A 110,470-nucleotide genomic window follows, 5' to 3' on the forward strand; every position below is an offset into this window, starting at 1 on the left:
GCGGCCACCGCTTCCTGGAGGTAGAGGAGCCAGTCGCCGACCGCTCCGGGGCGGTGGAACCACATGGCGTGGTCGAGGCTGGCGGTGACCAGGCCGGGGTCGGCCCAGGCCAGGTCGAGGACCCGCAGGACGGGTTCGAGGATCGTGTAGTCGCAGACGTAGGCGAGGGCGGCGAGGTCGCGCTGGGCGTCGGTGAGTCCCTCGACGGGGCGCAGCGCGTCGAACGGCCTTACCCAGACGGCCTGGTGGGGCCGGCGTTCGCCCTCGACGGTGAGGTAGACGGGGCCGGGTACGTGGCGCATGTCGAAGCCGCGGCCGCCGCGCCAGTAGGCCTTGGACTCGGCGGTCATGGTGCCGCCGGTGCGGTCGGCGAGGTACTCGGCCGAGCTGGGCAGGTCCTCGGGGCCGGGGACCTCCTCGGCGAACTCGGTGTGGAAGGACGAACCGGGCTCCCCCGCCGCGAAGTTGGCGAGACAGACGTAGAGCACCTTGCCGTTCTGGTAACCGCGCACCTGGCGGGTGCTGTAGCCGCGGCCGTCGCGCAGCACCTCCACCTCGTAGCGGACCTCGGCGCCGATGTCGGCCGGGCGCAGGAAGTAACTGTGCATGGAGTGCAGGGACTTGCCGTCGGTCACCGAGCGCATCGCCGCGGCGGCGGCCTGGGCGACGAGGTCGCCGCCGTAGGCCTTGGGCCAGGGGCAGGGCTGGGTGGTGGCCGTGAAGGCGAGGTCGAAGTGCTCCGGCGGGGCGGGCTTCAGCGTGAGGGCCGCGGTGACGATCGCGGAGGTCGGGGCGGCGGGGGCGCCCGGGGTGGCATTCATCGGTTCAGCCAGTCGCGCAGGTCGGTGTCGGCCACGTCGGGCAGGTTCACCACGATGTTCTCCGGGGTCCGGGTGGTCATCCACACCAGCGGCTTGGTCCGGGAGAGGTTGCACTCGACGTGCGGCATGAACGGCGGGACGAAGACCCAGTCGCCCTCCTCCATGTCGACGTAGTCCTCGAACTTCTCGCCGAAGTAGATCCGGGCCCGGCCGGACAGGACGTAGCCGCCGGTCTCGGCCTCGCCGTGGTGGTGGGTGACCGAGCGGTAGCCCGGCTCGTTGCTGACCTTGCCGTACCACAGGCGGCGCGCCGGGGTGTGCCGGGCGCTGACACCCGACACCCTGACGGCGCCGCCCGAGTCGGCGGTGTTCACGTCCTCCAGACCGGCCCGGGTCACGACGGGGGCGACGATGCCGCTGGGCAGGCGGTACATCGCGTTGTCGCCCTCCAGTCGGTACTTGCTGAGGTCGGGCTCCATGGAATCGGCTCCGTTTCCGTGCCTTGCTCGGGTTCCGTGGCCTGCGCGGGCTCCACGGCCCGCTCGGGCTTCCGTGGCCCGCCCGGGCCCGGAACAGGACCACGCTCTATCTCGTATTTTTCACGGTCGTCATTTATTGTCAATACGACCGGCCGTGCGGCCGGAGCCGGACACCACCGAACCGGAGGCCTCATGACTCCCGTCGCCGTGAACCCGCCCGAGCTGCCCGCCCCGAGCGGTTACTCGCACGGAACGCTCGCGGGCAACACGCTCCATCTGGGCGGCCAGACCGCACTCGACGCCGATATGAAGATCGTTCCGGGCGGGATCGTGGAGCAGTTCCGCCAGGCGTTCGGCAATGTGCTCACCACACTGCGCGCGGCGGGCGGTGAGCCGGCGGACCTGGTGAGCGTGACGATCTATCTCACCGACATCCCCGACTACCAGGCCCACGGCAAGGAGATCGGCAGGTTGTGGCGGGAGCTCGCGGGGCCCGTCTATCCGGCGATGGCGGGCATCGGCTGCACCGCGCTCTGGCAGCCGGAGGCGCTGATCGAGATCCTCGGCGTGGCCGTGATCCCGGACGAGCGGCTGGTCAGGCCGTAGGCACCCTAGGAGGTGTGGACGACCGCCAGCGCGTGTGCGCGCGCGGGCTCGCGCAGCGCCTTGTCGAGTTGTTCGAACAGCGCGCCGGCGGTGTCGCCCTTCCAGCCCGCCGGCAGCAGGGTCAGCGGCAGGCCGGGGTCGCGGTACGGGAGCCGGCGCCACTCGGTGAGCATCGGCAGATAGACCGCGAACGCCTCCTGCGGGGCGATGCCGCCCGCGGCCGCGCGCTCGCTCACCGGCTGGTACCGCTCCAGGAAGTCCGCGTAGAGCGCGGTGAGCTCGTCGAGGTCCCACCACTCGCTGACCTTCGCCCGCAGGTCGCCGAAGGCGAAGTGGTCACCGGTGAAGATGTCCACGTACGGCGTCAGTTCGAGGCGTTGCAGGGTGCGGCGGGTCTCGTCGGCGAGGATGCCGGGGGCCACCCACACACCGGGGGCCGCGGTGCCGAAGCCCAGACGGGTCAGGGCCGTGCGCAGGGCGTGGCGCTTGTCGCGCTCGGACTCGGGCACGGAGAACACGACGACGAGCCAGCCGTCGTCGGCCGCGGCCCGGTTCCGCTCGAAGATGCGTATGTCGCCTTCTTCGAGCACCTCCAGGGTTGCGTCGGCGACGGCGTACCCCGCGGCGCCCCCGTGCCGCTCGCCGCGCAGCACCCCGCGCCGCTTCAGCCGGGAGACCGCGGACCGTACGGCCTGCCCCTCCACGCCGAGGTCGGCCATCAGGCGTATCAGGGAGGCCACGGAGAGCCAGTTGTGCTCACGGCGCGCGTACAGCCCGAAAAGGGTGATGATCAGGGGGCCCAGACGGCTGTCCCGCCCGCCCACGCCGACGGCGGACGACGACTCGGCTTCCGCTGTCATGTCCACCCTCCTCCGGCCGGCACCCTGCTGATCGCCAAGCAGCCTATCGCGCATACCGGCGCTGCACCGGCCCTGCGGATCACCGCCGCCGGGTCCCGCGCCCGCCCTCGTCGTGCTGCGGGTCGCGGCCGCGCGGCACATGGTGGTACGGCACGGGCGGGAGGGGTGACCGGTGCGGGTGAAGGGCGAGAGACTGCGGGGCGTCCGTCCCGGGCATCGTATTCGTCCGCGTCACTGTTGCCTGTGATGCCTCCGTCGCCATCTCTGTTGGGGAGTCCGACATGACCACACCGCGAGACCTGTTCATCGTCACCGTGTACGACGCCGCCGCCCGGCCCGTCGAACAGGGCGACCTGTCGCTGGCGCTCGCGGGAGCCGAACTGGTCGATCTGCTGGGCGCCGGGGCCGTCACCCTCGACGACGAACTCATCGTGCCCGCTCCCGAGGGCGGAACCGGCGACCGGCTCCTCGACGAGGCGGTGGCGGCGCTGACCCGGGAGGCGCCGTACGAGTCGGTCGAGGACTGGCTGTGGCGCAGGGGGCGTGGCCTGTCCGCCGCCTACCTCGCCGTACTGGAGGCGGACGGCACGGTCGCCCGGCAGCGCAGGCGCTGGCTGCCGCTGCCGACCGAGCGGACGGAGCTGGCCGACTCGCCGGAGCGGGCCCGCGCGCACGAGCGCTGGACGTCGGGCGAGCCCGTGCTCGCCTCGCTGGCGGCGGCCGTGGGGATCCAGGACGAGGCACCCAAGGACCTCGCGGGTGAGGCCTCCGACGCGACCGTCACGGTGGTGGCCGCCGTGACCGGCGCGGTGACGGAGCTGGCCGCCGTACGGCAGCGACGGGAGATCGAGGACGCGGCTTTCGACAACGTCTGGCGTGGTCTGTAGCGGCCTGTGGCGGTCCCTGCCCCGTACTGCCGTTCGGGGCGCGACCCGGGTGGTCGCCACCGGCGGGCAGGGCCCCGGTCCACCCCACCGGGCGGCATCCGGCCCAGCAGAGCGGGCGGGATGCCGCCCACTGGGACCGGACCGGATTCGGCCCACTGGGACCGGACGGAATTCAGCTCACCAGACCAGACGAGTTCCGACCCACCGAATCGAGGTGGGGCTCGGTCGGCGGGAGCCGGCGTGGTTCACCCGGCCGTCGCGGCGCCGGCGCCGGTGAAGAAGTCGACGAGGCCGTGCGGGGCGTTGTCGCCGTAGCACATCTCGTGGATCCGGGAGGCCTCGAAGGCGGCCTCGGTGCTGCGGGGGAACAGCGACCGCTCGTACTCGGTGAGCGCGGACTCGGTGTCGTACGGGTGCGCGGCGAGGGCCTTGCCGAGTTCGGCGCCGTCGTACATGGCCAGGTTGGCGCCTTCGCCGGACGGGCGCATGAGGTGGGCGGCGTCGCCCAGCAGGGTCACCCCGGGCACCCGGTCCCACCGGTGCCCGTCGGGCAGGGTGTGGATGGGGCGCAGGACGGGCACGGTCTCACCGTCGGTGATCAACGCGGTGAGCTCCGGCGCCCAGTCCGCGAACTCCGCCGCGATCCGGGCGGTGGCCACCGCGGGATCGGCGAAGTCGACGTCGGCGAACCAGTCCTGCGACCTGGCCAGTGCCACATAAGTGTGCAGGTTCCCGCCGCTCTCCCGGTGCGCCCCGATCCCCTTCCCCGGCGCGAGCGCGAACAGCGCCCCGCCGCCGACCGTCTTCGCACTGGCGGGATGCCGGGTGTCGCCGTCGAACAGATAGGTCTCGACGAACGACAGGCCGACGTACTCGGGCGTCGCGTCGGAGAGCAGCGGCCGGACCCGTGACCACGCGCCGTCCGCGCCGACCAGCAGGCTCGTGACGACGGTGGCGCCGTCGCCGAAGGTCACCTCGTGGCGACCATCGCCCAGGGCCCGCACACCGCTCGCCTTGTGCCCCCACCGGACGGTACCGGCGGGAAGCGAGTCGAGCAGGATCCGGCGCAGCTCGCCGCGCTGCACCTCGGGGCGGCCCCCCGCGCCGGTGTCGGGTTCGTCGAACAGGACGGTTCCGTCCGGGCTCATGACCCGTAGCGCCTCGCGGCCCTCCAGGACGAGGCCGCGGAACTCCTCGATCAGGCCTGCCGCCCTGAGGGCCGCTTGGCCGTCGTGGTCGTGGATGTCGAGCATCCCTCCCTGCGAGCGCGCCGTCGGCGAGGGTTCCGCCTCGTAGACCGTGGCCGGGATGCCGTGGACGTGGAGAACGCGGGCGAGCGTCAGCCCTCCGAGCCCCGCGCCGATGATCGTGACGGGAGGGGTCATGGTGCTTCCTTCCTGATCGCGGACCACCGGGTGTCCGCCCCGGCGCAACCTGCCTGGAACGGCGTTCCAACGACAGAAGCATGGAACGGTGTTCCAGACCTTGTCAACCTGGAACGGCGTTCCAGGCTGCTCTAGGATGGCGGGATGGCAACCAGGACACGTCGTCCGGAGCGACGGCAGGAACCGCTCTCCCGGGAGCGCATCGTCAGCGCCGCCGTCGAACTTCTCGATACGGTGGGCGAGGGCGGCCTGACGTTCCGCGCACTGGCCGAGCGCCTGGCGACCGGCCCCGGAGCGATCTACTGGCATGTCGCGGGCAAGTCCGAGCTCCTGGACGCCGCGACCGACTCCGTCGTCACCACTGTCGTCGGCGCGGCCGTCGCCGGTGACGACGGCCGCGCGACTCCCCAGGAGGCGATCCGCGCGCTCGCCCTCGGCCTGTTCGACGCGATCGACGCCCACCCGTGGGTCGGCTCGGAACTCGCCCGCACGCCGTCGCGGTCACCGTTGCTGCGGATCTTCGAAGGCATCGGACGCCAGGTCCAGGCACTCGGGGTGCCCGAAGCCGACCAGTTCACGGCGGCGTCCGCGCTGCTGCACTACGTTCTCGGAGTGGCGGGCCAGAACGCAGCCAACGCGCGGACCGTCCAGCCGGGCACGGACCGCGCCGAGTTCCTCGACACCGTGGCGACCGCATGGTCCCGGCTCGACCCCGACGAGTACACGTTCACCCGGAGCGTCGCCGGCCGGCTGCGCGAGCACGACGACCGGGCGGAGTTCCTCGCCGGCATCGGCCTCATCCTCACCGGGATCACCACACGCACGCGGCCGACCGGCTGAACCGAGCCGGATCGTGCGCCGCGCGCGCCGTACGCCGGCCACCCCGTGTTTCGGGGCCTGCCTCACGGCCAGGCCCGCGTCGGCACATCGGCGGCATGTTCGTCCGCGTGGTACGCCCACCGACGACACGACGGAGATCACGGGATGGCGTCCGAGGCGGTACCCGGAAGGCTGAGATCCGCGGCAGGTGACGTCGCAGCGGCGGTTCGAGGGCTCCTCGGGCGCGGACCGGAGCGAGGGTCGCGCGCTGCGACCCTCAGCTGGAATTGGTGGAAAGGAGCCCCCGCATGGCCGGTCAAAGCGGATTGAGTGTCGACGTCCACGTAGCCCCGATGCGTCCGGTCGCGGGTCCGGTCGGCCAGGCGTCCCTGGGAACGGCCGGTGTGGTCACCGTGCAGCAGCACGCTCATCTCCGGCGGGCGGGACGCCGTACTGGTCGACACGCTCATCACCTACGACCAGGTCGACGCCCTGGCCGACTGGGTCGAGGGGTTCGGCAAACGGGTCGTCGGCGCCCTCGTCACGCACGGCCACTCCGACCACTGGGTCGGTCTCGCCAGGCTGCTGGAGCGATTCCCCGGGGCACGCGGACTGGCCACCGAGGAGGTCCTGGCGCGGGCCCGCCACGAGGCCACCGACGACGCGCTGCGAACATACTGGCAGACGGTCTTCCCCGGCGAGATTCCCGCCGAGCCCGTGCTGCCGGAGCTCCTCGACACGGACCCGGTCGACCTCTAAGGCCACTCACCGCGGATCATCGACATCGGCCAGGCCGACACGGAACACTCGACGATCGTGCACGCGCCGTCGATCGGCGCCGTGGTCGCCGGTGACCTCGTCTACAACCAGGTCCACATGATGACCGCCTACACCGACGCCACGGCACGGGAGGCATGGATCGCGAACCTCGACACCGTCGCGGCCCTGAATCCGAGGACCGTCATCTCAGGGCACAAGCGCGTGGGCGCGCCCGACTCTCCCGACACGATCGAACAGAGCAAGGAGTACCTGCGCGAATTCTCCCGCGTCGCCGCCGAGCAGGACACCGCGCAAGGGATCGTCACCGAGATGCTGAAGCTCCACGGCGACCGGGACAACCCCTACACGCTCTGGCTCTCTGCCCGGCGCACCTTGGCGAACCGCTGAGTCGGCCGGCGGCGCGCGTCCGGGAGTGCGGGGACCCGCCCGCATTCCTGGTTTGTTCCGGTAGATCTTCCGGTAGTCCGTCCCGTTCTTCTTCCTGGTGTCCCCGCCTGTCCCGATGTTCTGCTGTACGCGGTCAAGCAGCCATCTCATCATCGAGTACAGGAAGGTGCCGCCCGTGAACGACCTCAGTTCCCGGACCCCGCAGGAGATCTTCCAGAGCCACGGCAAGGCGCTCCTCGCCGAGGACCTCGACGGGATCGTCGCGAACTACGCCCCCGACGCGGCCTTCATCACCCCGGACGGCGTCCGGCACGGCCGGGACGGAGTCCGCGAGGGCTTCGCCCGGCTGTTCGCCGACCTCCCCCACGCCAAGTGGGACCTGACGATCCAGACCTTCGAAGGCGATGTCCTCTTCCTGGAGTGGTCCGCCGACTCCGACACCAGCCGGGCTCAGCACGGCGTGGACACCTTCGTCTTCCGCGACGGGCTCATCCAGACCCAGACGGTCCGCTACACGCTGACCCCGAAGAGCTGAGGAGAGCGGGCCCACGCCGTACCCGCGCCCTGGCGGCATCGATCCGAACCGGTGGCCTGCCCCGTGACCGGACCAGCAGCACTTCAGCCCATCCGTCTGTACGGATATGTCAGCATCATGCGGTGTTGACACACATATCGCGAAACAACCCTGAAGGAGTATTTCGTGTCATCCTTACGCGCCGTCCTCCGCTCCACCCGGGTGCTTCGTTACTCGGTGGCCGCCGTGAGTGCAGCCTTCCTCGCCACTGCGCCGGCCGCGCATGCCGCTGCGAACCAGGCGCCGTCCCCCTGTCCAACCCATTCCTGATCGCGAACGCCAACCAGCACATGGTGCTGTGTGCCGACCCGAACAGCACCATGGCAACCGTCGAGCCGCTCACCCTCACCATTGACCCCCTGTGCGTGTGGCAGCAGAGCGGGTCCGGCAGCGATTTGGTCCTGTACAACGCCAAAAAGGACATGGTCCTGGGCATCAATAACCCCACAGCGCCTTTCAACGGCGATCCCGTCGACCTGATGCCGTACGACTCGACGAACAAGTACGAGCAATGGGCTTGGGGGAGTCCGGGTGGGAGCGGTCTCCTCGGCGTTCCGCTGCTCTTCTACCCCAACTCGGGCTACAACCTGAACGCTCACAACGGCCAGGGAAAGTACCTCACCATCACCGACGAAGACCAGCCGACCAGGCAAGACCAGAGCTGGAATACGGTCTCGATCGCGAGCTGAAAGGTCCCGCCAAGCTACCGGTACGGCATGCCGCGCGCCCGCGCCGACGGCATCGGCCCTTGGGAGCAATTCCGGCAACCGGCTCGTCGGCGCGGGTGCGAGAGGGGAGCCGCACCGGTTGTCCGCCCGCGAGCCTCGGCAGAGCTCGGACCTCTCGCACCGGGAGGTCCGGGCCCTGCGGCACCTACCGGGCGTGGCCGGCTCCGGCCAGGCGCACCAGTTCCGTCCTGCTGGTCACCCCCAGCGTGCGGCCGACTCGCTCCAGCATGCCGGTCACGTCCTGCGGAGTCAGCAGCAGGGCCTGGGCGACCTGACGGTCACTGTGACCGGCGCCGACCAGTTCCACCACCCGGTGCTCGGTCAGCGACAGGCTCGGAGCCACCGTCGGCGCGGCTTTCGGACGCGCCCCCAGCTCGGCCAGCATCCGGCGTACCCGGCCGGCCAGGAGGACACTGCCGCAGGTCTCGGCGAGGTCCAGGGCCTGGGTGAGAACTTGGCGGCCCTGGTCGGCCTCTCCCTTGCGCGACAGCGCGGCGCCCAGCTCGTACTGGGCCCGGGCCAGTTCCAGGCGGGCCGGAGACCGCTCCAGCATGGCGACGGCCTCGCGCAGGAGAGCCTCCCCCTCGGAGCCGCCCATGACGACACCCAAGCAACACGACGCCAGGCCGATCACTCGCTCGGTGCCCCAGCGATGAGCCAACTCCAGTTCCTCGTTGGCCAGCTGGAGCGCGTCGGTGCGCTGTCCGAGCGCCAGGTGCAGCCGCGCCGCCTGCGATCGCCAGGGCGCCCCGGCCAGGTTCGCGACCTGCGTCCGCTTCTCCTGTGCACCGTACTCCAGCAGGACCGTGAGGGCAGCGGCCGGATTGCCCCGCCCGGCATACAGCCGGCTGCGTGCGAGGACCACCGGCCCCTGCCACAGCCAGCCGGCCCGATCGGTGTCGGCGTCCGGCGTCAGTACCCGTGCCGCCGCGGCCGGGTCGCACCGCTCGATCAGCGATTCACCCACCTGAACCATCAGCCCCAGCCGTGCCCGAGGCTCCAGGCCCTCGCCGCTCGTGGCGGCGGGATGTCCGAAGTCCGGGGTGAGCGCCAGCTGTTGGCCCCGACGCGCGCGGACCCCGAGCCGCCAGATCATCGCCGACGACACCATGAGGAAGATGCCCCAGCGCGCACCGATGTCGGCGATCTGGTCGAACCGCGCCGCTGCGTCGTCGAGGCGGTCGGTGGTCATGTAGGCCATCCCGGCCAGGCTCACGAGCATCTGTGACTGGTCCATGGCCGCCAGTCCGCCGCGCAGGGCCCGGTCGAGGAGGCTGTTGGTGACCTCGGCACTGGCGGCCGAGGCGGCCAGCGCGGCCAGGACCGCGCACTCACCCGGGGTGTCACCGGCCAGCTTGTGATCCCACAGCCGGCTTGCGAGTCGCCGGGCAGCGGGGAGGGTGGACAGCTGGTCATAACCGATCAGGAGCATCTGGGCCTGCAGAAACCACGACACCTCACGGGCCGTCCCGGTGCCGTCGTCGGCGTGCCGCAAGTCCTCCACCGCTCGGGCGAGCACCTCGACGGCGTCCGCGTGCTCATGGCCGAGGAACAGCGCGTTGGCGAGCAGGTAGGCCGCATGGGCGCGGGAGTACGGGTCCGTCAACACGGCGGAGGCCTGCGTCAGATGATGCCGCGCGGCGCCGATATCGAGCTGTAACTCGTCCTCGCCCAGCTCCAGCAGCAGCGGACCGCGTTCTTTGCCGGTCATCGGCTCCCGCAGGGCCCGGCGGAGGTAGGCCGCGGTGATCTCCGGGGCACCTCGGCCGCGCGTGGCCCGCGCCGCCTGCCGCAGGGTGTCGACCCGCCAGGCCTCACCGCTCGGTTCGGCCAGCAGCAGGTGGGCGGCTACCAGATCGCCGGCCGCCCCCTCGCGCCGCAGCAGTTCGGCCGCCCGTGCGTGTCCGGCGGCCAGCTCCACCGGTCCGACGACGGTCTCGGCGATCGCGGCGCGGACCAGGGGATGCTCGAACCGTGCGACCTCACCAGGTGCCAGCACACCGATCCGCTGCAACCGGCGGCCGTGCTCCCGGGCCTGCGCCTCGCCCAACTCCGCCAGTTCGGCCACGAGATGCCAGTCGGCCCCGTCCCCCAGCACCGCCAGGGCCTCGACCAGACGCCGGGTCGGCTCCGGCTGGCCCGTCAGCCGCTTGACCACGGTGTCCGCCAGAATCCGGCCGCGGAACTCCTCGACCAGATGTACCTGGGCGCCGACGGGCCTGACCCCGTTGTCGGCGAGCGTGCGCAGCAACTCGCGCAGCAGCAGGGGGTTGCCCTGGGTCGCCTCTGCGCAGGCGGCGGCGAACCGCGGTTCGGTGCCCTGGCCCAGACTCGCCCGCACCAGCCCGGCCACGCTGTCGGCGCCCAGCGCCGGCAGCCCGACCGTCAGGCAGTCCGGCTGGGCGGCGATCCGCTCCAGCAACGGCTCGGCCCGGGTCCCGCTGTCCGGCCGTGCCGCCAGCACCAGCAGCAACGGCAGACCGCGCAGACGCCGCGCCAGGTACTCCAGCCACCGTAAGGACGGGCCGTCCGCCCAGTGCACGTCGTCGACCACCATCGCGACCGGCCCGTCATCCGTGACATGCACCATCAGCCAGTACAGGCTGTGCAGCAGGCCCTGTGACGCCTCGGGGGACAGCCCTCCGCCCTCGTCGGCTCCGGCCACGAGCAGGGCGTGCGACGCCAGCTCCGCCGGTCCCGACAACAGCCGCTCCCGTCCGGCACTACCGGCTCGACCGAGCAGCGGCTCGACCAGCTGCCGGAGCACGGAGAAGGCGAAGCCCTGTTCCAGCTCTCCCCCGCTGCCCCGCACCACCCTTATGCCCCGCGACTGCTCGGCCGCCGCCCAGGTGTCCACCAGGGAGGTCTTCCCCATCCCCGCGCTCGCCCGCACCAGCACCACCGCGCCCCGGCCGGCCCGAGCCTCGCCGGCCGCGCGCGCGAGTACCGCCAGCTGGCTGCGACGATCGAGCAGACCTGGTCCCGTCGCAGCGTCATCGGCCGGAGGAACGCCCTGCCGGCCGGAACGGCCGGCGGCCAGCAGCGCGGCAGCGTCGGCGTCGGCCAGCCCCAGTGCCGACACCAGCAGCTCCACCGTGCGCCGCTGCGGCCGCTCCCGGCGGCCCCGCTCCAGGTCCCTGATCGACCTGGCCGACAGCCCGGCGGCCTCGGCGAGCGCCTCCTGCGTCAGCCCCGCGGTCCGGCGTAACTCCCGCAGCATCTCGCCGAACGTCATCACACGCCGCCCCCACCGTCAGCCCAGGACGCCGACCACCGGGAAATGTGACGGTGTGCGTCGTGCCACCACTGATCATCAGTGCCGGGTCAGGACCTTACCGGGGGGACCGCGGGGCCTGCCACTACGACTCGCGGTCCTCAGGCTCAAAGGTTGCCTCGATGAACTCCCTTTCCCTGTAAGTCAGTTGCATGTCAGGCGGGCTGCCACAGTTCGATCCGGTTGCCCTCGGGGTCGGTGACCCAGCCGAATCGGCCGACGCCTTCCATGTCCTGCGCTTCTTCGGCCACGTCCGCCCCGTTGGCGCGCAGTTGTGCGAGCATCGCGTCCAGGTCGCGGACCCGGAAGTTGAGCATGGTCCGCTGGGCGCGGGACCCGAAGTAGTCGGTCTCGGACTCGAACGTCGCGAACACCGTCGGGCCGGCTTCCTGGCTCCACAGTCCGTTCTCGTCGGCGTCGAGGCCCAGGCAGTCGCGGTACCACGCGCTGAGGGCCGCCGGATCTGCGGCCCTGAGGAAGTAACCACCGATTCCAAGCACACGTTCCATGCGGCCATCCTGCCAGCACGGCGATCGGACGGGCCGATGCCCCGCGCGGGCGGCGCATGCGGGTCGGCGCCGTGCTGTTCGGCCGCTCGTAGGCCGTTGCCCCGGCTCCGCGCTCGCCCCCCGCAACGGGCCGAGCAGGCGATGAAGCTCGCGCAGCCCATACGGCGACCGGGCCCGTGCGCGCCCCCTCCTCCGGGTTTCCCAGCGCGATCGCATCGTCTCGGCCCAGGGCATGTGACCGGTCGGCGACCGGACGTCGCCCTGTCCTCACCAGCGGCCCAGGACCTCGACGTCCTCAAGGGGCCGGCTGCGCCCCCTTGTCTACGGCACCGCCGTAGGTGCGCGGTCACGTGCGCCGGAGCGCACGTGATGGGACCGGCCGCCGACTACGGGCCGCACGGGATGCCGCCGTGCCCCCGGTGCCGGAGCGTGGTCGTGACGGCGCCCTCCCCCGCGGTGGCGCCCGCCCACACCCCGGCCCGGGGGCCCGCGCCGAAGGCCGAGGCCGCCGGGGAAGCGAGAGGAAACCACCATGACGTCACCCGCATCGCCGGCCACCGTGGTTCTCGTGCACGGCGCGTTCGCGGACTCATCGAGCTGGTCCCGCGCGGTGTCCCGGCTGGCCGCGGCGGGCGTCGCGGCCGTGGCGCCGGCGAACCCGCTTCGGGGTCTCACCGCCGACGGTGAGTACATCGCGAGCGTCGTGAGCCAGCTCGACGGCCCCGTGCTGCTGGTCGGCCACTCGTACGGCGGTCCAGTGATCACCTATGCGTCGGCCAAGGCGGAGAACGCCAAGGGGCTGGTCTTCGTCGCCTCCTTCGGGGTCGACCAGGGCGTGTCCACGCTCGGTTCGAACGAGGCCTTCCCGCCCGCCGAACTGGACAGCTCCCTGCTGCCGCGCACGTTCCCGCGCGGTGCGGAGACCGGCACGGAGGTCTACATCCAGCCGGAGCGCTTCCACTCGGTGTTCTGCGCGGACCTGCCGGACGACGAGGCCGCCGTGCTCGCGGTCAGCCAGTGCCCGGCCACCGACGTGGCGTTCGGTGAGCCCCTGGGGGTCGAGCCGGGCTGGAAGAGGCTGCCGAGCTGGTTCGTGGTCGCCGGCTCCGACCACGCGATCAACCCGGACGCGGAGCGTGCCGCGGCCGAGCGGATGGGGTCGACTGTCACCGAGATCGCCGGTGGCTCGCACGCCACCGCGCTGACCCACGCGGACGAGGTGGCGCGGATGATCGTCGGTGCGCTCGGCGAGATCGGGTGACACCCTGCAGACACCACGGGACGGCAGTCACGTGGACGTTTCCACGGAATCCGGAGGACCAGACGATCTGGAGGAGAACATGACCGATCTACTCTCAGAGGTTCTCGAGGCCCACGGCGGCCTGCAGCGGTGGAACCGGTTCACGGCCGTCACCGCCACCATCGTCAGCGACGGAGAGCTGTTCGCGGGCAAGGGCCTGCCCCAGGATCTCCAGCCGCGCCGGATGACCGTCGCCCTGCACGAGGAACACGCCTCGGTGAGCCCGTTCGGGGCTCCCGGGCAGCACACAGACTTCACCGCGGGCCGTATCGCGATCGAGCGCGCGGACGGCACGGTCGTGGCCGAACGGCTCGACCCGAGGAAGGCGTTCACGGGACACACCCGGGAGACTCCCTGGGACCCGCTGGACCGCGCCTATTTCAACGGCTACGCCCTGTGGACCTACCTCACCACTCCCTTCTTCGCGGTCATGAAGGGCATGGGTGTGGAGGAGGCCGACCCCTGGGACGAGTCGCCGACCGAGCGGTGGCGCCATCTGCGGGTCACCTTCCCCGACGACATCGCGAGCCACAGCACCGCCCAGGACTTCTACTTCGGGGACGACGGCCTGCTCAGACGCCATGACTACCACGTCGACATCGCCGGCGGCTTCGCGGCCGCACAGTACGTCCACGACATCGAGGAGGCGGACGGGATCAAGTTCCCCACCAGGCGTCGAGCGTATCTGCGCCGGCCCGACGGGCGTCCCGACCACGACCATGTCATGGTCGGTATCGACTTGAGCGACGTCCACTACGCCTGACGGCGGCGGCGCGCCCCGGCCCGCCCGGTCCTCGGCGGTCGCGTGGTCGGGTACGCGGCGCCACCACGCGTGGCACGTGATGTGGGATCGGGCGGCGGGCGGCACGCTGTGTACACGGGAGGCGTCTGCGTGGCGGGGAAGCCGGGAGGGCCGGCGGGGCCGTTCGCCGTCCGCACCGCGCAAGGAGACGCGTCACATGCTCGCGATCCAGCTCACGCAGTTCGGGGAGCCCGAGCAGAGCCTGAAGGTCGTCGACATCCCCGAGCCGGGGACTCCCGCCGCGGGCCAGGCGCTGATCCAGGTGGAGTACGCCCCGCTGGATCACCACGACCTGCTGCTGGCGCAGGGCGTCTATCCGGTCCGGCCCGAGCTGCCCAGCGTCATCGGCAACGAGGGAGCCGGCACGGTCCTGGCCATCGGGCCGGACGCCACCCGGATCCGCCCCGGCGACACCGTCCTGCTTCCCTTCGGCACCTTCGCCTGGTCAGAGCAGCCGCGCGGCTGACCGTCGTCGACCCGTCCGTCGGCCTCGAACAGGCCGCGATGCTGACCATCAACCCCACCACCGGAGCGCTGCTCGTGGAGGCGAGGCAGCTGCCCGCCGGTTCGTGGCTGGTGCAGAACGCGGCGAACAGCGGGGTCGGCCGTTCCGTCATCGCCTTCGCCGAGGAGCGCGGACTTCGTACGGTCAACATCGTCCGCCGGGAGCAGCGGATCGCCGAACTCGGGGAGGGCGCGGATCTCGTACTGGTCGACACCCCGGACGTGGCCGCGCGTGCACGTGCGGTCATCGGCGATGATCCGGTGCTCCTGGGGCTCGACGGGGTCGGCGGAGCGGCGACCTCGCTGCTGCTGGCTGTGCGGACCGAGGGCGCTCTGCTGGTGGTCTACGGCTATATGAGCGGTGCGCCGTTCACCCCCGACCAGCTGGTGCTGCGGGCGAAGAACATCACCACGACGGAGTTCTGGCTGTACGAGGACAAGTACCTGCCCCGGCATCCCGCCCTGGGCGCGGAGTCCGCGCGACTGGTCGCCGAGGGGAAGCTGACGCTGCCCTCCGCTCCCGTCTACAGGGCCGAGGACTTCGCCGATGCCCTGGCGTATCTGCGTGGGCACGGCAAGGTCCTGCTGGACTTCAACCCCCATCGCGCGTAAGTCTCGCTGCACAAGGAAGAGCACCATGGTCACGTACAGCACGATCGGCGTACTCGGCGCGGGCGAGGTGGGCCGGGCGGTCACCGGCCAGGCCGTCCGCCACTACGACGACGCCGGGCTGCTGCGACGCCATGGCTACGCCGCCGAAGTGCTGGGCCGCCCGCCGGCCGCGCACTTCTGCGAGAAGCACGTGACCGAACTGGGGCTGGTCTGCCCGACGCACCGTCATGTCGTGCCGATCGACGCGAACGGTGAGGTTCTGCCGGAGCCCGTCCTCATCACCATCGACCTCGCGGCGATCTCCGTCGCCTGATCACTCTGCCGACCGGGCGCCGGGCTGTCAGCGGGTGTCTCAGGACGGCAGTGTCCAGCTCTGGTTGGCGGCTCCCGAGCAGGACCAGATCTGCAGCCGGGTGCCGTTGGCCGAACTGGGGCCGGTGGCGTCGAGGCACTTGCCCGACTGCGGGTTGACCAGAGAGCCGTTCGAGCCCGCCTGCCAGACCTGCGATGCGGTGCCGTTGCAGTCGTAGAGCTGCACCTTGGTGCCGTCGGCGGTGCCGGCCCCGGTGACGTCCATGCACTTGCCGAGTGCGGTGAGCGTGCCGGAGCTGCCGACGGTCCAGTTCTGCGCGGTGGTGCCGTTGCAGTCGTAGAGCTGTACAGCGGTGCCGTTGGTGCTGCTCGCGCCCGCGACGTCCACGCACTTGCCGCCGTAGCCGTGGATCGGTCCTGTGGCGCTCGTGGGCGGGGTGACCGGGCCGGACTGGCCGGACGCCCACTTGATCTCCTGGAGCAGGAGCTGGTTCTGCTGGGCGCTCGCGAACGTCGAGGACAGGGTGGTGTTGGTCGCGTAGTCCATCGCGTTGTGGCCGAAGTTGTTGTAGACCATCTTGTAGTTGCGGTTGGACCAGACGATCGGGTAGTAGCCGCTGTACCAGGTCTGGTTGGGGTCGGTGCCGATCGGGAAGGTGGACGGGGCCATCGAGGCGAGGATGTCGATGGCCGGGTTCTGCCGCAGGTCGTTCTGCCAGCTGTACCACTCGCTCACCGAGGACGTGATGGTGGACGGCAGGTTCGCGGTCGCCGGGTGCGAGGGGTCGTCGATCTGCAGGGTCTCCTCGGTGGGGCCCCAGGTGTTGCTCTTGAAGGTGCCGGTGCCGAGGAACGTGTTGTGGTACCAGGGCCAGTCGCTGGTGTCGTCGTTGTACGCGGAGACGTGGAAGCCGATGAAGCCGCCGCCGCCCGCCATGTAGCTCTGGAACGCGGCCTGTTGGGACGCGGTGTGGGGGTAGTCGTCGAGGAACATGACGACCTGGTAGCCCGCGAGGGTCGCGGAGTTGAGCCGGCTCCAGTCGGTGGTCGCGGTGTAGGTGAAGCCGCCCGCCGCGCCGGCCTGCGGGAACCAGCTGTTGGCCTCGTGGTCGAAGCTGATGTGCGCCGCGTCGTACGTGCCGTCGTAGAAGGCGATCACGTTGACGGTGGTGGCGGCGCGGGCGCTGTGCGCGGGACCGGACAGCAGGCCGAGCACCACGGCGGCCAGGGCGAAGAGTCTCAACAGGGTGCGGGGCCAGGCTATGTACGGGTGGGGGGTGATCATGCGAGGACCTTCCTCGGGCGTGACCGCTGAGTGACATGTACACGTGTGCTGCATTGAAGGCCCGGGTTCACGTACATGTCAATGGTTCAGACCAAGAGTCGGCGACTACTTGAGGCCGCTGAGCATGACGCCCCGGATGTAGTGCTTCTGCAGCAGCAGGAAGAGGACCAGGACCGGCAGGATGCTCAGCACCAGCCCGGCCATCACGATGGGCAGCGTGCGGGTCGGATCGACGTAGTCCTGCAGGAACTGGATGCCGACGGGCAGGGTCATCACCTCCGGGTTCGCGGTCGAGATCAGCAGCGCCCAGATGTACTCGTTCCATGCGTCGACGAAGGTCAGCAGGCCGAGCGTGACCAGGACCGGCCTGGTCTGCGGGACGACGATCCGCCACCACACCGCGAACTCCCCGGCGCCGTCGATGCGCGCGGCCTCCAGGACCTCGTCGGGGATGGAGATCATGAACTGGCGCGTCAGGAAGATCCCGAAACTGCTGACCAGGAACGGCATGGCGAGCGCCACGATGCTCACGGTCAGGCCCGCGCCGCCGCGCCCGAGCAGGTCGTTGCCGCCCGCGAGCGGCCAGTGCACCAGGATCAGGAAGTGCGGGATGAAAAAGAGGAACGGCGGGAACATCATCGTCGACAGGACGAGACGGAAGACGAAGTCCCGTCCGGGGAAGCGGAGTTTGGCGAGCGCGTAGCCCGCGAGGGACGACGTGAGCAGCACCGAGCCGGTGATCAAGGCCGTGGCGACGACGCTGTTGCGGAAGAGCACCGGCAGATCGAGCTGCTGGATCGCCGCCCGGTAGTTGGACAGGTCGAACGCCTTCGGCAGGAAGCGGTACGGCAGCGTGCCGGCCTCGTCGGGTCCTTTGAAGGACGTCATCACCATGTCGAGGAAAGGCACCACCGTGAGCACGGCGCCGGTGACGACCAGCAGGTACGACAGCCACGGGAAACGGCGGCGGATCACGCGTCCTCCCCCTTGCGCCGGAAGAGCCACAACTGGACCAGGGTGACCGCGAGGACCACCGTGAACAGCACGAAGGCGGCGGCGCTCGCGGCGCCCCAGTCGCCGTAGGAGAAGGCCTGCCGGTACATCTCGAGCGCGGCCACGTTCGTCGCGTCGCCCGGTCCGCCCCTGGTCATCACGATGATCAGCGCGAACGACTGCAGTCCGGTGAGGAACTGGGTGATGCACACGAACAGCAGGGACGGCCGCAGCAGCGGCAGGGTGATCCTCCAGAAGACGGTGACGGCTCCGGCCCCGTCGAGCGCGGCGGCCTCGTAGTACGACTCGGGGATGGACTTCAGCCCGGCGGTCAGCACGAGGATCGCCGAGCCGACCGACGCCCAGGCCTGCACGACCACGACCGCGGGCAGCGCGGTGTCCGGGTCCTGGAGGAACGCCACCGAGCCGAGGCCGAGGGTGTTGAGGACACCGTTGACGAGGCCGCCCGGCTCGTACATGTACTTCCAGACGTTCCCGACGGCGACGACGGTCGTGACGATCGGCAGGAAGTACAGGGTGCGCCACAGGCCCTGGAAGCGGAGCTTGTCGATGCAGGTGGCGACGAGCACGGAGCCGGCGAGCGCGAGCACCACCGTGCCGAGGGCGAACAGCAGCGTGTTGGTGAGGATCGGCGCCAGGAACGTCGAGCCGTCCGCGAACAGACCGGCGAAGTTGTCCAGGCCGACCGGCTCGATGTCGCCGAGGTCGAACCCGGCCCAGCGGGACATCGACAGCAGGAGCGCGAAGCCGAGCGGCAGGAGGAGGAAGACGGCGTAGAACAGCAGCGTCGGCGCCAGGAAGAGGTAGGCGACGACGGCCTGGCGGCGCCGGTGCCGGGCACGGCCGCGGACGCCGGCGGCGGACCTGTCGCGCGCCGCCCGCTCGGTCGCCTCCGGTGCCAGGGTGGCGTTCACCATGACAGGGACACCTCCTGGTCGACCTGGCGGCGGGTGGTGCGCAGGGCCTCGTCGACCGACTGCTGGCCGGTCCACAACGCCTCGATGTTCTTGCGGAGCAGCGACTTGGCCTGCTGTGCGCCGGGCACGTTCGGCTCCGGCACCGCGTAGGCCAGCGCGTCCAGGAAAGGGTGGAGATTGGGATCGCCGCCTGCGCCGAGGAGCGTCCGCATGTCGTCGGCACGGCCGGTCAGGGAGCCGACCGACACCTGCAGTGCGCTCATCCGGGTCGCGCCGCGCACCTTCTCGGTGTTGAGCCAGCGCAGGAACTCCCAGGCCTCGCGCGGGCATTCGCTGGCCGTGTTGACCCCGAGCATGAAGCCGGTGGAGAGGGTGGCGCGCCTGCCGCCCGCCTCGGGGAGGGGCACCGGCGCCACGCCGACGTCACGGTAGCCCTTGCCCATCAGGGCCTTCAGGTTCGCGGTCCACCAGCCGGCGCTGATCACCATGGCGACCTGCCCGGACGCGAACGCGTTGTACACGTTGACGCCGGGGTCGCTCGCGCCCTTGGCGACCAGGCGGCGCTCCAGATCGAACACGGCCCGGCCGGCCGGCGAGTCGATGGCGGTGCGTCTGCCGTCCGCCGAGACGAACCGCCCGCCGGCGGCGTTGAGCAGCGCGAGGGTCTGGCCGACGGTGGTGGAGTCGTCGAAGGTCGACAGCCCGAACCCCTGGACCAGCGCGTTGCCGTAGCCGTCCCGCCTTGCGGTGCGGTACGCCGCGTCCTCCAGCTCCCGCCAGGTGCGCGGAGGGCGGTCGACGCCGGCCTCGCGCAGCAGCCGCTTGTTGTAGTAGAGGGCGTAGGTCTGCATCTCGGTGGGGTAGCCGTAGACGTTGCCGTCGACCGTGGCGGAACCGACCGCGGCCGTGCCGTAGCCCCGCCTGATCTCCTCGGCGTGCTCGGGCGGGGCGGGCCGCAGGACGCCTGCCTGGACGAGCTGGCCGTTCCAGAGGCAGTAGGGATGGAGGATGTCGGCGCCCTGGCCCGCGGCCTGCCGGACCATGAACGTGGTCAGCAGGTCCGTGAACTCGACGGCTTTCGTCTGCACCTTGACCCGGTCGTGCAGGGCGTTCCACTCGTCGACCGGGCCCTGCAGGGCGGTCTTGAGCTCCCCGCTCGCGTAGTGGGAAAGCAGGGTGAGGACGATCGGGTCCCTGGGCCGCCCGGTGCCCCGGTGCGGTGCGGCGCAGCCGGAGACGAGCAGCGCCGAGGGCAGCGCGAGCGCGAAGTGACGGCGGCTCAGTGCCGGCTTCACCGGTCGGTCTCCCGGCGCAGCACGCGGAACACCCGGGTCGTGGTGAAGCCGGTCTTGCGGTACAGGTGGCCGGCCGGGGACTGTGCGCCGGTCCACAGGAACCACGCGGAGTGGGCGCGCAGGGCCCGCATCCGCTGCAGGACCAGGTGGAGGAGGACTTCGCCGAGTCCGGTGCCGCGCAGCTCCTCCAGCACCCCGATCGGGCCGAACCTCTCGTCCACCGAGTCGAAGGCGCCGTGCATCGCCCAGCCGACCATGCGGCGCTCGGGGTCCCGGGCCGTGACGATTCGGTCGAGCGGTGTGCCCGCCGTCAGACACGCGCGGATCGTGCACGCCCAGTCCGGGCCGAAACGGCTCCCGGCGAGGGCGAGGAGATCGACCAGGTCGTCGTCGGACGGGGTGGCGAACCGGTAGCCCCGCGCGGTCAGTTCGTCCAGGCGGCGGGCGACGGCGTCCGGGAAACGGTAGCCGGTCAGCACACGGTCCATCGCCGCCGCCTCGTACAGCGTGCGAAAGCCCAGCGAGTCGAGGAGTCCGGCCGCCTCCGGGTACGCCTCGGCGTCGAGACCGGGAAAGACGTAGTTCGGGGTGTACGAGGAGAAGTCCACCCGGGTACGGCCGTGGCCGCGCAGCCACTCCAGGGCCTCGGTCAGCAGCAGTCGGCCGAGACCGCGTCCGCGGGCCGCCGGGTCGACGAAGAAGAACGGGATCCAGCCCTGCTCCGGCTCCAGGTCGGTGCCGGCCAGCGGCGTCAGCCGGCGCACCGCGTAGGCGGCACCGACGACACGGTCACCGTCGACGGCGATCCGCAGCCCCTCCGGGTCGAAGTTGGGGTCGAGCAGCACCAGGGAACGGAAGCGGTCCGGGGTGATGGGATCGGCCGGCGCGCTCCGGCGCCACGCCTCCACCACCCCCGGACCGTCGCCCGCGCGGAAGCCACGGATCCCCGGCCGGGTTGTCGTCGTGCGGTCGGTCATCGGCGGGGTCGTCCTTCCGGGCGTACGGCAGATCTTGCGGCAGGGCTTGCGGCAGATCTCGCGGCAGGTGGTGCGGCACGTCTCAGGCGTAGAGCAGGACGTCGTCGCCGGCCCACCGGCCGGGCGGGGCCGGCGGTTCGCAGAGCGGCAGCAGGTCGTCGCCCGCGTCCACGGCGCGCCGCAACCGGTCGGAGCCCCACAGCAGGTCGACGAAGTGCCGGTGGCCGGTGTCCTCGGCGCCCTCGTCGGCGGTGTGCCAGGCGAAGTCGTCCGGGTGGAGCCGCCGTAGCATGGCGAGCATGGCGACGGCGGTGCGTACGGGCATGAACGCCTCGCGGTCGGTGATGTGGAGCTGTACCCCGCGCAGCGGCCGCCCGGCGTGCTTGTGGAAGGCCGGCCGGTACCGCAGATCACGGAAGTGCACTCCGGGCAGGGCGAGTTCGGCCAGTGCGGGAGCGAACCGGGCGTCGATGTACGGGGCGCCGACGATCTCGAAGGGCTGTGTGGTGCCCCGGCCCTCCGAGAGGTTCGTCCCTTCGAAGAGGCAGGTGCCCGGGTAGACGGCGGCCGTGGCGGGCGTCGGAATGTTGGGCGAGGGCGCGATCCACGGCAGGCCGGTGGCCGCCGCGTCCATGGCGCGCCGCCAGCCGGCCATCTCGATCACCGTCAGATCGGCGGCCCTGCCCGCCGCTCGGGGCACGGCCGAGGAGTTGAGGTGCCGGGCGAGTTCACCGCACGTGAGGCCGTGCCGGACGGGGATCGGAGCGCGCCCGACGAAACTGGCCCACACCGGGTCGAGCAGGGGGCCCTCGCAGACGAGTCCGCCGAGCGGGTTGGGCCGGTCGGTGACCAGGAACCGGATGCCGGTACGGGCCGCCGAGACCATGAGGTCGAACATGGTCCACACGTAGGTGTAGAACCTGGCCCCGATGTCCTGCAGGTCGTACACCAGGGCGTCGACGCCGCTGTCGATCAGCACTTTGTCGAGCCGCTCACCGCTGCACCGGTAGGTGTCGTACACCGGGAGGCCGGTGTCGGGATCCGTCCCGGCGGCCTCGCCCGCTCCGGCCCGGGCGGTGCCGTGCAGTCCGTGCTCGGGGCCGAAGAGGGCGGCCAGCCGGGCTCCGGCGTCGAGCAGCGCGGGCGCGGCCGGGCGCAGGTCGGGAAGGACGCCGGTGTGGTTGGTCACCAGTCCGAACCGGCCGGGCCCGGCGAGCCCGGGCGCCGCGTGCAGCCGCGCGATCCCGGTCGTCACCGCGCCGCGGTCGTCCGTGCTCATGCCTTGCCCCGTCTGCCGGTGACACCTTCTCAGCAATGGTCGGGAACTTACTCTTTGGTCCCGGAATTCCCGTAATGAATCGCCGACCGATCGCTTGCCGTATGTGTCACCCGCACAGCCGGGCACGTTCCGTCCCCGCAAGGATGTTCGGGCTTCCCCGAAGCCGCGGCCCACCCCGCGGAGTGATCCTTCGCGGGCCGGGTGCCCCGAAGGTGTGACGGCGCCGGTCGCTCCGACTCCCGTCCGAGGCGGGGACGTTGAAACAGGCATGGGCCTCAGCGACACCCCTTCCTTCGTCCAGTTGTCCGACGCCTACTGGCTGGACAGCCCCCATCTGGCTGAGAGCGCCCCCGACCCGGCGCCCCCGACCCCGGTCCCGGTCCCGCCTACCGGCTTCCCGTGGCGGACCGCGATGGTCGGTCTGTCGGCGCTCACCGTCGCGGTCGCGTTGGTCATGGCACTCGTATGAGTGCCGGGCCGGGCCTGAGCGTCACGACACGCCGACGGTTGTCGCCCGGACGTGGGACGTTTCCGTGTCGACGGGGCGTCGGGACGTGGTGACGGTGTGTGATGGCATCGGGCCTCGGTGTTTCCCCCGTGCCCGTCGTCACCGTTTTCATCGCTCACGAAGGACATCACGATGCGTCTCAGCCGTCCGCTCGCCGTCACTCTCGGCGGGCTCGCCCTAGCCGTCATCACCATGGGTCCGGCGTCCGCCGCCCAGGGTTCGTTCGTCTGGGTGGGGCCGAAGGGCACGGCGTACGCCATCCAGAACCCGCCGGACCGCAAGTGCCTCGACATGGCGCAGGAGGCGCGCGGGCCGCAGAACGCGACGAAGAAGGCGCTCGTCGTCTACAGCAAGCAGAAGTGCAAGGGCACCGCTCGCCGGCTCGCTCCCGGGCACTCGGCGCCCGGGAGCGTCCGCTTCGCCAGCGTGGTCTTCAACCCCCGCTAGGCCGACGGCCGTACAGCCTCGGTGGCGCCGAACACGTCGTGGTGTTCGGCGCCACCGGTCTTCGCCCGGGCCGGTCAGACTCCCCCGGCCACCGCGACGCCCAGTGCGCACAGCACCACGCCGGTGACGATGTTCAGCCCGCGCCGCACCGCCGGGCGGGACACCAGGGCCCGGCCCCGACCGACGGCCCAGGTGAAGAGCAGGTACCAGCAGACGTTGACGAGGGCCCAGAGGGCACCCAGCGCGATGGTGCTCAGGAGCACGGGACCGTCCGTCGTGACGAACTGGGGCAGCACCGAGACGGCGAAGACACCGGCTTTCGGGTTGCCCAGCGCCGTACCGAGTCCGGCGCCGTACGCACCCCGGAGTCCGGCGGGACCCGCTGTCGTGGCCCCCGGGCCGGAGGCCGAGGGGGCGCACTGCCTCGCCGCGGACCTGAGGGTGTTGACTCCCAGCACCAGCAGCACCGCTCCGCCCGCGAGCCGCACCAGCAGATAGGCGTGCGGGTTGGCGAGGAGCACCGCGGAGAGGCCCACCGCGGCGGCGGTCGACCAGACGAGCAGTCCGGTGGCGTTGCTGGCGATCGTGACCCTGGCGGGCCGGGGGCCGAACTCCAGGGTCTGCCGGATCATGAGGGCCTGCCCGGCGCCCGGGAGCATGGCCAGCAGCCAGGTGGTGATCACGAAGAGGGGCAGATGGATGGGCACGGCGCGGCCGACCTTCTTCCTGGTGCGGGGGGACGATCTGGTGCGGGTGGATGATCCGTCACCAGGCTGGCGCGGGCCGCGCGTGAAGAGAAGTTAGAGCTATGCAGGTCAGCATTAAGATGTTTTAGTGATGACCTCGGATCCCGGGCAGCTGCGTCTGCTCGCCATGATCGACCGTCATGGCTCGCTGACCGGCGCCGCCCACGCCCTCGGTGTGACCCCGGCCGCGGTGACCCAGCAGGTGGCCCGGGCTGAGCGGGACTGGAACGCGCCGCTGGTGGTGCGCGGGCCGCGCGGGGCGTCGCTCACACCGGCCGGGGCGCTGCTCGCGGAGCACGGCCGGGTCATCGACGAGCAGACGGAACTGGCCGGTGAGCGGCTCGCCGCGCTCCTCGGCCGTCTGTCGCTGCGCCTGCGGGTCGGCGCCTTCCTGGCCGCCGGGCTGCATCTGCTCCCGCCTGCCCTGACCGCGCTGCGCCACCGCTGTCCGCAGGCGGACGTGTCGGTGGAGGACCTGCTGTCCGACCGCGGCGTGGAACGGGTCGCGGCGGGCGAGCTCGACGTCGCGGTGATCGCCTCCTGGGCCCTGCCCCCGGAACCCTCCCCGCACATCGCCGTGCACACACTGCTGCGGGACCCGATGGTCATCGTCCTGCCCGACGACCACCCGCTGGTCACCGGGTCCCCCGCCGGCACACCCCTGCGCCTGGAGCAGCTCCGCGACGAGTCCTGGGTGACCATCCTGGCCGGACACGCCGCCCGCGAGCAGCTCGACCGGGCGGCGAACAGCGCCGGTTTCACTCCCCGGATCCGCTTCCAGACGGCTTCGTACGACCTCGCCCAGGCGCTCGTCGGAACCGGCATCGGCGTCGCCCTCGTCTCCCGGCTGGCCCTCACCCGGGCCCCCGGCACCACGCACCGCCCGCTCGCCGACCCGCCGCTCCACCGCGACCTGCACGCCGTGACCAGGTCAGACACCGCCCTCACCCCGCTGGCGGACGTCTTCCGGGACCTGCTCCTCGACGTGGCCGCCGACCTGAGGGACACCTGGCCGTCACAGGGGTGACCGGGCGACCGCCACGACATACGCCCCGAACAGCATCGAGACCGCGGTGAGCGCGCCGAGGACGACCACGGCCTGGGCCGGTCGGCTGCGCCAGCTCCTGACCAGGGCCTGGGCGAGGGGGATGAGCAGGGGGAAGGCGGGGAGCAGGAAGCGGGGCTTGGAGGAGAAGGAGCCCGAGCCGCCCAGGACCACCAGGAGCAGGACGCCCGCGAAGACCACCAGGGCCAGCGGGGCCCGGTCCAGACAGAGCAGGCAGAACAGCAGGATCCCCACGGCGACGATCACCAGGGACGCCGCGTAGACGAAGGCGCCGCCGTGCAGCAGCAGGCTCTTGAGGAGGAGCAGGGATCCCCGGCCGAAGTCGAAGCGGGAGTCCCAGGCGCTCTGCACCTTGAAGTAGCCGTGCAGCAGGCTGCCCGTCCGTTGCCCCACCCACAGGACGTAGCCGAGCCAGCCGAGCGGGGCCAGCAGACATCCCGCCCACAGCCCGGCCGGGACGCGCCCGCGCCGCCGTACCGCTTCGTACGCGCCCGCGACCAGCACGGCCGCCGCGACCGCGAAGCCGCTCGGACGCGAGAGCCCCGCCAGCGTGGCCAGTACGCCGGCCCACAGCCAGCGGCCTCTGAGCACGCAGTAGAGGGACCAGGCCGCGAGGGCGGAGAAGAGGGACTCGGTGTAGGCGACGGTGAGTTCGACCGACTGGGGGAGTACGGCCCACAGGGCGACGAGCGCGGTGGCCACGGATCGGCCGTACAGGTGATCGCCGATCCGGTAGACGCCCCACGCGGCGACGACGGCGGCGGTCCAGGCGACGGCCAGTGCGGCCTTGCCCGGAGTGAGCGGCAGGACCGTCGTCAGGGCGCGCACGAGCCCGGGGTAGAGCGGGAAGAACGCCCAGTCGGTCTGTACGGCTCCCCTGCGGGTGATCGTGATGAGGTCCCCGTAGCCGTGCGCGGCGATGTGCAGGTACCAGCGGGCGTCCCAGAGGTGGGCCAGGTTCTTGACCAGCGGGTGTCCCATGGCGTGGTTGGCCACGACGACGACGGCCACCCCGGCGAGCCGCACCGCCGTGAACAGCGCGAGGGCGGGCAGCAGGCCGGCAGGGGGGCGGCGGACGACCGCCGGGCGGTCGGGAGTGAACTTCGCGGGCGACTCGGGCCGCGGAACGGAGGACGTGCTCACGTTCCGACCATCGGCAGGGAGAAGCGGTCGCGCAACGCGACACCGGCGATTCTCGCGGTCTTCCGCACCGGTTCAGACCCACGCGACCCGCATCACATAGGGACCCCCTTGATCGATCATTCACCCCCCGGTTTAGCATATGAGCGCCACCTAGCTCGATCGAGAGATGGATCTGTGACTGTCAACGACGACTCGTTCACCAACTGGAAGAATCGCGAGGAGATCGCGGAGTCGATGATCCCGATCATCGGGAAGCTGCACCGGGAGCGGGACGTGACGGTCCTCCTCCACAGCCGCTCCCTGGTGAACAAGTCGGTGGTCAGCATCCTCAAGACCCACCGCTTCGCCCGCCAGATCGACGGCGCCGAGCTCTCGGTCACCGAGACGATGCCCTTCCTCCAGGCGCTCACCACACTGGACCTCGGCCCGTCCCAGATCGACATCGGCATGCTCGCCGCCACCCACAAGGCGGACGACCGGGGCCTGAGCGTCGAGGCGTTCACCGCGGAGGCGGTCGCCGGGGCCACCGGCGCCAACAAGATCGAGCAGCGGGAGCCGCGGGACGTCGTCCTGTACGGCTTCGGCCGCATCGGCCGCCTGGTCGCCCGGCTGCTCATCGAGAAGTCCGGCTCCGGCAACGGCCTCCGGCTGCGGGCCATCGTGGTGCGCGGTGGCGGCGGCGAGGACATCGTCAAGCGCGCCTCGCTGCTGCGCCGCGATTCGATCCACGGCCAGTTCCAGGGCACGATCACCGTCGACGAGGAGAACAGCACGATCCTCGCCAACGGCAACGAGATCAAGGTGATCTACGCCGACGACCCGTCCGCCGTGGACTACACGGAGTACGGCATCCGGGACGCCATCCTCATCGACAACACGGGCAAGTGGCGCGACCGCGAGGGCCTGTCGAACCACCTGCGCCCGGGCATCGAGAAGGTCGTCCTGACCGCGCCCGGCAAGGGCGACGTCCCGAACATCGTGCACGGCGTCAACCACGACACGATCAAGCCGGACGAGCAGATCCTGTCCTGCGCGTCCTGCACCACCAACGCGATCGTGCCGCCGCTGAAGGCGATGGCCGACGAGTACGGGGTGCTGCGCGGGCACGTGGAGACGGTCCACTCGTTCACCAACGACCAGAACCTGCTGGACAACTACCACAAGTCCGAGCGTCGCGGCCGGTCCGCGCCGCTCAACATGGTGATCACCGAGACGGGTGCCGCCTCCGCCGTCGCCAAGGCACTGCCCGACCTCAAGGCGCGGATCACCGGCAGCTCGATCCGGGTGCCGGTGCCGGACGTGTCGATCGCGATCCTCAACCTCCAGCTGGCCCGCGAGGCCTCCCGAGAGGAGGTCCTCGACTACCTCCGCGAGGTGTCGCTGACCTCGCCGCTGAAGCGCCAGATCGACTTCATCACCGCTCCCGACGCGGTCTCCAGCGACTTCATCGGTTCGCGGCACGCGTCGATCGTCGACGCCGGCGCGCTGAAGGTGGAGGGCGACAACGCGATCCTCTACCTCTGGTACGACAACGAGTTCGGCTACTCCTGCCAGGTGGTCCGGGTCGTGCAGCACGTCTCGGGCGTGGAGTACCCGACGTTCCCGTCCCCGGCGGTCTGATCTCCTCGCTCACCCGGCTCACCTCCCTTGCCTCAGAGGGGAGGTGAGCCGTCCGCTTTTCGCGCCCGCTTTCCCCCCGCCTTCCCGCCCGCACCGCACCCTTGACGCTCCCCCGGAACGGATGGCAACGTTTTTATCGATACAAAGGATCTCTTGATTACCGCTGCCCCGCTGTACCGGATCCCGACAGGAGCACCCGTGTCCACCGCCACCGCGATCATCAACCTCGACATCGAGGGCCCGACGATCAGCCGCCATCTCTACGGCCACTTCGCCGAGCACCTCGGACACTGCATCTACGGCGGCTTCTGGGTCGGCGAGGACTCCCCCGTCCCCAATGAGGGCGGTATCCGCCTCGACGTCGTGGAAGCCCTGCGCGCCCTGGACATCCCCAACCTCCGCTGGCCCGGCGGCTGCTTCGCCGACGAGTACCACTGGCGGGACGGCATCGGCCCGCACGAGCAGCGCCCCCGGATGGTCAACACCCACTGGGGCAACGTCGAGGAGAACAACCACTTCGGCACCCACGAGTTCATGGCCCTGTGCGAACTCCTCGGCGCCGAGCCCTACATCAGCGGCAACGTCGGCTCGGGCACCGTCCGCGAGATGAGCGAGTGGGTCGAGTACCTCACCCGGGACGGCGACAGCCCCATGGTCCGGCTGCGCAAGGAGAACGGCCGCGAGGAGCCCTGGCGGGTGAAGTACTGGGGCATCGGCAACGAGACCTGGGGCTGCGGCGGCAACATGCGCGCCGAGTACTCCGCCGACCTGGCCCGCCAGTACGCCACCTACTGCCGCGACCACGGCGACAACAAGCTCTACCGCATCGCGTCGGGCGCCTCCGACGCCGACTACAAGTGGACCGAGACCCTGATGCAGCAGATCAGCTGCTTCGGCTGCGAGGCCACCCCGAAGAACTTCTTCCAGGGCCTGTCCGTCCACTACTACACCCTCGCGGGCCCCTGGGAGGCCAAGGGCAGCGCCACGGAGTTCGACGCCGAGGACTACTACCGCACGATGCTGTCGGCCCGCCGCATCGACCGCATCCTCGCCGGCCACTCCACCGTCATGGACGTCTACGACCCGGGCCGCACGGTCGGCCTGGTGCTGGACGAGTGGGGCACCTGGTGGGACGTGGAGCCCGGCACCGACCCCGGCTTCCTCTTCCAGCAGAACACCCTGCGGGACGCGCTGGTGGCGAGCACCCACTTCGACATCTTCCACAAGCACGCGGCGCGCCTGCACATGGCCAACATCGCCCAGACCGTCAACGTGCTCCAGGCCATGCTCCTCACCGACGGCGACGCCCTGGTCCTGACCCCGACGTACCACGTCTTCGAGATGAACAAGGGCCACCAGGACGCGACTTCGCTCCCGGTGCACCTGCGCGCCGAGGGCGCCCGCCGCCGCGTCGGGGACGCCGAACTCGACACCCTCTCCGCCTCCGCCAGCGTCAAGGACGGCAAGGTCCTGATATCGGTGAGCAACCTGGACGCCGGGGAACCCGCCGATATCACCCTCGACCTGCGCGGCGGCACCCTCGGTGAGCCGACCGCCCGCATCCTGACGGCCGACAAGCTCCAGGACCACAACACACCCGCGGCGTCCACGGCGGTGGCGCCGCGGGCCTTCGAGGGTGTGACCGTCACCGCCGACGGCCTCAAGCTCACCCTCCCGCCCCACTCGTTCGTCACCGTCCAGGCCCCCCTCGACCAGCGCTGACCCCAGGAGTGCGCACATGACCCGATCCGCACGCCCGCTGCCCGCACGGCACCTGCGTCCGCCGATGGGCTGGAACAGCTGGGACTGCTACGGCACCACCGTCACCGAGGGGGAGGTCCTCGCCAACGCGGAGTTCATGCGCGAGCACCTGCTGCCGCACGGCTGGGACACGGTGGTCGTCGACATCCAGTGGTACGAGCCCACGGCCCGCGCCCACGGCTACAACCCGGACGCACCGCTCGTCCTCGACGACCACGGCCGCCAGCTCCCCGCCCCGAACAGGTTCCCCTCCGCCGTGGCCGGGGCCGGGTTCGGGCCGCTGGCCGAGCGGGTGCACGGCATGGGCCTGCGGTTCGGGCTGCACATCATGCGGGGCATCCCCCGACGGGCCGTGGAGGCGAAACTCCCGGTGTTCGGGACGGATTTCACGGCCGCCGACGTGGCCGACACCGACTCCGTGTGCCCCTGGAACTCCGACAACTACGGCCTGAACCACGACCACCCCGGCGCCCAGGCCTACTACGACGCACAGGTCGCCCAGTTCGCGGACTGGGGCGTCGACTTCGTCAAGGCCGACGACATGCTCTTCCCGTACCACGAGCGGGAGATCGCCGCCTACGCACGGGCCATCGAGCACAGCGGACGGCCCATCGAGCTCAGCCTCTCCCCCGGCACGGACATGTCGGTGGCCCGCCTGGACCATCTGCGGGAGCACGCCACCATGTGGCGGGTGTGCGACGACCTGTGGGACCGGTGGGAGGACGTCGAGGCGCAGTTCGCGCGCATGGCCCGCTGGGCACCCTGGCAGGGCGCAGTATCGACATGCGGCTCCGCCGCGTGTGGCTGGGCGGACGCCGACATGCTGCCGCTGGGCCGCATCGGTATCCGTGCGGAGCGCGGCGAGGACCGTCACTCCCGTCTCACCCGCCCCGAGCAGGTCAGCCTGCTCACCCTCTGGCTGATCTCCCGCTCGCCACTGATGATGGGCGGCGACCTGCCCACCAGTCCGCCCGAGACCATCGAACTGCTCACCAACGACGAGGCGCTCGACGTCCTGTGGCACAGCACCGGCAACCGGGAGGTGCTGCGGGAGCGGGACCTGGTGCTGTGGACCGCCGGGGACTCCGACGGGCGCACCCGGTACGCGGCCGTGTTCTCGCTGGCGGGCGAAGAGCGCCGGTTCGAGGTGCCGCTGGGGTCGATCGGGGCCGGACCCGGCGACCGGATACGGGAGGTCTGGACCCGCACCGACACCGCCCACGACGGCCGCCGGCTGGTGGCCGAGCTGCCCGCCCATGGTGCCGCCCTCTATCGTCTTGGCGAGGACGGCAGCCGGGAGTGAGTGTGACGACGATCCAGGACGTGGCGAGGGCGGCGGGAGTCTCGGCGATGACCGTCTCCAATGTGATCAACGGCCATCCCAACGTCCGCCCGGCCACCCGGGACCGCGTCCTGGAGGCGATGACCCGGCTCGACTACCGGGTCAACGTCGCCGCCCGCAATCTGCGCAAGGGCCGCACCGGGACGATCGGCCTGGCCGTCCCGGAGATCAACCGCCCGTACTACGGCCGGCTGGCCGCCTCGATCATCGCGGCCGCCGACCGGCACGGCCTGCGGGTCAGCATCGAGCAGACCGGGGCCCGCCGGGAGAGCGAGCTGGCGGCCCTCGCTCTGTCCCGCAACCGGCTCTACGACGGCCTCATCCTCAGCACGGTCGGGATGGGCCCGGCGGACGTCCAGGCGCTGGAGGTCGACCATCCGGTGGTGATCCTGGGCGAGCGGATCTTCGGCGGCCCCGTCGACCATGTCGCCATGCCGAACGAGGCCGCCTCCGAGGCGGCGACACGCCATCTCGTCGAGCGGGGCTGCCGGCGGATCGCCATCGTGTGCGGACGGCTGGGCGGCGAGGTCGATGTGTCGAGCCTGCGGCACGCCGGGTATCTGCGGGCGCTCACGGAGGCGGGGCTGGCGGCGGATCCGGAACTGGTGGTGACCGTCGAGTCGCTCACCATGCAGGATGCCGCCCGCCGGCTCCGGGAGCGGCTGGCGGACGGGCTGCTCCTCGACGGGGCGTTCTGTGTGACGGACACGGTGGCCATGGGCGTACTGCGCGCCCTCGCCGACGCCGGGGTCCGGGTGCCGGAGCAGGTCAGGGTGATCGGCTTCGACAATGTCGACGAGAGCGCGTACCTCGTGCCCTCGCTGTCCACCGTCGACCCGGACCACGACCTGATGGCCGAGCGCGCGGTCGCCCTGCTGGCGTCACGTATCGACCGGGCCGGGTCCGGGCCGGAGCGGGAGGAGTTCGCCGGTCCCTTCCGCCTGGTGGTGCGGGAGTCGACGGGCGGCTGAACCGCCCGGCCGCCCTTGATCACGCGGTCCGGGCAGGGCAGCCGGGTGACGTCCTCGAAGGCCACGGGGCGGTCGCCGAGCACCTCGTCGAGTTCGGCGAGGACCCAAGACAGGACGGACGCCGTGGTCCCGGTGCCGCCACGGCCGGCGTGAGGATCTCGGAGCAGATCTGGTCCTCGGTCAGCGGCTGCCCCGTCGACTCGTCGGTGGCGGCCATCAGCATGGAGAGCATGTCCCCGGTGCCGTGGCGCCCTGATACGGGGGGGAGGCGCCAAGGCGATCATGACCTCGCTCATGGCTGCCCACCCCCGGCCGTGGCTCAATCTGTACCGTCCGACACGCGATCATGCGTTCGATATCAGACGAGGTGGCCGAAGACCACCAGATTCTCCGTGTAGTCCTTGACGTCGTGGTCGTAGTCGCCGGCGCAGGTGATCAGGCGCACCTCGGGGCGGCGGGTGTCCGCGTAGACGCGTTCGCTGGGGAAGTCGTCCTTGGCGAAGGTGTCGGCGTCGTCGACCACGAAGTCCGCCTTCGTGCCGTCGGCCCGGTCCACCGTGAACCGGTCGCCGCGCCCGAGTTCGTCCAGCCGGGCGAAGACGGCCGCCGAGATCTTGGTGTCGACGTGCCCGGCGATGATCGCGGTGCCCGCCTCTCCGGGCGAGACGCCCCTGGAGTACCAGCCGACGAGGTTGATGTCGTCGGCCGGTGGGGGCTGGAGCTGACCCGAGGAGCCGATGGTGAGGGTGGTGAAGGGGGCGTCGACGGAGATCTTCGGGATGATCAGACGGGTCGGTGTGGACCGGGGCAGCGCCTCGCCGGTCCGGCGCGGATCGGCCGAGGGGGCGGCGTCGGCGCTCTCGGCCGGCATGGTGCCCGCGATGTCGGAGGCCTTGCCGTGTCCGCCGAACAGCGCCATGGCCAGCATCACGACGGCCACGCCCCACACGGGCAGCAGTCCGCCGCGTTGGGGACCGTTCGGGTCATCGGGATTCGGGGCCTGCGTATTCGGGTCTTCCGTATTCGGTTCGTCGGAGTTCAGGGACGAGGCGCCAGCTGCCATCGGAGGTCACCTTTCTGGGTCGCGGCAGCGGGTTGGGCGGGAACGGGGGCCGCGGTGCCGTCGACGGCTCGAACGCCGGCGACGCCGCGGCCCCCGTACGCGTATGCCCATCAGGACACGGGCCCCGGGACTCTCCTGCGCCGCAGCGCGTAGGCGCCGCTGGCCGCTACGCCCAGGACGGCCAGCCCGCCGGCCGTGACCCCGGGCGTGGCGAGGCCGCCGCCGCCGGTGTGCATGCCGCCGTGCGGTTTGCCGCTCTCCTCGTCGTCACCCCACGAGCTGCTCTTGCCCTGGCTGTCGTCGCCCTGCCCCTTCCCGCCCTGGTCCCCCTTGCCCCCTTGGTCTTGCTTGCCTCCCTGGTCCCCCTTGCCACCCTGGTCCTCCGACCCCTCGCTGTCGTCGCCCTTGTAGGACTCGGGGTCGAACTTGCTGTCGTCGCTGCTGTAGGAGGAGGAGGAGTCGTCACGGGCTCCGTCGTCCCAGGTCCCCGCCACCGCGGCCTGGGCGGCGGGGGCGGAGAAGGCGAGGGCGGCCGTGGCGGCCGTCGTCGCCAGGATCATGCGGGCAGAACGCATCTCGGTGTCCTTCCGCCGTGGCCGGGCGCCGATACTCCATCAGCTGAAACGACCCGGCCCCGACATGAACCACCGTCAGCCAGCACCACGCCCGGCACCATTCAGGCCGCCCATCCGGGGTGGCGACACGCCCAACACCGCCCGGCTGGGTCAATCCCGACCGGGGGCGCACCGCCATTCGGGCGGGAGCGGGCCCGTCACCGGCGAGTCGCCGGATGACGGGCCCGCGGTCGCGTCAGTAGCCGACGTAGAACGTGGCGTCGGCCTGGTCCGTGCTGGTGGAGATGGGGTCGATGCGCAGCACGTAGTCGGAGTGGCGGATGTAGCGCGTCGGGTAGTTGTACGACCGGAACGACGACCACGAGGAGTCGGCGAGGCCGGCAGTCCGGTAGAACGTGGCGTCCTGGGCGAACGACGTCGTGCTGTCGTTCACGTCGAGCTGCAGCTGGTAGTTGTAGTGGCGCAGGTAGCGGGTCGGGTAGTTGACCGACTGGAAGGACACTCCGCTGCTGTCGGCCAGGCCCGGGACCAGCGTCCACATCCCGTCGGTGTACGGATCGAAGGCGTACTCGTCGATCCGGCCGATGAAGTTGCTGTGCCGGACGTACCGGGCCGGGTAGTTGTAGGACTTCAGCCGGTTCCAGGCGGGGGTGCCCCACTTGGCGACGAGGTTGTTGTACTCGGTCGAGGTGATCGGCTGGATGCCGCAGTGCTTGGAGTTCAGCGGCTGGGTGTAGATCTTCTGGTCGAGGGCCGTCCAGGTGCCGGCGGACAGATCACTGGTCTGCCAGGCGTAGAAGACGCCGTTGGGGTCCCAGGTGTCGCCCCACAGATACCAGGTCGAGCTGGACGTGAGGGACTTGACCAGTTCCGGGGCCTCGGTGCCGTTGTGCGAGACGGCCGTGCTGAACTGGGTGAAGCTGCCCGGGTCCAGTGAGGTGGACCGGGCGCCGACCAGGGTCGAGTTCTTCTTGAAGTAGAGGTAGTTGACGCCGTTCACACCGACGGCCAGATCACCGTCGATGACGTCGTAGCCGGGGTCGAAGAAGACCCGGGGGTCGCCGGCGGTGATGAAGTCGCTGGTGTAGTTGATCATGATGACGTTGTGACCGCTGGAGTTGACGGCGGAGTAGATGACGCCGTACTCGCCGCGGCCCGCGTCCCAGAACGCCTCCGGTGCCCAGGCGTGGGTGTCCATGTCGTGCAGCTTCACCCGCCGGTAGCCGGTGAAGGTGCGCAGGTCGGTGGAGTCCCAGACGTGGATGTACTGGCTGACGTAGGTCCAGTCGGTGCCGTTCAGGTCGGTGGCGAGGACCACGAAGGTGCCGTCCTGCTTGCGCAGGATGAACGGGTCGCGCAGCCCGAGGGAGCCCGCCGTGGGGGTGGCGACGGGAGCGTTCTGGTTGAGCGGCGTCCACTGGAGGCCGTCGGTGCTGACGGCCAGGTGCAGGCCGTAGTTGGCGGCCAGCATGTCCGGGGACTCGGTGAAGTAGCACATCACATAGGCCGAGTTGGTGGCGGCCTGTGCGCTGCCGGCACCGAGGGCGAGGGCGCCGGTGGCGGCGATGGGGACGGTCGCGGCCATGCCGAGGAAGTGACGGCGCGACAGGGGGGTGCCGTTCATGTGCGCTCCAGACGAGGGGGAATGTCTGGGATTTCGGACACAGTTCGGGAAACCGATCAGAAACTAGAGGGACGCATGGGGCGCGTCAATCCTTGCGTAACAAGGGAGTTACTCGGATTTCCCGTTCTTCACCGGGAGGGTGAGGGTCGCGGGGCTCAGTCCGGGCGCCGTTGCTGTGAGGGTGATGTGACCTGGCTGTTTGCCGGGGTGCAGGACGGCCAGGGCCCTGCCGTCGTACGACGGGCTCTCCGCGCCGTCGGCGTCGCCCCTCAGGAAGAGCCAGCTCTCGTCGAAGGACCGGTCGCGCGGAATGTCGCCGCCGCTCGCCGCGGCCTGCGACGGCGGCAGACCGCTCTCCAGCGCCGCCGCCGCTGCCAGCCCGAGGGCCTGCCGTCGGGTCACCCCACCGCTGCGCTGTCGGCTCATCGTCAGCCCATCTCGGCCAGGGCGGTGACCTCAGCCGGCGTCAGGGTCCTGCCGTAGACGCGGAAGTCGTCGACGGACACCTTGAGGTACGGATCGGCGTACTGGGAGCGGCCGATGTAGTTGGCGCGGATGTGGTTGCCGAAGTGACGGGGTTCGACGGTGACCGCCGTGTTGCGGCCCGTCTCCCGGCCGTCGACATACAGGACGGCCGTTCCGGCGCCGTAGGTGAGGGCCACATGCACCCAGCGGTCGTTGGGCAGCGGATCGGCGTCGATGCGCTGCTCGGCTCCGGCGCCGCCCGCGGTGATGGCGTACCGGAGGGTGCCGGCGTCGCTGAGCGGGGTGAGGAACATGTTGGCGGTGACCCCGGTGCCGAAGTCGAAGACACGGCTCCAGTCGGCCGGCTGTCCGGAGAGGTTGACCCAGGTCGTCACGGAGTAGGCGGACGCGCCCGCCAGCAGGTCCTCGGCGAGGGCGACATGGCCGTCGGTACCGTCCAGGGCGACGGCTCCGGCGAGATGGCCCGTGGTCCATGCCGCGCCGCCGCTCAGGGTCGCGGACCTGCCATTGCCGGTGGCGTCGGACGCGGTGCTGCCAAAGGTCTCGTCGAAGCGGTACCAGGCCGTGAACTCCGGTGGTGCGGGCGGGGGTTGGCCGGTGAGCCAGTAGACGGTGTAGTGCTGGTGGTGGACCCGGGCGATCGGCAGCAGGGTGACGTTCTCGCCGTCGGCGGTGGCGGTGAAGGTCAGCGGGGCGGCCGAGGTCTGCCGGAGTGAGTCAGGGTCCAGGCGGGGCAGCCAGGGGTTCGCCGTGTCACCGTATGCGCCGGCCAGGACGACCGGTCCGTGCAGGACGGCCTTGACGTCGGGGTCGTCGGGGGTGGCCTCGACGGTCGTGCGCATGGGCAGGGAGACCTCGACACGGTCGCCGGTGCGCCAGGTGCGGTCCAGGGTCAACCAGCATGCGGACGCCGGACGTCGGGCCAGGGTACGGCCGTTGAGCTTCACTCGGGCGCCGGTGGCCCAGCCGGGGATGCGGACCAGGAGCTGGTGGGTGGCGGATCCGGCGGTGACGGTCAGCACGGTGGTGGAGGCGTCGGGCAGGGCGGTCTCCTGGCGCCAGGTGATGTTCTTCTCGGCCCACTTCACCTCGGACGGGATGAACAGGTTGACCAGCAGCCGCTGTTCGTCGTGGGTGTAGACGGTGTCGGCGAACTTTGCCTGGGTCTCCATGCCGCTGCCGTGGTCGCAGGAGAAGTTGTCGTAGTCGGTGGAGTAGGCGTTCGGGTCGGTGCCCATGAAGGAGGGCTGCTGCTTGAAGGAGCCCGGGGCGAGACCGGTGTAGTAGATGTTGAAGCCGTGCGCGGAGTCCGGGTCCTGTTCGCCGAGCATCTGGTTGAACAGGGTGCGTTCGTAGTGGTCGAGGAGGTCGGTGCGGTCCGGGGTCTGCAGGTGCAGCAGCCTGGTCAGCTTGAGCATGTTGTAGCTGTTGCAGTTCTCGCAGGTGCTGTTGCTCAACTGGCCCGCGACGACGTCCGGTTCGTGGAAGGCCTCGCCGTTGCTGTTGCCGCCGATCACATACGAGTGGTGCTCGGTGACGATGCGCCAGAAGTTCTCGGCGATCGTGCGGTAGCGGTCGGCCAGTCCCTCCTGCCAGAGCCGCATGGCGCCGACCATCTTCGGTATCTGGGTGTTGGCGTGCAGCCCGGCGAGCCGGTCCTCACCGGCCGCGAGGGGGTCGAAGACCCGGGCGTGCGTGAAGCGCTCGGCGACCCGCAGCCAGCGGGCGTCGCCGGTGAGGGCGTGCAGGTCGGCGAGCACGTCGTTCATCCCGCCGAACTCCGTCTCCAGCACCTGCTGCATCTGTGCGTGACTCAGCTTCGCGGTACGCCGGTCGACCCACTCCCCCATGCCCAGCACGACATCCAGGGCCTGTCCGCTGCCGGCCAGCCGGTGCTGTTCGACCAGTCCCGCCATGATCTTGTGCAGGGTGTAGTACGGCGCCCAGACGCCGGTTCCGGCCTCCAGCCGGTCGAAGAAGGTCTCGGGGAACGCCGACAGATAGCCCGCCGCGTAGCCGGCGGCGGGTGCCGCGGCCTGGCACTCGGCAAGCGCGGCCACCAGCCGGGCGCCCTTGTCGCGCAGGGCGGTGTCGCCGGTGTTGGCGTAGGTGAGGGCGAGCCCAGAGAGCAGGTGGCCGGTGGAGTGGCCGCGCAGTTCGACGGTGGGGCCCTCCCAGCCGCCGCAGGGCTGTGCGGTGCTGGGCAGGCCGGCGTTGAGCCGGAAGGTGTGCAGCAGCCGGTCGATGTCGACGAAGCGCAGATAGGCGGTGTTGCGGCGCTGGTTGTCCAGGAAGGGGCCGGGCAGCAGCCTGACGGCGGTGAGCGGGAAGGGCCGTACCTGCTCGTTCGGGGCGGCCTGGGCGAGGGCGCCGGCGGGCAGCGTCAGGGCGGTGGCAGCCGCGGTGAGGAAGGCCCGTCTGCCGAGGGGTGGGGTCACGAGATCCTCCGCATGTCGAGGGCGTGGGGCGAGGGAGTCCCGTTCCCTGCCCCACAGGCTGTCGTTCGAGATATCGAAAGCGGTGCGACATGCTGTGCGGAGTTCTACGGTATTTGACGGACCAGTGATGTCAATGATGCCTCCCGAGCCACTTCGAGCCCCCGAACCGCCTCGCCTTCCCCGTCCGGACGGCCGGGTCGGCCACAGCCGGGCAGGAGAGCACTTCGCCCCGTGCAAGGCCCTTTCACCACACCGTTCGAGGGCCTGCCCCTGGACCCGGTCCCTTCGACAGGGAAAGCCGCTCCGCTCGGCTTGATCGCCATGGCTTCCTCCGTCAACTCGGAGTGGAGGTCACGGTCGGGGCGTAGGCCGTAAGCGCGGTGCCATCGCCCGGGCGCGGGCGGAACCCGTCGTCACATCGGGGGAATCCGGCGGGAATTCACCTGCTTTCGGACGAGCGAGGTGCGATTCTTCGCTGCAGTCCGATCAGTACCACAAGGGGGAGGTATCACCGTAGTGAACCGCATGCGCCCGTCTTTGGAAGTCCTGGCCGCCGCCGGCATCGTCACCGCCGCTCAGCTGGGGCTGGCCACCGGCGCGTCCGCGCGGGCCGAGGCACCACAGAGCACCGGCTGCCCTGTCGACATCGTCTTCCCGAGCCGCTTCTACGTGAACTCGAGCAGCTGGGTGACCGACGGCGGCCTGTACTTCGCCGTCAAGAACAAGAGCGCGAGCACGAGCTTCAAGAAGGTCACGTTCACTGTGACGGACGTCAAGAACATCCGTTTCGGCAGCGCCACGGCCGAGGGCGGCAAGGTCACCCACAGGACGTCGAAGACGGTGTCGGTGTACACAACGACGCTGAAGAAGAAGACCAGCCTCGGCGTGAAGGTGCAGACGCATCTGCTGAACACCCGCGCGTACGAGGTGAAGTTCGAGCTGCACGGCTCGGGGTGGAACTGCGCCGTGGACCAGGGCACCTGGGGCTCCTGATCCCGGTCGGCCCCTACCCTGGGTGCCATGGTCGACAACGGCGAAGGGCCGGGCGCGGCGGCCGCCCGGCTCACCGGGCGCCCGGTCTCGGGCGAGCGGGCGCGGTCGGGCAGCCTGGCCGAGGTGACGCTCGCGGGCGGTCCCGCGGTCATGGTCAAGCGCGGCGACGGCCCGAGCGCGGTGCGGGCCGAGGTGGCCGGGCTGCACTGGCTGGCCGCCGCCGGGGCCGTCGCGGTGCCGAAGGTGCTGGGGCACGACGAGCGGTGGATGGTGACCGAGCTGGTCCATGCCGGACGGCCGGACGCCGAGGCGGCGAAGCGTTTCGGCAGCGCCCTGGCCGCCCTGCACACTTCGGGGGCACCGGCGTTCGGGGCGGCCCCGCCGGACGGACCGCGCGACGCCTGGATCGGCCTCGCCCCGATGCGCAACGAGCCGGGCGGCGACTGGCCGCGCTGGTACGCCGAGCAGCGGGTGCTGCCGTATCTGCGTACTGCGGTCGACCACGGGACCCTGCGTCCCGGCGAGGCCGCGGCGGTCGAGCGGGTCTGTGAACGGCTGCCGGAACTCGCGGGGCCGGCCGAGCCGCCCGCCCGGCTGCATGGCGACCTGTGGAACGGCAACGTCCTGTGGGGCGCGGACGGCCGGGTCCGGCTGATCGACCCGGCCGCGCACGGCGGGCACCGCGAGACCGATCTCGCGATGCTCCGCCTCTTCGGCTGCCCGTATCTGGACCGGATCCTGGAGGGCTACGAGGCGGCGACTCCCCTGGCCGACGGCTGGTCTGAGCGCATCGGTGTGCACCAGCTCTTTCCCCTACTGGTGCACGCCACGCTCTTCGGGCGGAGCTACGCCGAACAGGCTCTGGCGACATCCCGGACCATCGCGGGCATTTGACTCCGTCACATGCCAGACGAGCATGTGAAATCGGCCACGTGCGGAGACGATTCCCCGCTGGTTCCCAGGTAGTTCCTTAACAAGCTCTTAATTCGGGCTGAGATTACGCAGAGTAAGGAAACCAACCACGCGTTCGAATCGTATAAGTGCATGGAAGAACGAAACAGGGAGAGACCATGCAACCGTTCGCGCTCAACTACGCACGCCCCGCAGTGCAGTTGGACGTCACCACTCCGTACGCGTATGACTCCGGACTGCAGTTGAACGTTCTCCACGATGGCCGGATCGCAGCCACCGATCACGCAACGCTCAGAGCCCTGGGGACGACGACCTCCACCGCCGGCTCCAAGACGCACTTCGACGACTGAGCGCGGACCCAGACGATGACCGTGCTCATCCTGACCACTGACGAGGACGTGACGGCGGACATGGTGGTCCTCCGGCTGCACGAGGCCTCCGTGCCCGTCGTCCGCCTCGATCCTGCCGATCTGACCAGTGGTGTGGCCCTGTCGGGCGAGTATGTGCAGGGCGTCAGCCGCGGGCATCTGTCCGTGAACGGACGCCTGGTGAGCATGAACGGCCTGCGCTCCGTCTGGGTGCGCAGGCCCGGAGTCGCGGCCGCCCGGGCCGCCCAGCCGTCCGACTGGCTGAGCGAGGAGTCCTCGCAGGCGCTGTACGGCATGCTGCGCGGGACCGACGCACGCTGGATGAACCATCCGGACGCGGCCCGCCAGGCCCGGCACAAGCCGTGGCAACTGCGGCTGGCGCAGCGCAGCGGGCTCGCCGTGCCCGCGACGCTGATCACCACGTTTCCGCAGGCGGCCCGGGAGTTCGCGGAGCGGTTCCCGGACCTGGTGGTGAAGCCGGTGTCGGGCGCGCATCCGCAGGAGCCGCCGCGGGCGGTGCCGACCAGCCGGGTGGCGCCGGACGCCGACTTCGCGGCGGTGGCGTTCGGCCCCACGCTGCTCCAGCGGCGGGTCGCCAAGCGGGCCGACATCCGGCTGACCGTGGTCGGCGGCACACTGCTCGCCGCCCGCAAGCCGGTGCACCCGGACGCCCATCCCGACGACGTGGACGTCCGGTTCGCCCCGTCCGTCTCTCCCTGGCTCGCGGCTGACGTGCCGCCGCGAGTCGCCGAGGCTGTTCTCACGTATATGAAGGACGCCGAACTGGCCTACGGTGCCTTCGACTTCGCGGAGGACGCCGACGGCATCTGGTGGTTCCTGGAGTGCAACCAGTCGGGCCAGTTCGGGTTCGTCGAGATGGACACCGGGCAGCCCATCGCCGAGGCCATCGCCGACTGGCTGGCGACCGGCACCGCGCAGGGTCGGTCGTATGTCAACGGCGGTCGGAGCACGACGCGTTGACGGACTGGGCGTCGGTGTGGAACAGAGCACGGAGAAAGGAACGGGAGATGCGCATCGGACTGCTGGGGACCGGTCCCTGGGCACGGGCGGCGTACGCCCCCGCGCTGGCGGGGCACGGTTCGCTGGACTTCGCCGGGGTGTGGGGCCGCCGCCCGGAGGCCGCGGCGGAGGTGGCGAAGGAGTACGGCGTCCGGGTGTACGACGACGTGGACGCGCTGTTCGCCGACGTCGACGCGGTGGCGGTGGCGCTGCCGCCGGCCGTACAGGCGGAGCTGGCGGTGCGGGCGGCGGACGCGGGGCGGCATCTGCTCCTTGACAAGCCGCTGGCGATCGGTGTCGCCGAGGGGCGGGCGGTGGTGGAGGCGGCCGAGCGGGCCCGGGTCGCCTCGGTGGTGTTCTTCACCACCCGGTTCCAGCAGGAGCCGGAGGCGTGGATCGGTGAACAGGCCTCCACCGCCGGGTGGTTCACGGCACGGGCGCAGTGGCTGGGCTCGGTGTTCACCGGCGACAGCCTGTTCGCCGAGTCGCCGTGGCGGCGGGAGAAGGGCGCGTTGTGGGACGTGGGTCCGCACGCCCTGTCCGTGCTGCTGCCGGTGCTGGGCGACGTACGGCGGGTGGCGGCCGCCGTACACGGCCCGGCGGACACCGTCCATCTCGTCCTGGAGCATGCCACCGGGGCGTCGAGTACGGTGACGCTGAGCCTCACCGCGCCCCCGGCGGCGGCCGGGGCCGATGTGGAGCTGCGGGGCGAGGCGGGGGTGACGCTGCTGCCGAGGAGTGCGGAAGGAGCGGTCCCCGCCCTGGCCCGGGCCGCCGACGCCCTGCTCACCGCCGCGCACACGGGCCGCGCCCACCCCTGCGACGCCGCGTTCGGTCTGCGGGTGACCGAGATCCTCACGGAAGCGGAGACCGTACTGGGCAAGGACGTCGGTTAGGCGTCGGCTTCGGCTTCGGCTTCGGCTTCGGCTTCGGCTTCGGCTTCGGCTTCGGCTTCGGCAAACGGTTCGACGCTCCATCTGAACCAGGCCCGGTTCCCCTCGATGTGCAGCAGGAACTCGGGGACCGGGCCGTCCGGTGAGATCAGCGAGACCCGGCGGCTGATCTCGGCATGGACACCTCCTCCCACGCTTCCCAGTCCTCGTCCTCCGCCAGCACCAGCTCCCGGGCGAACAGGTCCCGGACGCCGGCGAAGCCGGGTCCGGCGGTGAAACCGCCCGACAGCCAGGGGAAGTCGGCCTCGTCGATGACGATCTCGCCGACCGCCTCCCGACCGCCGCGCACCTGCCAGACACCACCCTCGAACACCGTGCCGTCCCCTCCCCTCCGCTGCCGGTCACCGCGCTGTCAGCATGTCACCCGGCACCGACATCGTCCGCGGCCCGGAAGTTCACCCGCTCCCGGACCACGGGGTAACCCGCCCTGGCGAAGTGCCCGGCCATCGGGAAGTTGCCCTGGTCGGTGGCGGCGGCGATGAACTCGGCGCCCTGTTCGACGAGGAAGTGCGTGCACTGCGCCAGCAGGTCGTAGGCGTAGCCGTGCCCGCGCTGCTCGGGCAGGACACCGATGAACCCGATGCACGGCCCCGCCGGGTTGCGCGCGGGGATGTGGATGCCGACCGGCTCCCCCGCCGGCGTGCGGGCGATCTGCCACCACTCACGGGGCGAGGGCATCCAGTGGAAGATGTCCAGCTCCTCCTGGGCCGCCAGGTCCACTCCCCCCTTTGCGATGGCGCGGCGGGCGTGGGCGTCCAGGGTGACGGAGTGGATACGGCGCAGAGCGTCGAAGAACACCGCGTCGTCAGGTTCGGCGGTGAAGACCAGGCGGCCGGGCCGCTCGGGCAGGGCGCACCGTGTCGTCCATCGGTAGAGGTAGCGCTCCACCAGGAGCTCGTAGCCGGCCTTGCCGACGGCGGTGAAGCAGGTCTCGGCGGCCGTGCGCGTCCCAGCTGTGTCGCGCCAGCCAGGGGGCAGGTCGAGTTCCACCTCGTCGGTGTGCCAGGGCGCGCTGCGCAGCAGTTCGGCGCCGGCCTCCTCCTCGCCCTCGGCCACGTCGAACCAGTTGATCAGGAGCGGCTCGGTGTCCTCGGGCCTGCCCCACCAGGCGGCGCGGGCGACCACCCGTCCGTCGCGCAGGGCGACGCGCTGCCACTCGGGACGGAATCGGGTGCGCTGGTGCTTCTCGCGCATGTACAGCGGGTCGGGCATGGCGTCGAACAGCTGAGCGGTGCTGTCGTCGAGCGTGCGGATGACCGGATCGGTCACGGAATCCTCCGGGATGCGTGCTGCGGGGCGCGCTCCCGGGTCAGTTCTGACCTGTCACGCCCGGAAAACGGGGAGGGAGCGCTGGATGGGTGTGATGAACACGGCACTCGCCTCCTTCCGTCCGGTCTCGGGCGTGCGTTCGTACGTTAGGGGCCCGGCCCGGCCGCGTCCACGGGTTTTCCCGCGACGGCACTGCAAGATCGGGACAGGTCGTTCCAAGACCGGGGCAGGCCGGGTGTCCGGGCACGGGCGTAGCTTAGGGATGTGACTTCGGTGCGCGGCTGGTCGTCGCGTGGCTACCGGGACGGACGTGGCTGGCTGCAGGGTGCGCCGCCGCCACGGTGGGTCCGGGTGCTGCCCGTCGTGCTGCTCGCAGGCGTGACCGTGGCGACGCTGCTCAGCCCCAACGGTCATGACTTCGGGTTCCTCCTCGGCGCCATACCGCCGCTGGCCGTCCTGTCGTACGGTCCGCTGGCGACGGCGATGCTCGGCTGTCTGGTCGTATTCCTGCTCAACGTGCCGGCCACGCATCTGAACCAACCCGGCCAAACCGATCTGCTCACCGTCACGTTCGTCGCGGTACTGAGCGTGTTCGTGTCCTACGTGCGCAGTCACCGGGACGCCCAGCTGGTCACCGAGCGGGCGGTGGGCGAGGCGGTGCAGCGAGCGGTGCTGCCGCCGCTGCCGGACCGGGTCGGGACGGTGGGGTGCGCGGGTCTGTACCGGGCGGCGCAGCACGGGACGCTGGTCGGTGGCGACTTCTTCGACGTGCGGAACGGGCCGTACGGGGTGCGGGCGGTGATGGGGGACGTACGGGGGCACGGGCTGGCCGCCGTCTCCACGGTGGTGTCGCTTCTGGGGGCCTTCCGGGAGGCCGTCCTCGACCAGCCGGACCTGGAGTCGGTGGCGGCGCGGATGGACCGCAGGCTGGCGGTGGACTCGGCCGGCGTACCGAACGCGGAGCTGTTCGCCACGGCCCTGCTGCTGGAGTTCTCCGCCGATCTGCGGTCCGTGCGGGTGGTGGCCTGCGGTCATCCGGCGCCCGTGCTGCTGCGGGACGGGCGGGCCCAGGAGCTGGCCGTCGTGCCGGGGGCGCCGCTGGGGCTCGCGCTGGCGGGGGCGGAACCGCCGAAGGAGGTCACGGTGGAGCTGGGGCGGGGAGACCGGCTGTTCCTCGCCTCGGACGGGGTCTGGGAGGCACGCGACGGATCAGGAGACTTCTATCCGCTTCCGGAGCGGCTGGCCGGGTTCTCCGGCGCGGACGCGGCCGCGCTCGCCGAACTGGTGTGGGCGGACCTCGCCGGGCACTTCGAGGTGCGCGACGACGCCACCATGCTCGTACTGGCGCCCGCCATCCGCTGAGGCCTCAGCCCACGTCCCAGAGGAAGCGGTGGGTGTGGATGCCGAAGTACGGGAAGGACTGGACCTCGCGTACGCCCTCGACCGGCCGGACCACGTCGTTGACGAAGTCCAGCAGGTCCTTCGGGCCGGGCGTGACCACCTCCGCGAACAGGTCGAAACCGCCCGAGGTGAAGACGGAGTAGACCACCTCGGGGTGGGTGGCGAGGGTGTCGGCGACGGCACGGGGGTCGCCGTCCACGGCGATGCCGAGCAGCGCCATCGCCTGGCCGCCCATGGCCATCGGGTCGGTGACGCCGACGACCTGGACGGCCCGCGAGTCCAGCAGGCGCTGCAGCCGCTGCCGGGCCGCCGAGGCGGACAGGCCGACCTTCGGGCCGAGGTCGGCGTAGGCGATACGGCCGTCGGTCTGGAGTTCGCGCAGGATGGCCCGGTCGATGTCGTCCATGTGCCCCGCCCTCTCGCTCAGCCGGCCAGTTCGAGCAGGGCGGCCGCGAACACCGCGGTGTGGGTGTCGACGTCCTGTTCGGTGGTGTCGGGGCACATCAGGGCCATGTTGTGGAACGGGGTGAGGAGGATGCCCCGGTTGGCGAGGTAGAGGTGCAGGAAGTCCTCCAGCTCAGTGTCCGCGGCCGCCTCGGACTCGGTACCGGTGCGCGGGGCCGGGGAGACGAAGCGGTACTCGGTGCGGGCGCCCAGGCGGCTGACCGACCAGGGCAGGGCGTGGGCCTCGACGGCTGTGCGGACGCCGGTCTCGAAGCGTGCGGAGAGCGAGTCCATGCGGGCGAACGCCTCGCCGGTGAGCACATGCTCCAGGGTGGCCCGGGTCGCGGCGACCGAGAGGGCGTTGCCCGCGAGGGTGCCGCCGACCCCGCCCATGTCCACCAGGTCCAGGTCGGCGCGGGCGAGGAGCCGCTCGGCGAGCTCGGCGGAAAGTCCGTAGGCGCCGGCCGGGATGCCGCCGCCGATGGCCTTGCCGATGGTCAGCAGATCGGGTTCCAGCCCCCAGGCGGCGGTGCAGCCGCCGGGGCCCGCGGAGAAGGTGTGCGTCTCGTCGTTGATGAGCAGCGTGCCGTACTGCCGGGTCAGCGCCCGCACGCCGTCCAGGTAGCCGGGTTCGGGCAGGACGATGCCGATGTTGGTGAGCGCGGGTTCCATGAGGACGGCGGCGACGTCGCCGTGCGCGAGCTCGCGCTCCAGCTGCTCCAGGTCGTTGAACTCGGCGACTCGGCTGGTCAGGGTGACGTCACAGGGCGCGCCGACGTTCCCGGGGCGCGGTGCCCCCTTGCCGTCGGGGCCGACGACGATCAGGGACTCGTCGACGCTGCCGTGGTAGCTGTAGCTGTTGACCAGGATCTTCGGCCTGCCGGTGACGGCGCGGGCGAGCCGGATGGCCCAGCGGTTGGCGTCGGTCGCGGTGAGCGAGAAGCTCCAGCGGGCGAGCCCGAAGCGGCGGGTCAGCTCCGCACCGACCCACTCCGCGTCCTCGGTCGGCAGCATCGCGGTGGCCCCGCCCAGCTCGGCGAACCGGCGGTGCACGGCCTCGGTCACGACGGCCGGCGAGTGCCCGGCCATCGCGCCGGTGTCGCCGAGGCAGAAGTCGATGTACTCGTGCCCGTCGATGTCGGTGACCCGGGCGCCGAGCGCGGTCGCCAGGTACCGGGGGAACGCTCCGGCGTTCTTGTTCATCCACGTCATGGGAACCCGGCCGAAGAGATGGTCGGCGCGGGCATATGCGGCTCGGGAGCGCGGATTTCGCCGCTCGGCCTCGGCGCTCTCCCGGGCCAGGAGGGTGTGCAGTCGGGTGCGGTCCATGGAGTACCCCTGATCGGGAGCGGTGGCAGCGGAATAAGCGGAGCGTACGACCGAAACCTGCCATGCATCAAGAGATAGCGATCGAATCGATTGTCACGGCGACGGATTCGAGTGCGGCGGAGCGCAGGCTCGCCAAGGGAGGAACTACCGCGCCGCCCGCTCGCCGCACCGGCGCCCGGTGTTCGAACAAACGCCCTGAAACGCCAGGGTTCGCCACCCCTTCCGCCAGTTAGAAATATCTACCAACATGCATATGCCGGGTTGGAGTGCGAGCGCACCAAGTGCCCGGTGTCGATCGTTCCCTGCGTCCGAAACAGGTGAGCGGAGATACCCCGGAGCAGTGCATGACGAACACGATGTGGATGCAGGGTGTGGAATGGCTCGCGGCGGCCTCGTCGGACCCCCGGACGTGCAAGTGGGAGTGGGATCACGGCGAGGGTGTCTCGCTGCTGGAGGCGGGCCGTTTCTGGGACGTGCTGACCGTGCCGGACCGGCTCGGGCTGCTCACCCTGGACCTGCTGTGGCGGCCGTCGCTGCCGGTGCCGGGGCCGACGCTGGTGGACACCGCCGCACGCCGGGTCGGCTTCTTCCTGCCGCCCGATCCGTCCGGCGGCTGGATCGGCTCCGGGCTGCGCTACGCGACGAAGGGCACCTGGGTCGCCGTACCGCCGCCGTACCGGCCCGCACGCTTCCTGGAGTGGCTGGTGCCGCCGGACGGCAGCGGCTCGCTGCATGTCCCGGGCACGCTGGAGCTGGCGCTGCGCGAGGCCAACGGCACGCTGGCGGTGCTGCGGCCGATCTGCGAGGAATAGCCGAGGTCAGCGGCGGGGCGGGAGCAGGACCATCGCCCACCGGTTCTCCGGTTCGGCCGGCACGGTACGGCCCTGGGCCCGCCACTCCCGGACGAGCTGGGCGTAGATCGGCTCGCGGGACTGCAGGGCTCGGGGGTGCCGGGCCGGGAGCCAGGGCGTCAGGGAGGTTCCGTCCATGCCGGGGCAACGCCCGGAAGGCCCCCACGGTGCGCACCCTCCGCCCCGCCCACCCGGTCGGGTGAGCGGGTCGCCCGATCGGCCCTCCCGCCAGTCCTACAAGCATTCCGGCGGCCGACCGGCCGGCGGGCGCCATAGGGCACCCGCTCGTATCCTGTGAAGTCAGGCTTCCGATCCTGTGAAGTCAGGGTTCCTACGTCCGACCCCACCGCACGTTCCTCCTCACGTGCTCGGAGTCAGCCCATGCCGCACACGTCCGTCTTGCTGCGCCGAGGGGCCGCGATCGCCCTCGTACTGGGGACGGTGACCGCGCCACTGGCAGGAGGGGCGTCGCACGCCGCGGCCGGCTCCGCACCGGCCGCGTTCGCCGCATCCGCACCGACCCCGTCACCGTCCGGCAGCCCGGACGTCCGTGCCATGACTCCGGCCGTGGCACGCCGGCTCGACGCGGCCGTACAGCAGGTGATGCGCGAGGCGAACGTGCCCGGAGTGACCGTCGGCGTCTGGACCCCCGGTCAGACCGACTACGTTCGCTCGTTCGGGGTCGCGAACAAGGCGACCGGGCTGCCGATGTCGTCCGACCTGTACATGCGGATCGGCAGCGAGACCAAGATGTTCACCGTGACCGCGCTGCTGCAGCTGGTCGACCAGGGCAGGCTGAGCCTGGACGATCCGATCGGCAGGTACATCTCCGGCGTACCCAACGGCGACGAGATCACTCTGCGTCAACTGGCCGGGATGCGCAGCGGGTTGTTCAACTACTCCGCGGACGAGGGCTTCTACAAGGCGCTGACCTCGGATCCGCAACGCACCATGACCCCGCAGCAGTTGCTCGGCTACGCCTTCAGGCATCCGGTGCTGTTCCGGCCCGGGGAGAAGTTCTCCTACTCCAACACCAACCTGATCCTGCTCGGCCTGCTCGTCGAGAAGGAGAGCGGGCAGCCGCTCGGGCAGTACGTCGGGCAGCACATCCTCGACCCGGCGGGCATGCACCACACCCTGTTCCCGGTCGGGAACGAGTTCCCCACCCCGCACGCCCAGGGCTACACGGACCAGACCGCGAGCGGCAAGGTCGAGGACTCCGCCGGCTGGAACACCTCCTGGGCCTGGGCGGCCGGCGCGATGATCTCCGACCTGGACGACCTGCACGCCTGGGCGCGCACGGCGGCCACGGGGATCTTCCCCGACGGCACGACCATGGTCGGTCCCGCCGTCCAGAAGCAGCGGCTGACGACGCCCCCGACGGGAATCCCGGGCACCGGCTACGGCCTCGGCATCTTCGACGTCCAGGGGTGGATAGGGCACAACGGCTCGCTGCCGGGCTACGAGGCCCTCACCGTCTATCTGCCGTCGACGCGGACGACCGTGGCGGTGCTGCTGAACACGGACGTCAACTACCGGGGGACCATCGAGCCCAGCACGGTCTTCGGCCAGGCGATCACCCGGATCATCTCCCCCGACCATGTGTTCAACCTGCCCGCGGAGCCCGCCGCCCACTGACCGCACACGACACGCCGGAACCCAACTCGCGTCGCGCGCACGGCATTTCCGACAGTTGACACAGAAGCGAACAGTCACCGAGCGGATTCGAAGCGATGTAACGATTCACCGTGCGGGGCCGGTCAATGACGGTGTGTACTGTGCTGCGAGCGCCACATGGGAGGGCCCTGGGCTCCCCCTGCCCACTGCTGCCCTACTCCCCTGGAAACCGATTCCATGATCGAATTACCGGAACTGGTGGCCGGTGGTCTCGCCGCCGGAACGCTCTCCGCGCTCGCCCTCGGCGGCAGCCTGCTGCGGTCCCGGCGTCAGAAGGCGGCGCTGCGGGCCGAAGTCACGGAGCTGCGCGACCGGCTGGAGAGTGCCGAGGGCGCGTTCATCTCCGAGATCGAGCATCTCGCCGCCCGCAGGATGCCCGCGGCCGCGGCCCAGTTGGCGCATCCGCACCTCAGGGTGCCCGGCCCGATACGGCAGAACACGCCCGGGACGCCCATCGGGATCGCGCTGGAGTACGTACTGACCGCGCTGCGCGAGGAGTTGACGGCCCAGCGCGTCCGGATCGACGCTGCGGCACAGGCCGGGCTCCGGGGCGCCACCCGGGAGATCCAGGCCGCCCTGTACCGCCTCCAGGACGCCCTGCGGGGGCTCGAACAGCGCTACGACGACCCCGAGTTGGCGCAGACGCTGTTCGCGCTCGACCACGAGAACGAGCAGTCGCTGCGTCGGGCGCAGGTCGCCGCAGTGGTATGCGGGGCCTGGGTGGGGCTGGCCCGCGAGGAGTCCCATGTGGTGGACGCGGTGACCGGCGGCCAGGCCCGGCTCGCGGGCTACCACCGGGTCCGGGTCCACAACCATCTGGAGCCGGGCACCGCCCTGGTGTCCCACGCGGTCGAGCCGGCCGCCATCATCGTCGCCGAGCTCCTGGACAACGCGCTGCGCCACTCGGCGCCGGACACCGACGTCATCGTCAATCTGGAGCACGTCCACCACGGGGTGTGCGTCACCGTCGACGACGCGGGTCTCGGCATGACGCAGGACGAACGGGCCCGGGCCCAGCGGCTGGTGGCGGGCAGCAACCCCATCCTGCTGACCGATCTGGGCGACCCGCCGCGCATGGGCCTGGCCGCGATCGGCCAGCTCACCCGCCAGTTCGACCTGAGCGTCGACGTGTCGTCGCCCTCGCCGTACGGCGGGGTGCGCGCGGTGCTGCGGGTGGACAGTCATCTGCTCGGCCGGATCGACCCGCAGGAGCGGCCGCCCTCGGCCAGCGCGCCCCGTTCGACCAGGGAACGCGCGGCACGCAGGGAGCCGGGGCGCGAACCGGCCGGGTCCGGCACGCCGACCGCCGAGCCGCCGGCACCCGCGGCACCGGTGCCTGCACCCCAACCCGTACCCAAACCCGCACCCGCACCCGCACCCGTGGCACCGGTGCCCGCCGCGGCCGGTCACGGGGCCGAGCACGAACGCGCCGCCGCCCCGGGTCACCCCGAGACGAGCGACCTGGGCGGTCTGCCGCAGCGGCGCCGTCGTACCCGTACCGACGCCTCCGGCCTGCCGCAGCCGCCGTCCGCCGTGCGCCGTCCCGAGGAGGCGGCCGCCGCCCTGGCGGCCCTGCAGTACGGCACCGCGGCGGCGCGTACCCCGAAGCGGGCGAGCGCGCCCGATCCCCAACGGACCGACGACGAAGGAGGAGCGGCCAGATGAGCAGCCGCGATGCGGGCGAGACGGCATGGGTGCTGGAACCGATCCTGCAGGTGCCGCATGTACTGGCCGCCGTCCTGCTCACCCGGGACGGCCTCGCGACCGGCTACACGGACGCCCTGTCCCAGGCGACCGCCGAGCGGGTGGCCGCGATCACCAGTACCGTGCAGGGCGCCTGCCGGGCCGCTGCCGCCGCGTTCGCGGACCGGGACCGGGCCGAGGTGCGGCAGGTGGTCATCGAGTCGGACCACGGGTACGTGCTGATCGTGCCGACCGACCACGGCACCTGCGTGGCGGCCTACGGCGACCCGGAGGTGCGGCTGGACCTGCTGGCACACCGGGTGCACTCGCAGGTGGCCCGGGTGGGTGAGAAGGCGATGGCGGCCGCGCCCAGAGGCTCCGACGGCGGCGCGCCGGCATGACCGGCCGCCTCGGCGGCCGTCCTCTGGTCCCCGCGTATCTGTCGACCGGCGGGGTCGCCCGGCCCAGTCGTCCGCATCTGGAACGGCTGACGGTGCTCACCCGCGACGGCAGCGCGCTGCCCGCCGGTCTGCCCGCCGCCGAACTGGCCCTGATGGAGCTGCTGTCCGGCGGCGCGCTGACCGTGGTGGAGGCGGCGGCGCTGCTGCGGCTGCCGTTCTCCGCGGTGCGGGTGCTGGCCGCCGACCTCGTCGACCGGGACCTGGTCCAGACCCGCGCGCCGATCCCGCCCGCCGAACGGTTCGACCCCGACCTGCTGAAGAGAGTGGCCGATGGCCTCCGCGCCCTCAAGCACCGGTGAGCTGCCCCGCGCGGGCGGCACCCATCTCCCCGACTCCGCCCGCGACCTGGTGAAGATCCTGGTCACGGGGCCGTTCGGGGTGGGCAAGACGACCCTGATCGACTCGGTGTCGGAGATCCGCCCGCTGCACACCGAGGAACACCTCACCGAGGCCTCGGTCCATGTCGACGACCTCGACGGGGTGCGGGAGAAGGACACGACGACCGTCGCGATCGACTTCGGGCGGATCAGCCTGTCCGGCGGGATCGTGCTGTACCTGTTCGGCACTCCGGGGCAGCAGCGGTTCCGGACGCTGTGGGAGGACATCTCCTACGGGGCGCTCGGCGCCCTTGTCCTGGTCGACAGCAGGCGGATCGACGCGTCGTTCGACGTGCTCGGGCTGGTGGAGGAGGCGGGGCTGCCGTACGCGGTCGCCTTCAACGCCTTCCCCGACGCCCCCAACCACTACACGGGTGAACAGCTGCGTGCCGCGCTGGACCTGGAGCCGGGCACCCCGATGGTGACCTGTGACGCGCGTGACGCGCACTCCTCGGTCGACGCGCTGCTCGCCCTCGTACAGCATCTGATCGACGACCGGCCGGCGGAGGCCCGATGACCGCGCAGCAGTCCTTCACCGTCTCGGGTCCGGTACGCCTGTGGGAGGACGGGTTCGCCCGCAACCCGCACGGCTACTACGCGGCCCTGCGCGCCCAGGGGCCGGTCGGCTGGGCGGAGCTCGCGCCGGGCACGCCCGCGTACGTGGTCACCGAGCGGCGCGCCGCCCTCGACGTGCTGCGGGACGTGGAGACCTTCTCGCACGACCCGCGGGGCTGGGAGGCGACCGTCCCCGAGGACTCCCCGCTGCTCGGCATGATGCGCTGGCGGCCCAACGCCCTGTTCTCCGACGCCGACGCGCACATCCGTTACCGCGCCACTCTCATCGACGTGTTCGACCTGATCGAGCCGCACGACCTGCGCTCGCTGGTGCACCGGGCGGTACGGCTCCTGGTGGACCGTTTCGCGCCCCGGGGCGAGGCGGATCTGGTCGTCGACTTCACCCGGCCGCTGATGGCGCTGGTGTTCAACAACCTGTTCGGGCTGCCGGACAGCCAGGGCGACCGGCTCAACGAGGGCCTCCTGAAGATGATGGAGGGCGGCGCGCAGGCCGCCGAGGGCGAGGCGGACTTCGTCGACTACGTGCTACGGCTGATCGCGGCCAAGGTCGAGGAGCGCGGCGAGGACCTGCCGAGCATGCTCCTGGACCATCCCGCGCAGCTGACCCCGGAGGAGGTCACCTGGCAGGTGTTCCTCACCCTCGGCGCGGGCTACGAGCCGACCACCAACCTGGTGTCCAACGCGCTCTCCCGGATCCTCGGCAACCCGCTCTACTACTCCACGCTGACCAGCGGCGCCCGCCCGGTCATGGACGCGGTGATCGAGGTACTGCACCACGAGACCCCGCTGTCCAACTACGGCATCTACTACGCCCGTCGGCCCGTCTCCTTCCACGGGGCGTGGGTCCGGCCGGCGATCCCGGTGGTCGTCTCCTTCGGTGCCGTGGGGCTGTTCGCCGAGCGGGAGGTCACCTCCGGCCGGCGGCCCGGGGACGCCTCGCACCTGTCGTGGGGGGCGGGCCCGCACGCCTGCCCGGTCCGGCACCACGCGCTGCTCATCGCGACCGAGGCGATCGAACGGCTCACCCTGTGGCTGCCCGACCTCGATCCCGTCCTGCCCCGCGAGCGGCTCAGCTGGCGGCCGGGCCCGTTCCACCGCTCGCTGACGTCCCTGCCCGTCCGGTTCAGTCCCCGCACCCCCGACCAGCCTGGAGAGTCGTCGTGACCGTCACCGACCGCATCGCCCTCGACCCGTTCGGCTCCGACATCCCGGCGGAGAGCGCGCGGTTACGCGCCCTCGGCCCCGTCGTGCCCGTCGAACTGCCCGGCGGCATACCCGCCTGGGCGCCGACCGGTTACGACGTCCTCAAGGAGCTCATTCTCGATCCTCAAGTGAGCAAGGACCCGCGCCGGCACTGGCGGTTGTGGCCTCAGATCGGCGAACACCCCTCCTGGGGCTGGGTGCTGAGCTGGATCGGCGTGGTGAACATGCTCTCCGCGTACGGCCCCGACCACACCCGGCTGCGCAAGCTGGTGGCGCCGAGCTTCACGCACCGCCGTACCGAGGCGATGCTGCCGCGGGTCACGGCGATCGCCGGGGAGCTGCTCGACGCCGTGGCGGCCGCGGGGGCCGACGGCTCGGTGGTGGACCTGCGGGCCGGGCTGGCACAGCCGCTGCCCATGCGGATGATCTGCGAACTGTTCGGTGTGCCCGAGGAGATGCGGGCGGACACCGCCGAGCTGATCGCGGCCATCATGGACACCTCCGACCCGACCCCGGAGCACGCCGCGTTCGTGCAGGAGCGGATCGGCACGGTCCTCGGCGGGCTGATCGCGTACAAGGTGGAGCACCCGGGCGACGACATGACCACGGAACTGATCCGGGTCCGTGACGAGGACGGCGACCGGCTCAGCGACGAAGAGCTGCTCTACACACTGCTGTTGGTGATCGGCGCCGGTTTCGAGACCACGGTCAACCTGATCGGCAACGCGGTGGTGGCCCTGCTGACGCATCCGGTGCAGCTGGCGGCGGTGCGCTCCGGGACGATCGGCTGGGACACGGTGATCGACGAGACGCTGCGGGTCCATCCGTCGATCGCCTCGCTGCCGCTGCGGTTCGCGGTGAACGACCTGAAGGTCGGGGGCGTGACCATTCCGGCCGGGGACGCGATCATCACCACGTTCGCGGCGGCGGGTGTGGATCCGGAGCGCTACGGGCCGGACGCGGGCGCGTTCGACGCGGCGCGCGGGGCCGACGACCATCTCGCGTTCGGGATCGGGGTGCACCGCTGCATCGGCGCCCCGCTGGCCCGGGCGGAGGCGCTGGCCGCACTGCCCGCGCTGTTCGAACGCTTCCCCGGGCTGCGGCTCGCGGTCGGCGAGAAGGAACTGCGCCAGGTGCCGTCGTTCATCGCCATCGGCTGGCAGGAGATCCCGGTGCTGCTCGGGAGCTGAGGGTGCTGGGTCGCGGGGGCGGCGACCGGTCCCCCGTTCCGGTCGTGCCCCCGCGAAACGTGAACTTACGTGCGGATCCGGCCGTTGGGTATCGCGCCGATGCCCGTTCTGGTACGCGAAGGACTCACCCGTGCACAGGTGAGTCCGGTTGGCCCGGATTCGGCCGGAGCAGGACGGGTGCGGCGAGGTCCCCGAGGACGAGGTGGGCCAGGACGACCTCGTACAGGTCGGTGCCGGCGGCCAGCAGTTGACGCTCCAGGACGGGTTCGGCGCCCCGTACGTGTTCGCGGACGGTCTGGGCGTGCACGCCCAGGTCCAGGGCGGCGCGTTCGGAGTTGCCGCCGGCGGCGATCCAGGCGCGCAGAGTGCCGCGCAGGTCCCGGCCGTCCCGCGTCAGACGGTCCAGGAGGTCATGCGCCCACGCACGCAGCGCGGGCCCTGCCAGCAGGTCGGCCAGCCGTACTCCGGACACCTGTGGTGCCCTGACGGTGAGGTCTTCCGTCCGGGCCGCCTGGGTGTTGAGGGCGAGATGGGCGGTGGCACGCACGGTGAGGTCGGAGAAGTCGGCGCCCAGCAGCGCCTCGACGCGGTCCATGCGGGCCCGGACGGTGTTGCGGCTGACGCCCAGGACCTTGGCCGCGCTGACGGCGGTGAACTCCAGGCCGAGTCGAGTGGTGGCGAGGAGTTCGGCCCGGATGTGGTGGGGCAGGGTGTCGAGCGGCCGCAGCACGGCGGTGGACCAGGAGTGCAGCGCGGCGGGGTCCATCAGCCGTTCCGGGTGGGTGCGTTCGGCGTAGACGGCGGCCTGGTCGGAGCGGAAGTGGGCGACGGCGAGGGCGCTGACGGCCTGGCCGTAGGCGGTGGCGGTGCGGGCGAGGCTCTGCTGGACGCTGCCGCCGAGGAAGGTGCCGGGGCGGCCGTCGACGAGCGAGCGCAGCCACTCGCCCGCCTTGGGCGCGGGGCTGACGACGATGACATGGCCGTCCATCGCGGGGCAGCGCACGACCAGGGCCTGACCGCGGGTGATGTCGAGGCAGTCCTCGGCGAGCCCGTCGCGTTCCGCCGGGTCCCCCTCGACGATGTACACGGACGCGCTGTCGGTGTCGAGGAGACCGGGCCACAGGCCGGCGGCGACCCGGCGGGCGGAGACGGTGTCCTCCACCATCAGCAGTTGCAGGATGGCCAGGCGCAGATCGGCGGTGGCGCGCCGGAGCCGGTGTCCCGCGGCGGTCAGCTCCCTTTCCCGCAGGAGGAGTTCGACGACTCCGGCGGTGTGGGTGACGATCTCGGCGGCGCGCCGGTCGAAGGGGGCCGCGCGGGCGACGGCGAGCAGTCCGGCGGCCGCCGGGCGCGGGTCGGGGGCCCGTACGGCGACCAGGCGGAGGTGACGGTCGCCGTCCTGGACGGCGGCGGCGGAGATCCGTCCGGCGACCACGTCGGCCACGAGGCCGTCGTCGAGGGGGATCGGGTCGCCGGCGAGCAGGGTGCCGTCGCCGTCCTGGAGGCGGACGGACGCCTGCACGGCTCGGGCGAGCCAGGCGGCGACCCGACGCGGGTCGCGGGCGCCGGGCCGCAGATGATCGAGAAGTTGCGCGGCCCAGGTGTCGCCGTCGGGTGTCGGGGGGTGCGGGCCCTCGCCGGCTCGGCCTGCCATGTCGCCGTGCTCCTCGTCCCTCGCTTCGGCCTCGGTCTACGGACGTTACCCGTTGACTTCCTCCTCCTCCTGAAGGAGGGGGATTCCTACGGCTCGCGCCGTGGGGTTTTCTGCTTCACAGCCGACTGCCCGCCCGGAGTACTCCGTTGAGGTCTCACGCCAGCTCCACAGACAGACGCCGTCAGCCCGACGGCCAGAATGTTCTTCGCCGCGTTCACGTCCCGGTCGTGGATCGTCCCGCAGTCGCACGTCCACTCACGGACGTGCAGCGGCATCTTGTCCTGCAAGGTGCCGCAGACGGAGCACAGCTTGGAGGACGGGAACCATCGGTCGATCGCGATCACTTCGCGGCCGTACCACTGAGCCTTGTACTCCAGCATGCTCCGGAAATCCGACCAGGCCGCGTCGCTGATGGCGCGGGCCAGGCTGCCGTTCTTCACCATGTTCCGAACGGCGAGGTCCTCGATCACGATCGTTTGGTTTTCACGAACGAGACGAGTGGTGAGTTTGTGCAGGTGGTCGCGCCTGCGGTCGGTGATGCGGGCGTAGACCCTGGCCACCGTCCGGCGCGCCTTGGCCCGGTTCGCTCCGTCACCCCTGGCCTTGCGGGCAAGCCGGCGCTGCGCCTTGGCAAGGCGGGCTCGGTCGCGCCGCTCGTGCCGGGGGTTGGAGACCTTCTCCCCGGTGGAGAGGGTCAGCAGGTGGCCGAGGCCGACGTCGACACCGACGGCCGCGTCTGCGGGTGCAAGCGGCTGGACGGACGGGTCCTCACACAGCAGGGACACGTACCAGCGTCCGGCCGCGTCCTGCGACACCGTCACGGTGGACGGCGACGCCCCCTCGGGCAGTGGACGGGACCACACGATGTCGAGCGGCTCCGCCGTCTTCGCCAGGGTCAGCCTGCCGTCCCGGAACCGGAACGCGCTGGTGGTGTACTCCGCCGACTTCCGCGACTTCTTCCGCGACTTGAAACGCGGGTACTTCGCCCGCTTGCCGAAGAAGTTCGCGAACGCCGTCTGGAGGTGCCGCAGGGCCTGCTGGAGCGGGACGGCGGAGACCTCGTTGAGGTACGCGAGTTCCTCGGTCTTCTTCCAGGCCGTCAGCATCGCCGACGTCTGGTTGTAGTTCACCCGCTCCTGCCTCGTCCACGCTTCCGTGCGCGCCGCAAGGGCCAGGTTGTAGACCTTCCGCACACATCCGAACGTGCGCGACAGCTCGGCTGCCTGCGCGTCAGTCGGATAGAAGCGGTACTTGAACGCCCGCTTCACGTGAGTGGTCATGGCTCACAAATTATCACGTCAGCTTGTGACCATCTGCCGGTTCGTGGGAACGGACGCCGGTCCGCCCTGGCGGCGAACCGGCTTTCTCTGCCCTGCTCCGCAGGAGCTTCGTTTCCTCCCCGGCCTGAAGGCCGGGGTATCCACGAAGGAACGCCCCGATGAACCCGGCCCGGTCCCGGTCACCGCCCGCCGGGTACGACTCCGCCGGCGGCCCACGGGGGACGGACCGCCGGCGGAGAACGCCTCACCCGGAGCCGGGGGGAGGGCCCCGGGTGGCTGGATGATCGGGTGCCCCGGAATCCGACAGGTATGCACACGGATTTCGAAGACGTCGGCATCTACGGATCCCTCCTCCTCCGGAAACCGCTGACCTGGGCGAACGCTCCCGGATCACGAGGCAGCCGCCTTCGGCGAACGCACCCGAGTCGGGGGCTGCCGGCTTCGGCGAAGACACCCGGATCCACGGGCCGCCGCCATCCGTGCGGACACCCGGATCCACGGGCGGCCGCCTTGGGGGAACGCGCCCGGATCACAGGGCTGCCGGCGTGCGGTGGCCGCGCGCGGCTTCGGGGGCTGCCGGCCTGGGGCGACGCGCATGGCCGGGACCGTCGGCCTGGGCGGGTCGCCGGCCGCGCCGGATTCCGGGCGAGGCCGGTCCCGGCGGGCCGGGCGGGTGGGGCGGTGCGCGTGCGGGGCCTGAGTGGCACACGCGCCGGTACGGCATAAGCTCGGCGGATGGCGAAGTACTTCGATGTGCACCCCGACAACCCGCAGCCGCGCAGCATCTCCCAGATCGCCGACTCGGTGCGGTCGGGGTCCCTCATCGCATACCCGACCGACTCCTGCTACGCGCTGGGCTGCCAGCTCGGCAGCCGGGACGGCATCGACCGGATCCGCAGTATCCGGCACCTGGACGACCGGCACCACTTCACGCTGATGTGCCGGGACTTCGCGCAGCTCGGCCAGTTCGTGCGCGTCGACAACGACGTGTTCCGGGCCGTGAAGGCGTCCACCCCCGGCAGCTACACCTTCATCCTCCCGGCGACCCGCGAGGTGCCGCGCAAGCTGCTGCACCCGAAGAAGAAGACCGTCGGTGTCCGCATCCCCGACCATGTGGTCACCCAGGCGCTGCTGGCGGAGCTGGGTGAGCCGCTGCTGTCCAGCACCCTGCTGCTGCCGGACGAGAAGGAGCCGCTGACCCTGGGCTGGGAGATCAAGGACCGCCTCGACCATCAGGTGGACGCGGTGGTCGACTCCGGGGAGTGCGGCACCGAGCCGACCACGGTCATCGACTTCTCCAGCGGCGAGGCGGAGATCGTCCGCCGGGGCGCGGGCGACACCACGCGCTTCGAGTGACCACTTTCAGCTCCCCCGAAGCGGCTCTCCCGGCCTTGCGTGCCACGATGATCAGGACATGCCGCGCCGGGTGTCCCCCACCCCGACGCCGACTCCACAGAGAGGCACTTGCGCCATGACCGCCGTACAGGGAACCGACGTCGACATCACCACCGAGGACGGTGTCGCCGACGCCTACCTGGCCCGTCCCGATGACGGACTCCCCCACCCGGGCGTTCTCTTCTACCAGGATGCCTTCGGGATCCGCCCGCACCTGAAGTCGATGGCGGACCGGCTCGCCGGCGAGGGCTACACGGTGCTCGTCCCGAACGTCTTCTACCGCAACGGCCGCACGCCGGTCATCGACCTCCCCGAGTTCATCGACCCCTCCGTGGACCCGACGATCTGGCAGCGCATCTTCCCGATCATGATGTCGCTGACGCCGGAACTCAGCGACCGGGACTCGGCCGGCTACCTGGACTGGCTGGCCGAGAGCCCGCTGGTGGCCGACGGGCCGGTCGCGATCACCGGTTACTGCATGGGCGCCCGGCTCGCCATGCGGACCGCGGCCGCGTTCCCGGACCGGGTCGCGGCGGCGGGCGGCTTCCACGGCGGCCGGATGGTCACCGACGACGCGGACAGCCCGCACCTGCTGGCCGACCGCGTCACCGCCGAGCTGTACTTCGGCTTCGCGGACCAGGACCAGTCGATGACCGAGGAGCAGATCCACACCTTCCAGGAGGCGCTCGACGCCGCCGGGGTCCGCAACACGTGCGAGATCTACCGGGGCGCGGAGCACGGCTACACCCAGGCCGACACCCCGTCGTACTCCGCCGAGGCCGCCGAGCGGCACTGGGACGCCCTGCTCGGCCTGCTGAAGCGCACGTTCTGAGCCGATCGCGTCCGCGTCGCGGGGCCCTCGCCGACCGGCGGGGGCCCCTTCCTTTCGTCCCGCGCATTGACATGCACCCGCCCCGCCGCCACGCTGAGAGCGCTCTCAGAATTGGTCCGGACCAATTTCCGTACCAACCCCGACCCCACACGGAGGTGGAGAGTGCGCACAGGAACCGCACGCCGGACGCTGCCCCTGGCGGCCACGGCGGCACTGATCGGCGGGGCGCTCGCGCTGGGCACCCCGGCACCGGCCGGCGCGGCCGTACCGGACACGATCCCGTTGAAGATCTCCAACAACTCCGGCCGCAGCGACCAGGTCTACATCTACGATCTCGGCACCCAGCTCTCCTCGGGGAAGCAGGGCTATGCCGACGCGAACGGCACCTTCCATGCCTGGCCGGCCGGCGGCAACCCGCCGACCCCGGCGCCGGACGCCTCGATCACCGGCCCGGCGGCGGGCCAGTCGACGACGATCCGGATCCCGAAGTTCTCCGGCCGGATCTACTTCTCCTACGGCCAGAAGCTCGACTTCAGGCTGACCACCGGCGGTCTGGTGCAGCCCGCCGTGCAGAACCCGACCGACCCCAACCGCAACATCCTCTTCAACTGGTCCGAGTACACGCTGAACGACTCGGGGCTGTGGATCAACAGCACCCAGGTGGACATGTTCTCGGTGCCCTACGCGGTCGGGGTGAAGCGCTCCGACGGCAGCACGGCCAGCACCGGGCACCTCAAGTCGGGCGGCTACAACGGGTTCTTCAGCGCCCTGCGCGGACAGCCCGGCGGCTGGGCCAACCTGATCCAGACCAGGTCCGACGGCGCCGTGCTCCGCGCGCTCTCCCCGCTGTACGGCGTGGAGACGGGGGCGCTTGCGTCGACCGTGATGGACGACTACGTCAACCGGGTCTGGTCGAAGTACTCGTCGTCGACGCTGACCGTCACCCCGTTCGCCGACCAGCCCAACACCAAGTACTACGGCCGGGTCTCGGGGAACGTCATGAACTTCACCAACTCCTCCGGGGCGGTGGTGACCAGCTTCCAGAAGCCGGACGCGAGCAGCATCTTCGGCTGCCACAACCTGCTCGACGCGCCCAACGACCAGGTGCGCGGCCCGATCTCCCGCACCCTGTGCGCGGGCTTCAACCGGTCGACGCTGCTGACCAGTTCGAGCCAGCCGGACACCAACACGGCCGACTTCTACCAGGACGTGGTCACCAACCACTACGCGCGCAAGATCCACGCACAGATGGCCGACGGCAAGGCGTACGCCTTCGCCTTCGACGACGTCGGCAACCAGGAGTCCCTGGTCAACGACGGCAACCCGCAGCAGGCGTACCTCACCCTGGACCCGCTGAGCTGACACCGGGGCAACGAAGCGGCCCGTGACCGGAATCCGGTCACGGGCCGCTCGACTGTCTTACGTCAGCCGGTCGTCACGGCGGTGTCGTCGACGACGAAGCTGGTCTGGAGCGAGGAGTCCTCGATTGCCGGAGAACTTCAGGGTCACGGTGGAGCCCGCCACGAGGGAGGCGGGCGGGGTGTGCACGACCAGGTCGCCGCCAAGCACGGGGAGGCCGGTCCAGTTTTGACACGCCCATGTCAGCCACGTCGAGCCCATTCGAGGGTTTTCCCTATGCAACGTGGGGCGGTTGGGCCGGTACGGCCTTCAGGAGGCGGGCGGGCGCACCATGAACACGTCCACCGGGTCCTCGGCCTCCACCATGAACCCGTGCCGCTCGTACAGCCGTCGGGCCGCGCTGCCCTGCAGGACGTTCAGCCGGACGCGGAGGCCGTCGCGGTCGCACCGCGCCAGCAGCTCGCGCAGCACGCCCGCGCCGATGCCGGCGCCCTGGAGGTCCGGGGCGAGATAGAAGTGTTCCAGCCAGTGAGCATCCTCGGCTGGCCGCAGCGCCACACAGCCGGCGAAGACACCGCCCACCTCGATCACCCGGGTATGGGAGGCGACGAACCCGTCGCGCAGCCGCTGCCGGACCCGCTGCGGGTCGTACCGCCCGAGCCGCTCCAGATCGCCCCGCAGGACGACGGCACGCAGTTCGGCCACCGCCTCGACGTCCGCGCCCGACGCCGGCCGTATCTCCCAGTCCGCCATGATCGCCACGCTATCCCGCGGCCGGTCGCCGCTACGACGGCGTCCGGCCCGCGGGACCGGGCCACGGATCCCGCCATCGGCCCACGCACCCGCTTCCGCCGGTCACATCGGGCGAGCGCCGCTTGCCCGCAAGATGCCGGCCCGACGGACCGGCGACCGGCGACCGGCGCCGGTCGGGCTACTCGGCCTCCCGCCCCCTGAGGGGCCGGCTCACCCGACCGGCCAGCCCGAGCCACACCACAGTGACCGCTTTATCCTTATTTATGTGCGGGCAGCGCCCCCCCGCGGCCGGGCCCGATCGTCGGCAGCTCCCACCCCCACGGAAAGGGCTCACCCATGCGGGTCTTCATCGTCGGCACAGGCAACATGGCGGGCGGCATCGCCACCCGCGCCCTGGCGGGCGGGCACCCGGTCCGGCTGATCGGTACGGATCCGGCCAAGGCCACGACACTCTCCGACGCCCTGGCCGAGCGGGTGGCCGGGGCCGATGTGGCGCCCGCCGTGCCGGACGCCGTCGGCGGGGCGGACGTGGTGGTGCTCGCCGTGCCGTTCGACGCGGCCAAGCAGGTCGTCCACGAGTACGGGGACCAGCTCGCCGGGAAGACCGTCGTCGACATCTCCAACCCGGTGGACTTCTCGACCCTCGACTCGCTCACGGTGCCCGCGGACAGCTCCGGCGCCCAGCAGATCGCGGCGGCCGCCGCACCCGGCACACGGGTGGTGAAGGCCTTCAACACCACGTTCGCGGGTGCCCTGGTCGCCGGCGAGGTCGGCGGGCTGCCGCTGGATGTGTTCATCGCGGGCGACGACGCGGCGGCCTGCGACCAGGTGGCCGAGCTGGCCTCCTCCGGCGGGCTCAACCCGGTGGTCGTCGGCGGCCTCCGCCACGCCCGCGAGCTGGAGGGCATCCAGTTGCTGCACATGGCCCTGCAGACACGGCCCGAGGGGCACGGCTGGATGAGCGCACTCAAGATCGTCGCCCCCTGAACCCGCCCTGGCCGGCACCGGCCCGTACGGCAGCAGCGTCGGCCCATGGTGCCGGGGAGACGGCCGAAGTCCTGGCGAACACCGCGTGGCACGCCCCGGCCCGTAGTACTTTCCCCACAACAGCCGTGACTCTGGGGGGAGTTACACATATGCACGGCACGACAAGCGGGTTCCACTACGGCGCGGTCACTCCAGTGGCCGCCTATCTGATGGCCTGTCTGGGCGGGGCCCTGGGGCTGCGCTGCATCGTACGGTCGCTCTACCACAACGGGCAGTCGTGGAAGCCCGGCTGGCTGGCGCTGGGGGCGGCCTCGATCGGCTGCGGCATCTGGACGATGCACTTCATCGCGATGATCGGTTTCCATGTCCAGGAGACCACGATCCGCTACGACGTGGGTCTGACGCTGCTCAGCCTGGCGGTGGCGATCGTAGTGGTCGGCATCGGCGTCTTCGCGGTCGGTTACCGGGGCGCGACCGCCGGACCGCTCTGGACGGCCGGTGTCATCACCGGGCTCGGCGTGGCGGCCATGCACTACCTGGGCATGGCCGCGCTCCGCTTTGACGGAACGATTCACTACGACCGGCTCACGGTCGTCCTCTCGGTGCTGATCGCGATCGCGGCGGCGACGGCCGCGCTCTGGGCGGCCGTGTCGATCCGGGGCTTCACGGCGAGCCTCGGCGCCAGCCTGGTGATGGGCCTGGCGGTGTCGGGCATGCACTACACCGCGATGGCGGCGGTGAGCGTCGATGTGCACCCGGCGTCCGTCACCGCCTGGTCGAGCGCGTCCCCGACCTCGCTGCTGCTGCCCATGCTGCTCGGCCCGGCCGTCTTCCTGCTGCTGGCCGGGGTGGTGGTGATGTTCGACCCGCTGCTGGTGCTGGGCGAGGGCGACCGGAACCGCCGGACGGCCGGGAAGCGCGGGCCCGCCGGACCGGCCCCGGCCGGGCCCGCGCAGGCGCCGGGCCGACGGGGTGGGCGGGGTGCGCATGGACCGCAGAACCGTTACCGCAGTGACGCGGTCCGCGCGAGCCGTGCCTCGGGTCCGGCCCGGCCCGGCCCGTCCGGCACCGACCTTCACCGGCCCGCGCCGGGCGGTACCACCCGCCCCGGCTCGCGGGCCCGGCGCAGGCCCGGCGGCCCGGATCCGTACGGCACCCCCACGGATCCCTACCAGTGGTGACCGCTCAGCTCGCCGCCCGGTCCTCCGTGGGCGCGGCGCGGTGGGTGAGCGGTGCGCGCAGTCCCAGGTGCTCACGGAGTGTCGTACCGGTGTAGGCCGTGCGGTAGACGCCCCGTTCCTGGAGTTCCGGGACGAGCAGGTCGACGATGTCGTCGAGGCCGTCGGGGATGAGGTACGGCGTGATGTTGAAGCCGTCGACTGCGCCGTGGCGGACGAAGTGGGCGAACTTGTCGGCGAGTCCGGACGGGGTGCCGACATGGCCGCGCTGCGGGCCGAGGGCGATGACGGTCTCGCGCAGCGACCAGCAGTTGGCCTCCGCCTTCTGGCGCCACTCGGCGGCCACCTTGCGGGGGTCGGCGATCCGGCGGGCGCCGAAGGAGCCGTCGTTCTCCTCGACGAGGGGGTCCTCGGCGGGCAGCGGCCCGTCGGCGTCGCGGTCGGACAGGTCGCGGTTCCACAGCAGTCCCGCGATGCTCAACGCTGTTGCCGGGGTGACCTGTTGAAGGCGCAGCCAGCGCTTCTTCTCCTGGGCCTCGGCCTCGGTGGCACCGATGATGATCTCGGTCCCCGGCAGGATGCGCAGGTCGTCATCGGGGCGCCCCGCGGCCCGCAACCGGCGCCGGACGTCGTCGGCGAAGGCAAGCGCGTCGTCGAAGTCGTTGCCGTGGGCGGAGAAGATGACGTCGGCGTTGCGGGCGGCGAAGTCCCGCCCCTCGCCCGAGTCGCCGGCCTGGAAGATCACCGGGTGGCCCTGTGCGCTGCGCGGCAGGGTCGGGGTCAGTTCGACGTCGAACTGCGTTCCCTTGTGGGCGACTTGGCGCACGGCTCCGGGTGTGGACCAGGCGGGGGCGTCGGTGGACCGGGCGATCGCGTCGTCCGCCCAGCCGTCCCAGAACGCGCGGGCCACCTCCAGGAACTCCCCGGCGCGCCGGTAGCGGTCGGCGTGGTCGAGGTAGCCGCCGCGCCGGAAGTTGGCGCCGGTCCAGGCGTTGTCGGTGGTGACGACGTTCCAGCCGGCCCGGCCGCCGGAGAGCAGGTCGAGTCCGGAGAGGCGGCGGGCGAGGTCGGCGGGTTCGTTGAAGGTGGTGTTGGAGGTGGAGACCAGGCCGATCCGGTCGGTGACGGCGGCGAGCGCGGCGAGCTGGGTGATGGCGTCCGGCCGGCCGGCGATGTCGAGTTCGTGGATCTGTCCGTCGACCTCCCGGAGTCTGAGTCCCTCGCCGAGGAAGAAGGCGTCGAACAGGCCGCGTTCGGCCGTCTGGGCGACCCGTCGGTAGGAGGCGGGATCGATCTGGGAGCCGCTGTCGGGGTGGGACCAGATCGTCCAGTGGTTGACGCCCTGGAAGAACACGCCGAAGTGCAGCTGGGCGTGCGGCCGGGGCACGTCGGTGGGGTCGGTGCGGGTCATCGGTTCTCCTCGCGGGGGCCAGCGGCGGCGAAGCGGTTGGCGGGGCGTTCCAGGCCCAGGGTGCTGCGCAGGGTGGTGCCGGGCAGCGGACGGGCGGCGACTCGGCGGTCGAAGAGGTCCGGCAGGACCAGCCGGGACAGCACGGGCAGGTCCTCGTCGAGGACGAGCGGACGCAGCCGGACGCCGTCGACGCTGTCCGCCAAGTCCTCGATCAGCGCGACCAGTTCAGCGGCCGGACCGATGTGCCGCAGCCGACCGTGGTCCGGCCAGGGCGCGTGCCGTTCCAGCGCGGCGACCCGCTCGGCGCCCGTGGCCTCGGGAGTGTCGAGGGCGACCTCGATCTCGGCGAGGACGCGGGGCGCGGTGATGGCCCGGGCGGCGGAGCGGACGGCCGTGAGGTCGGGCCCGTCGACCAGGGCGACGTCGAGCTGTTCCTGCGGTACGGCGCCGGGGCGGCCGAGGACGACGAGCTGTCCCTGGGGCGGGCGGGGCACGATGGCCGGTCCCTTGACCGCGTAGGTGTCGCCGGTGAAGTCGATGTAGTGCAGGCGCTCGCGGTCGAGGTAGCGGCCGGTGGCGACGGACCGGATGACGGCGTCGTCCTCCCAGGAGTCCCACAGCGCGCGTACCACCTCGACGCCGTCGCGGGACTCGCGGGTACGCCCGGCGGCGTCGCCGACGACTTCCCGTCCCCACGCCCGGGCGACCGCCGGATCCGTCTCCTCCCCCACGATCCACCCGGTCCGGCCGGCGGCGATGTGGTCGAGCGAGGCCAACTGGGAGGAGACGTGGAAGGGTTCGGCGTAGGTGAGCGGGACGACCGGCGCGACGGCGAGGGTGCTGGTGGCCGCGGCGACGAACGCCGCACGTTCGACCGCGCCGATCCGCCCGACGGGATCCGGTCCACTGCCGGGCGGCAGCAGGCCGTCCTCCAGGGTGAGCAGGGTGAACCCGGCGTTCTCCGCGGCGGCGGCCAGGCGGGTCAGCCGGCGCGGGGTGAGCAGTGCGTCGGGGGTGTGCGCGGCGCGGCGCCAGGCGGCGGGGTGGGCGCCTTCGCCGTCGGCCTCCAACGCGAGGCGCAGGGCAGGGGCGGACATACGGGATCCTTCCGGGACACGTGGAGAGGCCGCCGCCGGCAGGGGTGTGCCGACCGGCGCGGTTCAGGGACGCGTGGTCACCGACGCGAGGGTCAGTGGGAGGAGGAAGGACAGACGGCCGAGGCGGTCCGGCAGTAGTCGACGTGCCGGCGGGTGACGAGGCGCGCGCCCAGGGCGGCACCGCGCGGTGCCGTGCCAGGTACGTTCATCAGGGCCTCCACCCGTCCGGTACGAACCGTTTCACCCTAGGTCGCCCGCCCCCGATCATGTCAAGGGTGACTGGACGAGGTCCGGGAAGAGGGGTGCCGCCGGTCATGCGGGGGCTCTGTCGGCCGTACGGCGGGGCGGGGGTGTTCAGCGGGCGGCCGGCCGGAGCGGCTGCGCCGCCCGGAGTTCGGCCTCGCGACCAGAACTGGGCGCCGACCCCGCCGGCCCGCAGCCGGGGCAGGTCGGTGTGCAGCTCCGGGCGGTTCCCGTCGAGCCCCTCGGCGCTGCCTCCGGCGCGCCCGCGTTGGCCGACTTGAGGGTGAAGACGACGGTGGTGGGGTTCGAGGCGGCGACCGAGCCGAGGTTGTAGAGCAGCGAGGAGGGGCCGTTCTGGTCGGCGATCCTCAGCTCCCGGTCGAAGCTGAACTTGACGTCGGAGGAGGTCAGTTCATGGCCGTTGGCGAACTTCAGGCCCTTCTTCAGGGTGACCGTGTACTGCTTGGGCCCGGTCAGCTTGATGGCCGTGGCCAGGTCGGGGGTCGGCTCGGCCGAGCCGTTCTTCACGCTGAGGAGGGTCGAGTACACCTCGCTCTCGATCGTCCCGGAGCCCGCGTCCCAGGCGCCGGCCGGGTCGAGGCTGGTGACCTGGTCGGTGGTGCCGATGGTGAGCGAGGTGCCGGAGGCCGCCGTGCTGCCGTCCTTGCTGCTGGTGCGGCCGGTGAGGGTCAACAGGGCGGCCGCGCCGAGGGATACCACTGCCAAACCGGGGGTTCTGTCGCTGTGCCTGGCCATGAGGGATCTCTGTTTCCGCTTCGAGGGGAGCGCGAGCCAACCGCGCACCGTGGCAACCGCTCAAGGCTGAGGGCACGGCGCGTGCGCGAGATCGCGGGAATGGACTGCTGGGAGAGAGGCCAGCCGTGACAGAGAAATCTGGAGACCAGCAGCAGATCCACATGGCGCCGGGAGCACAGCACGAGGGAAGTCGCCACGCCGTCCTCCTGAGGTCCTGGCCGTCGTCGCGGCCACTGTGAACGCACTTGCAGAAACCGAAGAGATCCGCCGAGCCGTCACCTGGGGCACCCCACTGCGTCGAGGGTTGCCGTCCGGCCAGCCAGGGCTTGATCACCGGAACTCGTGGCTCGCGTTCACCGTAGATCGACGCGTCCTGCGACGTGAAGGGCGTCTCGAACGGGCCGAACGGGACGAACGGGTGCGGTCGTTGCGGCCGGCACGCCAAGGGTCCCGGGGCGCCAAGTCTCCGACAGGACCCCGTTGCTACGGTGCCCCGGTGTCTGACTCCTCACGCGATACCGCAGAAGGCGCCGGCTGGGGCTCGGCCGAACGCGGCGCCTACAAGCAACTGATGCCCGCGCACGTCGAGAAGATCTTCTGGTTCAACCCGAGGACCATGTGGGCCGCCCGCAACGGCGTGCTGGCCTCCTGGTTCGGCGACCCGACCGGCCGTACCCGCAGCCGCTGGGTGGCGCAGCGGGCGGCCGCCGGGGCACCCGCCGACAAGGTGATCCGGCGTCATGGGGCGGACCGCTTCTCGTTCATGGTGATCGGCGACACCGGTGAGGGCGACGACTCCCAGTACGCCGTCGTGCCGGGCTTTCTGAAGGTGGGCCAGGACACCGACTTCGCGGTGATCGCGAGCGACGTGATCTATCCGGTCGGAACCACCGACGACTACGGCACCAAGTTCTTCCGCCCCTACCAGGACTATCCGGCGCCGATCTACGCGATACCCGGCAACCACGACTGGTACGAGGACCTCGGCGCGTTCATGCGGGTCTTCTGCGACGACGCCCCGCAACTCCCGCCCGAGCCGAAGCCCCGCCCGCTGACCGGTGCGTGGTGGCGCGCCCTGCTCTGGCACCGTCCCCGCCCGACGGACGAGCAACTCCTTGCAAACGCACGGAAGTTGCGTGCCACTCAGGAGCAGGCGGCCGTACAGCCCGGCCCCTACTGGGCCATCGACGCCGGGCCGGTCCGGATCGTCGGCATCGACACCGGTCTGCTCGGCACGATCGACGCCGAACAGGGCGCCTGGCTCCGTGAGGTGTCCCAGGGACCCCGCCCGAAGATCCTGGTCACCGGTTCCCCGCTGTACGTGGACGGCGAGCACCACCCCTGCTCCATCGAGGGCGGCGGCACGGTCGACGACATCGTCCGCGACCCGGCCCACCACTACGTGGCGGCGATCGGCGGCGACATCCACAACTACCAGCGCTACCCCGTGGACGTGGACGGCCGCACCATCCAGTACGTGGTCGCGGGCGGCGGCGGTGCCTTCATGCACGCCACCCACACCATCCCCCCGGTCTCGATCGCGAACGTCACCGAGGACGACTTCCGCTGCTATCCGCTGCGCGGCGACTCCCTCGCCTTCTACAGCCGGCTGTACGGCCACAGGCTGCGACTGCGCCGCTTCTTCACGCTCACCGAGGCCGAGGCCACGGCCGTGATCGCCGAGCGCCTCGGCATCAGGCCCGGCCGCGCTCCCGGCCTGGACACCCGGGTCACCCGTCGGACCCGGCTGGTCGCGAGCCTGCTCGGCACCGGCAGCCGCCCGGACAGCGCCCCGCGCTTCCGGCTGCCCGTGAAGAAGATCTACACCCAGCTGTTCTCACCGGGCTCGCCCAGCTACACCCCGCCGTTCTTCAAGTGCTTCCTGCGCCTCGACGTCACGCCGGAGGCCGTACGGCTGCGCTGCTTCGCCGCCACCGGGAACCGCCCGCAGGAGCTGGACCCGCCGGTCGAGGACGAGATCACCATCCCCCTGCGCTGATCACACTCCCGCAATGTTCGGGTGCCACAATCGGGGCAGAACTGACGTACGACCGCTGGAGGACCCGTGCCGTCCACCCCCCGCCCCCTGCGCAGACTGGGCTTCCTCACCATCGGCCTGTTCGACGGGGCGGATCCGGGCAGGGGCCACGAGTCCACGCTGGAGATCATCGAACTCGGCGAGCGCCTGGGCTTCGACAGCGCCTGGGTGCGCCATCGGCACCTCCAGTACGGCATCTCGTCCCCGATCGCCGTCCTCGCGGCGGCCTCCCAGCGCACGAGCCGTATCGAACTCGGCACCGCGGTGATCCCGCTGGGCTGGGAGAACCCGCTGCGGCTCGCGGAGGACCTGGCGACCGTCGACATCCTGTCCGGCGGCCGCCTCAACCCCGGCGTGAGCGTGGGCCCGCCCATGCACTACGAGCAGGTCAAGGAGGCCCTCTACCCGGACACGGCCGACAGCGAGGACTTCAGCTACGAGCGGGTGCGCCGGCTGCTGGACTTCGTGCGCGGCAAGCCGGCCACCGACTTCAGCGGGGTGGAGGGCATCGAGGTGTTCTCCGACAGGGTGCAGCCGCAGTCCCCCGGTCTCGGGCAGCGGCTCTGGTACGGCGGCGGCAGCCTGGGCTCGGCCCGCTGGGCGGGCGAGCACGGGATGAACTTCCTGACCAGCAGTGTCGTCAGGGCCGGGGACCCGGACGGCCCGACCGACTTCGCCGAGATCCAGCTCTCGCACATCCGCGAGTTCCGCGCCCACCACCCCGACGGCGACGCGGCCCGGGTCTCCCAGGGCCTGGTCGTCATCCCCACCGACTCCGCCACGCCCGAGCAGCGTGCCAAGTACGGGGCGTACGCGGCGGGGCGCCTGGCCCGCACCACGGCCCCGCAGGGCCCGGGCCGTCTGCTGTTCGCACCGGACCTGGTCGGCACCTCGGCCGAGCTCGCCGAACGGCTTCACGCGCACGCCGGGTTCCGCGAGGTGGACGAGGTGGCCTTCGCGCTGCCGTTCACGTTCGAGCACGAGGACTACGTCCAGATCCTCACGGACATGGCGACCCGCCTCGGCCCTGCGCTGGGCTGGCGCCCCGGGTCCGCCGGCTGAGTCACCAGCGGCCCGCCTCCGTGCCGGTCACCGGCTCCGACGGCTTGCCGTCCACGCCGACCGGCACCTCGCCGTGCAGCATCACCCGGTGCATGACCCGGGGGAAGCCGAGGTGGGCGTTGTCGCTGGGCGCGAGATGGATGGTGGCCCGGTTGTCCCAGAAGGCGACGCTGCCCGGCTCCCAGCGGAAGCGGACCGTGTACTCGGGCCGTACGGCCTGTTCCAGGAGCATCTCCAGCAGAGCGGCGCTCTCCGGCCGGGAGACGTCGGCGATCTGCTCGACGTAGTAGCCGTTGACGTACAGCACCCGCTCGCCGGTCTCCGGGTGGACACGCACCAGCGGGTGCACCGAGGCCACCTGATGGTCCAGCAGGTGGCGGAGGTAGGAGTCGTCGCCTGGGCGGGGCTGGTAGCCGACGCCGAGCCGGTGTTCGGCGCGCAGTCCGTCGACGAAGGCGCGCACGGGCTCGGAGAGTCCGGCGTAGGCGGCGGCGAGGTTGGCCCAGGTGGTGTCGCCGCCGTACGGCGGGACGGTCTCGGCGCGCAGGATCGTCGCGGCCGGCGGGTCGATCCGGGCGCCGTGGTCGCAGTGCCAGCCGCGCAGCAGGGTGTGCCTGCGCCTCTGGAGCCACTCCTCGTGCTCCATCGCGAACCGTCCGCCCAGCTCCAGCCGGTCGGCGGTGGTCTCCACCTCGGGGAAGCCTGCGGGTGAGGCGCTGCCGCGCCGCCCCAGGGCGACCGGCTCACCGAACCGACGGGCGAAGGCCACATGCCCGGCATGGTCCAGCCGCTGCCCCCGGAAGAAGACGACCTTCCAGCGCAGCACGGCCTCCCGGATCACCGCGACCACGGCGTCGTCGAGGTCCTGGGTGAGGTCGACCCCGGTGATCTCGGCGCCGATGTGCCCGGCGACGGGGCTCACCGCGACCGTCTGGTTCCCTGTGCTGTTTCCCGTCGTCATACACGCTCCGCTGGTCGTCGGTACCGGCCACTGGAGAAGTACCCCGGCACGAGACGCGCTGATGCACCGGGCACTCCTGCATCCGGAGGCACGTGGATGGCGAGCGGGTGGATCACCACGGACGATGATCTCGAAAACCCCTGGTCGCAGAGAGTCTGGTCCGCTGTGAACCGCGAAGGAGACACCCGTGAAAACCATCGGCACAGACCAGCAGGTGGCCGCGTGAACCTTCGCAAGAACTCGCGGGACACCTCGCGTCAACGGGCGCAAAAAGCTCTGGCGAACTCCAGACAGTCGCACGCGTACCTGGTGTCGGTCCTGCTGGTCCTCCTGCTCACGACCGCAGCGCTGGGTTATTTCGGTATCAGGGACCTGACCAGCGCCTTCACCTTTCCCGGTCGCCTCACCGGTGCGGTGCTCGTCGCGGTCGCCTTCATCTCGTTCCTGGGTACCGCCGCGCTCGTGGACCACTGGCTGTTCGGGACTTTCCCCCACTCCGGCCCGGTAGCCCTGCTCGGCGCGTTCGCGGCTCTACTGACCAACTTGGCGCTTTTCTTCGACCTGCTGAGCAATGCCGATTCAAGACGTTGGATGGCGTTTTTCGGTGCGCTCACCTTGGGCTCGGCATGGGCCGTCTTCGTCGTATGGCGGACAAAGATCGTGATTCCCGCCCCCAAGCGGGTGGCCACGGCGCTGATCGCCACCACCATCATCGCGGTGGGTAATTTCGGCTACCAGAATCTCTACCTGCCGTCACGAGTCGAGGTCAGGCCCATCATCAAGATCAGCATGGACAGTCCGGTGACGAGCAAGGGCCACAACTCATTCGCCATCCCGGTCACCATCTCCTTCGAGAACCACAGCAATGAGAGTTTCAACGTGCTCGGCACGGAATTCCACGCCATGGCGCAACGCGTGCCGCTGAGTCCGACGGACCAGCTCCGCCAGAAGTGGCGGACCGAAGCCAGTCAGTGGACCACATTCGAGCGGACGAACCCGCTGTCCCGCAGAGAGATGCACCAGCCGGGTGACCTGGTGGAAGCCCAGCCATGGATGCCCTACGGAGGACCGATCGGAGCGAACGACATCGTCACCGCCCGAATCATCGTGCAACTGCCCATGAACACGCCGTACGACCAAGTGGCCTTCTATGCCAGCGCACACATCGCACGCGCGGACCGGGTGTCCCTGGACCAACTCAAGCCCGCCCCCAAGGAATACAGCTGGCTTGGCGGCAAGCTGCCCGAATGGATGAAGCGTCAGAAGAATTACGACTCCATCATCTACGAGACCGACCTTCAAGAAAACAACGCCATTGACGCCGAAACGAGAAACCCCCGGCACCTAACCGTGTATTGGCAGTTCAGCCTGCACGGCGCAGACATTCTGGAAACCATCACGGCACTGGGCAAGGACGAGTCCCAGAAAACGACGGAAGACCGGTACGGTGTCGACACCATCCAGACGGGCCCGATCGAACGCACCCTGTGGGACATCAAGAGCCGGCAATGACCGGCACGGCCACCACAGGTGCCGCTGAACGCCGGTCCCCCAGCCTCTCCAGCCACCCCACCAGGGCCAGCGAGCCGTTCATCCGGTCCCAGGAGTACGAGTCGCCCAGGCCCAGTTGGGCCTCGTGCACCGCACGGCACAGGGTGTCGATGTCGAACATCTCGGCTGTGAGCGGATGGCGTGCGGAGCGGCAGAGGTCGATGAGTTCGTCTCCGTGTGCCCGCAGGCCGCGGACGTAGAGGTCGTTGAAGGGGATCTTGGCCACCCGGTCGTGTATCCGGGGCGGGAGCAGATCCGCCATGGCCTCGCGCAGCACCGCCTTCGGACGGCCCGCTCGCAACGCGGCTGCCGCGGAGCGGTGCCGCATCGTCGTGATCACCTCCGGGTCGAGGAAGGGGTGCGAGAGGAAGAACCCGTGCCGCGGTGCGTAGCGCCAGGACAACGGGTCAGGAGCGGCGAGGTAGTTGGCCGCGTCGTAGAGGGACTGTTCCGGCCGGCTCCCGAACATGAAGCGGCTCTCGGCGATGCTTGCCGCGCGGTAGCCGTGAGCCCGCGCGAATCCGGGGCGCAGCCAGGGCGGGCGGGTGAAGTTGCCGAGGCCTGCGAGTACCGTTCCGCGACGGGTGAGCCTGGAGATCCGTTCGGCGGCCAGTGGCAGCGTCGGCTGCACGACATGTGCGCGGACTATCTCCCGTACCCCCCGTTGCCCGACGGCCGCATGCGCGCGTGCCTGCCTGCGCAGTTCCCGGAGCTGTCCGGAGCGGGCCAGCCGGTGCAGGTGCAGCGGGTTCGCGTCCACGACCGGATCGGCTCCGCAACCGGTCAGGAGTGTGTCGCAGCCCAGGTCCGCCGCCGCGGCATGCAGTCTGCTCCAGAACGGAGCGCGGAAGGCGTGGGCGTGCGGCTCGTCCGGATCTCCCGCGTGGTGCCGGAAATCGTCGAAGTCTGCCACGTCGTCCGCGTCGACGATCAGCGGACGGGCCGCCGGCGCGTGCCGGCGGACCGCCTCGACCGCCTCGTCGAGGTACGGCCGCTCCCCGGCCAGCTCTCCCCCGCCGAAGCGCCCGGCGAGCAGGACCAGGTCCGCGGAGGGGTTCTCTTGCGCAGCAAGCAGGCGGGCCGCGAGCAGCGCGACGCTGGTGGAGTCGGTGCCGCCCGAGACATGGCATGCGGTCATGCTGCCGAGGCGCCGGCCGACGGCATGTTCCAGGGCGCGCCGCAGGTCCTGGCCGGCCTCGCTGGGGCGGGATCCGTCCGTCGTCGAGCCCCCCTCCCGAGTGGTGCGGTGCACATGCCGGCCCCGCATCGCCCCGGTGGCCGAGAGCTCCACCACCTCGGCGCCGAGGACACGGCGCACGCCCGCGAACGGGCTCAGTTCCGAGTGCGGTTGGGCCATGTTCCCGGTCAGGTAACGGCAGAGGTAACGGGGATCCAGGTCCTCGGCGTCGCCCAGGCCGCGCGCCGAGGTGCTCGCGGCGGTCACCCGGCCGCCGGACTCTCTGAAGAACAGCGGGATGCGCGCCTGCTCGTCCCGCATCAGCAGTACGCGGTCGCGGTACACCAGGACGGCGGCGAAGTCACCGGCCGGGAGCCGCGGTTCGGCTCCCGGCCGGCCGAAGGTGTCGAGTAGGGCGTGCGCGCCCGCCAGGCGGTCGTGGACCGAGCCGACCCAGCCGACGACCGCCGCGGTGCCGGCGGGTGAGGAGACCGTCGTCACGAGTCCCTGTCGGACCATGGCTTCGGCGGCCCGGAGTTTCACCGCACCGCCGGACCATTCGAGCCGGAGCGCTTCCATGTCACCCGCTTCCGCTGCCGATCGAGAGCACCGGCGTGAAGGCGTGCCCTCGCGGATCGGCGGCCGGGATGCACAGTCCGGCCGCGGACGTCCAGGCGTGCAGGGCGAACGGGTGCTCACGGACACCGACGTGCAGCGTGGCCTCGAACCCGCACCGCCGCAGCAGAACGAACGCCGTCACGGCCTCGGCCTTGCAGTCGTCGTCGACGATCCAGCTTCTGCGGCCGTGTGTCTGGACCGCTCGTTTCAACCGTGCGACGTCCTGCGCGGGAGGTGTGTCCGCGCGGGCGTAGCCGGGAGCGGACAACGGCAGCAGCCGAAGGACGCGTCCGAAGCCCAGCGTGCGGATCAGCAGGTGCACGCTGCGGAGCCAGAGCCCTATTTCGGCGTCCGCATACGCCTTTCGGCGGGGCGTCGCGCATCCGGCTCGGACGAGAGCGGTGAGAAGTTCCGCGCGTTCCTCCGCGGTTCCGTCGGCGAACTTCTGGACGTCGGGCGACGACATTCCCAGAAAGCGCGTCCTTCTCCAGTCGGCGATGAGCGCTCCGCCGGACAATCGGGTGACGCGGCAATGAGGTGAAAGGATTCGCGTGATGGCCACGAGGGCATCGGTGTCCTGAGCCACCGCGCCTCCTCCCATTCCACGGGTGCAGGCGGGTCAGGACTGGTATCCGTGACCGTCGTAGTCACCGCCGCTGAAACCCCGGATCAGACGGCCGTTGCCGAGAAGGAAAAGGCCGTGCGGCATACGGCGCCGCAGGAATCGGATCAACATCGCCTACCTCCAGAATCGGGTGGCGTCGATCATGTCCAGGCTACTCTGCGCCCAACGCCGCGCAACCGCTCGCCTTTTCCCTGACGCTGGAGGGACGGCGCAGTCGAGGGAAGGTCCCATCGTGACAAGCATTCCGGTGTACATGCTCAACGACGACACGACGATTCCCGCCGTCGGCCTGGGCACCTGGCCGATGGACGACACGCAGGCCGAGCAGGCCGTTCGGCACGCGCTCGAGGCCGGTTACCGGCTCGTGGACACGGCGGTGAACTACCGCAACGAGACCGGGGTCGGCCGGGGTGTCACAAGCAGTGGCGTCCCCCGTGACGAGGTGGTGGTGACGACGAAGCTGCCGGGCCGCCACCACGGCTACGAGGAGACCCTCGCCTCCTTCGAGGAGTCCCGGCAGCGGCTGGGGCTGGAGTACGTGGACCTGTATCTGATCCACTGGCCCAACCCGCGGGTCGGCAAGTACGTCGACTCGTGGAAGGCGATGATCAAGCTGCGGGAGGAAGGTCTCGTGCGGTCGATCGGCGTCTCCAACTTCACCGAGGAGCACCTGGCGCGGCTGGAGAAGGAGACCGGGGTGCTGCCGTCGGTGAACCAGGTGGAGCTGCATCCGCTGTTCCCGCAGGAGGAGTTGCGCGCCTTCCACGCCGGGAAGGGCATCGTCACCGAGAGCTGGAGCCCGCTCGGTCAGGACGGCCGGCTGCTGCGTGACCCTGCCGTCGTCACTGTGGCGGAGGCGCTCGGTGTGACACCGGCGCAGGCGGTCCTGCGCTGGCATGTCCAGCTCGGCGCCGTGGCGATCCCGAAGTCGGCCGATGCCGGGCGGCAGCGCGCGAACCTCGACGTCTTCGGGTTCCGGCTGGGTGCCGCCCAGATGGCGGCGATCTCGGAGCGGGTCCCCCAGCGGCTGGGCGGCGACCCGGACAGCCACGAGGAGTTCTGAGCGGTCACTCCTCCACGCGCTCCTGGGGAGCCTCCTGCCCCGTCCCGGCCCCGGTCCCGGTCCCGGTCGCGGTCGCGGTCGCGGTCGCGGTCGCGGTGAGGCTCCCGAGGATGTCGAGCAGCTCGGCGTCGCGGCTGCCGGGTTCGGCGTGGAAGACGACGAGGGAGAGGCCGTCGGTGCCGTCCATGGTCAGTTTGTCCGAGTGCAGTTCCAGGTCGCCGACGAGCGGGTGGGTCAGGTGGCTCACCCGGCCGCGCAGGGGCCGCACCTCGTGCCGGGCCCACAGGGTGCGGAAGCGTTCGCTGTGCAGCGAGAGGTCGCCGACCAGGTCGCGCAGGTGCGGGTCGTCGGTGTCGCCTCCGGCGTAGGCGCGCAGGGTGGCCACGCCCTCCCGGGTGAGGTCGTCCCAGTCGCGGCGCAGCTCCCGCTCCGCGGGGTCGAGGAAGACGGCCCGCATCAGGTTGACACCGGGCCGGTAGTTCGGGGACAGCGCGGTGCACAGCGCGTTGGCGGCCAGGCAGTCCCGGTAGCGGTTCTGGACGTAGGCGGGGTTGCGGGTCCAGCCGTCGATGAGCTGCAGGATGCTGGCCGGCACCTGTTCGGGCCGGTGCGATGCCCCGGCCCGCCTGGCCTGCCGCACGCCGGCGGGGCGGTCCTGGGCCAGGCCGAGGAGGTGGGCGGTGGCGTCGGCGTCCAGGCCGAGCACGCCGGCGATGGCTTCCAGCACCTGCACGGAGGGGTTGCGGTCGCGGCCCTGCTCCAGCCGCAGGTAGTAGTCGGAACTGATGCCGGCGAGCATCGCGACCTCCTCGCGGCGCAGCCCCGGCACCCGGCGCAGCCCCCCGCCCGGCAGCCCCACGTCCGCGGGCCGGACCAGCGCCCGGCGGGCCCGCAGGAACTCACCGAGTGCGTTCGAACCGTCCACGCCCCCACCCTACGGTCCGGCTCCGTGCGGTGCCTGGTCCCCGCACTCCCAGGAACACCGGGGCTTAGCCATGGCGCGCGCGACCCGCGCAGGCTGGACGAGGAAGACAACGAAGACGACGAGGACGGGGCACCGGGCCGTACCGGTGGCCCCCGGAAGACCGTGAGAGGCACCCCATCATGACCGCACAGCTCGCCGGAACCCTGACCCCGGCCGACGGCCTGACCCTGACCCGCGTCGGTTACGGCGCCATGCAGCTGGCAGGACCCCATGTCTTCGGGCCGCCGAAGGACCGTGCCCGGGCCGTCGCGGTGCTGCGTGCCGCGGTGGAGGCGGGCATCACACACATCGACACCGCCGACTTCTACGGGCCCGTGGTCGTCAACGAGATCATCAGGGAGGCCCTGCGCCCCTACCCGGAGGACCTGCGCATCGTCACCAAGGTGGGCGCCCGGCGCACCGCCGACGGCGACTGGATCATGATGCGGCACCCCGAGGACCTGAAGGCGCAGGTGTACGACAACCTGCGGAACCTCGGTGTGGAGGCCCTGGACGTGGTCAATCTGCGTCTGGGAGACATGGACACGCCGAACGAGGACCCGATCGCCGACCAGTTCGGCGCGCTGGCCGAGCTGCGCGAGGCGGGTCTGATCCGGCACCTGGGGCTGAGCACGGCCTCCACACGGCAGCTGGCCGAGGCGCAGGGGATCGCGCCGGTGGTCACCGTCCAGAACATGTACAACCTGGCCAACCGGCGGGACGACGCCCTGGTCGAGCGGACCGCAGCCCAGAACATCGCCTTCGTGCCGTACTTCCCGCTCGGCGGTTTCAGCCCGCTGCAGTCCGAGACGCTGACGAAGGTCGCCGAGCGGCTCGGGGCCGCGGCGCAGCAGGTGGCGCTGGCCTGGCTGCTGCAGCGCTCCCCGAACATCGCGCTGATCCCGGGCACCTCCTCGCCGGAGCACCTGCGGGAGAACATCGCGGCCGCCGCGCTGGTGCTGCCCGAGGACGCGGTCTGCGAACTGGACGGGATCGGGCAGCAGACCGCAGGCTGAGAGCGGGGCCCCGGGAGGCGTCGTACGGGAGGAGCCGCGGGTGGCTGCCGACGAGCGGTTGCGCACCTACCGTGACAAGCGGGACTTCGGGCGGACGCGGGAACCGTCGGGGCGGTCGGGGGAGGCCGCCGACCGGCCCCGGTTCGTGGTGCAGATCCATGACGCGCGCCGGTTGCACTTCGACTTCCGGTTGCAGGTCGACGACGTCCTGAGGTCCTGGTCGGTCCCCAGGGGACCGTCGGCCGATCCCGGGGACAAGCGACTGGCCGTGCCCACCGAGGACCATCCGCTGGAGTACGAGGACTTCGAGGGTGTGATCCCGAAGGGCGAGTACGGCGGCGGCACGGTGATCGTCTGGGACCACGGCTGGTACGAGCCCCTCAGCCATGACCGCGGGGGACGGCAGGTCGGCTTCGCGGAGTCGCTGGAGCGCGGGCACGCGACTTTCCGGCTGCACGGTGCCAAGTTGCGCGGCGACTACGCCCTGACGCGCTTCCGGGGCGGTGAGGGCGACGACGCGTGGCTGCTGGTGAAGAAGGGCTCCGCGCGGTCGGACGGGCACGGCACGCCCGATCCCCGGCGGGCCCGCTCGGTCCGCACCGGCCGTACCCTCGCCCAGGTCGCGGCGGACGCCGGCGAGGAGTGATCCAGGGGGCTCCGCCCGGGTACGAAAGGGCCGGTTCTCCGGGCGAGGGTGTCCGGAAACGGACGGCGAGTCGACCGAGGCGCGTCCCGGCGGTGCGGACTGCGCGCGGATTGGGCCATTTGGGCCCCAACTCACCTCACGACGGCCTATGTTCGCGACGGCACTGGATCTTCCGCTCAGGAGGCACACCTCACATGCGCACCGCGCTTCGTACCGCCCTGACAGGGGCGGTGGCCGTCGGCACTCTGCTCACCTGTGGCACCGCCCACGCCACTCCCGCCGGGCCCGGCGTGACGGGCAGGTTGATCAGCACCACCACCATCGGCGACACGGACTACGTCCTGCGGGAGATCACCGTCCCGCCGGGCCAGACCACCGGCTGGCACTACCACGACGGCCCGGTCTACGGGTACGTCGCGAAGGGCACCCTCAGCCACTTCCACTCCGACTGCAAGGAGGACGGCGTCTACCACAAGGGCAGCACGGTGTACGAGTCCGGCGGGCCCGGCGATGTGCACCTGGGCGCCAACCGGGGCGACACCGACCTGGTCCTCGACGTGCTGTACATCCTTCCGCACGGTTCGCCGTACTCCGAGTCGGTGCCGAACCCGGGCTGCGACTTCGAGTGACCGGGTCACTCCCCGGTGACCGGCAACGGGCCTTCGGGCAGCGGCTGTTCGGCCCAGATGGTCTTGCCGCCGCCCGTCTGCCGGCTGCCCCAGCGCTGGGTGAGCTGGGCGACGAGGAGCAGGCCGCGGCCGCCCTCGTCGTAGGCGTGCGCCCGGCGCAGGTGCGGTGAGGTCGAACTGCCGTCGAAGACCTCGCAGATGAGCGCCCGGTCGCGGATCAGCCGTAGCCGGATGGGGGGTTCGCCGTAGCGGATGGCGTTGGTGACGAGTTCGCTGACGACGAGTTCGGTGACGAAGGCGGCCTCTTCGAGCCCCCAGTCGGCGAGTCGCTCGGTGGCCGCCTGCCGGAAGTCGGCCACCCGGGCCGGGTCGGGAGGGACGTCCCAGGTGGCGACCCGGTCGGCGCCGAGGGCCCGGGTGCGGACCAGGAGCAGGGCGACGTCGTCGGAGGGCTGTTCCGGCAGGACGGCCTTGAGCACGTTGTCGCCGAGGGCCTCCAGGGAGTCGGCGGGTGCGCCGAGTGCGCGGCACATCTCCTCGGTGGCGCGGTCGACGTCCCGGTCCCGGTCCTCGATCAGACCGTCCGTGTAAAGGGCGACGACGGCCCCCTCGGGCAGATCGAGCTCCGTCGCCTCGAAGGGCAGTGAGCCGACGCCGGGTGGTGGGCCCGCGGTCATGGGGATCAGCTCGGCGCCGCGACCGGGCAGCACGAGGGCGGGCGCCGGGTGCCCGGCGGCGGCGAGCACGAGATGCCGCGAGACGGGATCGTAGACGGCGTACAGGCAGGTGGCGCCCAGTTCGGCGACCTCCTCGCCGGGGCCGTCCGCCGCGAGGTGGGTCACCAGGTCGTCGAGGTGGGTGAGGAGCTCGTCGGGAGGCAGGTCCACGTCGGCGAGGGTGCGTACGGCCGTCCGCAGCCGCCCCATGGTGGCGGAGGAGCGGATGCCGTGCCCGACGACGTCGCCGACGACCAGGCCGACCCGGCTGCCGGAGAGCGGTATCACGTCGAACCAGTCGCCGCCGATGCCGGCCACCGATCCGCAGGGCAGATAGCGGTGGGCGACCTCGACGGCGGCCTGGCCGGGCAGGCCGCTGGGCAGCAGGCTGTGCTGGAGGGCGAGGGCGGTGGAGCGCTCGCGGGCGAACCGGCGGGCGTTGTCGATGCAGACGGCGGCGCGGCTGGCGAGTTCCTCGGCGAAGACGGTGTCGTCGAAGACGTACTCCTCGGGGTGGCGCACCCGCGCGCCCACGACGACGCCGAGCAGGATGCCCCGGGCCTGCAGGGGTACGGCGATCATGGAGTGCACGCCCCGGCGGTGGGCACGGCCCTCGGGCGCGCGGGCGTTGCGCTCGTCGATCCAGCGGCGGAACTCGGGCTCGCCGGCCTGGCTGACCACCGCGCGCCGTTCCCGCAGCGCCCGCGCCGTCGGTGACGCCGTCGGGAGCACGTCGGTTTCTCCCAGCCGTACGGCGGCCTCGGGGGTGCCCTCGGTGGCGGAGCCGTGGGCGACGCGGCGCAGCTCGATGTCGCCCTCCGGCATGCTCGGCAGTTCCTCGGCGCCGAGGACCCAGTCGAGGAGGTCGACGCTGGCGAAGTCGGCGTGTCTCGGGACGAGGAGTTCGACGAGTTCCTCGGCGGTGCGCACCACGTCCAGGGTGGTGCCGATGGCGGTGGCGGCCTCGTTGAGGAGGGCCAGCCGCAGCCGCGCCAGGTACTGCTCGGTGTTGTCGAAGGCGGCGAGGGCGACGGCGGTGAGCTCGCCGGCGGGGTCGCGCAGCGGCCACATCTCGATGCTCCAGGCGTGGTCCCGGTTGAAGGCCGGGGCGCCGGTGAAGCTCTCGTAGCGGACGGGGCGGCCGGTCTCGACGACCTGGCGCAGATGGCGCAGGAACCCCTCGCTGTACGGGGCCTCCTCGACGGTGTCCGGGAAGAAGCGGCCGAGCAGGGCCTCCTCGGGGACGCCCATGACATGGCAGGCCGCGTCGTTGGAGCGGAGGTAGCGCTGGCGGGTGTCGAAGACCGACATGGACATGGAGGCCTGCTGGAACGCCTGTCCGGCCAGGGTGGGGTCGGCCTGCCGGGGCGGGTCGGCGGTCAGCACGTATCCGGTGGTCTCGCCCTCGGGGCCGAGGACCGGGCAGGCGGTCAGGGCGAGTTCCGTCCGGCGCCCGTCGGCATGGCGCAGGGCGACGGTCCCGGAGCGGGCGGCCAGCACGGCCGCCGGGACCTCGTCGGCGAGAAGGTCGGCGGCGGGCCGGCCCACGACCTCCTCGGCCGTCCGTCCGGTGACCGTCCGTGCGCCCTCGCTCCACCCCGTCACCCTGCCCAGGGCATCGATGATCGCCGCGGCCGCGACACGCTCCATACGCCCCAGGATGGAACCTATGTCCTGGGGCATCAAGCGCGGGGAGCGGTCCGCTCAGCCCTGGTGGCCGCGCAGCGCGGCCAGTGCCCGGTCCGCGTGAGTGTTCATGCGGAGTTCGCTGCGGACGACCTCCAGGACGGTGCGGTCCTGGGCGATGACGAAGGTGGCCCGTTTCGTGGGGGCGAGCGAGAAGCCGCGCTTGACGCCGAACCGCTCCCGGACGGCACCGTCGGCGTCGGAGAGCAGCGGCATGCCGAGGGTGTGCTTCCCGGAGAACTCCTGCTGGCGCTCCACGCTGTCCCCGCTGATGCCGACGGGCCGGGCGCCGACGGCCGCGAACTCGGCGGCGAGATCCCTGAAGTGGCAGGCCTCGGCGGTGCAGCCCGCCGACAGGGCGGCCGGGTAGAAGAAGAGCACGACCGGCCCGTCGGCCAGCAGCTCCGTGAGCGTCCGGGTCGTGCCGGTCTCGTCCGGCAGCGCGAAGTCCTCGACCGTGCTTCCGACCTCGACGGATTCCGCCATCTAGCGGCCCTCCTCGTTGCGTGCGACACCGCGCGCCCACAGCACCAGGGGGATCTGGAGCGGCAGCCGGGCGAGGGCCGCGGTTCTGAGCGGCTGGGGCCGCTTCTGCCAGTCGACGGCCATCTGCACGTTGGCCGGGAAGACGCCGACGAAGAAGGCGGCGGCGGCCCGTGCCGCCACCGCCCGGCTGCGCGGCAGGGCGATGCCCGCCGCCAGCGCCAGTTCCACGGCCCCGCTCCCGTACGTCCACGCCCTCGGCGGCCCCGGGAGCGCCCTGGGGATCGTGGCGTCGAACTGCTTCGGCGCCGCGAAGTGGGCGACCCCGGCCGCGGCCAGCAGTCCCGCCAGCAGCAGGGGTGAACGTTCGGACCGGGACACTGGCGCCTCCTCTGACAACCTGCGCCGGATATTACCCGGCGGTATGGCTCCGGTCCGCGTCGCCCCCTACTCCAGGTAGTAGGTGGCGTCCTGCTGGTCCAGCGTGGTGCCGATCGTCCGGACGTAGAGCAGGTTGTTGTAGTGGCGTATGTACCGGCCCGGGTAGTTGTACGACTCCAGGGAGACGCCGGACGGGTCGGCGAGGCCTGCCCGCTGGTAGAACGAGGCGTCGCTGTCGAAGGTGGCGGTGCCGTCGCCCTTCTCCACCCATACCTCGAAGTTGTTGTGGCGCAGGTAGTAGCCGGGGTAGTTGGTCGACTCCAGGGAGATCGTGCCGGTGCCGGCGAGTCCGGTGACGATCCGGAACTGGGAGTCGGCGAGGTTGGTGACGTTCGCCTCGATCTTCGCGCGAAGGTCGTAGTGGCGGATATAGCGGTCCGGGTAGTTGTACGAGGAGAGACGGACCGGGGAGACGCCGTCGGCGACCGGGACGCCGAAGTCGGGGGTGCCGTCGGCGTTCCAGTAGATCTTCTGCAGGCGGGTGCGGCGGTTGGGGTCGTTCAGCGGGTCGCCGGTGATGTCCTTGTAACTGCGGTCGGGTAGACGAGGATGTCGGACTTTCCGTCCTCGGAGACGGTGAACGAGTTGTGTCCGGGCCCGTACTGCGAGGTCGAGGCGTCGCTCTTGAAGACGGGCGTCTGGCTCTTGCTCCAGGAGGCGGCGTCGAGCAGGTCCGAGGACGCGGACGCGGCGAGCATGCCGAGGCAGTAGTTGGCGTCGGTGGCGCTGGCGGAGTAGGTCAGGAAGACCTTGCCGCCGTGCTGGACGACGGCCGGGCCCTCGTTGACCTTGTAGCCGATCGTCTCCCAGGAGAGCGTGGGCTGGGAGATCTCCACCGGGGTGCCGCTGATGGTCCAGGGGTTGGCCATCCTGGCGATGAACAGGCTGGTGTTGTTGTCCTCGGAGGGGTTGTGCTGCGCCCACGCCAGATAGCGCACGCCGTTCACCACGAAGGTCGTCGCGTCGAGCGAGAAGCTCTCCCAGGTGGTGGTGATCTGGCCCTTCTCGGTCCAGGTGCCGGTGAGCGGGTTGGCGGCGTCGGTCTCCAGGACGTACATGCGGATCGCCCAGACGTCGCCGGTGGATCCGGCGGCGAAGTACACGTACCACTTGCCGTCGATGTAGTGGATCTCCGGCGCCCAGATGTGGGAGCCCATGACACCGCTGGCGTGCTTGGTCCAGATGGTGGTCTCCGGGGCGGTGGCCAGGCCCTGGAGGGTGGTGGCCCGGCGCAGCACGACGCGGTCGTACTCGGGGACGGTGGCGGTGAAGTAGCAGTAGCCGTCGGTGTGCTTGTAGATCTGCGGGTCGGCCCGCCGTTCGGCGATCGGGTTGGTGAAGGTCACGGCAGGAGAGGCGGGGACGGCCGTGTGAGCGGGGGTGGCGGTCAGGATCAGGGCGAGTACGGCGAGGACCGCGGTCAGCGCCCGGCCGATGAGACGTCTCACAGTGCGGATGGTTCCTCTCGGTTGTGGCTGGTGAGGGTCAGGTCGTGGAGTGCGGTGCCACTGCTGGCAGTTGTTGTTCAGCCAGGACCACTGGCGCAGGTCGGCGCCGTCGGCCGTGGAGCAGTCGGCGGTGTCCAGGACCTTGCCGGTGGCGACGTTGACGAGGTGGCTGGTGTCGTTGCCCTGGTCCTCCACCAGCCACTTCTGGTTACTGCCGCCGTGCAGGTCCACTGGAGGACGTTGGCGCCGTCGGTGGTGCCACCGTCCGCCACGTCAAGGCACGTGCCGCTGTTGCGGTTCACCAGCGTGTACGCGGTCGGGGTCGCCGCTCGACGACCTGTTGGCGTGGTAGACGATCCAGTTCTCGGTGCCGTCCGGCGAGCTGAAGAAGCCGTTGTGGCCAGGTCCGTACACACCGCCCGCGTCACTGCGCTGGAAGACCGGGGACGCCGACTTGGCCCAGGAGGCGGGGTCGAGCGGGTCGGTGCCGGTGAGTTCGAGCAGGCCCAGCTTGTAGTCCCCAGGGGTCGGCGCCTTTCTGCGCCTTGACCGGGTTGGTGAACGGGCGGCCGACGGCCGCCGTTGCGGGCTGCGTGGTCACGAAGGACGCGAGTACGGCGAGCAGCGCCGCGACAAGCACGAGCCAAGGGCGGGTGCGGATCACGGGGAGTCCCTTCCGGCGGCCATCGCGTTCGGAATACCGAACTGTGTACGGAACTTCGACCAGAAGGTAAGGGGGTGGCAATGGCACGTCAATGGGTTGGACGCGTCGAGTTGGGACTCCAAGGGCCTTGCGGGGATGACGAGTTGAGACCGAAGACTCGGGCGTCCACCAGCGGGGTCCGACGCCCGGGCTCACGGGGTCCCGGCGGGCGTCGGCGAAGACGGCCGCCGCCGCCCTCATTGTCGCCCACGCGCGTTGCCATGGTCCGCACAGATGCAGAAGAGAAGTCCGGCGGGATCGATTCGAGCGGACCCGGACGGGCGGGGCGTACCGCTCGAGGGCCGGGGGCGTGGCGGCTCACACGGTTCGGGCCGAGGGCACCGTCTCGCCGGTCTCCTGGCCCGGCTCGTCCTCGACCGCGTACGCCAGGAAGTCGTCGACCATGCGGTGGAACAGCACGGCCAGCTGCCGCAGTTCCTCGGGCTGCCACTCTCCCAGGGCCAACTGCATGCCGCGGGCACCGGCGTCCCGGACCCGGTGGACGGCCTCCCGGCCGGAGTCGGTGAGCTCGATCCGCTGGGCGCGGCGGTCGTCGGGGTCGGGGACCCGGGTGACATGGCCCGACCTCTGGAGCTGCTGCACCGTACGCGTCACATGGGACGCCTCGACGCCGAGCCGGTGGGCGAGCTCCCCCGGGCGCAACGGCTCGGAGTCGGCGACCTGGCGCAGCAGGGCCACCGCGGCACGGTCCAGCGGGACGCCCGCGAGGGCCATGAGCCGCTCGTGCTGCCGGGCCCGGGTGCTCAGATAGGTGATGCGCGTCAGGGCGCGCTCGATCTCCACCACTTCCGGGGTGGCGGCGGGGACGGCTGGCAGCGGTTCTGTGGACATACCGGCCAGTTTACCATATCGTTGCGTAACTCAAGTAAGTTAGTGCGTGCGTTCCCGCACACTACCGCGCAGCGTCCACCGATCGGAGCCGTATGTCCCTCCTGGCCCGCCCTTCGATCGCCGCTCTCGGCGCGAAGACCCTGCAGCAGCTCACTCTCCTGGCGAGCAGGCGGCCGAACGGCCCGGGCTCCGACGCCTCCTCGCATGCCCGGTTTCCGGACCTCCCGCGCAACGTACGGGAGTTGACCATCCCGACGTCCGTCGCCCCGGCCCGTGCCACGGTGTACCTTCCCGCCGTCATGGACCCCGCGCCCCCGGTGCACGTCAACTTCCACGGCGGTGGCTACGTCATGTCGCTCACCGAACTCGACGACCCGCTCTGCCGCTGCCTCGCGGCCGAGGCGGGGGTGGTCGTGGTGAACGTCGACTATGCCGTCGCCCCGCAACACCCCTTCCCGGCCCCGGCCCGCCAGGCCTTCGAGGTGGTCCGGTGGATCGCAGAGCACGCGGCGGAGCAGGGCTGGGACGGTTCCCGGCCGACCGTGGGCGGACAGAGCGCCGGCGGTGGACTCGCGGCGGCGGTGGCCCGGCAGGCGCTGACGGAGGGCGGGCCCTCGATCGCGCTCCAGGTGCTGCACTATCCGCCGCTGGACCTGATGACGAACGCGGCGGACAAGCGGGCCGCGGTCGCCAAGCCGATGCTGCGGCCCTGGATGGCAGAGGTGTTCGACTCGGCGTATGTGCCGGAGCGGAAGAGGCGTGCCGACCCGCTGGTCTCCCCCGCGCATCCCTCGGACACGGCCGATCTGACGGGGATCGCCCCGGCGCTGGTGATCACGGCCGAGTACGACCTGTTGAGGGCGGAGGGCGAGCGGTACGCCTCACGGCTGGCGGCGGCGGGGGCGTTGGTGGAACACCACGAGGTCGTCGGGGCGGACCACGGCTATGACGGAAAGGACGATGCGAAGGCACGTGAGGTGTATGCGCTGATCGCGCGTCATGTGCGCACGGTCCGGGGGCGGGACGCCTGAGAGCCCGGGGTGTGCTGTTCACGGGCGGCCGACCGTGGTCCGTGGCAGGTCGCGCAGTTCCCCCCGCCCCTGGCGGGGCGCGAATGAACCGCCGTCCCGCGTCCCTCACTTGTTCCGCAACGTCGGTGACACCCCACTGAGGACCGCCCGGGCCTGGGGCGCGTTCCCGGGGACGTCCCACGCGTCCCAGGGCACGCGGGGACGACATGGTGACGGCTCGGCACGGCAATCCTCCGATTCGTGATCACCCTTCGTGGTCACGAGAACGACAGCCGGAGGTTTCCATGTCCCGTCGGATCCTGAAGAGCGGCCTGCTGGCCACGGTCGCGGCGTTGGCGTTCCTGCCCACGGCGGGGGCCGCCACCGCGAGCGCCGCCGCCCCGATCCCCGCGCCGCAGGGAATCGTGCAGTTCTACAACTACACCACCCTGCCCGCTCCGGCGGTGGTCCACCGCCACCACCACCGGTACTACACGTACCGCACGCACCGCACGTACCGCACCGTGGGGCGGGTGGCCACGCACCACGTCCGGCTGAACGTCCGCTCCGGCCCGGGCACCCGCTACCGCGTGGTCGGCCACCGTCACAACAACCGGCTCATCCCACTGACGTGCAAGACCTACGGCGGCTCGGTGCGCGGCAACCACGCCTGGTACCGGCTCCCCCACCACAAGGGCTACGTCTCCTCCCGCTACGTCCGGGTCGGCCGCGCCGTTCCGTGGTGCTGACGGCCCCCTCCCGCCGTACTCCCTGACCACAGAGGCCTGTTCGGGAACCAAGCGTTCCCGAACAGGCCTTCGACATGCACCCCGATTCACCGTCTACACACCTGTTCGCCGATTGCGGGCCCGGTCTCCATGGGAAGCCATCCCGACAACAGGGGCGAAACGCCCATAGCGTTATGAAGTCGAGGCACGCGACATGCGGCACCCCGAAGGAGAGAGCACCACTCCACCCGACGAGTCGGCCACGGCGCAGCTGCGCGAACTGAAGGAGCGTACGGGACTGAGCCTGGCGGCGCTGGCCGCCCGCACGCCGTACAGCAAGTCCGCCTGGCACCGCTATCTCTCCGGCGCCAAACGGCCACCGCGCCCGGCCGTGGAGGCCCTGGCCCGGCTCGCGGGCGCCGACCCGGCGGCCGTGCTGGCGCTGTGCGAGGCCGTCGAGGCGCCGCCGGCCGTCGAACCGGCCCGGGCGCAGCCGCAGTCGGGGCGGCGTTGGCGGCTGCCGCTGACCATGCTCGTGCTGCTCGCCGTGGCCGGGGTCACGGCGGCCGCCGTGACCCTGTCGGACCGGCGCGGCACGCCGGGCGCCCAGCCGGTCTCGGCTCCGCCGCGCTGCCACGGCCGGTCCTGCCAGGGCGAGTTGCCGGACACCTCGGCATGCGCCCGGGACGCACAGACCAAGAGCGCCGTCACCGACACCGCGTACGACGTCCGGCTGCGCTGGTCCCCCACCTGCGGCACCGCCTGGTCCGAGGTGCGGCTGCACACCGCACACGCCCGTGAGGTCTCGGTCCGGGCCGGGCAGAACGTGCTCTCCGCGAGCTATCCGGCCGAGGACTCGGTCGGCTACACCAGCCCGATGCTCGCGGTACCGACACCCCGGGGAGTGGAGGCGTGCGCGGAGGTCGGGGGGCAGTTGGCGTGCACGGGGCTGGAGGCGCAGCCGGACGACGAGTAGGCGGCAAGAAGGCGCCGCGCCCGTGGAAGGAGCGCGGCGCCGGACCGGTCGGGAGTACCGGTCAGTGTGCGACGACCAGTTCCTCCCGGTCGTTGCCGGCCTGCGGCTGCCTGGCCGAGCGCAGGGCGGCGATGCCGATGAAGACCATCGAGGAGACACCGGCGAGCGCGAAGGCGGTGAAGCCCCAGTCGCCGTTGCCCGCAGCGAGCAGCTGGCCGCCGAGCCACGGGCCGAAGACGGCGCCGAAGCGGCCCATGCCCGAGGTCCAGCCGACGGCGGTGGCACGGTTGTCCGGAGTGGAGCGGATGGCGACGGTCGCGTAGATCATCGTCTGGGCGCTGTTGAGGAAGACACCGGTGAGGAAGACGACGACCGTGGTCACGCCCATCGGCATGTGGACGCTGAGCAGGTAGACACCGACGGCGGTGAGGGCGAACCAGACCGCCGAGATGCGCGGGGCGCCGAACCGGTCGGCGGCGCGGCCGGCGACCAGCATGCCCACGATGCCGCCGAGGTTGAAGACGACGACGAAGGTCAGGGCGTTGGCCAGCTCGTAGCCCTCGGTGCGCATCAGGGTGGGCAGCCAGGTGGCGACGCCGTAGACCAGCAGCAGACCACCGAAGGAGGCCAGCCAGTAGAGCAGGGTCTGCAGCCACTCGCCACCGCGGAACAGGTTGAGCAGCGCGTCCCAGCGGTCGGCGGTCGTCGTCTTTGCGGCGACGGCGGGCAGTTCGACCTCGTAGCGCGCGGCCAGGGCGCCCGCCTCCTCGGTGCGGCCCTTGGCGACCAGGAAGCTCAGCGACTCCGGCAGGAGCTTCAGCAGGACGGGGACGAAGAGCAGCGGGAGCACGCAGACCCAGAAGGCGGAGCGCCAGCCGAACGGGTCGATCAGCCACTTGGCCACGTACGCGGAGAGGATGCCGCCCGCGTGGTGCGCGGTCATCAGCAGGCCGATGGTGAGTGCCGCCCGGCCGCCCTTCGCGTAGTCGGAGACCATGCTGATCGCGGTCGGCAGCAGCCCGCCGAGGCCGACGCCGGCCAGGGTGCGGCCAAGGCCGAAGACCGCGAGGCTCCCCGATATCGCGCAGATGCCGGAGGCCAGCGAGAACAGCGTGACACAGCCGATCATCAGCTGCTTGCGGCCGATCCGGTCCGCGACCGTGCCCGCGGTCAGTGCGCCCACCAGCATGCCGAAGGTGGCGTAGGAGCCGAGGTCGCCTGCCTGGTCCGGGGTGAGGCCGAAGGTCTTGGTCTCCAGCAGGTGGGGCAGCACCGAGCCGTAGATGAACATGTCGAGGCCGTCGAAAAGCACGGCCAGCCAGCACAGACCGACGACCAGCAGCGCCAGCTTGCTGCCCCGGGCGGACGGGGCGGGTGAGGAGGACATCTTTGGTTTCCTCTCGTCCAGGAGGCGTTCCCTGGAGGGGATCAATGAGCGGGCCGCGCGGCTCGTGCGGCTGACCCTTGGTGCGCTAGACACTAAGGACCGGGATCCTGGAGCGTCAACGCTTTTGTCAACAATCTCAGCAACAATCCAGACAGTGGCCGGTCCGCCCTGCGCTTGCGTAAAGGTCCAGGTGGCAAAGGGGGGTGCGTGACGCACAGCAGCGCGTCGCGCACCCCCTGATGGCCGAAACCGGATCAGCCGACGGGTGGTGTCCCGTGCGTGTGGAAGGACTCGATCGTCTTCAGGCCCCAGGCCTGCCCCTTGGCCCGCTCGGCCTCGGTCCAGGTGATCAGCGGCCAGTCGGGCGCCAGCACCAGCCGGGTGAGCGGGTTGCAGAGCTCGATGCGGTTGCCGCCCGGCTCGTAGACGTACAGGAAGAACGTCTGCTGGATGGCGTGCTTGTGCGGGCCGGTCTCGATGAACACCCCGCTGTCGATGGCGAGATCGGCCGCACGCAGCACGTCCTCGCGGGTGTCGGTGGCGAAGGCGATGTGGTGCAGCCGGCCGGTGGAGCCGGTCCAGTCGGACGTGTAGACGACGTCGTACGACTTGTCGGTGAAGGTCAGCCAGCGGGCCGCGATCTTCCCGGTGTCGAGGCGGATCTGCTCGGTCGGGCGGGCCCCGAGGATCCGTTCCTGGAACTCGGCGTTGGCGAGCACGTCGGCGGCCAGGAAGTTGATGTGATCCAGGCGGCGGACGCCGACGCCCCGGTTGGGCTTGGCCTGCGGCTGGTTCTTCAGGGCGGGCCTGAGCTCCTCGGGCGCCTGGTAGTACTCGCTCTCCCAGTAGAGGGCGTGTTCGTGGCCGTCCGGGTCGGTGGTGATGTAGAGCTTTCCGAGTCCGGGTTCGTCCTCGGTCCAGTGGCCGGTGCCGCCGGCCTCCTCGATCGCCTTGACACGGCGGTGGAGGGCGTCCTCGCTGGAGGTGCGCAGGGCCAGGCGGCCGAGGCCGGGCCGGTCGCGGGCGGTGAGGACCAGGCTGTGGTGCTCGTAGTCGTCGAAGGTGCGCAGATAGACGGTGTCGCCGTCCCGGCCGTTGACGGTCAGTCCGAGGTAGTCGGTGAAGAAGGCGACGCTGGCGTCCAGGTCCGGGGTGAACAGCTGTGCGTGGCCGATATGGGCGATGTCACCGAGGGGCGGGGCCATCGTTGCCTCCTTGGGGTCGTGCGGGTGTGGGGGGTGTGTCGACCGCACGGGGGAAGACGGTGCCGTCGAAGATCTTGCGGGCGGTGCGGACGACCGCGGTGCGGCGGGCGGCCGGCGGGGTGCCGCCGGAACCGGGATCGACGCTGACATCGATCTCCAGGAATCCGGTGGGGTGTTCGATCCGGACGCGGTCTCCGTGGTCCGGGAGCCGGGCGATTCCCTCCCCCACACCGCCGGGCAGCCTGAGGCCCGCGGCCACACTCGCGGCGCCCAGGACGCCGATCGAGGTGTGGCAGCGGACGGGGATGAAGGTCCGGGTGGTGACCACGCCGCCGTGTCGGGGCGGGGCGAGCAGACTGAGCTTGGGCACGGTGGCGGTCTCCACGTCCCCGAGCCCCATCGACTTCCCTGCAGCCAGCCGGATTTCGTGCAGGCGGTCGGCGAGCGCGAGGTCCTCCTCCAGGTCCTTGGGGTCCTCGTACCCGGTGACGCCGAGGGCGCCCGCGGCGATGAGCACGGTCGGCATGCCGTTGTCGACGCAGGTCACCGGAGTTCCGGCGATGATGTCGCGGACGCTCCCGGTGGGCAGCAACGGGCTCTCCCCCGCCGGGAACTCGATCACCACCGGAGCAGCCGTGCCGGGCACTCCGGAGATCTCCGCGTCGCCGGTGTAGTCGACGCGCCCGCCCGGGGTCGGGAAGGTGGCGATGGCCGACTCCCCCGTGTTGAGCATCCGGATCCGTACGGATGTCTCGCCGTCCCCGGGGGCCACGAGCCCCCGCTCCACGGCGAACGGGCCGACCCCGGCGAGAATGTTCCCGCAGTTCTGACGGTCGGTCACTTCCGGCCGGTCGACCGCGACCTGGAGGAAGAGGTAGTCGACGTCCGCCTCCGGGTCGTCCGACAGTGAGACGACCGCCACTTTGCTGGTCAGGGGATGCGCCCCGCCCAAGCCGTCGATCTGGCGCGGGTCGGGGCTGCCCATCACCAGCAGCAGCAGGCGGTCGCGGGTGGCGGGGTCCGCGGGCAGGTCCTCGGCCAGGAAGTAGGCGCCCTTGGAGGTGCCGCCGCGCATCAGCATGCAGCGCACCTCCGCGGGCCCGGTCACTTGGTGCGCTCCTCGTGCTCCGTGTACTCCTCGTACGTCCTGTACTCGACGCCGAGCCGCTGGAGGGTCTCCCGCAGTCCGTAGCGGTCGAGGCCCAGCTGGCCGTCGATGAAGGCGGCGCGGGTCGCGGCCTCCTTGGCCTCGCGGGCCTCGGACTTCTCGACGGTCTCGCGGGCGCGCTGCCGGGGTACGACCACCACACCGTCGTCGTCGGCGAGGATCACGTCACCCGGGTTGATCATCTGCCCGTCGATGGCGATGGGCACGTTGACCGAGCCGCCGGTGGCCTTCACCGTGCCCTGCGAGGAGACCGCCCGGGACCAGGCGGCGAAGCCCATGTCCCGCAGCTCCTGGGTGTCGCGGATGCCGGTGTTGAGGACGACACCGCGCACCCCGCGCTGCTTCAGGGCGGTCGCGAACAGCTCGCCGAACAGCCCGTCCGTACAGGGCGAGGTGGTGGTGACGACCAGGATGTCGCCCTCACCGCACTGCTCGACGGCCGCGTGGATCATGAGGTTGTCGCCGGGCCAGCTGAGCACGGTGACGGCCGTGCCCGCGACGCGCACACCCTGCTGGACGGGACGGATTCCCGGACCGAGCAGTCCGGTCCGCCCCATGGCCTCGCTCACGGTGGCCACCCCGAAGCCGGCCAGCGCGTCCACGTCCTTCAGCTCCGCCTTCGGCGGGTCGGTGACGATCACGCCGCTCACGCCAGCTCCTTCGCGATCTGCGGGAACGGGCGCATGAACGCCTCGGCCATGGTGTTGTGCGCCAGGCCCAGATTGGGACCCGCGTTCCGCCTGAGCTGGACGCCCCGGCGGACGGCGAGGTCGGTGTAGTACGCCCACAGGTGCTGCTGGGCGCCGAGACATTCCATCGCCTTGCGCTTGGCGTCCCAGACCTCGGTGATGTCGAGGAGCACCTCGGGCCGGAAGCCGCTCATCTCGGGCTGGTGCGGCTCGAAGTAGAAGACCGGCGGGGCGCCGATGATGTCGCCCTCGCCCGGGTAGCCGATGGCCTGGGCGAGGATCCGGGCCTGGAGGGCCATGCGGTTGGCGGCCGGATGGTCGCCGTTGTAGGGGTCGTCGACGGGGTGGGTGAGCACAACGTCGGGCTGGGTCTCGCGGTAGACGGCGACCAGCTGGTCCGTCAGCTCGGCGGAGGCGGCCAGCGGGTAGTCGCCGGCGTCGAAGAAGCGGACCCCGGCGCCGAGAGCGGCGGCGGCCCGCTCCGCCTCCTCCCGGCGTATCGCCTTGATCTCCGCCAGGTTCCTGCCCTCGCGCCACGCCTTGGCGGACTCGCCGCGCTCGCCGAAGGTCAGACACGCGATGGTGACCTTCTCGCCCCGGGACGCGGCCAGGGCGATGGCTCCACCCGCCCGCCACACGAAGTCCCCGGCGTGCGCGGTGACGACGAGGGTGGATCGCGGTGGGGCGGCGGGCGCGTTGGCGTGGGTCATTGCAGAAATCTCCTTGGTGGACAGGTGTGCGCCCACCCACCCCGGACGTCATGCGAAGCGCTGTGTCAGTCGCTCAGCGCGTCGATCACGCTCGTGAGGTGGGCGCGGACGGCCGCTTCGGCCGCCTGCGGGTCCCTGGCCCTGATCGCCTCGATCATCGCCAGATGCTCGTTCAGGGATTGCTGCGGGCGCCCCGGGCGCAGCGCCAGCTGAAAGCGGTGCCGGACCAGTTGGGCGTTGAGCCGCTCCAGCAGTTCCACGGCGGTCTGCTGGCCGGAGATGCCCCGGATCTTGTCGTGGAGTTCGTGGTTGAGCTCGGAGTAGGTGACCGGTTCGCCGTCGGCGACGGCCTTGGTCATGGCCGCCCCGAGGTCCGCGAGCTCGGTGAGCTGCTCGTCGCTGGCCGCGACGGCCGCCTTGGCCGCGCACAGTCCTTCCAGGACCATGCGGCACTCCGTGATCGCGACCGCTTCCTGCACGGTCACCACCCGCACCCGCGAGCCGCGGTTGCGGATCCGCTCCACCAGTCCCTGCGCCTCCAGATCGATCAGTGCCGCACGGATGCTGGCCCGTGTCACACCGAACTCCTCGGCGAGCTCGTTCTCCACCAGCCGCTGGGCCGGGGCCATCTCGCCGTGCAGGATCGCCTGCCGCAGCAGCGCGAGCGCATGCTGCTTGGCCTGCTCTCCGGTGGTCGGACGGGCTTCTTTCGGCATCGTGCCCTCCCTGAGTGAGTGCCTGTCGAACGTTAAATCTAGCCAAACAAGATTGTCAACAATTTTGTCTGCCGTATTGCCGCCGCGATCCGCGCATGCGGCCCGGCGCACGCGCGCTCAGCCCGAGCGGTAGAGCTCGCTGAGCAGTTCGAGAACGGCCTGGTGGGCGGGGTGCGGATCGTCCCGCCACCAGGCCAGCCGGACCGCGACCGGTTCGGCGTCCCGGACCGGCCGGTAGACGATGCCGGTCCGCGGATACTGGTGGGCGGTCGACTCCGCGGTCACACCGATGCCGCGTCCGGCGGCGATCTCGGTGAGCCAGTCGTCTACGGAGCGAATCTCCTCGACGGCCGGACGGGCCCCCGGCGGCCACAGGTCGGGAGTGGTCGTACCGGTACGCCGGTCGGTCATCACGGTCCGGCCGGTCAGATCGGCGAGGCGTACGGACCGGCGCCGGGCCAGGGGATCGTCGGCGGCCAGCGCGCACAGCCGCCGTTCCAGGCCGACGATGGCCGTGTCGAAGCGGCGGTCGTCGAGAGGCCGCCGTACGACGGTCAGGTCACAGGCCCCTTCACTCAGCCCGGCGGACGGCGAGTTCACGCGGATCAGATGCAGATCGATCCCGGGGTGCGCCGCGTTCCATCCACGCTGGAACGCGACGGTGTGCCGCCCCACCGCCGACCAGGCGTAGCCGATCCGCAGCCGGGTGTGCCCCGAGGTGGCCTCCTGGACCAGGTCGGCGACGTCCCCCAGCACCCGACGGGCCCGCTCCACCACCCGCAGTCCGGTCGCCGTCGGCGTCACCTCACGCGAGGTGCGCCGCAACAGCCGTACACCGAGGGCCCGTTCGAGCCCCGCCAAGGTGCGGGACACGGCCGCCTGGGACACCCCCAGGGCGATCGCCGCGTCGGTGAAGGTGCCCTCGTCGACGATGGCGACGAGACAGCGCAGCTGCCGCAGCTCCAGCTCGTTCATACGCCAAGCGTATAGATCCAGAAACGCATGCATTATGCGCAAGCATCGGCCGGGCGGGACTCTGCTGTCATGCGACGAGCCCTGCAACGACCCGCGACGACCGTGTCCCCCGCGGACCCGAAGATCCCCGCGCCGGGGCGGCCGGCCGGCGTGGCGGCCATGTTCGGCAGCGGTCTGTCCAACCAGACCGGCGCGGCCATCGGCGCACTGGCCTTCCCGGTCCTCGGCCCGCTCGGTGTGGTGGCGGTACGGCAGTACGTGGCCGCCCTCGTCCTCGTGGCCGTCGGCCGCCCGCGTCCACGCGCCTTCACCTGGCCGCAGTGGTGGCCGGTGCTGCTGCTGGCGGTGGTCCTCGGCACGATGAACCTCACCCTGTACACCGCGATCGACCGGATAGGCCTGGGCCTGGCGGTCACCCTGGAGTTCCTGGGCCCGCTCACCATCGCCCTCGCCGCGTCCCGCCGCCGGCTGGACGCGGGGTGCGCGGTGCTGGCGGCGGCGGGTGTGGTGGTACTGATGCGCCCGCAGCCGTCGACGGACTACGCGGGGATGGCACTGGGCCTGGTGGCCGCCTGCTGCTGGGCGTCGTACATCCTGCTCAACCGGGTGGTCGGCCGCCGGATCCCGGGGGCGCAGGGTTCGGCGGCGGCCGCGTCCGTGTCGGCGCTCACCTTCCTGCCGGTCGGGATCGTGCTGGCGGTACGGCACCCGCCGACGGCCGGGGCCGTGCTGTGCGCGGTGGCGGCGGGCGTCCTGTCATCGGCGGTCCCGTACCTGGCCGACCTCCTCACCCTCCGCAAGGTCCCGGCCCAGACCTTCGGCCTGTTCATGAGCGTCAACCCGGTCCTGGCGGCCGTGGTGGGGTGGGTGATGCTGGGGCAGAGCCTGGGGGTTCTGGAGTGGGCGGCGATCGGGGCAGTGGTGGCCGCGAACGCGGTCAGCATCGCAACAAGGGCTGACTGAGGCGCCTCCAAGGGGCGCGGGGAACTGCGCGACCAGCCACAACCGGCCCGCAGCTCACCCACAACCGGTCCCATCCCCTCAGCCCACGGCGTCCTTCCAAGCCGCTCCCACCGCAACACCCTGCCGCCACCCCCGAAGCACCTTCGGTGGCATCCCCACCGCAAGCACCCCGTTCAACCGCTCTCCCGTCCGATAGGCGGCCACGAACCGCCCCTCCTCCAACTCCCCTTCCACTACGCGCACTTCCTCGTGCCCGCGCAGATACCCGTACGCCTGGATCTTCATCTCGTACTGGTCGGACCAGAAGTACGGCACCGGCGCGAACGCCTTGCGCGCCCCGGGGTTGAGGAGGTTGCGCGCCGCGGCCATGCCCTGCTCCGCCGCGTTCGTCCGGTGCTCGATACGCATCGACATGCCGAACAACGGGTTGTGCCACCGGGCCACGTCCCCGGCCGCGTACGCATCCCGGGCCGCCTCGCAGTACTCGTCGCAGACGATCCCGTCGTCCACGGTGAGCCCACTGCCGGCCAGCCACTCGACGTTCGGCAGCGAACCGACGGCGACCAGCACCTCGTCGGCCTCGACCACCTCCCCGTCGGCGAGCCGCACCCCCTCCTCGGTCACCTCGGCCACCGTGACCCCGGTCCGCAGGTCCACGCCCCGCTCCAGATGGGCCCGGGACAGCACCCGCCCCACCTCCTCGCCGACCACGTGCGCGAGCGGCACCCGCGCCGGTTCCAGCAGCGTCACCCGCGCGCCCAGCCTCCAGGCGACGGCGGCGGCCTCGGCGCCGAGGAACCCGGCGCCGACCACCACCAGCCGCTGTCCCGGCCCGATCCGCTCCCGGAGGGTGAGCGCGTCGTCGAGAGTGCGCAGCACATGCGCGCCCTCCCCCGGCAGCCGCCGCGGCCGTACGCCCGTGGCCACGATCAGCCCGTCGTACGGGACTTCCGAGCCGTCGGCCAGACACACCGTACGGTCCGCCACGTCGAGCCCGCTCGCGGCCACCCCGAGCCGCAACTGCACTTCCAGGGCGTCGAGTTCGGTCGGCGCTCGCAGTACCACCCGGCCCGGAGGCCACTCGGCCGACAGCACCTGCTTGGACAACGGCGGCCGGTCGTACGGGACATGGAGTTCGTCACCGACGAGGGTGAGCGTGCCGTCGTAGCCCTCGCGGCGCAGCGTCTCGGCCGCCGCCAGCCCGGCGGCCGAGGCGCCGACGACCACGATCCGTCTCACCGCTCGGCCAGTCGGATCGCGGCGGCCGGGCAGATCGCCACGGCCTCGCGGACCGCGTCGAGAACGTCCTCGGGGGGCTGCCCGTCGACGACGAAGGCGATGCCGTCCTCGTCCCGCTGGTCGAACACCTCGGGGGCGGCGAGCACGCACTGCCCTGATGCGACGCACTTGGGTTCGTCCAGTTCGACACGCATGGCGAATCTCCTTGCTGTTCATGGGGGGGGTGTGGTCACCAGGTGACGGGGAGTTCGTAGACGCCGTACACGGATCCGTCGTGTTTGAAGGGCAGTTCGGGGACACCGGCGGCGAGCCTGAGCCCCGGGATGCGGCGGTAGAGGGTGCCGTAGACGACCTGGAGTTCCATCCGGGCCAGCGGCTGGCCCAGGCACTGGTGGACGCCGAAGCCGAAGGCGACATGGCGGCGGGCGTCGCGGGTGAGGTCGAGGCGGTCGGGGTCCGGGAAGGCCTCGGGGTCGCGGTTGGCGATGTCGTTCGGCATGATCACGCCCTCGCCGGCCCGGATGACCTGCCCGGCGACCTCGATGTCCGCGAGGACCGCCCGGCGCCGGCCGCCGTGCACGATGGTCAGGTAACGCAGCAGTTCCTCCACCGCGGAGGCGATCAGCCGGGAATCGTCGGTGTCCCGCAACAGGGCGAGCTGCTCCGGGTGTTCGAGGAGGGCGAGGGTGCCGAGGGCGATCATGTTGGCGGTGGTCTCGTGCCCGGCGAGCAGCAGCAGTACGCCCATCTGGGCGGCGTCGGACCGGGTCAGTTCCCCGGATTCCACCCGGGTCACGAGCCCGGAGAGCAAGTCGTCGCCGGGGTGCGCCGTCTTCTCGCCCATCAGCTCGTCGAGATAGCCGATCAGCTTCCCGTGGGCGGCCATGCGCTCCTCCATGGCCGCGTCCCGCTTGATGAGGATCTTGCTGTTCTCCTGGAAGAAGTCGTGGTCGTCGTACGGCACTCCGAGCAGCGCGCAGATGACGAGCGAGGGCACCGGGAGCGCGAACGCCTCGACCAGGTCGACGGGTTTCGGACCGGCGAGCATCCCGTCGATGAGGTCGTCGACGATCGTCTGCACGGCCGGCCGCAGCGCCTCTACGCGTTTGATCGCGAACGGCGCGGTCACCATGCGTCGCAGCCGGGCGTGCTCGGGGTCGTCCATGAGGATGAAGCTGATGTTGTTCTTGCCGTTGCTGGGGGCCTGGAGCGGATATCCGGGCCGGGTGAGGTCGGCGCTGACCCGAGGATCGAGCAGTACGGCGCGCTGGTCCGCGTACCGGGTGAGCAGCCAGTAGTCCTTGCCGTCCCAGAGTCTGACCTTGGTGAGGGGCCCCTCCTCCCGGGCGGCGGTCAGGGCCGGGGGCGGGTCGAAGGGACAGCCTGCGGCCCGGGGCATCGGGAACTCGGGGATCTGCTCGGCCGGGCCGGGTCCGGTGCCGGTCAGGGTGTCGGCCATCTCTGTCTCCTCGGTGTGGGGACTCCGCTCGGGGCGGAGCGCCGGGACGATGGGTACGAGGTATCGATGAGCACATGCAAACAGAGTGGGCTGACGACTGCCGGTCGGTTTCCTGACGGCAAGCTGACGTGACCCGGGTCATACGGCCGGGCCATTGCCGCGAACGACGCATCCATGACGGACACCACAAACCCCCTTCCAGCAAACGTGTGTTGACGAACCGGGGAGTACCGGAATCCGGCCCCGGCGGTCGACGCTCCCGCACCTCGCCACCCGTTCCCGGACGAACGGCGGGACAGGTCGCGTGTTTGCTTGGGGATTCCATTGCGAAGCACTCACAGCTCCCCCAGCCAGTAGCCGAAGCCCCTCCGGGTGTGGATCAGTGCGGGTGCGTGCCGGTCGACCTTGCGCCGCAGCCGGGAGACCAGCTGCTCGATGGCGTTGTCGCCCCGGCACTCGCCCCAGACGTACCGGCTGATCTGCTCCTTGGACAGCACCATGCGGGCGTTGACGAGGAGGTGGCGCAGCAGCCGGTGCTCGGCGGGCGTGAGGTCGAGGGTGCGGCCACCCCGGCGGGCCCGGCAGGTGTCGTCGTCCAGGACCACGTCCGCGTGGTGCAGCGCGCCTCCCGGCCGGGCGGCCGCGTCCGTGTCCCGGAGCAGCACCTTCACACGGGCGAGGACCTCGGGAAGCCGGACGGGTTTGGTGACGTAGTCGCGCTCGCCGGCGCTGAGTTCGGGCACCAGCCGGGCCAGGGAGCCACAGGCGGCCAGCAGGAGGACGGGCGGCCGATAGGCGGGCTTGAGGCGGCCTCCCTGCCCTAAGTCGTCGAGGCCGGGGAGTTCGGCGTCGATGACGACCAGGTCGAACCGGTGCTCCACCAGCCGCCGGGCCACCTGGGCGCCGCTGCCCGCCGCGCCGATCCGATAGCCCGCCAACTCCAGTGTGGTGGCCAGGAGTTCGGCGGCGTCCTGGTCGCCGACGGCGATCAGAAGCCGCTGCCCGCTGCCACGGGCGAGCGCTTGGGGTGCCGGTGAGCTGCCGTTCATGGGGTGACCCATTCGTTCGAAGCGCGGTCAATTCACTTGCTTGACTCAAGTAAGCCACATGTGCTTGCCTAACTCAAGTAATCGGGGTCGGCTTGAGCGGAGACCGCCCCGAGGGTCTGCCCGACGGACAGGCCCGGGCGCCGGCCCCGTGGGGACGGAGACCGGCGCGGTCCCCGGACCGGGCACCGGCTCACTCCCCCCAGCCCGGTACCCGGCCCGGGGACACCTCCTCGGCTGCACCTCCCCATGAACCCCCGGCACCTCCGGAAAGCCTCCGGAAGGCCCCCAGAAAGCGAGAGTCACCCATGGCCACGATGAAGTCCGTACAGACCGGCGGCGTCGGCCGCATCGAGGTCGTGGACGTCGAGCGTCCCGTGCCCGGCCCCAAGGACGTGCTGCTGAGGATCCGCGCGGGCGGCATCTGCGGTACCGACGTCACCTTCCTGCACATGGGCGGCATGCCCGCCCGCGCCCACCTGGGCGGCGAACTGGTCCCGGTGGCCCTGGGCCATGAGCCGGCCGGCGAGGTCGTCGAGGCCGGCGCCGAGGTCAGCGGGCTGAAGGTGGGTGACCGGGTGGTCGTCAACCCGCAGGACGCGCCCACCCGGATCATCGGCTGCGGCGGCCGGTACGGCGCCCTCAGCGAGTACCTGCTGATCGAGAACGCCGAGGTCGGCAGGAGCGTCGCGGTGTTCCCGGACACCGTGCCGTTCGCGGTCGCCTCCCTGAACGAGCCGATGGCCGTGTCCCGGCACGCCGTCAACCGCTCCGAGGCCGCGCCGGACGACAAGGTGGTGGTCTTCGGCGCGGGGCCCATCGGGCTGGGCGCGGCGATCTGGCTGAAGCTGCGGGGCGTGCGGCACGTCGTCGTCGCCGACGTGATCCCGGCTCGACTGGAGAAGGCGCTGGCCGTGGGCGCCGACGCGGTCATCAACTCGGCCGAGGAGGACGTCACCGCGCGGCTGACCGAGCTGCACGGGCAGAGCGCCAACGCCCTGGGCCAGCCCCGTCCCGGCACCGACGTCTTCTTCGACGCGGCCGGCGCCCCGGCCGTCTTCGACACCGTGGTGGCCAACGCCCAGTGGCACGCCAGGCTGGTCATGGTCGCCGTACAGAAGAAGGGCGAGGTCGATCTCGGCGGGATGCTCCGCAGCGAGCTGACCCTGGTCGCCTCGCAGGGCTACCCGACCGAGATCTTCGAGGTCACCCCGGAACTGGTCGAGCACCACGAGCGGTTCGCGAAGCTGATCAGCCACCGTGTGCCGTTCACCGAGGTGGACCGCGCCTTCGAGTTGGCGCTCACGCCGGGCGCCGCGGAGAAGGTCGTCGTCACCTTCGATGCGTAGGAGTGAAGGGCGCCAGCCACAGCCCCAGGAGTGCGTCGGTGAGTCCGGTGGCCGCGTCGCTCCAGGTGGCACGTGGCGTGGCGGTGCCCTCGGCGAGGGCGCGCTCGCGCTCGGCGCAGGTGTGCAGGATCAGCGTCCGGGCCATCTGACCGCGTTCGGCGCGGACCTCGGCGGGCAGCTCCGGCAGCCGCCGGTTGAGTCCGGCCACGGCCTCGCGCAGCGACGGCGAGACGAGGGACTCCTCGATCATGATCTCGTAGAGGGCCGGGTCGGTCGCCACCTGGGCGCAGAAGCGGGCGTACCAGGTGGGGCTGCCCAGGCTCGCGAGGTGTTCGGTGATCGGGCGGACCAGGCAGTCCACCCAGTGCCGTACGTCGTCGGAGTCGCCGACCGCGGCCAGCAGCCGGACCCTGATCTCCTCGATCCGGTCGAAGTGCCGGGCGGCCACGGCGCGGACGAGGTCGGCCTTGGTGCCGAAGTGGTAGCCGACGGCCGTGTTGTTGCCCTGGCCCGCGGCTTCGCCGACCTGCCGGTTGGAGACGGCGTACACGCCCTGTTCGGCGAACAGCCGCTCCGCCGCGCTCAGGATGGCCTCCCGCGTCGCGCTGACCTGCTCCGACCGCGCCGTCCTGCCCGCCATGTCCACCACCGCTCCGGAACCGCACACCACCCGGACCGGCCGGTCCCGCGAGCCGTACCGGGGCCTCGCCCGGGGCGGCGAGGTCCAGCCGAAAAAGCCTACGCGGCGGCACCACGCGATGCCGCCGGGCCCTGCCATTAAAGTAAGTCAGGCGACTGACTTAAATCATTGATCGATCGCTCCTGTCCTGCCTACGGAGGCCTTCCCTCATGTCCGAAGCCCCTGTCCGGCCCGTCGGCTCCGCCGGGCCCGCCGGGTCCGCAAGCGCCGCGCGACCGAATCCGAACGCGGTGGTGGCGGTGCTGGCCCTGGCCGGTATCACCGTCTCGCTGATGCAGACCCTGGTGATCCCGATCGTCCCGGAGCTGCCGAAGTACCTGAACGCCTCCGCGTCCAACGCGGCCTGGGCGGTGACCGCGACCCTGCTGGCCGCAGCCGTGGCCACCCCGATGGCCGGCCGTATCGGCGACATGTTCGGCAAGCGGCTGATGCTGCTGATCAGCCTGGTGCTGCTGGTCTCCGGCTCGGTGGTGGCCGCGCTGAGCGACTCGCTGGTCCCGATGATCATCGGCCGTACCCTGCAGGGACTGGCGTCCGCCGTGGTCCCGCTGGGCATCAGCATCATGCGCGACGAACTGCCGCCGGAGCGGCTCGCGGGTTCCACCGCGCTGATGAGCGCCTCACTGGGCGTCGGTGGCGCGCTGGGTCTGCCGTCCGCGGCCTTCATCGCGGACCACTTCAACTGGCATGTGCTGTTCTGGACCTCGGCCGCCCTCGGTGTCGTGGCGTTCGCGCTCGTCATGCTGCTGGTGCCGGAGTCCAAGGTGCGCTCGGGCGGCCGGTTCGACGCGGTCGGCGCGGCCGGTCTCGCGGTCGGCCTGGTCTCGCTGCTCCTTGCCGTGTCCAAGGGTGCGGACTGGGGCTGGGCGAGCGGCACCACGCTCGGTCTGTTCGCCCTCGCGGTCGTGGTCCTCGCCGCCTGGGGCTTCTTCGAACTGCGCACCTCCCAGCCGCTGGTCGACCTGCGCACCACCGTCCGCCGCCAGGTGCTGTTCACCAACCTCGCCTCGATCGCGTTCGGCTTCTCGATGTTCGCGATGTCCCTGGTGCTGCCGCAGCTGCTCCAGCTGCCGACCCAGACGGGCTACGGCCTCGGCAAGTCGATGCTGACGGTCGGCCTGGTGATGGCTCCGCAGGGTCTGGTCATGATGGCCTTCGCCCCGGTCTCCGCCGCGATCACCAAGTCCAGGGGCCCGAAGGTCACGCTGATGATCGGCGCGGTGATCGTCGGCGCTGGCTACGGCCTCAACATCCTCCTGATGTCCGAGGTCTGGCACCTGATCCTGGTCTCCTGCATCATCGGCGCCGGTGTCGGCTTCGCGTACGGCGCGATGCCCGCGCTGATCATGGGTGCCGTCCCGGCGTCGGAGACGGCCGCCGCGAACAGCCTCAACACGCTGATGCGGTCCATCGGCACGTCGGTGGCCAGCGCCCTCGCCGGGGTGATCCTGTCCCAGATGACCATCAGCCTCGGCGGCCACACCCTGCCGTCCGAGAACGGTTTCAAGGTCGTCATGGCGATCGGTGCGGGCGCGGCCGCCCTGGCCTTCGTCCTCGCCTCCTTCCTGCCCGGCCGTCGCCCGGCGGACACGGAGCCCGCTCCGGTCCTCGCCGAGCCCTCGGCCGAGCCGGCGCGCTGAGCGGCGGACGTGAACCGTTCCCCGGGACCCGCGGCGGAGCGGGCCATGCCCTCGGGCGGCCCGCTTCCCGGGTTCGGCCCGGCCCTGCGGCAGGCCGGGCGGGCTACTGTCCGGCTCGTCCTGGCCGCCGCGACGGCCTTCGGGTCGTACCTCTTCATCACCGTGCTCCTGCTCACCGCGATCGGAACGGTCGCGGTGGCCGGTGCCTTTCTGCTGCCGGAGACCGTGCTGCTGATCCGGCGGATCGCCGGGGCGAAACGGCAGCAGACCGCTGTGTGGACCGGCCGGGAGATCCCGGAGGCGTATCGGCCGCTCACCGGGACCGTGCGGGAGCGGGTGAGGACGGCCGTACGGGATCCGGGGACCTTCACCGACCTCCGCTGGATGGCGGCGTACTACCTGTACGGCTGGCTGCCCGTGCTGATGGTGCCGCTGTGGCCGGCCGGCCTGGTGGTGGACGGCGTGCGGTGCGGTCTGCTGCGGCGGCCCGCGGTCGTCCTGCCGTTGATCGGCCGGCTGGCCGACCTGGACGCGGCCTGGTCCACCGCCCTGCTCACGCCCTCGCCGAAGGCCCGGCTGGCCGAGCGGGTCGAGGAGCTGACGGAGACACGGGCGGACGCGATCGCCGCGCACGGTGCCGAACTGCGCCGTATCGAACGCGATCTGCACGACGGCACCCAGGCCCGGCTGGTCTCCCTGTCGATGCGGATCGGTCTGGCGAGACGGGCGTACGACACCGACCCCGAGGCCGCCCGCAGCATGCTGTCGCAGGCCCAGGACCTGGCGGAGGAGGCGCTGACCGAGCTGCGGCACGTGGTGCGCGGCGTCCATCCGCCGATCCTGACCGACCGGGGGCTGGCGGGGGCGGTGCGGGCACTGGCCGCGAGCAGCGGTCTGGAGGTGGCCGTGCACCTGGACGGCCTCACCGACGGGTCGCGGGCGCCCGCCGCCGTGGAGGCCGCGGCCTACTACGTGGTGGCCGAGGCGCTGACGAACGTGGCCAAGTACGGCGGGGTGGCGGAGGCCGGGGTGCGGCTGGCCCGGGTGCCGCGCGGGCTGCTGGTGCTGGTGCGGGACGAGGGGCAGGGCGGCGCCGACGAGTCGCGGGGCACCGGACTGCTCGGGATACGCCGCCGGGTCGCGGCGCTCGACGGAACGACGACCGTGACCAGCCCCCCGGGGGGTCCGACCGTGATCGAGGTGGAGCTGCCGTGCGTGTGGTGATCGCCGAGGACCACGCCCTGCTCCGGGAGGGCCTGGTCCTGCTGCTGACGTCCGCCGGGCACGAGGTCGCCGCCGTCGCCGGCAGCGGTCCCGAGATCCTGCCGGCTCTCCTCCGGCACCGCCCCGACGTGGCCGTACTCGATGTGCGGATGCCGCCGGACTTCCGTGACGAGGGCCTGCGCGCGGCGCTGGAGGCGCGCCGTAGGCTCCCGGGACTGCCGGTGCTGGTGCTCTCGCAGTACGTCGAGGAGTCGTACGCCGCCGAGTTGCTGGGTGGCGGGGCGAGCGGGGTGGGGTACCTGCTGAAGGACCGGGTGGGCAGGGTGGACGAGTTCCTCGACGCACTGGAGCGGGTCGCGGGCGGCGGCACCGCCCTGGACCCGGAGGTGGTGACGGAGTTGATGACGCGCCGCGAGGGCTCCCCGCTGGACTCGCTCACCCCGCGCGAGCGCGAGGTGCTGAAGCTGATGGCGGAGGGGCTCGACAACACGACCATCGCCCGGACGCTGGTGGTCACCGAGCGCGCGGTCAGCAAGCACATCGGCAACGTCTTCCTGAAACTGGGCCTGCCACCGAGCGACAGCGGACACCGCCGGGTGCTGGCGGTGCTGGTGTATCTGCACAACGTCTGATCCGCCGCCGGGATGAGCGGCCGGGGCACATGTACTGCGTACTCAGTAGCCGCGATTGTCGGCAGCCGCACGACGACGCGGCGGGGTGACCACGGGGACCCTGGTCGGGTCCACGGGCACAGCGGATACGAAGATGTCCGTCCCGTGCGAGGGCCGGGCGGCACCGGGGCCCGTCTTTCCCCGCCCGCGCGGACCATGGCCACAGGAGACCCACCGGAGCGACCGATGAGCATGCCCTGGCAGCGCTACGCCGAAGAACACACCCGCACCGTCGGCACGATGGCCGCGGTGCTGCTGTTCGCCGCGTTCCTGTTCGGCAGCGAGATCACCATGAGCGGCGAGGACCAGCCGCACGCCGTCGGGCTCACCATCGCGCTCGCCGCCGTCGGCTGCGGTGCCCTGTTCTGGCAGCGCACCCGGCCGCGCACGGTCGTCGCCGTCAGCGCGGCGGCCACCGCGGCCGCCGCCGGGCTGGGGCATCTGCCCACCCCGCTGCTGCTGGGCGCGCTGATGCTGGCGCTGTACCGGCTGGCGGTCGACACCGACCGGCCGACCGCACGCCGTCACTACTTCGGCAGTCTGGCGCTGGTGGTGAGCGCCGCCGTGGTCTTCGCCCCGGTGGGCATCCCCTGGCCGCTGGAGACGATCGGCCCGGCCGCCTGGCTGCTGCTGCCGGTCGTGGCGGGCAACGCCGTACGCCTGCAGGGTGCGTACGTGGAGGCCGTGCGGGCGCGGGCCGAGTACGCGGAGCGGAGCCGGGAGGAGGAGCTGCGGCACCGGGTCGCGGAGGAGCGGATGCGGATCGCCCGGGAGCTGCACGACGTGGTGGCCCACCATCTTGCGCTGGCCAACGCCCAGGCCGGCACGGCGGCCCACCTCTCGCGCACCGACCCCGACCAGGTGCACGGGATCCTGCGGGGCCTCGCCGGTACGACCGGCTCCGCGCTGCGCGAGCTGAAGGCGACGGTGGGGCTGCTGCGGCAGACCGGCGACCCCGATCCACCCCTCGCCCCCAACCCCGGCCTCGGACAACTGCCGAAGCTGACCGCGGCCTGTGCGTCCGCGGGGCTCGCCGTGCACGTCACCGTGGCGGGGACCCCGCGTCCGCTGACGGCGGGCGTGGACCTGACGGCGTACAGGATCGTGCAGGAAGCGCTGACCAACGTCGCCAAGCACGCCTCGGCCGAGGCCGCGTACGTCCGTATCGGCTGGTCCCCGGACCGTCTGGACCTCACGATCACCGACGACGGCACCGTGACCGCACCGGCCGCGACCGGCCCCGGTCACGGTTTCGGGCTGATCGGGATGCGGGAACGGGCACAGTCGGTCGGCGGTACCTTCACGGCCGGGCACCGCGACGGGGGCGGCTTCGAAGTCACCGCCCGGCTGCCGCTGTACCACCCCAGTACCACGGAACCGGAAGAAGAACGGACACCATGACCATCCGCGTGCTGCTCGCCGACGACCAGGCCCTGCTGCGGGCCACCTTCCGGATCCTGATCGACTCCTGCGACGACATGGAGGTGGTCGGCGAGGCCGCCGACGGCGCCGAGGCGGTCGCGCTCACCCGTGAGCTGCGGCCCGACATCGTGCTGATGGACATCCGGATGCCCGGCACCGACGGGCTGGCCGCCACGGCCGCCGTCTGCGCCGACCCGGAACTGTCCGGCGTCCGGGTGCTGATCCTCACCACGTTCGAGGTCGACGAGTACGTGGCGCAGGCACTGCGTTCCGGGGCCAGCGGCTTCCTGGGCAAGGACGTGACGGCCGAGGCGCTGCTGGCCGGGATCCGTACGGTCGCCGCCGGCGAGTCGCTGCTCTCCCCCACCGCGACCCGTACCCTCATCACCAGGTTCCTGGCCGCGCCCGCACCCGGCGCCCGGCTGGCCGCCCCTGAGCAGCTGCGGGTGCTCACCGCGCGCGAGCGCGAGGTGACGGCGCTCGCGGCACAGGGCCGTTCCAACGAGGAGATCGCCGGAAAGCTGTTCGTGTCCCCGCTGACCGTACGCACGCACATCCACCGGGCGATGACCAAGCTGGACGCCCGTGACCGCGCCCAACTCGTGGTGATGGCCTACCAGTCGGGACTGGTGCAGCCTCCGTCGGCCGGGGCCGACTGAGGCCTGTTCGGGGGAACCGGCGCCGCAAGGCGCGTGCGACGGCCGTGCCCGGTCCACATCTTCTGCGTGACCGCCCTGCCGCTGATCCCGCCCATGCTCGCCACCGCCGGCAGGCTCCCGTCCGCCGCGCAGGACGCCCGCTGGGCCTACGAGACCAAGCAGGACGGCCAGCGCGCGGTCGTGTATCTGCCCGGCGACGGAAGCGTGCTGCTGCGCGCCCGGTCCGGTGCGGAGATCACCGGAGCCTATCCCGAACTGCGCGCGCTGGGCGGGGCGCTGGGCCGGGTCCCGGCGATCCTGGACGGCGAGGTACTGGCCCTCGACGAACGCGGGCGCGCCGACTTCCAGTTGCTGCAGGGCCGGATGGGGCTGGCCCACGCCCCGGCGCGGGCGGCACGGCTGGCGTCCCGGGTCCCGGTCCACCTGGTGCTGTTCGACGTACTGCATCTGGAGGGTGGCCCGCTGCTGAGATTGCCGTACGCGGAGCGGCGGGCACGGCTCGAGGCACTGGCTCTCGACGGGGCCCACTGGTCGACGCCGGGAGCGGTCGTCGGGCATGGTGCCGAGGCGCTGCGGGCCACCCGGGAGCACGGCCTCGAGGGCCTGGTGTGCAAGCGGCTGGACTCGGTGTACGAACCGGGGGTGCGGTCCCGCGCCTGGATCAAGATCCGGAACATGCGGGCGGAGGACGTGATCGTCGGCGGCTGGCTGCCGGGCAAGGGACGGCTGACCGGGCTGCCGGGCGCGGTACTGGTGGGCCAGCGCTCCGCCGACGGGCGGCTGCGGTACGTCGGCGGGGTGGGTACCGGCTGGAGCGAGGCGGAGCGGACCGGACTGGCCGCGCTGCTGCGGGCCGCCGAAACCGGCGTGTGCCCCTTCGACCCGGTCCCGGCGGTCACGGGCGCGCACTGGGTGCTGCCCCGGCTGGTGGGCGAGCTCGGTTACAGCACCCGGACCCGGGCGGGCCTGCTGCGCCAGCCGTCCTGGCTGCGGCTGCGTCCGGACCTCGCGCCGGAGGATTCGGCGGCGGACCTGCCAGCGGAATTCGACGGCTGAACCGCCCTGTTCGTCGTCTTCCCCACCGCCGCCACCGGACGGAACGGCTACCCTGCGGCCTGCGGGACACGCTGAGCGACCACGACTTCTGCAGCGCCGACGCCGGCTGCGCCGGCCGCCGAAGGAACCGCTCCGGCCCCTCCGGTCCGCTCCGTGACCGACAGGATGTCGGAATCCGCGGTTGACCGGAAGGTCTATCGTGTCTGCCATGTCGGTGCCCGAGCTGATCCGTATCGTGTCCCGCGACTCGCCCATGGCCCTCGCCCAAGTGGCCCGTGTCCGCGCCGAGTTGGCCGCCCTCTACCCTCAGGTGCGCACCGAGGTCGTCCCGGTGAGGACGACCGGTGACAAGTGGCTGGGCGACCTGTCCAAGGTGGAGGGCAAGGGGGCGTTCACCAAGGAGGTGGACGCCGCGCTGCTGGCCGGCCAGGCCGATCTCGCCGTGCACTGTGTGAAGGACGTGCCGGCCGACCGGCCGCTGCCCGCGGGGACGATGTTCGCGGCGTTCCTGAAGCGGGACGACATCCGTGACGCCCTCGTCCACCCGGGCGGGCTGACGCTGGACCAGCTGCCGCCGGGCACCCGGATCGGCACCTCCTCGGTCCGCCGGATCGCGCAGCTGGCCGCCACCCACCCGCACCTGGAGTGCGTGCCGTTCCGGGGCAACGACAACCGCCGGCTGGAGAAGCTCGCCGCCGGGGACGCGGACGCGCTGCTGCTCGCGGTGGCGGGCCTGGAGCGGATCGGCCGTACGGACGTCATCAGCGAGGTGCTGGACCCGGAGACGATGATGCCGCCGATCGGCGCGGGCATCCTCGCGCTGCAGTGCCGGGAGGGCGACAGCGAGCTGATCGACGCGGTGAGCGGGCTCGGTGACCCGGACACCCACCGGGAGGCCACCGCCGAGCGGATGTTCCTCCATGTGCTCCAGGGACACTGCAACAGCCCGAT

107 protein-coding genes, 4 pseudogenes and 1 riboswitch (2 of these 112 running past the window's edge) are annotated in these 110,470 nt (G+C 71.3%); of the genes and pseudogenes, 58 read left to right on the forward strand and 53 right to left on the reverse strand.

Annotation, left to right across the window (positions count from 1 at the left end; all coding sequences use genetic code 11):
- Both EDD90_RS01255 and EDD90_RS01260 read right to left on the reverse strand, forming a co-directional pair.
- Positions 1-821, reverse strand: the 5' portion of a protein-coding gene (locus EDD90_RS01255) for an acyl-CoA thioesterase II (protein ID WP_123971309.1). Its footprint begins 97 nt before the window's first position; 821 of the gene's 918 nt are visible here — the first part of the coding sequence; its start codon is at positions 819-821; its stop codon lies beyond the left edge, outside the window.
- Positions 818-1,300, reverse strand: a complete 483-nt coding sequence (locus tag EDD90_RS01260) for a cupin domain-containing protein (RefSeq protein WP_123971310.1) — start codon at positions 1,298-1,300, stop codon at positions 818-820. Before EDD90_RS01260 ends, EDD90_RS01255 begins: the two co-directional genes overlap by 4 nt.
- A 192-nt stretch (positions 1,301-1,492) precedes the next feature.
- Between EDD90_RS01260 and EDD90_RS01265 the strand changes: the two genes are divergently transcribed.
- Positions 1,493-1,906: a RidA family protein gene (locus EDD90_RS01265; protein ID WP_123971311.1), complete on the forward strand. Its 414-nt coding sequence runs from the start codon at positions 1,493-1,495 to the stop codon at positions 1,904-1,906.
- Positions 1,907-1,911: 5 nt separating this feature from the next.
- Here EDD90_RS01265 and EDD90_RS01270 read toward each other — a convergent pair whose 3' ends face one another.
- The gene (locus tag EDD90_RS01270; protein ID WP_123971312.1) at positions 1,912-2,766 is read right to left on the reverse strand and encodes a PaaX family transcriptional regulator C-terminal domain-containing protein; all 855 of its coding nucleotides are present in this window, start codon (positions 2,764-2,766) and stop codon (positions 1,912-1,914) included.
- Between the two features lie 281 nt (positions 2,767-3,047).
- On the opposite strand from EDD90_RS01270, the gene EDD90_RS01275 reads away from it, so the two are divergent.
- The gene (locus EDD90_RS01275) at positions 3,048-3,653 is read left to right on the forward strand and encodes a GPP34 family phosphoprotein (protein ID WP_123971313.1); all 606 of its coding nucleotides are present in this window, start codon (positions 3,048-3,050) and stop codon (positions 3,651-3,653) included.
- A 245-nt stretch (positions 3,654-3,898) separates the two neighbouring features.
- On the opposite strand, the gene EDD90_RS01280 is transcribed toward EDD90_RS01275, so the two are convergent.
- The gene (locus tag EDD90_RS01280) at positions 3,899-5,038 is read right to left on the reverse strand and encodes an NAD(P)/FAD-dependent oxidoreductase (RefSeq protein WP_123971314.1); all 1,140 of its coding nucleotides are present in this window, start codon (positions 5,036-5,038) and stop codon (positions 3,899-3,901) included.
- A gap of 144 nt (positions 5,039-5,182) precedes the next feature.
- Here EDD90_RS01280 and EDD90_RS01285 point away from each other — a divergent pair, with 144 nt between their 5' ends.
- The 5 genes from EDD90_RS01285 (at position 5,183) to EDD90_RS01305 (ending at position 8,287) form a co-directional block, all read left to right on the forward strand.
- A complete protein-coding gene (locus EDD90_RS01285) occupies positions 5,183-5,878 on the forward strand; it encodes a TetR/AcrR family transcriptional regulator (RefSeq protein ID WP_123971315.1) in 696 nt (231 codons plus the stop codon).
- 381 nt (positions 5,879-6,259) lie between these two features.
- The gene (locus tag EDD90_RS01290; protein ID WP_123971316.1) at positions 6,260-6,616 is read left to right on the forward strand and encodes an MBL fold metallo-hydrolase; all 357 of its coding nucleotides are present in this window, start codon (positions 6,260-6,262) and stop codon (positions 6,614-6,616) included.
- 57 nt (positions 6,617-6,673) lie between these two features.
- Entirely contained in the window at positions 6,674-7,024 is a 351-nt protein-coding gene (locus EDD90_RS01295) for a hypothetical protein (protein WP_123971317.1), read from the forward strand.
- Between the two features lie 175 nt (positions 7,025-7,199).
- On the forward strand, positions 7,200-7,559 hold the full coding sequence (locus EDD90_RS01300; protein WP_260327500.1) for a nuclear transport factor 2 family protein: 360 nt from the start codon (positions 7,200-7,202) through the stop codon (positions 7,557-7,559).
- 359 nt (positions 7,560-7,918) lie between these two features.
- The gene (locus tag EDD90_RS01305) at positions 7,919-8,287 is read left to right on the forward strand and encodes a hypothetical protein (protein WP_123971319.1); all 369 of its coding nucleotides are present in this window, start codon (positions 7,919-7,921) and stop codon (positions 8,285-8,287) included.
- Between the two features lie 184 nt (positions 8,288-8,471).
- On the opposite strand, the gene EDD90_RS01310 is transcribed toward EDD90_RS01305, so the two are convergent.
- Both EDD90_RS01310 and EDD90_RS01315 read right to left on the reverse strand, forming a co-directional pair.
- Positions 8,472-11,561: an AAA family ATPase gene (locus tag EDD90_RS01310; RefSeq protein WP_123971320.1), complete on the reverse strand. Its 3,090-nt coding sequence runs from the start codon at positions 11,559-11,561 to the stop codon at positions 8,472-8,474.
- A gap of 194 nt (positions 11,562-11,755) precedes the next feature.
- Positions 11,756-12,109, reverse strand: a complete 354-nt coding sequence (locus tag EDD90_RS01315; RefSeq protein WP_123971321.1) for a VOC family protein — start codon at positions 12,107-12,109, stop codon at positions 11,756-11,758.
- 532 nt (positions 12,110-12,641) lie between these two features.
- Here EDD90_RS01315 and EDD90_RS01320 point away from each other — a divergent pair.
- The 5 genes from EDD90_RS01320 to EDD90_RS55030 all read left to right on the forward strand — a co-directional run bounded on the left by EDD90_RS01320 (position 12,642) and on the right by EDD90_RS55030 (position 15,640).
- Positions 12,642-13,370: an alpha/beta fold hydrolase gene (locus tag EDD90_RS01320; RefSeq protein ID WP_123971322.1), complete on the forward strand. Its 729-nt coding sequence runs from the start codon at positions 12,642-12,644 to the stop codon at positions 13,368-13,370.
- A 79-nt stretch (positions 13,371-13,449) separates the two neighbouring features.
- Positions 13,450-14,172, forward strand: a complete 723-nt coding sequence (locus EDD90_RS01325) for a hypothetical protein (RefSeq protein ID WP_123971323.1) — start codon at positions 13,450-13,452, stop codon at positions 14,170-14,172.
- Positions 14,173-14,368: 196 nt separating this feature from the next.
- Positions 14,369-14,677 carry an alcohol dehydrogenase catalytic domain-containing protein gene (locus EDD90_RS01330; RefSeq protein WP_185148854.1) on the forward strand — a complete coding sequence of 103 codons (309 nt, stop codon included), beginning with the start codon at positions 14,369-14,371 and terminating at the stop codon, positions 14,675-14,677.
- Positions 14,678-14,715: 38 nt separating this feature from the next.
- Complete coding sequence (locus EDD90_RS01335; protein WP_123971325.1) at positions 14,716-15,327, forward strand: zinc-binding dehydrogenase; 612 nt, start codon at positions 14,716-14,718, stop codon at positions 15,325-15,327.
- A gap of 25 nt (positions 15,328-15,352) precedes the next feature.
- On the forward strand, positions 15,353-15,640 hold the full coding sequence (locus EDD90_RS55030) for a hypothetical protein (protein WP_185148857.1): 288 nt from the start codon (positions 15,353-15,355) through the stop codon (positions 15,638-15,640).
- Positions 15,641-15,679: 39 nt separating this feature from the next.
- Here the strand turns inward: EDD90_RS55030 and EDD90_RS01345 are convergent, their stop codons facing one another.
- The 6 genes from EDD90_RS01345 to EDD90_RS01370 all read right to left on the reverse strand — a co-directional run bounded on the left by EDD90_RS01345 (position 15,680) and on the right by EDD90_RS01370 (position 22,406).
- Entirely contained in the window at positions 15,680-16,924 is a 1,245-nt protein-coding gene (locus tag EDD90_RS01345; protein ID WP_123971326.1) for a ThuA domain-containing protein, read from the reverse strand.
- 105 nt (positions 16,925-17,029) lie between these two features.
- The gene (locus EDD90_RS01350; RefSeq protein WP_123971327.1) at positions 17,030-17,899 is read right to left on the reverse strand and encodes a carbohydrate ABC transporter permease; all 870 of its coding nucleotides are present in this window, start codon (positions 17,897-17,899) and stop codon (positions 17,030-17,032) included.
- Positions 17,896-18,855 carry a carbohydrate ABC transporter permease gene (locus EDD90_RS01355; protein ID WP_123971328.1) on the reverse strand — a complete coding sequence of 320 codons (960 nt, stop codon included), beginning with the start codon at positions 18,853-18,855 and terminating at the stop codon, positions 17,896-17,898. Before EDD90_RS01355 ends, EDD90_RS01350 begins: the two co-directional genes overlap by 4 nt.
- Positions 18,849-20,150: an ABC transporter substrate-binding protein gene (locus EDD90_RS01360; protein ID WP_260327502.1), complete on the reverse strand. Its 1,302-nt coding sequence runs from the start codon at positions 20,148-20,150 to the stop codon at positions 18,849-18,851. Before EDD90_RS01360 ends, EDD90_RS01355 begins: the two co-directional genes overlap by 7 nt.
- A complete protein-coding gene (locus tag EDD90_RS01365) occupies positions 20,147-21,127 on the reverse strand; it encodes an N-acetyltransferase (RefSeq protein ID WP_123971329.1) in 981 nt (326 codons plus the stop codon). The genes EDD90_RS01360 and EDD90_RS01365 overlap by 4 nt, the downstream gene beginning before the upstream one ends.
- Positions 21,128-21,209: 82 nt before the next feature.
- Positions 21,210-22,406, reverse strand: coding sequence for an exo-beta-N-acetylmuramidase NamZ domain-containing protein (locus tag EDD90_RS01370; protein WP_123971330.1), 1,197 nt, complete (start codon positions 22,404-22,406; stop codon positions 21,210-21,212).
- 268 nt (positions 22,407-22,674) lie between these two features.
- On the opposite strand from EDD90_RS01370, the gene EDD90_RS01375 reads away from it, so the two are divergent.
- The gene (locus tag EDD90_RS01375; protein ID WP_123971331.1) at positions 22,675-22,875 is read left to right on the forward strand and encodes a hypothetical protein; all 201 of its coding nucleotides are present in this window, start codon (positions 22,675-22,677) and stop codon (positions 22,873-22,875) included.
- Between the two features lie 171 nt (positions 22,876-23,046).
- Positions 23,047-23,361, forward strand: a complete 315-nt coding sequence (locus tag EDD90_RS01380) for a hypothetical protein (RefSeq protein WP_123971332.1) — start codon at positions 23,047-23,049, stop codon at positions 23,359-23,361.
- A 74-nt stretch (positions 23,362-23,435) separates the two neighbouring features.
- Here EDD90_RS01380 and EDD90_RS01385 read toward each other — a convergent pair whose 3' ends face one another.
- Positions 23,436-24,068 carry a LysE family translocator gene (locus EDD90_RS01385; RefSeq protein ID WP_123971333.1) on the reverse strand — a complete coding sequence of 211 codons (633 nt, stop codon included), beginning with the start codon at positions 24,066-24,068 and terminating at the stop codon, positions 23,436-23,438.
- A 130-nt stretch (positions 24,069-24,198) separates the two neighbouring features.
- Here EDD90_RS01385 and EDD90_RS01390 point away from each other — a divergent pair, with 130 nt between their 5' ends.
- A complete protein-coding gene (locus tag EDD90_RS01390) occupies positions 24,199-25,134 on the forward strand; it encodes a LysR family transcriptional regulator (RefSeq protein ID WP_123971334.1) in 936 nt (311 codons plus the stop codon).
- On the opposite strand, the gene EDD90_RS01395 is transcribed toward EDD90_RS01390, so the two are convergent.
- Positions 25,123-26,316 carry a glycosyltransferase family 39 protein gene (locus tag EDD90_RS01395; RefSeq protein WP_260327504.1) on the reverse strand — a complete coding sequence of 398 codons (1,194 nt, stop codon included), beginning with the start codon at positions 26,314-26,316 and terminating at the stop codon, positions 25,123-25,125. The two genes, EDD90_RS01390 and EDD90_RS01395, sit on opposite strands and share 12 nt — an antisense overlap.
- A gap of 174 nt (positions 26,317-26,490) precedes the next feature.
- Between EDD90_RS01395 and EDD90_RS01400 the strand changes: the two genes are divergently transcribed.
- The 4 genes from EDD90_RS01400 (at position 26,491) to EDD90_RS01415 (ending at position 32,010) form a co-directional block, all read left to right on the forward strand.
- Positions 26,491-27,936, forward strand: coding sequence for a glyceraldehyde-3-phosphate dehydrogenase (locus tag EDD90_RS01400; RefSeq protein ID WP_123971335.1), 1,446 nt, complete (start codon positions 26,491-26,493; stop codon positions 27,934-27,936).
- Between the two features lie 198 nt (positions 27,937-28,134).
- Positions 28,135-29,658, forward strand: a complete 1,524-nt coding sequence (locus tag EDD90_RS01405; RefSeq protein ID WP_123971336.1) for an alpha-N-arabinofuranosidase — start codon at positions 28,135-28,137, stop codon at positions 29,656-29,658.
- A gap of 16 nt (positions 29,659-29,674) precedes the next feature.
- Positions 29,675-31,000 (forward strand): glycoside hydrolase family 27 protein, encoded by a 1,326-nt coding sequence (locus EDD90_RS01410; protein WP_260327505.1) that lies wholly within the window; start codon positions 29,675-29,677, stop codon positions 30,998-31,000.
- A 2-nt stretch (positions 31,001-31,002) separates the two neighbouring features.
- Positions 31,003-32,010: a LacI family DNA-binding transcriptional regulator gene (locus EDD90_RS01415; RefSeq protein ID WP_123971337.1), complete on the forward strand. Its 1,008-nt coding sequence runs from the start codon at positions 31,003-31,005 to the stop codon at positions 32,008-32,010.
- 358 nt (positions 32,011-32,368) lie between these two features.
- Here the strand turns inward: EDD90_RS01415 and EDD90_RS01425 are convergent, their stop codons facing one another.
- The 5 genes from EDD90_RS01425 to EDD90_RS01445 all read right to left on the reverse strand — a co-directional run bounded on the left by EDD90_RS01425 (position 32,369) and on the right by EDD90_RS01445 (position 38,196).
- Positions 32,369-33,073, reverse strand: coding sequence for a class F sortase (locus EDD90_RS01425; RefSeq protein ID WP_123971338.1), 705 nt, complete (start codon positions 33,071-33,073; stop codon positions 32,369-32,371).
- Between the two features lie 110 nt (positions 33,074-33,183).
- Entirely contained in the window at positions 33,184-33,648 is a 465-nt protein-coding gene (locus EDD90_RS01430) for a hypothetical protein (protein ID WP_123971339.1), read from the reverse strand.
- A 235-nt stretch (positions 33,649-33,883) separates the two neighbouring features.
- Positions 33,884-35,272: a glycoside hydrolase family 43 protein gene (locus EDD90_RS01435; protein WP_123971340.1), complete on the reverse strand. Its 1,389-nt coding sequence runs from the start codon at positions 35,270-35,272 to the stop codon at positions 33,884-33,886.
- 108 nt (positions 35,273-35,380) lie between these two features.
- Complete coding sequence (locus EDD90_RS01440) at positions 35,381-35,698, reverse strand: hypothetical protein (RefSeq protein WP_123971341.1); 318 nt, start codon at positions 35,696-35,698, stop codon at positions 35,381-35,383.
- A gap of 2 nt (positions 35,699-35,700) precedes the next feature.
- Complete coding sequence (locus tag EDD90_RS01445; RefSeq protein WP_123971342.1) at positions 35,701-38,196, reverse strand: beta-L-arabinofuranosidase domain-containing protein; 2,496 nt, start codon at positions 38,194-38,196, stop codon at positions 35,701-35,703.
- Between the two features lie 525 nt (positions 38,197-38,721).
- Here EDD90_RS01445 and EDD90_RS01450 point away from each other — a divergent pair.
- The 5 genes from EDD90_RS01450 to EDD90_RS01470 all read left to right on the forward strand — a co-directional run bounded on the left by EDD90_RS01450 (position 38,722) and on the right by EDD90_RS01470 (position 42,385).
- A complete protein-coding gene (locus EDD90_RS01450) occupies positions 38,722-39,189 on the forward strand; it encodes a hypothetical protein (RefSeq protein WP_260327507.1) in 468 nt (155 codons plus the stop codon).
- 27 nt (positions 39,190-39,216) lie between these two features.
- Positions 39,217-40,083 carry a fructosamine kinase family protein gene (locus tag EDD90_RS01455; RefSeq protein WP_123971344.1) on the forward strand — a complete coding sequence of 289 codons (867 nt, stop codon included), beginning with the start codon at positions 39,217-39,219 and terminating at the stop codon, positions 40,081-40,083.
- 176 nt (positions 40,084-40,259) lie between these two features.
- The gene (gene tgmA / locus EDD90_RS01460) at positions 40,260-40,451 is read left to right on the forward strand and encodes a putative ATP-grasp-modified RiPP (protein WP_089102565.1); all 192 of its coding nucleotides are present in this window, start codon (positions 40,260-40,262) and stop codon (positions 40,449-40,451) included.
- A gap of 15 nt (positions 40,452-40,466) precedes the next feature.
- A complete protein-coding gene (gene tgmB / locus EDD90_RS01465; protein ID WP_123971345.1) occupies positions 40,467-41,450 on the forward strand; it encodes an ATP-grasp ribosomal peptide maturase in 984 nt (327 codons plus the stop codon).
- A 47-nt stretch (positions 41,451-41,497) separates the two neighbouring features.
- Positions 41,498-42,385 (forward strand): Gfo/Idh/MocA family protein, encoded by an 888-nt coding sequence (locus EDD90_RS01470; protein ID WP_123971346.1) that lies wholly within the window; start codon positions 41,498-41,500, stop codon positions 42,383-42,385.
- On the opposite strand, the pseudogene EDD90_RS55035 reads toward EDD90_RS01470, so the two are convergent.
- Positions 42,382-42,755, reverse strand: a pseudogene (locus tag EDD90_RS55035) (hypothetical protein). The gene EDD90_RS01470 and the pseudogene EDD90_RS55035 sit on opposite strands and share 4 nt — an antisense overlap.
- 47 nt (positions 42,756-42,802) lie before the next feature.
- Positions 42,803-43,711 (reverse strand): GNAT family N-acetyltransferase, encoded by a 909-nt coding sequence (locus tag EDD90_RS01485; RefSeq protein ID WP_123971349.1) that lies wholly within the window; start codon positions 43,709-43,711, stop codon positions 42,803-42,805.
- Positions 43,712-43,975: 264 nt separating this feature from the next.
- Between EDD90_RS01485 and EDD90_RS01490 the strand changes: the two genes are divergently transcribed.
- Complete coding sequence (locus EDD90_RS01490) at positions 43,976-45,073, forward strand: PP2C family protein-serine/threonine phosphatase (protein WP_123971350.1); 1,098 nt, start codon at positions 43,976-43,978, stop codon at positions 45,071-45,073.
- A 4-nt stretch (positions 45,074-45,077) separates the two neighbouring features.
- Here EDD90_RS01490 and EDD90_RS01495 read toward each other — a convergent pair whose 3' ends face one another.
- The gene (locus EDD90_RS01495; RefSeq protein WP_123971351.1) at positions 45,078-45,518 is read right to left on the reverse strand and encodes an Lrp/AsnC family transcriptional regulator; all 441 of its coding nucleotides are present in this window, start codon (positions 45,516-45,518) and stop codon (positions 45,078-45,080) included.
- 17 nt (positions 45,519-45,535) lie between these two features.
- The gene (locus EDD90_RS01500; protein WP_123971352.1) at positions 45,536-46,885 is read right to left on the reverse strand and encodes a transaminase; all 1,350 of its coding nucleotides are present in this window, start codon (positions 46,883-46,885) and stop codon (positions 45,536-45,538) included.
- A 344-nt stretch (positions 46,886-47,229) separates the two neighbouring features.
- Here EDD90_RS01500 and EDD90_RS01505 point away from each other — a divergent pair, with 344 nt between their 5' ends.
- On the forward strand, positions 47,230-47,697 hold the full coding sequence (locus EDD90_RS01505; protein ID WP_123971353.1) for a hypothetical protein: 468 nt from the start codon (positions 47,230-47,232) through the stop codon (positions 47,695-47,697).
- A gap of 6 nt (positions 47,698-47,703) precedes the next feature.
- Here the strand turns inward: EDD90_RS01505 and EDD90_RS55040 are convergent, their stop codons facing one another.
- The gene (locus EDD90_RS55040; protein WP_185148859.1) at positions 47,704-47,874 is read right to left on the reverse strand and encodes a hypothetical protein; all 171 of its coding nucleotides are present in this window, start codon (positions 47,872-47,874) and stop codon (positions 47,704-47,706) included.
- 243 nt (positions 47,875-48,117) lie between these two features.
- Between EDD90_RS55040 and EDD90_RS01510 the strand changes: the two genes are divergently transcribed.
- The 7 genes from EDD90_RS01510 to EDD90_RS01540 all read left to right on the forward strand — a co-directional run bounded on the left by EDD90_RS01510 (position 48,118) and on the right by EDD90_RS01540 (position 54,903).
- Entirely contained in the window at positions 48,118-49,374 is a 1,257-nt protein-coding gene (locus EDD90_RS01510) for a serine hydrolase (RefSeq protein ID WP_123971354.1), read from the forward strand.
- Between the two features lie 216 nt (positions 49,375-49,590).
- Positions 49,591-51,078, forward strand: coding sequence for an ATP-binding protein (locus EDD90_RS01515; RefSeq protein ID WP_123971355.1), 1,488 nt, complete (start codon positions 49,591-49,593; stop codon positions 51,076-51,078).
- Positions 51,075-51,497, forward strand: a complete 423-nt coding sequence (locus EDD90_RS01520) for a roadblock/LC7 domain-containing protein (RefSeq protein ID WP_123971356.1) — start codon at positions 51,075-51,077, stop codon at positions 51,495-51,497. Before EDD90_RS01515 ends, EDD90_RS01520 begins: the two co-directional genes overlap by 4 nt.
- On the forward strand, positions 51,494-51,856 hold the full coding sequence (locus EDD90_RS01525) for a DUF742 domain-containing protein (RefSeq protein WP_123971357.1): 363 nt from the start codon (positions 51,494-51,496) through the stop codon (positions 51,854-51,856). Before EDD90_RS01520 ends, EDD90_RS01525 begins: the two co-directional genes overlap by 4 nt.
- On the forward strand, positions 51,828-52,451 hold the full coding sequence (locus tag EDD90_RS01530) for an ATP/GTP-binding protein (protein WP_123971358.1): 624 nt from the start codon (positions 51,828-51,830) through the stop codon (positions 52,449-52,451). The genes EDD90_RS01525 and EDD90_RS01530 overlap by 29 nt, the downstream gene beginning before the upstream one ends.
- Positions 52,448-53,674, forward strand: a complete 1,227-nt coding sequence (locus EDD90_RS01535; RefSeq protein WP_123971359.1) for a cytochrome P450 — start codon at positions 52,448-52,450, stop codon at positions 53,672-53,674. The genes EDD90_RS01530 and EDD90_RS01535 overlap by 4 nt, the downstream gene beginning before the upstream one ends.
- Complete coding sequence (locus EDD90_RS01540; RefSeq protein ID WP_123971360.1) at positions 53,671-54,903, forward strand: cytochrome P450; 1,233 nt, start codon at positions 53,671-53,673, stop codon at positions 54,901-54,903. The genes EDD90_RS01535 and EDD90_RS01540 overlap by 4 nt, the downstream gene beginning before the upstream one ends.
- 124 nt (positions 54,904-55,027) lie before the next feature.
- Here EDD90_RS01540 and EDD90_RS01545 read toward each other — a convergent pair whose 3' ends face one another.
- Both EDD90_RS01545 and EDD90_RS01550 read right to left on the reverse strand, forming a co-directional pair.
- Positions 55,028-56,557 carry a helix-turn-helix domain-containing protein gene (locus EDD90_RS01545; RefSeq protein ID WP_123971361.1) on the reverse strand — a complete coding sequence of 510 codons (1,530 nt, stop codon included), beginning with the start codon at positions 56,555-56,557 and terminating at the stop codon, positions 55,028-55,030.
- An 86-nt stretch (positions 56,558-56,643) separates the two neighbouring features.
- Positions 56,644-57,837, reverse strand: coding sequence for an RNA-guided endonuclease TnpB family protein (locus EDD90_RS01550; RefSeq protein ID WP_123971279.1), 1,194 nt, complete (start codon positions 57,835-57,837; stop codon positions 56,644-56,646).
- Positions 57,838-58,572: 735 nt separating this feature from the next.
- On the opposite strand from EDD90_RS01550, the gene EDD90_RS01555 reads away from it, so the two are divergent.
- From EDD90_RS01555 to EDD90_RS01565, 3 genes are all read left to right on the forward strand, one after another.
- A complete protein-coding gene (locus tag EDD90_RS01555; RefSeq protein WP_185148861.1) occupies positions 58,573-59,193 on the forward strand; it encodes an L-threonylcarbamoyladenylate synthase in 621 nt (206 codons plus the stop codon).
- Between the two features lie 115 nt (positions 59,194-59,308).
- On the forward strand, positions 59,309-60,064 hold the full coding sequence (locus EDD90_RS01560) for a dienelactone hydrolase family protein (protein WP_123971362.1): 756 nt from the start codon (positions 59,309-59,311) through the stop codon (positions 60,062-60,064).
- Between the two features lie 189 nt (positions 60,065-60,253).
- Complete coding sequence (locus EDD90_RS01565; protein ID WP_398928409.1) at positions 60,254-61,426, forward strand: glycoside hydrolase family 64 protein; 1,173 nt, start codon at positions 60,254-60,256, stop codon at positions 61,424-61,426.
- 306 nt (positions 61,427-61,732) lie between these two features.
- On the opposite strand, the gene EDD90_RS01570 is transcribed toward EDD90_RS01565, so the two are convergent.
- The gene (locus EDD90_RS01570) at positions 61,733-62,176 is read right to left on the reverse strand and encodes a GNAT family N-acetyltransferase (RefSeq protein WP_123971364.1); all 444 of its coding nucleotides are present in this window, start codon (positions 62,174-62,176) and stop codon (positions 61,733-61,735) included.
- Positions 62,177-62,512: 336 nt separating this feature from the next.
- Here EDD90_RS01570 and EDD90_RS01575 point away from each other — a divergent pair, with 336 nt between their 5' ends.
- Together EDD90_RS01575 and EDD90_RS01580 are read left to right on the forward strand one after the other, a co-directional pair.
- Complete coding sequence (locus tag EDD90_RS01575) at positions 62,513-63,163, forward strand: NADPH-dependent F420 reductase (RefSeq protein ID WP_123971365.1); 651 nt, start codon at positions 62,513-62,515, stop codon at positions 63,161-63,163.
- A 149-nt stretch (positions 63,164-63,312) separates the two neighbouring features.
- Positions 63,313-64,344 carry an MHYT domain-containing protein gene (locus EDD90_RS01580; RefSeq protein ID WP_123971366.1) on the forward strand — a complete coding sequence of 344 codons (1,032 nt, stop codon included), beginning with the start codon at positions 63,313-63,315 and terminating at the stop codon, positions 64,342-64,344.
- Between the two features lie 4 nt (positions 64,345-64,348).
- Here EDD90_RS01580 and EDD90_RS01585 read toward each other — a convergent pair whose 3' ends face one another.
- From EDD90_RS01585 to EDD90_RS01595, 4 genes and pseudogenes are all read right to left on the reverse strand, one after another.
- Positions 64,349-65,752 (reverse strand): NtaA/DmoA family FMN-dependent monooxygenase, encoded by a 1,404-nt coding sequence (locus tag EDD90_RS01585; RefSeq protein WP_123971367.1) that lies wholly within the window; start codon positions 65,750-65,752, stop codon positions 64,349-64,351.
- Positions 65,749-66,849, reverse strand: a complete 1,101-nt coding sequence (locus tag EDD90_RS01590; protein ID WP_123971368.1) for an LLM class flavin-dependent oxidoreductase — start codon at positions 66,847-66,849, stop codon at positions 65,749-65,751. The genes EDD90_RS01585 and EDD90_RS01590 overlap by 4 nt, the downstream gene beginning before the upstream one ends.
- 92 nt (positions 66,850-66,941) lie before the next feature.
- Positions 66,942-67,058 (reverse strand): putative leader peptide, encoded by a 117-nt coding sequence (locus EDD90_RS58485; RefSeq protein ID WP_311737194.1) that lies wholly within the window; start codon positions 67,056-67,058, stop codon positions 66,942-66,944.
- 349 nt (positions 67,059-67,407) lie between these two features.
- A pseudogene (locus tag EDD90_RS01595) lies at positions 67,408-67,848 on the reverse strand (ABC transporter substrate-binding protein); the annotation flags it as partial.
- Positions 67,849-68,084: 236 nt separating this feature from the next.
- Positions 68,085-68,196: riboswitch (SAM riboswitch) on the reverse strand.
- Positions 68,197-68,344: 148 nt separating this feature from the next.
- On the opposite strand from EDD90_RS01595, the gene EDD90_RS01600 reads away from it, so the two are divergent.
- Entirely contained in the window at positions 68,345-69,847 is a 1,503-nt protein-coding gene (locus tag EDD90_RS01600; protein WP_123971370.1) for a metallophosphoesterase, read from the forward strand.
- A 66-nt stretch (positions 69,848-69,913) separates the two neighbouring features.
- A complete protein-coding gene (locus EDD90_RS01605) occupies positions 69,914-70,948 on the forward strand; it encodes an LLM class flavin-dependent oxidoreductase (protein ID WP_123971371.1) in 1,035 nt (344 codons plus the stop codon).
- A 1-nt stretch (position 70,949) separates the two neighbouring features.
- On the opposite strand, the gene EDD90_RS01610 is transcribed toward EDD90_RS01605, so the two are convergent.
- Positions 70,950-71,909 carry a TauD/TfdA family dioxygenase gene (locus EDD90_RS01610; protein WP_123971372.1) on the reverse strand — a complete coding sequence of 320 codons (960 nt, stop codon included), beginning with the start codon at positions 71,907-71,909 and terminating at the stop codon, positions 70,950-70,952.
- A gap of 222 nt (positions 71,910-72,131) precedes the next feature.
- Here EDD90_RS01610 and EDD90_RS01615 point away from each other — a divergent pair, with 222 nt between their 5' ends.
- A complete protein-coding gene (locus tag EDD90_RS01615) occupies positions 72,132-73,421 on the forward strand; it encodes a hypothetical protein (protein ID WP_260327517.1) in 1,290 nt (429 codons plus the stop codon).
- Here the strand turns inward: EDD90_RS01615 and EDD90_RS01620 are convergent.
- Positions 73,405-75,216, reverse strand: coding sequence for an asparagine synthase-related protein (locus EDD90_RS01620; RefSeq protein ID WP_123971373.1), 1,812 nt, complete (start codon positions 75,214-75,216; stop codon positions 73,405-73,407). The two genes, EDD90_RS01615 and EDD90_RS01620, sit on opposite strands and share 17 nt — an antisense overlap.
- A gap of 1 nt (position 75,217) precedes the next feature.
- Positions 75,218-75,721: a lasso peptide biosynthesis B2 protein gene (locus tag EDD90_RS01625; protein ID WP_260327518.1), complete on the reverse strand. Its 504-nt coding sequence runs from the start codon at positions 75,719-75,721 to the stop codon at positions 75,218-75,220.
- Positions 75,722-75,889: 168 nt separating this feature from the next.
- On the opposite strand from EDD90_RS01625, the gene EDD90_RS55045 reads away from it, so the two are divergent.
- Together EDD90_RS55045 and EDD90_RS01630 are read left to right on the forward strand one after the other, a co-directional pair.
- On the forward strand, positions 75,890-76,075 hold the full coding sequence (locus EDD90_RS55045) for a hypothetical protein (protein ID WP_185148864.1): 186 nt from the start codon (positions 75,890-75,892) through the stop codon (positions 76,073-76,075).
- Positions 76,076-76,112: 37 nt separating this feature from the next.
- Entirely contained in the window at positions 76,113-76,943 is an 831-nt protein-coding gene (locus EDD90_RS01630) for an aldo/keto reductase (protein ID WP_123971375.1), read from the forward strand.
- A gap of 4 nt (positions 76,944-76,947) precedes the next feature.
- Here the strand turns inward: EDD90_RS01630 and EDD90_RS01635 are convergent, their stop codons facing one another.
- Positions 76,948-77,868 carry a helix-turn-helix domain-containing protein gene (locus EDD90_RS01635; protein WP_123971376.1) on the reverse strand — a complete coding sequence of 307 codons (921 nt, stop codon included), beginning with the start codon at positions 77,866-77,868 and terminating at the stop codon, positions 76,948-76,950.
- A 179-nt stretch (positions 77,869-78,047) separates the two neighbouring features.
- On the opposite strand from EDD90_RS01635, the gene EDD90_RS01640 reads away from it, so the two are divergent.
- The 3 genes from EDD90_RS01640 to EDD90_RS01650 all read left to right on the forward strand — a co-directional run bounded on the left by EDD90_RS01640 (position 78,048) and on the right by EDD90_RS01650 (position 80,198).
- Positions 78,048-78,923, forward strand: coding sequence for an oxidoreductase (locus tag EDD90_RS01640; protein WP_123971377.1), 876 nt, complete (start codon positions 78,048-78,050; stop codon positions 78,921-78,923).
- A 40-nt stretch (positions 78,924-78,963) separates the two neighbouring features.
- Positions 78,964-79,569: a DNA polymerase ligase N-terminal domain-containing protein gene (locus EDD90_RS01645; RefSeq protein WP_123971378.1), complete on the forward strand. Its 606-nt coding sequence runs from the start codon at positions 78,964-78,966 to the stop codon at positions 79,567-79,569.
- 194 nt (positions 79,570-79,763) lie between these two features.
- Positions 79,764-80,198 (forward strand): cupin domain-containing protein, encoded by a 435-nt coding sequence (locus EDD90_RS01650; RefSeq protein ID WP_123971379.1) that lies wholly within the window; start codon positions 79,764-79,766, stop codon positions 80,196-80,198.
- A 5-nt stretch (positions 80,199-80,203) separates the two neighbouring features.
- On the opposite strand, the gene EDD90_RS01655 is transcribed toward EDD90_RS01650, so the two are convergent.
- The 6 genes and pseudogenes from EDD90_RS01655 to EDD90_RS01680 form a co-directional block, all read right to left on the reverse strand.
- On the reverse strand, positions 80,204-82,564 hold the full coding sequence (locus EDD90_RS01655) for a SpoIIE family protein phosphatase (RefSeq protein WP_123971380.1): 2,361 nt from the start codon (positions 82,562-82,564) through the stop codon (positions 80,204-80,206).
- A gap of 54 nt (positions 82,565-82,618) precedes the next feature.
- Positions 82,619-83,086 (reverse strand): peroxiredoxin, encoded by a 468-nt coding sequence (locus tag EDD90_RS01660; RefSeq protein ID WP_123971381.1) that lies wholly within the window; start codon positions 83,084-83,086, stop codon positions 82,619-82,621.
- Positions 83,087-83,464: a DoxX family protein gene (locus tag EDD90_RS01665; protein WP_123971382.1), complete on the reverse strand. Its 378-nt coding sequence runs from the start codon at positions 83,462-83,464 to the stop codon at positions 83,087-83,089. It lies immediately after the preceding gene.
- A gap of 66 nt (positions 83,465-83,530) precedes the next feature.
- A pseudogene (locus EDD90_RS01670) lies at positions 83,531-84,972 on the reverse strand (family 43 glycosylhydrolase).
- Between the two features lie 54 nt (positions 84,973-85,026).
- Positions 85,027-85,491 (reverse strand): annotated as a pseudogene (locus EDD90_RS56695) (RICIN domain-containing protein); the annotation flags it as partial.
- 502 nt (positions 85,492-85,993) lie between these two features.
- Positions 85,994-86,527 (reverse strand): MarR family winged helix-turn-helix transcriptional regulator, encoded by a 534-nt coding sequence (locus EDD90_RS01680; RefSeq protein ID WP_123971383.1) that lies wholly within the window; start codon positions 86,525-86,527, stop codon positions 85,994-85,996.
- Between the two features lie 92 nt (positions 86,528-86,619).
- On the opposite strand from EDD90_RS01680, the gene EDD90_RS01685 reads away from it, so the two are divergent.
- The 3 genes from EDD90_RS01685 to EDD90_RS01695 all read left to right on the forward strand — a co-directional run bounded on the left by EDD90_RS01685 (position 86,620) and on the right by EDD90_RS01695 (position 89,241).
- The gene (locus EDD90_RS01685) at positions 86,620-87,558 is read left to right on the forward strand and encodes an alpha/beta hydrolase fold domain-containing protein (RefSeq protein ID WP_123971384.1); all 939 of its coding nucleotides are present in this window, start codon (positions 86,620-86,622) and stop codon (positions 87,556-87,558) included.
- Positions 87,559-87,842: 284 nt separating this feature from the next.
- The gene (locus tag EDD90_RS01690) at positions 87,843-88,286 is read left to right on the forward strand and encodes an SH3 domain-containing protein (RefSeq protein WP_123971385.1); all 444 of its coding nucleotides are present in this window, start codon (positions 87,843-87,845) and stop codon (positions 88,284-88,286) included.
- Positions 88,287-88,479: 193 nt separating this feature from the next.
- On the forward strand, positions 88,480-89,241 hold the full coding sequence (locus EDD90_RS01695) for an XRE family transcriptional regulator (protein WP_123971386.1): 762 nt from the start codon (positions 88,480-88,482) through the stop codon (positions 89,239-89,241).
- 61 nt (positions 89,242-89,302) lie between these two features.
- Here the strand turns inward: EDD90_RS01695 and EDD90_RS01700 are convergent, their stop codons facing one another.
- The 7 genes from EDD90_RS01700 to EDD90_RS01730 all read right to left on the reverse strand — a co-directional run bounded on the left by EDD90_RS01700 (position 89,303) and on the right by EDD90_RS01730 (position 96,091).
- Positions 89,303-90,628 carry an aromatic acid/H+ symport family MFS transporter gene (locus EDD90_RS01700; protein ID WP_123971387.1) on the reverse strand — a complete coding sequence of 442 codons (1,326 nt, stop codon included), beginning with the start codon at positions 90,626-90,628 and terminating at the stop codon, positions 89,303-89,305.
- A gap of 254 nt (positions 90,629-90,882) precedes the next feature.
- A complete protein-coding gene (locus EDD90_RS01705) occupies positions 90,883-91,833 on the reverse strand; it encodes a catechol 2,3-dioxygenase (RefSeq protein ID WP_123971388.1) in 951 nt (316 codons plus the stop codon).
- On the reverse strand, positions 91,814-92,941 hold the full coding sequence (locus EDD90_RS01710; RefSeq protein WP_185148868.1) for a 4-oxalomesaconate tautomerase: 1,128 nt from the start codon (positions 92,939-92,941) through the stop codon (positions 91,814-91,816). The genes EDD90_RS01705 and EDD90_RS01710 overlap by 20 nt, the downstream gene beginning before the upstream one ends.
- Positions 92,938-93,651, reverse strand: coding sequence for a 4-carboxy-4-hydroxy-2-oxoadipate aldolase/oxaloacetate decarboxylase (locus tag EDD90_RS01715; protein WP_123971389.1), 714 nt, complete (start codon positions 93,649-93,651; stop codon positions 92,938-92,940). Before EDD90_RS01715 ends, EDD90_RS01710 begins: the two co-directional genes overlap by 4 nt.
- On the reverse strand, positions 93,648-94,400 hold the full coding sequence (locus EDD90_RS01720; protein WP_123971390.1) for a PIG-L deacetylase family protein: 753 nt from the start codon (positions 94,398-94,400) through the stop codon (positions 93,648-93,650). Before EDD90_RS01720 ends, EDD90_RS01715 begins: the two co-directional genes overlap by 4 nt.
- Positions 94,401-94,465: 65 nt before the next feature.
- Positions 94,466-95,116: a GntR family transcriptional regulator gene (locus EDD90_RS01725; protein ID WP_123971391.1), complete on the reverse strand. Its 651-nt coding sequence runs from the start codon at positions 95,114-95,116 to the stop codon at positions 94,466-94,468.
- Between the two features lie 117 nt (positions 95,117-95,233).
- Positions 95,234-96,091 (reverse strand): LysR family transcriptional regulator, encoded by an 858-nt coding sequence (locus EDD90_RS01730; RefSeq protein WP_123971392.1) that lies wholly within the window; start codon positions 96,089-96,091, stop codon positions 95,234-95,236.
- A 150-nt stretch (positions 96,092-96,241) separates the two neighbouring features.
- Here EDD90_RS01730 and EDD90_RS01735 point away from each other — a divergent pair, with 150 nt between their 5' ends.
- Positions 96,242-97,054: an EamA family transporter gene (locus EDD90_RS01735; protein WP_123980776.1), complete on the forward strand. Its 813-nt coding sequence runs from the start codon at positions 96,242-96,244 to the stop codon at positions 97,052-97,054.
- A 78-nt stretch (positions 97,055-97,132) separates the two neighbouring features.
- Here the strand turns inward: EDD90_RS01735 and EDD90_RS01740 are convergent, their stop codons facing one another.
- The 4 genes from EDD90_RS01740 to EDD90_RS01755 form a co-directional block, all read right to left on the reverse strand.
- Positions 97,133-98,293 (reverse strand): NAD(P)/FAD-dependent oxidoreductase, encoded by a 1,161-nt coding sequence (locus EDD90_RS01740; protein ID WP_185148872.1) that lies wholly within the window; start codon positions 98,291-98,293, stop codon positions 97,133-97,135.
- Positions 98,290-98,487, reverse strand: coding sequence for a ferredoxin (locus EDD90_RS01745; protein WP_123971393.1), 198 nt, complete (start codon positions 98,485-98,487; stop codon positions 98,290-98,292). The genes EDD90_RS01740 and EDD90_RS01745 overlap by 4 nt, the downstream gene beginning before the upstream one ends.
- A 35-nt stretch (positions 98,488-98,522) precedes the next feature.
- A complete protein-coding gene (locus EDD90_RS01750) occupies positions 98,523-99,752 on the reverse strand; it encodes a cytochrome P450 (RefSeq protein WP_123971394.1) in 1,230 nt (409 codons plus the stop codon).
- Between the two features lie 335 nt (positions 99,753-100,087).
- On the reverse strand, positions 100,088-100,801 hold the full coding sequence (locus EDD90_RS01755) for a response regulator transcription factor (RefSeq protein ID WP_123971395.1): 714 nt from the start codon (positions 100,799-100,801) through the stop codon (positions 100,088-100,090).
- A gap of 305 nt (positions 100,802-101,106) precedes the next feature.
- Here EDD90_RS01755 and EDD90_RS01760 point away from each other — a divergent pair, with 305 nt between their 5' ends.
- Entirely contained in the window at positions 101,107-102,147 is a 1,041-nt protein-coding gene (locus EDD90_RS01760) for a zinc-binding dehydrogenase (RefSeq protein WP_123971396.1), read from the forward strand.
- Here the strand turns inward: EDD90_RS01760 and EDD90_RS01765 are convergent.
- Positions 102,131-102,787 carry a TetR/AcrR family transcriptional regulator gene (locus tag EDD90_RS01765; protein ID WP_123971397.1) on the reverse strand — a complete coding sequence of 219 codons (657 nt, stop codon included), beginning with the start codon at positions 102,785-102,787 and terminating at the stop codon, positions 102,131-102,133. The genes EDD90_RS01760 and EDD90_RS01765 overlap by 17 nt on opposite strands.
- 209 nt (positions 102,788-102,996) lie before the next feature.
- Between EDD90_RS01765 and EDD90_RS01770 the strand changes: the two genes are divergently transcribed.
- From EDD90_RS01770 to hemC, 7 genes are all read left to right on the forward strand, one after another.
- Complete coding sequence (locus tag EDD90_RS01770) at positions 102,997-104,487, forward strand: MFS transporter (RefSeq protein ID WP_123971398.1); 1,491 nt, start codon at positions 102,997-102,999, stop codon at positions 104,485-104,487.
- 45 nt (positions 104,488-104,532) lie between these two features.
- On the forward strand, positions 104,533-105,711 hold the full coding sequence (locus EDD90_RS01775) for a histidine kinase (protein WP_123980778.1): 1,179 nt from the start codon (positions 104,533-104,535) through the stop codon (positions 105,709-105,711).
- Positions 105,699-106,343, forward strand: a complete 645-nt coding sequence (locus tag EDD90_RS01780; RefSeq protein WP_123971399.1) for a response regulator transcription factor — start codon at positions 105,699-105,701, stop codon at positions 106,341-106,343. The genes EDD90_RS01775 and EDD90_RS01780 overlap by 13 nt, the downstream gene beginning before the upstream one ends.
- Before the next feature lie 225 nt (positions 106,344-106,568).
- Positions 106,569-107,783 (forward strand): sensor histidine kinase, encoded by a 1,215-nt coding sequence (locus EDD90_RS01785; RefSeq protein WP_123971400.1) that lies wholly within the window; start codon positions 106,569-106,571, stop codon positions 107,781-107,783.
- Entirely contained in the window at positions 107,780-108,463 is a 684-nt protein-coding gene (locus EDD90_RS01790; RefSeq protein WP_123971401.1) for a response regulator transcription factor, read from the forward strand. The genes EDD90_RS01785 and EDD90_RS01790 overlap by 4 nt, the downstream gene beginning before the upstream one ends.
- 93 nt (positions 108,464-108,556) lie before the next feature.
- Complete coding sequence (locus EDD90_RS01795) at positions 108,557-109,519, forward strand: ATP-dependent DNA ligase (RefSeq protein ID WP_123980780.1); 963 nt, start codon at positions 108,557-108,559, stop codon at positions 109,517-109,519.
- A 208-nt stretch (positions 109,520-109,727) separates the two neighbouring features.
- Positions 109,728-110,470: the 5' portion of a hydroxymethylbilane synthase gene (gene hemC / locus EDD90_RS01800; RefSeq protein ID WP_123971402.1), read on the forward strand. The gene runs 193 nt beyond the window's last position; only the first 743 of its 936 coding nucleotides appear in the window; the start codon lies at positions 109,728-109,730; its stop codon lies beyond the right edge, outside the window.

The organism is Streptomyces sp. Ag109_O5-1 (genome assembly GCF_003814875.1).
GTDB classification, from domain to species: domain Bacteria; phylum Actinomycetota; class Actinomycetes; order Streptomycetales; family Streptomycetaceae; genus Streptomyces; species Streptomyces sasae.

What these genes read in the sequence shown, in the direction of transcription:
- EDD90_RS01260 (WP_123971310.1), bottom strand. Translation starts at nt 1,300, where the DNA reads ATGGAGCCCGACCTCAGCAAGTACCGACTGGAGGGCGACAACGCGATG.
- EDD90_RS01265 (WP_123971311.1), top strand. Translation starts at nt 1,493, where the DNA reads ATGACTCCCGTCGCCGTGAACCCGCCCGAGCTGCCCGCCCCGAGCGGT.
- EDD90_RS01270 (WP_123971312.1), bottom strand. Translation starts at nt 2,766, where the DNA reads ATGACAGCGGAAGCCGAGTCGTCGTCCGCCGTCGGCGTGGGCGGGCGG.
- EDD90_RS01275 (WP_123971313.1), top strand. Translation starts at nt 3,048, where the DNA reads ATGACCACACCGCGAGACCTGTTCATCGTCACCGTGTACGACGCCGCC.
- EDD90_RS01280 (WP_123971314.1), bottom strand. Translation starts at nt 5,038, where the DNA reads ATGACCCCTCCCGTCACGATCATCGGCGCGGGGCTCGGAGGGCTGACG.
- EDD90_RS01285 (WP_123971315.1), top strand. Translation starts at nt 5,183, where the DNA reads ATGGCAACCAGGACACGTCGTCCGGAGCGACGGCAGGAACCGCTCTCC.
- EDD90_RS01305 (WP_123971319.1), top strand. Translation starts at nt 7,919, where the DNA reads ATGGCAACCGTCGAGCCGCTCACCCTCACCATTGACCCCCTGTGCGTG.
- EDD90_RS01310 (WP_123971320.1), bottom strand. Translation starts at nt 11,561, where the DNA reads ATGACGTTCGGCGAGATGCTGCGGGAGTTACGCCGGACCGCGGGGCTG.
- EDD90_RS01315 (WP_123971321.1), bottom strand. Translation starts at nt 12,109, where the DNA reads ATGGAACGTGTGCTTGGAATCGGTGGTTACTTCCTCAGGGCCGCAGAT.
- EDD90_RS01320 (WP_123971322.1), top strand. Translation starts at nt 12,642, where the DNA reads ATGACGTCACCCGCATCGCCGGCCACCGTGGTTCTCGTGCACGGCGCG.
- EDD90_RS01325 (WP_123971323.1), top strand. Translation starts at nt 13,450, where the DNA reads ATGACCGATCTACTCTCAGAGGTTCTCGAGGCCCACGGCGGCCTGCAG.
- EDD90_RS01330 (WP_185148854.1), top strand. Translation starts at nt 14,369, where the DNA reads ATGCTCGCGATCCAGCTCACGCAGTTCGGGGAGCCCGAGCAGAGCCTG.
- EDD90_RS01335 (WP_123971325.1), top strand. Translation starts at nt 14,716, where the DNA reads ATGCTGACCATCAACCCCACCACCGGAGCGCTGCTCGTGGAGGCGAGG.
- EDD90_RS55030 (WP_185148857.1), top strand. Translation starts at nt 15,353, where the DNA reads ATGGTCACGTACAGCACGATCGGCGTACTCGGCGCGGGCGAGGTGGGC.
- EDD90_RS01345 (WP_123971326.1), bottom strand. Translation starts at nt 16,924, where the DNA reads ATGATCACCCCCCACCCGTACATAGCCTGGCCCCGCACCCTGTTGAGA.
- EDD90_RS01355 (WP_123971328.1), bottom strand. Translation starts at nt 18,855, where the DNA reads ATGGTGAACGCCACCCTGGCACCGGAGGCGACCGAGCGGGCGGCGCGC.
- EDD90_RS01365 (WP_123971329.1), bottom strand. Translation starts at nt 21,127, where the DNA reads ATGACCGACCGCACGACGACAACCCGGCCGGGGATCCGTGGCTTCCGC.
- EDD90_RS01370 (WP_123971330.1), bottom strand. Translation starts at nt 22,406, where the DNA reads ATGAGCACGGACGACCGCGGCGCGGTGACGACCGGGATCGCGCGGCTG.
- EDD90_RS01375 (WP_123971331.1), top strand. Translation starts at nt 22,675, where the DNA reads ATGGGCCTCAGCGACACCCCTTCCTTCGTCCAGTTGTCCGACGCCTAC.
- EDD90_RS01380 (WP_123971332.1), top strand. Translation starts at nt 23,047, where the DNA reads ATGCGTCTCAGCCGTCCGCTCGCCGTCACTCTCGGCGGGCTCGCCCTA.
- EDD90_RS01390 (WP_123971334.1), top strand. Translation starts at nt 24,199, where the DNA reads ATGACCTCGGATCCCGGGCAGCTGCGTCTGCTCGCCATGATCGACCGT.
- EDD90_RS01410 (WP_260327505.1), top strand. Translation starts at nt 29,675, where the DNA reads ATGACCCGATCCGCACGCCCGCTGCCCGCACGGCACCTGCGTCCGCCG.
- EDD90_RS01425 (WP_123971338.1), bottom strand. Translation starts at nt 33,073, where the DNA reads ATGGCAGCTGGCGCCTCGTCCCTGAACTCCGACGAACCGAATACGGAA.
- EDD90_RS01430 (WP_123971339.1), bottom strand. Translation starts at nt 33,648, where the DNA reads ATGCGTTCTGCCCGCATGATCCTGGCGACGACGGCCGCCACGGCCGCC.
- EDD90_RS01435 (WP_123971340.1), bottom strand. Translation starts at nt 35,272, where the DNA reads ATGAACGGCACCCCCCTGTCGCGCCGTCACTTCCTCGGCATGGCCGCG.
- EDD90_RS01440 (WP_123971341.1), bottom strand. Translation starts at nt 35,698, where the DNA reads ATGAGCCGACAGCGCAGCGGTGGGGTGACCCGACGGCAGGCCCTCGGG.
- EDD90_RS01450 (WP_260327507.1), top strand. Translation starts at nt 38,722, where the DNA reads ATGCGCCCGTCTTTGGAAGTCCTGGCCGCCGCCGGCATCGTCACCGCC.
- EDD90_RS01455 (WP_123971344.1), top strand. Translation starts at nt 39,217, where the DNA reads ATGGTCGACAACGGCGAAGGGCCGGGCGCGGCGGCCGCCCGGCTCACC.
- tgmA (WP_089102565.1), top strand. Translation starts at nt 40,260, where the DNA reads ATGCAACCGTTCGCGCTCAACTACGCACGCCCCGCAGTGCAGTTGGAC.
- tgmB (WP_123971345.1), top strand. Translation starts at nt 40,467, where the DNA reads ATGACCGTGCTCATCCTGACCACTGACGAGGACGTGACGGCGGACATG.
- EDD90_RS01470 (WP_123971346.1), top strand. Translation starts at nt 41,498, where the DNA reads ATGCGCATCGGACTGCTGGGGACCGGTCCCTGGGCACGGGCGGCGTAC.
- EDD90_RS01495 (WP_123971351.1), bottom strand. Translation starts at nt 45,518, where the DNA reads ATGGACGACATCGACCGGGCCATCCTGCGCGAACTCCAGACCGACGGC.
- EDD90_RS01500 (WP_123971352.1), bottom strand. Translation starts at nt 46,885, where the DNA reads ATGGACCGCACCCGACTGCACACCCTCCTGGCCCGGGAGAGCGCCGAG.
- EDD90_RS01505 (WP_123971353.1), top strand. Translation starts at nt 47,230, where the DNA reads ATGACGAACACGATGTGGATGCAGGGTGTGGAATGGCTCGCGGCGGCC.
- EDD90_RS55040 (WP_185148859.1), bottom strand. Translation starts at nt 47,874, where the DNA reads ATGGACGGAACCTCCCTGACGCCCTGGCTCCCGGCCCGGCACCCCCGA.
- EDD90_RS01510 (WP_123971354.1), top strand. Translation starts at nt 48,118, where the DNA reads ATGCCGCACACGTCCGTCTTGCTGCGCCGAGGGGCCGCGATCGCCCTC.
- EDD90_RS01515 (WP_123971355.1), top strand. Translation starts at nt 49,591, where the DNA reads ATGATCGAATTACCGGAACTGGTGGCCGGTGGTCTCGCCGCCGGAACG.
- EDD90_RS01520 (WP_123971356.1), top strand. Translation starts at nt 51,075, where the DNA reads ATGAGCAGCCGCGATGCGGGCGAGACGGCATGGGTGCTGGAACCGATC.
- EDD90_RS01525 (WP_123971357.1), top strand. Translation starts at nt 51,494, where the DNA reads ATGACCGGCCGCCTCGGCGGCCGTCCTCTGGTCCCCGCGTATCTGTCG.
- EDD90_RS01530 (WP_123971358.1), top strand. Translation starts at nt 51,828, where the DNA reads ATGGCCTCCGCGCCCTCAAGCACCGGTGAGCTGCCCCGCGCGGGCGGC.
- EDD90_RS01535 (WP_123971359.1), top strand. Translation starts at nt 52,448, where the DNA reads ATGACCGCGCAGCAGTCCTTCACCGTCTCGGGTCCGGTACGCCTGTGG.
- EDD90_RS01545 (WP_123971361.1), bottom strand. Translation starts at nt 56,557, where the DNA reads ATGGCAGGCCGAGCCGGCGAGGGCCCGCACCCCCCGACACCCGACGGC.
- EDD90_RS01550 (WP_123971279.1), bottom strand. Translation starts at nt 57,837, where the DNA reads ATGACCACTCACGTGAAGCGGGCGTTCAAGTACCGCTTCTATCCGACT.
- EDD90_RS01555 (WP_185148861.1), top strand. Translation starts at nt 58,573, where the DNA reads ATGGCGAAGTACTTCGATGTGCACCCCGACAACCCGCAGCCGCGCAGC.
- EDD90_RS01560 (WP_123971362.1), top strand. Translation starts at nt 59,309, where the DNA reads ATGACCGCCGTACAGGGAACCGACGTCGACATCACCACCGAGGACGGT.
- EDD90_RS01570 (WP_123971364.1), bottom strand. Translation starts at nt 62,176, where the DNA reads ATGGCGGACTGGGAGATACGGCCGGCGTCGGGCGCGGACGTCGAGGCG.
- EDD90_RS01575 (WP_123971365.1), top strand. Translation starts at nt 62,513, where the DNA reads ATGCGGGTCTTCATCGTCGGCACAGGCAACATGGCGGGCGGCATCGCC.
- EDD90_RS01580 (WP_123971366.1), top strand. Translation starts at nt 63,313, where the DNA reads ATGCACGGCACGACAAGCGGGTTCCACTACGGCGCGGTCACTCCAGTG.
- EDD90_RS01585 (WP_123971367.1), bottom strand. Translation starts at nt 65,752, where the DNA reads ATGACCCGCACCGACCCCACCGACGTGCCCCGGCCGCACGCCCAGCTG.
- EDD90_RS01590 (WP_123971368.1), bottom strand. Translation starts at nt 66,849, where the DNA reads ATGTCCGCCCCTGCCCTGCGCCTCGCGTTGGAGGCCGACGGCGAAGGC.
- EDD90_RS58485 (WP_311737194.1), bottom strand. Translation starts at nt 67,058, where the DNA reads ATGAACGTACCTGGCACGGCACCGCGCGGTGCCGCCCTGGGCGCGCGC.
- EDD90_RS01610 (WP_123971372.1), bottom strand. Translation starts at nt 71,909, where the DNA reads ATGACGACGGGAAACAGCACAGGGAACCAGACGGTCGCGGTGAGCCCC.
- EDD90_RS01620 (WP_123971373.1), bottom strand. Translation starts at nt 75,216, where the DNA reads ATGGAAGCGCTCCGGCTCGAATGGTCCGGCGGTGCGGTGAAACTCCGG.
- EDD90_RS01625 (WP_260327518.1), bottom strand. Translation starts at nt 75,721, where the DNA reads ATGTCGTCGCCCGACGTCCAGAAGTTCGCCGACGGAACCGCGGAGGAA.
- EDD90_RS01640 (WP_123971377.1), top strand. Translation starts at nt 78,048, where the DNA reads ATGACCGCACAGCTCGCCGGAACCCTGACCCCGGCCGACGGCCTGACC.
- EDD90_RS01650 (WP_123971379.1), top strand. Translation starts at nt 79,764, where the DNA reads ATGCGCACCGCGCTTCGTACCGCCCTGACAGGGGCGGTGGCCGTCGGC.
- EDD90_RS01655 (WP_123971380.1), bottom strand. Translation starts at nt 82,564, where the DNA reads ATGGAGCGTGTCGCGGCCGCGGCGATCATCGATGCCCTGGGCAGGGTG.
- EDD90_RS01660 (WP_123971381.1), bottom strand. Translation starts at nt 83,086, where the DNA reads ATGGCGGAATCCGTCGAGGTCGGAAGCACGGTCGAGGACTTCGCGCTG.
- EDD90_RS01680 (WP_123971383.1), bottom strand. Translation starts at nt 86,527, where the DNA reads ATGTCCACAGAACCGCTGCCAGCCGTCCCCGCCGCCACCCCGGAAGTG.
- EDD90_RS01685 (WP_123971384.1), top strand. Translation starts at nt 86,620, where the DNA reads ATGTCCCTCCTGGCCCGCCCTTCGATCGCCGCTCTCGGCGCGAAGACC.
- EDD90_RS01690 (WP_123971385.1), top strand. Translation starts at nt 87,843, where the DNA reads ATGTCCCGTCGGATCCTGAAGAGCGGCCTGCTGGCCACGGTCGCGGCG.
- EDD90_RS01695 (WP_123971386.1), top strand. Translation starts at nt 88,480, where the DNA reads ATGCGGCACCCCGAAGGAGAGAGCACCACTCCACCCGACGAGTCGGCC.
- EDD90_RS01700 (WP_123971387.1), bottom strand. Translation starts at nt 90,628, where the DNA reads ATGTCCTCCTCACCCGCCCCGTCCGCCCGGGGCAGCAAGCTGGCGCTG.
- EDD90_RS01705 (WP_123971388.1), bottom strand. Translation starts at nt 91,833, where the DNA reads ATGGCCCCGCCCCTCGGTGACATCGCCCATATCGGCCACGCACAGCTG.
- EDD90_RS01720 (WP_123971390.1), bottom strand. Translation starts at nt 94,400, where the DNA reads ATGACCCACGCCAACGCGCCCGCCGCCCCACCGCGATCCACCCTCGTC.
- EDD90_RS01725 (WP_123971391.1), bottom strand. Translation starts at nt 95,116, where the DNA reads ATGCCGAAAGAAGCCCGTCCGACCACCGGAGAGCAGGCCAAGCAGCAT.
- EDD90_RS01730 (WP_123971392.1), bottom strand. Translation starts at nt 96,091, where the DNA reads ATGAACGAGCTGGAGCTGCGGCAGCTGCGCTGTCTCGTCGCCATCGTC.
- EDD90_RS01745 (WP_123971393.1), bottom strand. Translation starts at nt 98,487, where the DNA reads ATGCGTGTCGAACTGGACGAACCCAAGTGCGTCGCATCAGGGCAGTGC.
- EDD90_RS01750 (WP_123971394.1), bottom strand. Translation starts at nt 99,752, where the DNA reads ATGGCCGACACCCTGACCGGCACCGGACCCGGCCCGGCCGAGCAGATC.
- EDD90_RS01755 (WP_123971395.1), bottom strand. Translation starts at nt 100,801, where the DNA reads ATGAACGGCAGCTCACCGGCACCCCAAGCGCTCGCCCGTGGCAGCGGG.
- EDD90_RS01760 (WP_123971396.1), top strand. Translation starts at nt 101,107, where the DNA reads ATGGCCACGATGAAGTCCGTACAGACCGGCGGCGTCGGCCGCATCGAG.
- EDD90_RS01765 (WP_123971397.1), bottom strand. Translation starts at nt 102,787, where the DNA reads ATGGCGGGCAGGACGGCGCGGTCGGAGCAGGTCAGCGCGACGCGGGAG.
- EDD90_RS01770 (WP_123971398.1), top strand. Translation starts at nt 102,997, where the DNA reads ATGTCCGAAGCCCCTGTCCGGCCCGTCGGCTCCGCCGGGCCCGCCGGG.
- EDD90_RS01775 (WP_123980778.1), top strand. Translation starts at nt 104,533, where the DNA reads ATGCCCTCGGGCGGCCCGCTTCCCGGGTTCGGCCCGGCCCTGCGGCAG.
- EDD90_RS01785 (WP_123971400.1), top strand. Translation starts at nt 106,569, where the DNA reads ATGAGCATGCCCTGGCAGCGCTACGCCGAAGAACACACCCGCACCGTC.
- EDD90_RS01790 (WP_123971401.1), top strand. Translation starts at nt 107,780, where the DNA reads ATGACCATCCGCGTGCTGCTCGCCGACGACCAGGCCCTGCTGCGGGCC.
- EDD90_RS01795 (WP_123980780.1), top strand. Translation starts at nt 108,557, where the DNA reads ATGCTCGCCACCGCCGGCAGGCTCCCGTCCGCCGCGCAGGACGCCCGC.